This window comes from Sphingomonas sp., from assembly GCF_039594485.1.
Lineage (GTDB): Bacteria > Pseudomonadota > Alphaproteobacteria > Sphingomonadales > Sphingomonadaceae > Sphingomonas.
In genome coordinates this window covers 1-85,202 of the sequence record NZ_JBCNNI010000017.1, presented here as the reverse complement: position 1 = coordinate 85,202, position 85,202 = coordinate 1, and the positions used below count along the sequence as shown (strand labels likewise).

Here is an 85,202-nt window from a genome sequence, read left to right as displayed (position 1 = left end):
GCCGCGTCCTGCGCACGGCGCAGCTTGGCGGCGGCGACCATCTTCATCGCCTTGGTGATCTTCTGGGTCGACTTGACCGAGTTGATCCGGATCTTGAGGGCCTTGAGGGACGCCATCTTAGTCCTTCTTCTCCCTCTCCCCACTGGGGAGAGGGCCGGGGTGAGGGGCTGCCACGGGTGAGACGGCCTGTGTGGCGCCCCTCACCCAACCCTCTCCCCAGTGGGGAGAGGGCTAGAATGCCGTCTTACGCGAAGATCTTCGCGAACTGGTCGAGTGCGGCCTTGAGCTTGCCCTTGGCCTCGTCGCCCAGATCCTTGGTGTCGCGGATCATCGCCAGCACATCGGCGTGATCGTTGCGCAGATAGGCCAGCATCGCCGCTTCGTAGCGGACGACCTGCGCCACCGGCACATTGTCGATATAGCCGTTCGTGCCTGCGAAGATCGACGCGGTCTGCTCCTCGAAGGGCAGCGGCGAGAATTGCGGCTGCTTGAGCAGCTCGGTCAGGCGCGCACCACGGTTGAGCAGCTTCTGCGTCGAGGCGTCGAGGTCCGAGCCGAACTGCGCGAAGGCGGCCATTTCGCGATACTGCGCCAGCTCCAGCTTGATCGAGCCCGACACCTTCTTCATCGCCTTGGTCTGCGCGGCCGAGCCGACGCGGCTGACCGACAGGCCGACGTTGATCGCCGGGCGGATGCCCGCGAAGAACAGGTCGGTTTCGAGGAAGATCTGGCCGTCGGTGATCGAGATCACATTGGTCGGGATGTACGCCGACACGTCGCCCGCCTGGGTCTCGATGATCGGCAGCGCGGTCAGCGAGCCGGCACCGTTGGCGTCGTTCATCTTGGCCGCACGCTCGAGCAGACGGCTGTGCAGATAGAAGACGTCGCCCGGATAGGCTTCACGGCCCGGCGGACGGCGCAGCAGCAGCGACATCTGACGATAGGCGACGGCCTGCTTGGACAGATCGTCGAACACGATCAGCGCGTGCATCGCGTTGTCGCGGAAATATTCGCCCATCGCGGTGCCGGTGTAGGGCGCGAGGAACTGAAGCGGTGCGGGCTCCGACGCGGTCGCGGCGACGACGATGGAATATTCCATCGCGCCATTCTCTTCGAGCGTCTTGACGAGCTGCGCCACGGTCGAGCGCTTCTGACCCACGGCGACGTAGATGCAGTAGAGCTTCTTCGACTCGTCGGTGCCAGCGTTGACCGTCTTCTGGTTGATGAAGGCGTCGATCGCGACGGCCGACTTGCCGGTCTGACGGTCGCCGATGATGAGTTCGCGCTGGCCACGACCGACGGGAACGAGCGCGTCGATCGCCTTCAGGCCGGTCTGAACCGGCTCGTGAACGCCCTTGCGCGGGATGATGCCGGGGGCCTTCACCTCGACGCGGCGACGCTCGGTCGCCTCGATCGGGCCCTTGCCGTCGATCGGGTTGCCCAGACCGTCCACGACGCGACCCAGCAGGCCACGGCCGACCGGCACGTCGACGATGGTGCCGGTGCGCTTGACGGTGTCGCCTTCCTTGATCTCGGCGTCGGAGCCGAAGATCACGACGCCAACATTGTCGGCTTCGAGGTTGAGGGCCATGCCCTGCACGCCATTGGCGAACTCGACCATCTCGCCAGCCTGGACATTGTCGAGGCCGTAGATGCGCGCGATGCCGTCACCGACGCTCAGCACCTGGCCGGTTTCGCTGACCTGGGCCTCGGTGCCGAAATTGGCGATCTGGTCCTTGATGACCTTGGAGATTTCTGCGGCGCGGATATCCATGGGAACGTCAGCCTTTCATCGCGCTGGCGAGCGCATTCAAACGGGTGCGGATCGAGCTATCGATCATCTGGGAACCGATGCGGACGACGAGCCCGCCGAGCAGGTCGGGATCGACCGACAGGTCGACCGACACTTCGCGCCCGACGCGGGTGCGTAGCTGCTGCTTCAACTCTGCGACCTGCGCGTCGGTCAGCGGGTGGGCGCTCGTCACCTCGGCCGCGACCTCGCCGCGATGGCGGCTGGCCAGCTGGCGATAGGCGCGGATGATCTGCGGCAGCGCCGAGAGGCGCCGATTCTCGGCGAGGACGCCGAGGAAATTCTTGGTCACCCCGTCCAGGCCCAGCGTGTCGGCGACCGCCAGGATCGCCTTGACGGCGGCCCCGCGCGCCACGACCGGGCTCTTGGTCAGCGCGACCAGGTCCTTGTTCGTGGCCAGCGCGTCGCGCAGGGTCACGAGGCTGGCCTCGATCGTGTCGATCGAACGGCCCTCAACGGCCGTCTCGAACAGCGCGAGCGCATAACGTCCACCCAGACTCGCCTGGATGCCGCCTGTGCCGCTTATAGTACCGCCGGACATCTCCACGGATGCGAATTCCTCGAACAACGAACGGGTTGGCCCCATGGGAAACGAGGCGCGAAAAACGCGCCTGCGATGGGTTGGCGGGCGGTTAGCATCGGGAACCAATCGATGCAAGCTGCGTGGCGCAACTTGTGACAGGTCAGTGACGCCAATTTAACGGCTTTGGGCGCAAGCCGTGGGATGAATGCCACAGGCGCGCCTGCTAGGATCGCCCGCTCTACCGACGGAAGCCACCGGGACCGACAGCGATGATCGAAACTGCGCGAGCCCCGCTCGATCCCCCTATCGACGAAGACGCCGCCTGGGATGCCTTTGTCCGGCGCGACCGGAGCGCGGACGGACTGTTCGTCGTCGCGGTCCGCACCACCGGCATCTATTGTCGGCCGAGCTGCGCGGCACGGCGCCCCAGGCGCGAGCATGTCTGCTTTCACCCGGACGCCATGTCGGCGCGGGCGGCGGGGTATCGCGCCTGTCTGCGATGCCAGCCCGATGCGGTGACGCGCGACCGGCAGGCGGTGGCGGCGGCCATCGCGATTCTGGAGGCGGCGGACGCGGCCCCTTCCCTTTCCGAGCTGGCGGCGCGGGTCGGCTATACCCCGCATCATTTCCATCGCCTGTTCCGCCGCGCGACCGGGGTCACGCCCGCCGCCTATGCCCGCGCCCGTCGCGGCGTCCGCGCGACCGAGGCACTGGCACGCGAGACCAGCGTGACCCACGCCCTGTACGAAGCGGGCTATGCCGGGCCCAGCCGCTTCTATGCCGACAGCGAAAGGCGGCTGGGGATGGCGCCGGGCCAATGGCGACGTGGCGGCGCGGGGGTGACGATCGACTGGGCGATCCTGGCGTCGCCCCTCGGGCCGCTGCTCGTCGCGGTGACGCCAAGGGGGCTGGCGCGCATCGCGTTCGACGCGGATGGCGGCGATCTGGACATGCTGTTCCCGGCCGCCACGATCCGACCGGCCGACGCCGCGACGACCGCCCGCATCGCGAAGGCCATCGCCGCCACCCCGCCGCCCGACCCGCTGATCACCGAGCCCGCGCGCCGCACCGCCTTTATCGAGGCGGTGTCGCGCGCCTTGCTGTCGGCGGACTGATCCGCCCTACTCGTCCGCGTCCTGCCCCGTCGCCACGGCCAGCGCCTTTTGCACCTCGGCCCGACTGCCCGTTTCCAGCAGCGCCAGTAGGCGCGACGCCGGATTGTCGGGGGGCATATGCGGATCGAAGGCGAGCGGACGGAGCAGCGCCTTCGCCATGTCGATATCGTTGGCACCGATCCGCTGCGCCGCCAGCGTGAAGCGCAATCCCATGTCCTGCGGCACGAGCTGGAAGGCGCGTTCCAGGCCCAGCACCGCCGATTGCCGGGGCTTTTCGCCCGCCATCATGAAGCTGCGATAGAAGACCGCCAGGGGTTCGGCGGCATCGGGGTGGGCGCGATTGGCCTTGACCACCCAGCCGCGCGCCTCTTCCCAGACCTTGACGTCCCTGCTCCGCCCCGCCTGGGCACGGCGCAAATGGATCATGCCCTTGTAGAGCAGCGCCTGTTGCGACGTCGCATCGACCGCCAGCGCCCGGTCCGCCGCCGCCTCCGCCACGGCATCCTCGCCCGCGTCATAGGCGATTTCGGCGAACCAGCCCTGCGCGTTCGCGTCGTTCGGATAATGCGCCGCGATCGGGGCGGCATGGGCATAGAGTTCGCGGCCCGTCGTGCGGTTGACGCCACGGTCCGACTGGATCCGATCGTTGATCAGCGCCTGCTCCCCCGGGCTCAGGACGCGAACCGCGACATCCGCCTTGGGCAGCCGCTCGAACCGCACCAGCATACCCGGTATCCTGCTGCGCCCCAGATATTTTTCCAGGTCACGGTCGAGCTGCTTGAGTGACCCGAAAGCCTTCTCGCCCGCCGCGATGCTGGGCATTCCTGTGTTGAGCAGGTTCAGATATGTGTTGAACTTGGCCATCTGGCCCGGATCGAACATGATGAAATGGGTCAGGAGCCAGCCCCGGCCATAGACCTGATCGGTCTGCTGCGCATCCAGCTTGCGCCGCGACGAATCGAACAGCGTGTCGATCGGCAGCTTGCTGCTGTCCAGCAGACCATAGGCCCGGTGCTGCGCCGCGACGCCCACCATCACGCCGTCGCGATCGAAGCGGGCGGTGCTGGCGAATTCGGCGAATCCTTCGGAGAACCAGGCCGGATAGGCCTTGGTCACATTACCGAACAGGAAATGATGGGCATATTCGTGGAACAGCACATATTGCGGCTGGAGCGCGTTCGGCCCCTCATCCTCGCTGCGAAGCGGCGTGAAGGCGACCGATCCCGAAACCCGCGGCTGATAGAAGCCCGCGACATGGTCGCCGCCCTTGCCATAGAGCCGCCGGATCGCCGCCACATTGGGCACGACATAGACGGTGACGGGATTGCTATCCTGCCCCTCGACCTCGGGAAGCTGGTACACATAGCGCAGGACGCCATCGAACTGCTCCAGCCGCGTCGCCATGGCGCGGATCGCATCCTCCGACATATTGCCATAGAGGATGAAGTGCCGGGCACGGGCCTCGCGCCATTCGGCCTGGGCCGGCGTCGCCGACAACGCCGCACAGACCGTCACCATCGCGACCGCTATCCAGCGACGGGCGCGCATTCCCCTCTTGACCATCCCGGCCCTCCCAAGCCGTATCCTCGACGCCATCTTTTCGCCGGATCGACGGGGCGGGGACAAGCCCCGTTCGCTCAACGCGCCGATCGGCAGCTATAGACGAGCTTCTCGTTGGGCAGCGGCGGCAATTGCTGGCGGATCTGGGCCTGCTCGCCCTGCAGTTTCTGGAGCGCCACGTCCGCCGTGGTGCAGGCGTTCGGCGTTCCCGGCTGGCGCAGCTTGCGGACCGCCTCCATCGTCGCGACCGGCAGGAAGTAACGGGTCTGGGTATAGCTGCGGGTCACCGGATCGAAGCGTGCGACGGTGACCGTCTGCTCGTCGTCGGGGACGATGATTCGCTGCCAGCTTCCCTCGCCCTCCAGATATTGCTCCTTGCGGTCGGCACAGCCGTTCGCCCCCCAGTCGAGGCGCGTCTCGGCGGTCGAGGAGACGGTGATCCGGCTGCGGTCGGGTTGCAGCGTGCACAGCAGCGGACCGATCGCGGCGGCCGGCGGCGTCACGCTGGGCACGGCCAGGGCCTCACGCGGCAATTCGATCTCGCCCGAGGGACGCAGGAGGAAGACGACCACCGCTCCGACGATCGCGATCCCGCCGCCCGCCGCCGTCCAGATGGCGGCCCGGCGTGCCCGGCGCGTTTCCAGCAATCCCGCGCCGCCGATCGCCAGCGCCCCACCGACAAGAAGCAGGGCAGCGATCGCCATCACATTCTCGCGCGACCTTTCGGCCCGGGCGCGGGCAGTGTTCAGCGCCTCCTCGCGGCGGATCGCGGCGCTATTGGCCGCCTCGCGCCGGGCAGCGGCGGCATCGGCGATGGCGCGGGCATCGGCCGCGCTATCCTCGCGCAACCGCTCCTCGATCGAGGTACAGGGCACGCCGACCGAGACATAAGGCTGTTTGGCGGCGCGCAGAAAGGCCATCAGCTCGGTGTCGGCGATCGCGAAGCCGAAGGTCGAATCGCCATCATCGGCGCGGGTCAGCGCGGAGTTCACCCCGATCACCCGCCCGCACGGATCGAGCAGCGGGCCGCCCGAATTGCCGCGCGCGATGCTGGCGGTATGGAGTAGCACCTCGATCCCCGTCAGCGCGCGACGTCCCGAGGCCACGCCCTGCGACCGGACGGGCGAAAGCGGCCGGATATAGTCCGCCGCCGACTGCGCGGTCGCCAGATCGACATTGCCCGGATAGCCCAGCGCGATGACCTGATCCCCCTCCGTCACCGCGCCGGTGAACAGAGCCGCCGGCGGCAGCTTCGCCTCGCTCACTTCGATCAGCGCCAGGTCGCGGCGCGAATCATAGGCGATGACACGCCCCTGATAGGATTTGCTGCCCTCCGACGGGACGACGCCGATGACGACATTGTCGGGATAGCGCTCGGCCAGTTCGACGACATGGGCGTTGGTGACGATGCGGTTGGGCGCGACCGCGAAACCCGATCCGTGGCCGAAGCCCGCCACCTCGCCATCGACCATCGCGATGGTGACAACCCGCACGACGCTGCGCGCGGTGGCGGCGATATCGTCGGCGCGCGCAGGCCCGGCGGCCAGCCCGGCCACGATCACGACAAAGGCGAGGACAAGGCGGCTCAACATCTCGGGCCGCCATATCCCGCCATTTCCATCGGCTGCAACCGCGATCGGTTAGGCATATGGTAAATCTTGCCAATTACCTAGCTGCCCCATGACATGGGGAAATATGGGATGAATGCGTTCGGCCGCCGTCAGGGTTTGGGCAGCGCGACGGGTGGGCGACCGGCCTTCGGCCTCGCGCGGCCGATGCACGGCCCCGCACCCCGCCCTGACCATGATTCGCCGCCCCCCGGCGGACAGCAATTCCCGCCGCTGACGCCCGAGAATATCCCGCCCCTGCCCGCCAGTGCCGCCGATGCGATGCAGCGCCTGGCCGAACGCCAGGCCGCCTCGGCCGAGCCGACCCCGGCTCGCGGCGAAGGGTTCGACGCGTCGATCCACCGGATCAAGGAGCAGGTCCTTCCCCGCCTGCTCGAACGCGTCGACCCCGAAGCCGCCGCGACGCTGGGCAAGGACGAGCTGGCCGAGGAATTCCGCCCGATCATCGGCGAGGTGCTGGCCGAGCTGAAGCTGACGCTCAACCGGCGCGAGCAATTCGCGCTGGAAAAGGTGCTGGTCGACGAACTGCTGGGCCTGGGACCGCTCGAGGAACTGCTCGCCGACCCGAACATCACCGACATCATGGTGAACGGCCCCGAGCAGACCTATGTCGAGCGCAAGGGCAGGCTGGAGCTGGCGAACATCCAGTTTCGCGACGAGGAGCATCTGTTCCAGGTCGCGCAGCGGATCGTCAATTCGGTCGGTCGACGCGTCGACCAGACCACGCCGCTGGCCGATGCGCGCCTGAAGGACGGCAGCCGCGTCAACGTCATCGTGCCGCCGCTGAGCCTGCGCGGCACCGCCATCTCGATCCGCAAATTCTCTGCCAAGCCGATCACGCTCGACATGATGGCGGCGGGCGGATCGATGAGCCAGAGCATGGCGACGCTCCTGAAGATCGCGGGCGCGTGCCGGTTCAACATCGTCATTTCGGGCGGCACCGGCTCGGGCAAGACGACGATGCTCAATGCGCTGTCCAAGATGATCGACCCGGGCGAGCGCGTGCTGACCATCGAGGATGCGGCCGAACTCCGCCTGCAACAGCCGCACTGGCTGCCCCTGGAAACGCGCCCCGCCAATCTGGAGGGTCAGGGGGAGATCAGCATCCGCGACCTGGTGAAGAACGCGCTGCGCATGCGCCCCGACCGGATCATCCTGGGCGAAATTCGTGGCGCCGAATGTTTCGACATGCTGGCGGCGATGAACACCGGCCATGACGGATCGATGTGCACGCTCCACTCCAACTCCCCGCGCGAGGCGCTGGCCCGCATGGAGAATATGGTGATGATGTCGGACATCAAGGTGCCCAAGGACGCGATCAGCCGCCAGATCGCCGATTCGGTGGACATAGTGATCCAGGTCAAACGCCTGCGCGACGGCAGCCGCCGGGTGACCAACATCACCGAGGTCATCGGCATGGAAGGCCCGGTGATCGTGACGCAGGAGCTGTTCAACTTCGAATATCTGGACGAAGGCACCGACGGCAAGATCATCGGCGAATACCGCTCGGCGGGCCTGCGCCCCTATACGCTGGAAAAGGCCAAGCAGTTCGGGTTCGACAAGGCACTGCTGGAGGCGTGTCTTTAAGCCGAAGCGGCCGCGCTCCCAATAAGGCGGGACAGGTCTGGGCCGACCCGCTATCGCCGTTCGATGCCTGGCCCGACGACGATCAACCCGGACGATTTCCTCGAAACGCCAGAGGGTCGGGTCTGGACACCGGAACGCAACGCCGAAGCATGGCGGCTTTCCTATGCGGCTTTGGAGCGCGCCATCGAACAGGCCCCGGCATCGGTGCGTGTCGTGGTCGTCTGCGGGATCCAGGGGGCGGGGAAAACGACGTGGATATCTTCGCAGCCGGCATCGCCTTCCACCATCTATTTCGACGCGGCGTTACCCGGTGCGCGTCATCGGACCGAGGTCATAGCCATCGCGAAACGGCTGGGCGCAACCGTCGAAGCGGTATGGATCGACACGCCGCTTGACGTGGCGATCCAACGCAACGCGGCGCGACCGCCCGACAAGATGGTGCCCATCCCCGCGATCGTCGCCGTCGCCGGACAATTCGAGGCACCCGTGGCGGCCGAGGGGTTCGATCATGTATCCGTCCAGGACGGCGCCTGATGGCCGATGACGGGTGGCAGCGCCCGCCACATCGCCACGCGATTTGCCGCGCGCGCAGCTTCGCGATCGTCTAGGCGTTGGGGAGTCATGCGTCGTCTGTTCTATCTGCTGCCCATCCCGCTGCTGCTCGCCGGTGCGATGGTGGCTCCCAAGGCATCCCGTCCCACCCCGTCCGATCAGGGGACCGAGGACATCGTGGCCGCCGCCGCGCGCGATCCGGGGGTCGCCTCGCTCGCGCCCGATGCCGAGGATCGCTGGATCCCGTTTCACCTGACACCCGGCAACCAGATCCGGTTCACGATGACCATCGACGGGCAGAGCGTATCCGCGATCCTCGATACCGGGGTCAGTTTCACCCTGTTGTCGCAGACCTCGCCGATCGCCGCCAAGGCAAAGGTCCGCCCCGGCGGGCAGGCGAGCGCGATCGGCGGCGCGGTGGCGATCGGCTGGATGCCGACGCGCACCCTCTCGCTGGGCGGGCTGACGCGGCGGGGCGGCGGCGTGGCGGTGGCGCCGCTGCCCGCGCTGGCGACGGGCGACAGCAAGGCGGTCGACCTGCTGGTCGGGCGCGACCTGCTGGCCGCGCATGCGATCGACATCGATTATGCCACCAAGCGCTTTCGCCTGATCGCCTCGGGCCGGATGCCCTTTACCGGGGCGACCGCGCCGCTGACCATCTCATCCGAACGGCGGGTCTATGAAAGCGCGATCCAGATGGGCGCGGCTCGCCTGTCGCCGATCATCGTCGATACCGGCGACGGATCCTCGCTGACCGTGTCGCGGGCGAGCTGGCGAGCGGCGAAGCTGACCGACCTGCCGACGACCAGCGCGATCGGCTTCGGGCTGGCGGGCCCCTCGATCAACGACCTGGCGATCGTGCCGGAGGTTCGGCTGGGCACGCTCACCGCGCGCGAGGTGGAGGTGCGGATCGAGCCGCCCCAGGGTTTCAGCGATTCGGTCGGCGTGGCCGGACGCCTGGGATCGGGGCTGCTCCAGCGCTACCGCGTGCTGCTCGACCCCGGTGCGGGGCGGATGGTGCTCGCCCCCGGCCCCCATGCCGATGCACCCGCGCCGCGATCCACGACAGGGCTGCTGATGGGCGTGGCGGGCGACCGGCTACGCGTGCTCCACGTCATGCGCGGCGGGCCGGCCGAGAAGAGCGGCTGGCGCGAAGGCGATACGATCTGCGCCATCGACGGACAGCCGATCCCGGCCGATTATGTCGACAGCCCGCTCGCCCGCTGGACGGTGGGCAAGCCGGGCACAACGGTCGCCCTGCGCACCTGCGACGGGCAGGAGCGCAGATTGACCCTTGCCCGCTTCTACTGACGCGCCTTTCCCCATTCGCGCGCGACGGTATAGCCCAGATAGCCGGTGCCGAAGAGCGCATAGAGCGGCTCTGGGATGGCGGCGAGATATTGCGCCATGCCCCGGATCATCGCCACGGCCATGCCGGGCCGCACCCCGGCGAGCAGGCCCATGGGAATGCTCCAGAGCAGCAACGCGTACATGACGTAAAGAAATGTCGGCCGGGCGCGCCGGGTCCAAGGGTCGGTGCCCTCCTCGCCGCTCATGACAGCCGATCCGCAAGCCAGCCGTACAGGAACGCCTCATTGGCGGGACGTCGCTCGGCCAGCGTCAGATAGCGTTCGCCCTGCAACGCCTCGACCGCCTTCAGCAGGACCACCTCGCCGGCCGCTCCGCGATGATCCAGGAACGCCCGGAGCGCGGCCAGCGTCGCTGGCCCCACCCGCCCGTCCGCCGCGAGATCGGGATAATCCCGCGCGCCCCGGTTCAAGGCATTGAGCGCGCGCTGGAGAAAGGTCGCCGCAACCACCGTCCCCATGTTGACGCCGGTGTCGAACAGTTCCTCGGCCAGCCGGGGGGCCAGCGCCGCCACCTTGTCCAGCCCCGGCGCGACCCAGTAGAGCCGCCGATAGATCGCCTCCGCCCGCGCCAGCGGCAGGGCCCGCATCGGCCCGCCATAGCCATCGACGCGGGCCACCGCCTCGCTGATGCCGAATCGCGTCGCCCCGCCCCGGTCGGCGGGATGATCACTATAATCCCCCTCGCGCGCGATCACCTGCGCGATCAGCGCGTCCACGTCGGTCGCCTGCCCCTGCCGTCCCATATCGCCCTCCCCGATTGCCGGAGAAGACGAACCATATCGGTTCGCTGTAGGACAGCGATTTCTGGGGTCAGTCGAGAACGCTGCGCGCCAGGGCCAGCGTGCCCAGCGGCCCCGCCTGATCGCCCAACTGCGCATGGACGATCCGGTTGGCGACCTGGGCCGCGTCGACGAAGGGCAGATAGCCCGACAGCTTTTCGACCGTCGCACGACGGATCATGTCGAGCAGATGCGGCTGGCCCACGCCCACGCCGCCGCCGATCACGATCCGGCCACAGGCCAGGGTCAGGAAAAGGCCGGCAAAGCTCTCCGCCAGCGCGTCGGCGACGAAATGCCATGCGGGATCGTCCGCCGCCAGTTCCTGCGCGGGTCGCCCGGTGCGCGCCGCAATGGCCGGTCCCGCCACCAGCCCTTCCAGGCAATCGCCGTGGAACGGACACGCCCCGGCAAAGTCGTCGCCCGGCACGCGGCGGACGCGGACATGCCCCGCCTCCGGGTGCATCCGGCCCGACACCGGCTGACCATTGACGATGATGCCCATGCCGACGCCGGTGCCGACGGTGACATAGATATGGTCGGACAGGCCGCGCGCCGCGCCCCACTGTCCCTCGGCCAGCGCCGCGCCGGTGACATCGGTATGGATCGCCACCCGTTCGCCGAATCCCTCCGCCAGCGCGCCGACGACATCGGCCCCCGCCCAGCCCGGCTTGGGGGTGGCGAGCATATGGCCATAGTCCATGCCGGTCTTGTCGAGCGCGATCGGACCGAAGCTGCCGATGCCCAGCGCCGCGGGCTTATACTGCTCGGTCCATTCGGCCAGGCGCTGGCGCAAGGCGGCCAGCGTGACGGCGGGGGTTGTCGTCGGCAGTCGCTCGGACACCAGAATGTCGCGCCCGCGGCCGATCAATACAATCGATTTCGTACCCCCAAGTTCGACGCCTGCGACAATAGGATCCTCTGCCCCGGTCATTCCAATCTCCCGCCAGTCGCTTTTCGCGACCCAATCGCGGTGCGCCTGCGCGAAACCGCGCATCCGGGTCAAGAGCCAAGGGGCAAAAAGGGCGGGCGGGGCCCGGTTTAGAGCGTGGCCAGCGCCGCCAGCGCCGTCGCGCGCAGATTGGCGATATGCGCCAGCGTGAGGGTGAGGCTGCCCGTCACGGTGATCAGGAGGCCCGCCATGCCGCCTTCGAGGAGCACGCCCGCCACCAGCAACGTCAGTCCCGCCGCACCGAGACCCAGCGGCACCCGGCGATGATGCCGCCGCCACCCGAGCAGCAGCGTCGACCCGCTCAAGGGAAGCGCGATGCCGAGCATGACGACATGCACCCCTTCGCCCAGATCGGCCCACTCGGCAATCGCCGGCAGAAAGGCGAGGACGACGGGCAGCACAAGGCAGTGGATCAGGCACAGGGTAGAGGCGGAGATCGCCAACCCGTCCCATCCCCAGTGCGCTCGATGAGGCTGGTGCCCGGCGGCGGACCGTTCGCTCTCTACAACCTGATCATTCATTCTCCTTGAATGATACATTGTATCATTGAGTGCAAGTGCAATTTTATCCCGAGCATCCCTTTAAACTGTATTCCGTATAATATAACGGTATGGGAAACGATCGAGGATAGGACCCATGACGATTTCGCGGCTTTTCCTTTCGGCGGGCCTGTCCGCCGTGATCGCCGGGTCCGCCATGGCGCAGACCCCAGCGACGTCCCTCCCCGACTGGGAAAACCCCGCCATCGATCGAATCGGTGCCGAACCGATGCACAGCAGCTTTGCCGGGTTCGAGACCCGGGCCGGTGCGTTGGCGGGAGACGTGGCGAAGTCGCGCTATCACCTTTCGCTCGACGGGCTGTGGAAGGTGCATATGTCGCCCAATCCCGAAGCGCGCCCCGTCGGCTTCGAGGATCCGGCCCGCGACGTGTCGCAATGGCAAGAGGTGGCGGTGCCCGGCATCCTCCAGGCGGAGGGACTGAGCCGCCCGGTCTTCGTCGGCAGCGACTATCCCTTCCCCCGCAATGCGCCGTTCATCAAGCACACGCTGAACGAGGTCGCGTCCTATCGTCGCGATGTCGTGATCCCGGCGCATTTCGCCGGGCGTCGCCTGTTGCTGACGGTCGGCGCGGCGGGCGCGGCCTATTATCTCTGGGTCAATGGCCAGCGGATCGGTTATTCCGAAGACTCCAAGCTTCCCGCCGAATTCGACATCAGCCGCGCGGCGAAGCCGGGACGCAATACGATCGCGATCGAACTCTATCGCTTTTCGGACGGCAGCTATCTGGAGGACCAGGATTTCTGGCGGGTCAACGGGATCGAGCGGTCGATCACCCTCTATGCCGCGCCGCAGACGCATATCCGCGATCTGGGGATCGAGGCGGGGCTGAACAACGACTATCGCGACGGCACGCTGGCGGCCACGATCGATGTGGCGGGCGCGACCCGGGCGACCTCGGTCCGGGCCACGCTGCTCGACGGCCAGCGGACCGTACTGACCCGCACCGCGACCCCGGCCGGAACCGTCGCGACGATCGCCGCCGAGGTGCCCGGCGTGAAAAGCTGGAGTGCGGAATCCCCCAATCTCTACACGCTGCTGGTCGAACTGCTCGACGATCAGGGCAGGCTGATCGAAGCGACCAGCCGCCGCATCGGTTTCCGCACCGTCGAGGTGGCGGGCGGCGAGGTGCGGGTGAACGGCAAGCGGATCATGATCCGCGGCGTCAACCGGCACGAGCATGACCCGCATAGCTTCCGCATCGTGTCCGAGGCGACGATGCGCAAGGATATCGAACTGATGAAAGCCGCCAATATCAACGCGGTCCGCACGTCCCACTATCCCAATGATCCGCGCTGGTATGACCTCGCCGACGAGTACGGCCTGTACGTGATGGACGAGGCCAATATCGAGAGCCACGGCTACTTGAGCCTCACCCAGGAAAAGGGCGATCCGACGCTGAACCTGGGGCACAAGCCCGAATGGGCCGCCGCGCATCTCGACCGGGTGCAGCGCATGGTGGAGCGTGACCGCAATCATCCCTCGATCATCTTCTGGTCGCTGGGCAATGAAAGCGGCGTCGGCCCCAATTTCGAGGCCGCGGCGCAGTGGATTCGCGCGCATGACAAGACGCGGCTCATCAACTTCCTCGGTTACAGCATGAGCGGCTGGCGGCATCCGACCAATTCCTATGTCGACATCTTCGCGCCCATGTATGATGATGTCGAAAAGCTGGCCGATTACGCGACGCAGCCCGAATTCACCCAGCCGCTGATCCTGTGCGAATATGCCCATGCGATGGGCAACAGCCTGGGCGATTTCCAGGGTTACTGGGACGTCTTCCGAAAGTATCCGAAGTTGCAGGGCGGCTTCGTCTGGGACTGGGTCGACCAGACGATGATCCTGAAGGACAAACAGGGCCGACCCTATTGGGGGCAGGGTCTGGATTATGATCCCGATCCCAAGGATGCCGGACTGCACGGCGACGACAGCCCGGTGGGCGACGGGGTGATCCAGTCCGGCCGGACGCCCGACCCGGAATATTACGAGATGGCGCATGTCCAGTCGCCGATCAGCTTCACGCACAAGGATGGCGGCTGGCAGGTCGTGAACCGCCACGATCATATCGACCTGTCGCGCTTCACGCTCGACTGGACGGTGTTGGAGAATGGCATCGAGACGGCGCGGGGCAGCATCGCCACCCCGTCCGTGGCGGCCGGGGCGAGCGCGCCGATCGCCGTCTCCCTGCCCCCGGCCAAGGATGCGTCGGCCGAACGCTCGCTGATCCTTCGCGCGCGGACCCGGGCGGGCGCGATCCCGCCGCTGCCGGCGGGCCATGTCGTCGGCTGGGAGCAGTTCGCCCTGTCTCCGCCCGTCTTCGCCGCGGTTCCGGCGGGCTCGGTCGCGCCGGAGGACAGCGCTGATGCAATGACGCTGAAGGCCGGGAATGCGGTGCTGGAGATCGACCGGACGACCGGCCTCGTTCGCCGCTATGCCCGCGATGGCAAGGTGTTGCTGACCGGCGGCACCCCCAATTTCTATCGCGCGCCGACCGACAACGACATCGGCTCGGGCGTACCCAAGAGCCATGCCATGTGGCAATATTTCTCCGAGCATCGCCGCCTGGACGGCATCCACCGCGACGGGAACGCGATCGTCGTCGATCAGGACATGGGCGTGGGCTCGGTAAAGATGCAGACCCGCTGGACCATGGCCCCGGACGGCAGCGCGACGGCGACGGTCCGCTTCACACCCCTGCGGGCGACCTTGCCCGACCCGCTGCGCGTCGGCCTCGCCTTCACGACGCCGGGGCAGCAGTTCACCCGCCTGAGCTGGTTCGGACGCGGCCCCTGGGAAAACTACTCCGATCGCAAGACCGGCGCGATGATCGCGCGCTGGGACGGGGCCTTGGCCGACCAGTATCACGACTATGCCCGGCCGCAGGAATCGGGGAACAAGACCGATGTGCGCTGGCTGCAACTGACCGGCACCGGCACGGGGCTTCGCGTGACGGGGGCGCAGCCGCTCTCGGTCAACGCCCTGCCCTTCCCTTATGGCGACCTCGCCATGAAGCCGCCGTCCCAGGCGCATAGTTCCGATATCCGCCCGCATGGCGACGGCACGCTGCTGATCGACGCCGCCCAGGCCGGGGTCGGCGGCGATACCGGCTGGAACCTCGATGGCCGCGCGCACATGCCGTACCGGATCGCGCTCCAGCCGCTGACCTACAGCTTCACGATCGGAGCGGCGCAGTGAGGCGCCTGCTCACCCTGGCCCTGCTGCTGACCACCACGCCGCTCGCGGCGCAGCCCGTACCCGACCGCATCGCCAGATCACTGGCCCTTCGCGACGAGTGGCAATGGCTGACCCGCGATATCGCCTCCCCCGCCGAATGGGACGCGGACGGGCGGCATTTCCATTATCGCAAGACGGTGGCGGGCGGCTTCGCCTTTGTCGATGTGGACGCCACCACCCGCGCCAAGGCCCCCGCCTTCGACGCAGCCGCGCTCGCGCCTGCCCTGTCCAAGGTGATGGGCAAGCCGATCGAACCGCTGCGCCTGCCGTTCGAGCATTTCGCCTACACGCCCGACCATTTGGCGATCACCTTCAGCATCGGCTATGAGGACGGTGTCGCCTATCGCTGCGTCCTCGCCCGGCCGCTATGCGCCGTGGTCCCGCCGGAGAATCCCAGCCGCCCGCGCGGCTTCGGCGTGGTGCGCGACCTGCGCGTGCCGGCCGACAACCATCCCCGCCTCTCACCCGACGGCAGGCTAGAGGCGCTGGTCCTCGACGACAATCTGGTCGTGCGCGAGGCGAAGGGGGGCAAGGAATTGTGGCGGTCCCAGGACGGGATGCCGGGCAATTTCTACGATCCCGAGACGATCGCCTGGAGCCCGGACGGCCGGCATATCGCGCTCCAGCGGGTCCGCCCCGGCTATGCCCGCATGGTCACCCGCGTCCTTGCCGCGCCGCCGGGCAAGGTCCAGCCCGAGGTCGTGCAGCAGCTCTATCCCAAGCCGGGCGACGCGGTGGACCAGGAAGCGCCCGTGCTGTTCCGGGTGGCGGACGGCCGACGGACCGAGATCGATCCGACGCTGTTCGCGGAGGCCTATACCCTGTCGGCGCCGACATGGCGGGCCGATGGCAAGAGCTTCGCCTTCGACGATCTGAAGCGCGGCTTTGGCGAGGCGAAGATCATCGCCGTCGATGCCGATACCGGCAAGGCGCATGCCGCCGTGGCCGAAACCGCGAAGACCTTCGTCTTTCGCGACCGCATCTGGTCGCATGACGTGAAGGACATGGGCCGCGAGATCCTGTGGGCGTCGGAACGGGACGGCTGGCGGCATCTCTACATGATCGACGGCACGACCGGCCGGATCGTGCGCCAGGTCACCAAGGGCAACTGGGTCGTCCGCGACATTGCCAGGGTCGATGACGACAAGCGGCAAATCTGGTTCTCGGCCAGCGGCTTCGTGCCCGGCGAGGACCCCTATTACAAACACTGGTTCCGGGTCGATTTCGACGGCCGCAACCTGACCCGGCTGACGCAGGAGAATGCGACGCACGAGGTTCGGTTCTCGCCCGACATGACCACCTGTGTCGACGTCTATTCGCGCACCGACCTGCCGGAGACGATGGAACTCCACGACGCACGCGACGGCCACCTGATCGAGACGCTGGAAAAGGGCGACATCGCCGCGCTGACCGCCGCCGGGTTCCGGCCGCCCGAACGCTTCACCGCCAAGGGCCGCGACGGCAGGACCGACATTTACGGACTGGTCGTCCGCCCGCGCGATTACGATCCCGCCAAACGCTATCCGGTGATCGAGAACATCTATGCCGGGCCGCATGACAGTTTCGTGCCCAAGGCCTTCTGGCCGTTCGGCGGCTTTTCCGGCGGCGACAAGGTCATGGGGATGCAGCAGCTCGCCGATCTGGGCTTCATCGTCGTGATGATCGACGGCATGGGCACCGCCAACCGCTCCAAGGCGTTCCACGACGTCGCCTGGAAGAATCTGGCGGACAGCGGCTTCCCCGACCGGATCGCCTGGATGAAGGCGCTGGCCGCGAAAGATCCCGCCGCCGATATCAGCCGCGTCGGCATCTATGGCGGCTCGGCGGGCGGGCAGAGCACGCTCAACGCACTGCTCTTCCATCCCGAATTCTACAAGGCGGGGGTCGCCTATGCCGGATGTTTCGACAACCGGATGGACAAGATCGACTGGAACGAGCAGTGGCTCGGCTATCCGGTCGACCAGAGCTATCTTGACGCCTCGGGCGTCGTCCATGCCGCACAGTTGCAGGGCAAGCTGATGCTGGTCGTCGGCGAGCAGGATTCGAACGTCGACCCCGCCAGCACGACGCAGGTGGTCGATGCGCTGATCAAGGCGGACAAGGACTTCGACCTGCTGGTCGTCCCCGGCGGCGAACATACCGCCGGACGATCGACGGGGCCGGTCGCCTATGCGATGCGGCGGCAATATGCCTTCTTCCTGAAGGCGCTGCGCGGGGAGGAGTAACGCTCTTCCCCCCTCATTCCTCCCTGGCAGGGGAGGAATAGCGGTGTTGCCTCCCATCCCCCACACGCCTATCGCCCATATTGCGACAGGTTTCCCTTCGGGGATGAAAAGGGAATGGGGTGCGATGCCCCGGCTGCCCCTGCAACTGTAAGCGGCGAGCCGTTCGCCATCACGCCATTGGGGCTCATCCCCCGAGAAGGCGGCGGACCGGCACCGACCCGCGAGCCAGGAGACCTGCCCGTCGCGGTCGTCTTTCGGCCGGTCAGGGTGTACCGGGCGGACGGGGCTATCCCCTCGCGCGACGACAGCGCCCTTGTGGAGATGTGCCCCGATGACCGAGCCCTGTTCATGCTGAAACCCGCCGCCCCCGGCCCCGCCGTGGTCGCCTGCAACACCTGTCGCCTGAGCGACGATGCCCGCGAGGATGCCGAAGGCAGGCGCGGCGGCGCGCTGCTGGTCGAGGCGTTGCGCGCGGTGAAGGCCGCCGACCCCGCCTATGCGCAGGTGGCGGTGGAGGAGATGCCCTGCCTCTTCGCCTGCCAGTCCTTCTGCACCGTCCATCTGCGCTGTCCGGGCAAGGTCGGCTATGTGATGGGCAAGTTCACGCCCGACGAGGATGCCGCACGGGCGATCCTCGACTATGCGCGGGCCTATGCCGACAGCGAATGGGGACAGGTGCCGTACAAGCAATGGCCGCAAGGCGTGAAGGGCCATTTCCTGACCCGCACGCCCCCCGAGGGATTCGTCGTCGAATGACCGCCTTCCCGACCGTCGCCGCGTTCAAGACGACTCTCGCCACCCTGCCCGAAGCCGATCGGCAGGCCCGCGCCGCCGCCGCCCGGCGTCAGGGCCAGTTGACCAAGCCGCCGGGTTCGCTCGGCCGCCTGGAGGACATCGCGATCTTCCTTGCCGGATGGCAGGGCATCGAACGACCCCGGATCGAGCGGGGTCGGGCGGTGATCTTCGCGGGCAATCACGGCGTGGTCGCACGCGGGGTCAGCGCCTTTCCGGCGGAAGTGACCGCACAGATGGTCGCCAATTTCGCCGCCGGCGGTGCCGCGATCAACGCGCTGGCCGCTGCCGCGGGACTGGACCTGTCGGTCGTCCCGCTCGACCTCGACCGGCCGACCATCGACTTCACCACCGGCCCGGCGATGAGCGTCGAGGAATGCCTGGCCGCGCTGTCGGCCGGCGCGGCGGCGGTGGGCGATGCCGACCTGCTGGTGCTGGGCGAGATGGGGATCGGCAACACCACCCCCGCCGCCGCGCTTGCCGCCGCCAGCTTCGGGGGGGCTCCCGCCGACTGGATCGGCCCCGGCACCGGAGTCGATGCGCAGGGCCTGTCGCGCAAGGAAGGCGCCGTCGCCGATGGGCTGGCGCTGCACCGGGATCACCTGACCAGCGCCTTCGAAATCCTGCGCCGTCTGGGCGGGCGCGAGATCGCCGCGATGGCGGGCGCCGTACTGGCGGCGCGGACGAAGGGCGTGCCGGTCATACTCGACGGCTTTATCGGCACCGCCGCCGTCGCACCGCTGGCGATGACCAATCCGGCGATCACCGACCATGTCCTGGCCGGGCATTGCTCGGCCGAGCCGGGCCATATCCGGCTGCTCGATCGCTTGGGGCTGCGGCCGATCCTGTCGCTCGACATGCGGCTGGGCGAGGGGAGCGGCGCGGCGGTGGCGGTGCAGGTCATCCGATCGGCGATCGCCGCGCATGACGGCATGGCGACCTTCGCCGAGGCCGGGGTCGCCACCGCGTGAGCCCTTTCCGCCTGCACCTGCTCCGGCATGGCGAACCGGAGGGGGCCGGGCGGATGCTGGGCCGGACCGACAGCCCCGCGACCGCGCAAGGGATCGCAGCATGCACCGCGCGCGCGGTGGGCCTGTCGGTCACGCGACGGATCAGTTCGGACCTGTCCCGCGCCCGCGCCTGTGCCGAGGCGATCGGGCCGACGTACATCGATCCCCGCTGGCGGGAGATGGATTTCGGCGAATGGGACGGCCTGGCACCCGAGGCGATCGACGGGCAGGCGCTAGGCCGCTTTCGTACCGATCCCGACGCGGCACCCCCGCCCGGCGGCGAGCGCTGGTCGGATCTGGTCGCGCGGGTGGGGGCCGCGATCGCCGACCTGTCCCCCGAACCGACGCTGATCGTCACCCATGGCGGTGCGATGCGGGCGGCCCTGCATGGGCTGTGCGGTTTTGACCTGCACGCCGTCTTCGCCATCGCCCTGCCCTATGCTAGCCTGTTGACGCTGGAGGTGTGGGACGACACGCCGCGCTGGGCCCGGATCACCGGGCTGGCCACCCTATGAAGAGCCTGATCGTCGCGCTCGGCTTCCTCACCCGCCTGCCCATGCCGCGGGTCGCCGCCGACGAAGCCGATTTCGCGCGGGCGATCCGGCTCTATCCGGTCGCGGGGCTGGCGATCGGGGTGATCGTGGCGGCCTCGGGCTGGCTGGGTGCGCGGATCGATCCATGGGTCGGGGCGCTGGCCGCGCTCGCCGCCTGGGTCTGGGCGACCGGGGCGCTGCATCTGGACGGGCTGGCCGATCTCAGCGACGGGCTGGGCGCGGCGCATGGCGATCGGTCGCGGCTGCTCTCGGTCATGGCCGACCCGCATATCGGCAGCTTCGGCACCGTTGCACTGGTGATGCAGTTGCTCGCCAAGCTGGTGCTGCTCCACGGCGTGCGCCCCGACGACTGGGCGATGATCGCGACGATACCGGCGGTGGCGCGGATCGGGCCGCTGGTCTGGGCGCGGTTCCTGCCGCCGTTGCGGCCGGGTGGCCTGGGAGCGATGGTGGCGCAGGCGGTGCGCCCCGTCGACCTGGCACTCTGGTCGGTCGTCGCGATCGCGCTCATCCCGCTCTATCCGCCGCTGGTGCTGGGCCCGGTGACGATCCTGGTCCTGGCGGGCTGGTTCCGCCGTCGCCTCGGCGGTGTGACCGGCGACGTCCATGGCGCGGGCATCGAATGGACCGAAACCGCGCTACTGCTCGCCGCCCTGCTCTACGCCGCGCCCTGAGCGATCCGCAGCAGCGCATCGCAATCGACATGCGCCTCCAGCGTGGCGGCGATGGCGTCAAGCGCCTCGTCCACATCGGCGCGGTGATCCGGCCCGGCCCCCTCGACCCCAATCCGCGCCAGCCATGCCGCCCGCTGCCCCGCCTCGCCCAGCAACCCGTGGATATAGCTGCCCGCGACCAGCCCGTCGGCGCTGATCGCGCCCTCGGCCCGGCCATCGGCCAGATGCCCCACCGGCCGCGCGGTATCGGGGCCGCTCGTCCGGCCGAGATGGATCTCATAGCCCGAAAAGGACGCGCCCAGCGCCTCGCCCGTGACCGGGCGCACCGTCTTTTCGCCGGTCAGCACGGTTTCCACGTCAAGCAGTCCCAGCCCGGCGACACTGCCCGCCGGTCCCTCGATCCCGTCCGGGTCGGCGACGCGGGTCCCCAGCATCTGATAGCCACCGCACAGCCCCATCACCGCCCGTCCCCGTCGGTGATGCGCGGCGATGTCGATGTCCCAGCCCTGCGCGCGGAGGAAGGCGAGGTCGGCAATGGTCGCCTTCGATCCCGCCAGCACGATCATCGCCGCGTCGGGAATCGGCGCGCCGGGGCGGACCATGACCAGATCGACCTGCGGCTCAAGACGCAGCGGATCGAGATCGTCGAAATTGGCGATACGCGGCGTGATCGGACAGGCGATCACCACCCGCCCCCCTGGCGCGGCGGCGGGACGCTCCAGCGCCACCGCATCCTCGCTCGGCAAGCGGTGCGCCTCGCTCAGCCATGGGATCAGGCCCAGCGAGCGCCAGCCGGTGTGTGCCGCGATGATCGCCATACCATCGGCGAACAGCGCGGGATCGCCGCGGAACTTGTTGACCAGAAAGCCGCGGATCATCGCCGCGTCTTCGGGATCGATCACCGCCTTTGTGCCCACCAGCGATGCGATCACGCCGCCGCGATCGATATCCCCCGCCAACACCACCGGCACGCCCGCCGCGCGCGCAAAGCCCATATTGGCGATGTCACCGCTGCGCAGGTTCACCTCGGCTGGCGAGCCCGCGCCCTCGACGATCACAAGATCGCTCTGCGCCTCCAGACGGCGATAGCATTCCACGACCTCGGGCAGCAGGCCGATCCGCCCCTCGCGCCACTTCGCGGCAGGCAGCATCCCGCGCACCTGCCCGCGCACGATCAGTTGCGAGGTGCGGTCCCCCTGCGGCTTGAGCAGCACCGGGTTCATGTCGACATGCGCCTCGACCCGCGCGGCGATCGCCTGCGTCGCCTGCGCCCGCCCGATTTCGCCGCCATCTGGGGTGGCGGCGGCATTGTTGCTCATATTCTGCGGCTTGAAGGGGCGAACGCGAAGGCCACGATTGGCGAAGGCCCGACATAGTCCCGCGACCAGCACCGACTTGCCGACGTCGGAGCCGGTGCCCTGGATCATCACGCCAGCCATGCCACGCCCCCCGCGATCACCCAGAGCAGCAGGCAGGCGCGCGCATAGATTTGCAAGGCGGTGACGATATCCCCGGGCGTCGCCGCCCGTCCGCCGCGCCCGATCCACGGCTTGATCTGGGTCACGCCGTCATATGCGACCGGCCCCGCCAGCGCGACGCCGAGCGCCCCCGCCATCGCCGCTTCGGGCCATCCCGCATTGGGCGAGGCATGGGCGCGTGCATCGCGCTTCATCACCCGCCAGCCGCCCGCACCCGCGATGCAGAGCAGAACCCCCGCGATCCGGGCGGGCAGCCAGTTCGCCCCGTCATCGATCCGCGCCGCCGCCCAGCCAAAGGCCCGCCAGCGCGGTTCCTTGTGCCCGATCAGGCTGTCGGCGGTATTGATCGCCTTATAGACCCACACGCCGGGCAACCCGAACAGCAGCAACCAGAAAAGCGGCGCGACGATGCCGTCGCAAAAGCTCTCCGCCAGCGTCTCGATCGCGGCGCGCGACACGCCCGCCTGGTCCAGCCGATCGGTATCGCGCCCCACCACGCGCGCGACCGCCGCCCGTGCCCCGGGAAGGTCGCCGCGCATCAACGCCTCGGCGACCGGCCGGACATGCTGATGGAGGCTGCGCTGCGCCAGAGCGGGCCAGGCGAGCACCGCGCTGGCGATCCAGCCCCAGCGGCCGAGCAACAGGTGCGATTCCCGGTCGATCCACCATGCCGCCGCGCCGGTCAACGCGATCAGCGTGACGATGGTGACGATCCCCAGCGCGCGGCGCACGCCTTCGGACCGCTCGGGCCGATTGCCATGCCGCTCGGCGAAGGTCAGGACGCGCGCGAAGGCGCCGACCGGATGACCGATCCGCGCATAGAGCCGGTCGGGCCAGCCGATCGCGGCATCGAGCACCAGTGCGACCAGCGCGACGGGATCAGCCATGCCGCAATGCCCTGTCCAGTCGGGCAAGATCGCCCGGTGCCGCGGGCACGCCGAAGCGCAGTCGCTCGGGCGCGTCGGAAAAGGGGCGGACGAGAATGCCCGCCGCCGCCAGTCGCGCGAAGATCGCGGGCGCATCCGGCGTCTCGATCATGCGGAACAAGGGACAGGCTCCCCGTGCGATCAGGCCGTGCCGCGCCAGCACTTCGTCCAGCGCCGCCGCCCGCTCGGCCAGGGCGATTCGGGTCGCCGTGATCCATGCGCCATCGGCATAGGCGGCACTCCCCCATGCGATGGCATGACTCGACACCGGCCAGTCCCCCAACAACGCGCGAAGCCGCGACAGGACGTCCGGCGCGGCGATGACGAAGCCAAGCCGTATCCCCGCCAGCCCGAAGAACTTGCCGAACGACCGGAGCACGATGACCCGCCCGCCCCCGCCAAAGCCGGGTCCGGGCATCGCATCGGCAAAGGCCTCGTCGAGGATCAGCCAGCCATCCGCCCGTCCTTGCGCCGCCGCCAGTTCGGCCAGGCGCTCCGGGGCATGATGGGCACCATCGGGATTGTTGGGATTGGCGAGGAGCAGGGCCGCCGCCTGCCCCTGCCAGCGGTCGAGCCCCGCACCGTCGATCCATGCCGAGGCGACCGCGCCATGCGTGCCATAGCTGGGCCGGAACGCGACGATCGGCTGCGCGATGCCCAATATGGGGAGCAGCCGGAGCGCCATCTCGCTTCCCGGCACGGCCGCCACCCGCTTGGCCGCGACGCCGAAATGCGCCGCCGCCCGCGCCTCCAGCCGCGCGATGCCGGTCGGGTCCGGCAGGGGTCCGGCGTCGACGGTCAGCCCATCGGGGGGACTCCAGGGCGATGGATTGATCCCGGTCGACAGGTCGAGCCAAGGCTGGGCTGCGTTCGGGAACACCGCCTTGGCTGCGTCGATCCGGCCGCCATGATGGGTCAGCGCCGCCATTTCCGCTTGCGTCACAGCGCCGCTCCCGCGATGCGGACAGGGATGACGAAGCCCCGGACCATCCTCGTCCTCGGCGGCGCCCGGTCGGGCAAGAGCCGCCATGCGCAGTCGCTGGCCGAGGCGATGACGCCGACCGGCTGCTTCGTCGCGACCGCGCAGGCCTGGGACGAGGAAATGCGCGAGCGGATCGCACGCCACCAGGCCGATCGCGATGCGCGCTGGACGACGGTGGAGGCACCTTTGGCCCTGCCCGAGGCGGTGACGGAACACAGCCGAGCCGACCGGGTGCTGCTGATCGACTGCCTGACGCTCTGGCTGACCAACCTGCTGCTGGGCGAGGCCGATCTGACGGCGGCGGGCGATGCGCTGGTCGCGGCGATCCAGGATGCGCCCGGCCCGGTCGTGCTGGTCAGCAACGAGGTCGGCTTCGGCATCGTCCCCGACAATGCGCTCGCCCGCCGCTTCCGCGACGCGCAGGGCACGCTCAACCAGCGGCTGGCGCTGGCCTGCGAGGCGACCGACCTGGTGGTGGCGGGACTGTCCTTGCGACTTTCAGGAGAGAAATGATGCGAACCGACGCCGAACATGCCGAGCGCATGGCCAAGAAAAAGGCCGCGCAGGATAGCAAGGTCGCCGCGCGCGACGCCGAAAAGGGGCTGCTGATCGTCCATACCGGCAAGGGCAAGGGCAAGACGACCGCCGCGCTCGGCATGGTGATCCGCGCGGTCGGGCACGGGATGCGCGTCGGCATGGTCCAGTTCGTCAAGGGCGCGATGACCACCGGCGAGGCGGCGGTGCTGGCACGCTTCCCCGAGGTCGATTTCCACGCCATGGGCGAAGGCTTCACCTGGAACACGCAGGACCGCACCCGCGACATCGCCACGGCGCGCACCGCCTGGGACGAGGTGAAGCGGATGATCGCCGACCCGTCCTACGACCTGATCGTCGCCGACGAACTGAACATCGTCCTGCGCTACGACTATCTGCCGGTCGACGAGGTGCTGGAGGTGCTCGGCACCAAGGGGGCGATGACGCATGTCGTCATCACCGGCCGCAACGCCCCCGAGGCGCTGATCGCGGCGGCCGATCTGGTGACCGACATGACGCAGGTGAAGCATCCCTTCCGCGAACAGGGCGTGAAGGCGCAAAAGGGTATCGAGTTCTGACCCCTTTCCTTCCCTGCAAGGGGAGGTGGCGCGCATAGCGTGTCGGAGGGGTGTCGCGCTATCGAGAGGGGGACACCCCTCCGACAGGCCTTCGACCTGGGACCTCCCCTTAAAGGGGAGGATCATGTCGGACGACGTCAAAGCCCCTCCCCCGCCAGATCGCCGCCCCGCCGGAGCAGATAGACGTCCATGATCCACCCATGCGCGCGCCGCAGCTCGGCCCGGCGTGCGACGATCCGCTCGGCGGCATCGGCCAGCCGCCCGGCCTCGATCGCCTCCTGCGCCATGCCCAGATACGCCCCCCACCAGATCGCCGCATCCGGCTGGTCAAGCGTCGTGAAAGCGCACCCGCCGTCCAGCATCACCGCGACGCTGTCCGCTCCGTCCGGCCAGCCGCCCTCGCGCAGACGCCGCCCGGTCGTCACCATAACCGGCGCGCCGACCGCGTTGAACGGAATGGCGTGCGCGGCACACAGGGCCTGGAGGCTGGTGATGCCCGGCACCACCGTCACCCGCTCCACCGCGATCAGCCGCCGGGCGATACGGATCGTGCTGTCGTAGAGCGACGGATCGCCCCAGACGAGCAACGCCACCCGCCCGCCATCCGGCAAGGCCCGCGCGATCTCCGCCGCCCAGCACCCGGCGATCGCATCGTGCCAGCGCTCGACATTATCGAGATAGTCCCCCTCTGCGGCACGGACCGGCAGGTCGAACTCGACGAGCCGCGTCGCCGCCCCCGCCAGCACCTGGGCGCAGATGTCGCGGCGAAGATCGATCAGTTCGGCCTTGTCCGCCTTGCGCGGGAGCAGGATCAGGTCGGCGGCGCGCATCGCGGCTTCGGCGGCGCGCGTCAGATGGTCGGGATTGCCCGTACCGATGCCGATCAGGTCGAGATGGATCACAAATCCTCCATCAACGGGCCGTAGAGGATCAGCGCCGCCCTGCCCGACACGCTGTCCGCCAGTTGCGTCGCCAGACCCGCGATGGTCGAGCGGGTCAGTCGCTGATCGGAACATCCGACATGCTCGGCCATCAGCGCCGGGGTTGCCGGCGACAGGCCATGGGCGACCAGCGCCTCGGCCAGCGCGGGGAAGGTGCGCTTGGGCATGAACACCACCGTCGTCGCCCCCGCATCAGCCAGCGCGGCCATGTTGCGGTCGGCGGGCAGCGCGCCGGTCACGTCATGGCCGGTCACGAACTGCACCCGCCGCGCCTCGTTACGCCGGGTCAGCGGCAGGCCCGCCACCGCCGCCGCCGCGCTCGCCGCGCTGACGCCGGGAACGATCTCGAAGGGGATGGCCGCCGCCTTCAGCGCGACGATCTCTTCCTCCAGCCGCCCGAAAATGCCGGGATCGCCCGACTTCAGCCGCACGACCCGTTTGCCCGCCGCCGCATGGTCGACCAGCAGCCGGTCGATCTCCGCCTGCTTGGGCGAGGCGCGTCCCGCCCGCTTACCGACCGCGATCATCTCGGCATCGGCACGGGCATGGCTCAGCATCGGCCCGGTGGCGAGGTCGTCGAACAGCACGACATCGGCCTGCGCCAGGCAGCGTACCGCCTTCAGCGTCAACAGTTCGGGATCGCCCGGCCCCGCGCCGACCAGATGGACGAAGCCGCTCACCACCAGCGCGCCACGAGATGGAAGAAGGTGCCGGTCACCTGCCCCCGCCGCGATCCGGTTTCGGGCACGGCATCGCCCTGCGCATCGACGACATGCGCGAGCGGCGCGTCGGGCTGTTCGAGCACCGTCGAGTAATGGAACTCGTGACCGCCCAAGACCGCCCCCTCGGGCATCCCCGCCACCTCGCCCAGCAGGGTCGCGCGGCGATAGCCGAGATGCATCTTGCGCTTGGCATAGCTGGTCACGAGGCCGAGCAAGCCCGCCATGCGATGGCTGACACCCTGCGCATCGATCAATGCCTCGCCCAGCGCCATGTACCCGCCGCACTCGCCATGAATCGGTCTGGTCCGGGCATGATCGGCCAGGCCGTTACGGAATCGCTCCGCCGCCGCCAGCCGCCCGGCATGAAGTTCGGGATAGCCGCCGGGCAGCCAGACCAGATCGGCCGACGCGTCCGGTGCCTCGTCGGCCAGCGGCGAGAAGGGCAATATCTCCGCACCTCCGGCGCGCCAGCCCGCCAGCATATGCGGATAGACGAAGGAAAAGGCCGCATCCTGCGCCAGCGCGATCCGCTGCGCCGGGGGTGGCGGCAGGATCGCGTCGATGACGGGGGCGGGCTGGGCATAAGCCGCCGCGCGCACCGCCTCCAGATCGACATGCGCCGCCAGGAACGCGGCATAATCGCCGATCAGCCGGTCGAGTTCGGGATGCTCCACTGCCTGCACCAGCCCTAGATGCCGCTCCGGCAGCACCAGATCGCCGCGCCGGGGGAGCGCGCCGAAGACCGGCAGGCCGATCTCCTCGAAACCCAGCTTCGCCAGCCGCTCGTGACGCGGGCTCGCCACGCGGTTGAGGATCACGCCCGCGACGCGCAGGTCTGGATCATAGCGCGCGAAACCCAAGGCCGTCGCCGCCGCCGACTGCGCCTGTCCCGACACGTCGATGACCAGCACCACCGGCCAGCCCATACGCCGGGCCGTCTCCGCACTGCTGCCCATGCCCGTCGCGCCGGGCTTTGCCACGCCGTCGAACAGCCCCATCGAGCCCTCCGCCAGCACCAGTTCGGCATCGCCCCCCCGCTGGCCCAGCGTGTCGAGCAAAGCGGCGGGCATCGCCCAGCCGTCGAGGTTGAACGACGCGCGCCCGCAGGCCGCACGGTGAAAGGCGGGGTCGATATAGTCGGGTCCGCTCTTGAACGGCTGCACGCTCACGCCCGCGTCGCGGAACGCGCGCAGCAGGCCCAGCATCACCGTCGTCTTGCCGGTGCCCGAGGCGGGCGCCGCGATCATCAGCCCCGGAGTCGATGGCCGCGTCATTCGACGCTGTTCCCGGGGCGATAGCGGCGATCATAACCTTCCGCGTACAAGCGGCTCTCGGCGAAATCGCTCTGGTCGAGCACGCGGCCGACCAGGATCAGCGCGGTCCGCTCCGGTCCGTCGGCGGCGGCCTCTTCGATGGTGGAGAGCGTCGCGCGAACGATCCGCTGTTCGGGCCAGCTCGCGCGCCAGACGATCGCCACCGGGCAATCCGGCCCATAATGCGGGGTCAGATCGGCCACCACCTTTGCGAGATTGTGGATCGACAGATGGATGGCGAGCGTCGCCCCCGTCGCGGCGAAGGCGGAGAGCGACTCGCCTTGGGGCATGGCGCTGGCCCGGCCGGGCGTGCGGGTCAGGACCACCGACTGGGCGATGCCGGGCAGGGTCAGCTCGCTCTCCAGCACCGCCGCCGCCGCCGCGAAAGCGGGCACGCCCGGCGTCACCGAGACGGGAATGCCCAGCGCGCGCAATCGCCGCACCTGCTCGCCCATCGCCGACCAGACCGACAGGTCGCCCGAATGGAGCCGCGCGACATCCTGGCCCTTGGCATGGGCGTCCGCGATCTCGGCGACGATCTCGTCCAGCGTCATCGGCGCGGTGTTCACGATCCTGGCCCCCGCCGGGCAATGGTCCAGCACCGCCTCTGGCACGAGCGATCCGGCGTAGAGACAGACGGGGCAGGCCGCGATCAGGTCACGCCCGCGCAGGGTCAGCAGATCGGGCGCGCCGGGTCCGGCACCGATGAAATGAACGGTCATCTTACAATCCCTGGGCAATGGCGCAGGTCGCCATGCGGTCGGAGGAAATTACACGGGGCGTCATGATCCGCGCGCCCGGTCCGGCGGCGGCGAGCGCCACGGCTTCGGCAACGCTGCCGACGCCGCGGGCGGCATGGCTGACGGCGGAGCGGGTCGGGGTGTCGATACCTCGAAGCCTATCGGCCGCGACGGGCAGAACGGCCAGTCCCTCGGCTTCGGCAAAGGCGGCGATCAGGGCCAGGCGGTCGGCGGGCACGGCCAGGCGGTCGGGGCGAACCCCCACCGCCGCGAGGGCGCTACGGAACGACTCGGGGCTGGCCCCCGCACGGCATCCGAAACCGGCGATCACCATGCCACCCGCCATTGCACGATGGGATAGCTCGCCTTCCATCCCCGCTTGGTGCCGATCGGCCGCGCACGCGCGAGTTCGATGCGCAGCAATTCGCCCCCGTGGCGCGCCTGACACTCCGCCAGCAGGGCTTCGGTCTCCAGCGTCACGGCATGGGCGACCAGACGGCAGCGCGGCAGCGTCCGCAACGCCTCGACCAGCGGCCGGGACAAGCCCCCGCCGACAAACACCGCATCGGGGTGCGGTCGGTCGGGAAGCTGGGCGACCGCATCCCCCTCCACCAGCTCCAGTCGCGTGATGCCCAGCCGCGCCGCATTGTCGGCGGCACGAGCCAGACGGGCCGGATCACGCTCGAACCCCACGGCCCGGGTCGTCGGGTCGCTCAGCAGCCATTCGAGCGCGACCGAACCCGATCCGGCACCGATATCCCACAGCATCTCGCCCGGGCGCGGGGCCAGCGCGGAGAGTGCGAGCGCCCGGACGGGGCGCTTGGTGATCTGTCCATCATGAGCGAACCAGTCGTCGTCCAGGCCACTCGCGCGCGGCAACACGCGGGCCCCTCCGGCGGGCTCGATCGCCACCGCCACGGGATGCGCGATATCGGTCCAGTCGAGCGTGTTCGCCGTGCAGGCCCGCACCCGCTCGCGCGGGCCGCCCAGCGCCTCCAGCACAGTGAGCGCACTCTCGCCGAAACCCTGCTCGGCCAGCCATGCCGCAAGGCCCGTCACCGACGCCCCGTCGCGCATCAGCGCCAGCAACCGCTGCCCCGGCGCCAGATGCGGGCGCAGCGTCTCGACCGGCCGAGCGTGCAGTCCAAGGCTGTGGATCGTCTCGACCGGCCAGCCGAGCCGCGCCGCCGCCAGCGAGAGGGTCGAGGCCGCCGGATACGCCACCCACTCCCCCGGCTCCAGGTGACGGGTCACGACCGACCCGGCCCCGAACCAGAAGGGATCGCCCGAGGCGAGCATCACCACCCGCTCCCCCCGCCGTTCGATCAGCAGGGGAATGCCCCCGGCAAAGGGCACCGGCCAGACGATCCGCGCCGCGCGGCCCGACTGGGGCAGCAGCGACAGGTGACGCGGCGCGCCCATCACGCTATCGGCGGTCTCGATCGCGGCGCGCGCGGGGGCGGTCAGGCCATCCCAGCCATCCTCGCCGATCCCGACGATCGTCAGCCACGCCTGGGAGTCAGCCATGCGCCATATCCTTCTGCTCGGCGGCACGACCGAGGCGAGCATGCTGGCCACCGCGCTGGCCGAGCGTGGCGAGCGTGCGGTGCTGAGCTATGCCGGGCGTACCGAGGCACCGCGCGCGCAGGCGATTCCGACGCGGATCGGTGGTTTTGGCGGCGTCCAGGGCCTTGCCGACCATCTTCGCCGGGGGGGCGTGACCCATCTGGTCGATGCGACCCATCCCTTCGCCGCGCGGATCAGCGCCAACGCCATCGCGGCGGCGGACCTGGCGGGCGTGAAGCTGCTCGCGCTGACCCGACCGGCCTGGGAGGCGTGCCCCGGCGATCACTGGATCCGCGTTGCCGATACGAAAGGGGCGGTGGCCGCACTGGGCATGGATCCGATCCGCGTCTTCCTCGCGCTCGGTCGCCAGACCATCGGGGACTTTGCCGAGGCTCCGCAACATTTCTATCTGCTGCGCTTCGTCGATGCCGCCATGCCGCCCGCTTTGCCCCGCCATCATCTGGTGGTGGATCGCGGCCCCTTCTCGCTGGCAGGCGAACTGGCGTTGCTGCGCGAACACCGGATCGAGGTCATCGTCGCCAAGAATGCGGGCGGCGCGGGCGCGCGGGCGAAACTGGATGCGGCGCGTGAACTCGGGCTGCCGGTCGTGATGATCGACCGGCCCTTCATTCCCGATCGCCCGCAGGTGGGCCGTGTCGCGCAGGTGCTGGACTGGCTGGATCACGGCGTCGTCCGGGGGGTGTAGAGGATCGGCCGCCCCGCATGGGGGACGATCCGCGTGCGGCTGGACCCGATGATGACGACGGTACGCATATCGGCCATCTCGCCCTTCGCTTGCGGAAGCGGAACGATGCGCAAGACCTCTTCCCCCGTCGAGACGGCGCGAGCGAACAGCACCGGGCGATCGTCGCCACACACCTCGCACAACAGCGCAAAGGCCGCATCCAGCGCATCGGGTCGCGCCTTTGACCGGGGGTTATAGAGCGCGATCGCGAAATCCGCTTCGGCCGCCAGCCTTAAGCGCCGTTCGATCACCGCCTGGGGCTTGAGGTTGTCCGACAGGTTGATCGCACAGAAATCATGGCCGAGCGGCGCACCCGCCCGCGCGCTGGCCGCCAGCATCGCGGTGATGCCGGGCAGGACCCGGATGTCGAGATCGTGCCAGCGGGCCGGGTCTTCCTCCACCCGCTCGAAGATCGCCGCCGCCATCGCGAACACCCCCGGATCGCCCGACGAGACGACAATGACACGCTGTCCCGCCTCCGCCATCTCCAGCGCGTGGAGCGCCCGGTCGCGCTCGACCCGGTTGTCGCTGGCGTGACGGGTCAGGCCGGGGCGTTCGGGCACGCGGGCGACATAGGGGATATAGCCGACCACATCGGTCGCCTCCACCAACGCGGCCGACACCTCGGGCGTGACCATCGCCTCCGCCCCCGGCCCCAGCCCCGCGACGATCAGCCAGCCGCTCATGGCCGCCGCCCCTGCCCATGGATCAGCGCGATCGAGAAATAGGGGGCGGACGCATCCTCCACCTCCACCAGCGGGCGGACCCGCTCGCCCGCCTGCGCGGCATGTTCGATCAGCCAGGCCTGCCCCTCACGCCCCGCCGCCGCGATGGCGCGGCGCAGCTTGGGCAGGTGGCGGCCGATCTTCATCACGACCAGCGCATCGGTTTCGGCGATGCGGCGGGTCAATTCCTCCTCGGGCAGGGTCGCCATCGCGACGGTCAGCACATCGTCGCCCCAGGTGATCGGCGCGCCGCTGGCGGTCCAGGCCCCCGACATGCCGGTGATGCCCGGCACCACCGCGACGGGAGCGTGGGGCCGCAATCGGCTGTGCAGGTGCATGAACGAGCCATAGAAGAACGGATCGCCCTCGCACAGCACCACCACGTCCTCGCCGCTGCGCACCAGCGACAGGATATGCGCGGTGCATGTCGCATAAAAGGCCGAGAGGCATTCGTTATAGCGCGGGTCGGTGAAGGCGATTTCGGTCGTGACCGGATAGTCCATCGGATATTCGACGACATCGTCGCGCAGCATGCCGTCGACAATGGTGCGGGCATGGCCCCGCCGCCCGCTTTTGCGGAAATAGGCGACATGGCGTGCCCCCCGCACCAGCCGGTCCGCCCGGACGCTCATCAAGTCCGCCGCACCCGGGCCCAGGCCCACGCCGTGGATCGTTCCCATCGTCATTCGGCGCGGCTCGCCAGCGCGTTGATCGCCGCGACCGTGATCGCGCTGCCGCCCGGCCGCCCCTTCACGATGGCGCAAGGGACGGGCTGCGCCTCCCAAAGCGCGTCCTTCGACTCCATCGCGCCGACGAACCCGACGGGACAGCCGATGATCGCCGCCGGGCGCGGGCAGTCGGGGTCTTCCAGCATGGTCAGCAGATGAAACAGCGCAGTCGGCGCATTGCCGATCGCGACCAGCGCGCCCGCCAGATGCGGCCGCCACAGCTCCAGCGCGGCGGCGGAGCGGGTCGTGCCCATCTCCTTGGCAAGTGCAGGCACCGAAGGATCGCGCAAGGTGCAGATGACCCGATTGTCGGCGGGCAGGCGCGCGCGCGTGACGCCTTCGCTGACCATATGCGCGTCGCACAGGATCGCCGCGCCCGCCGCCAGCGCCTGCCGCCCCGCCGTCGCGAAACCGCTTGAGAAATGGATCGACGGGGCCAGTTCGACCAGTCCGGCGGCATGGATCATGCGGACCGCGACCGGCTCCTCCTCCGCATCGAAGCGGGCGAGATCCGCCTCGGCGCGGATGATGGCGAAGGACTGGCGATAGATCGCCGCGCCATCGGTTTCGTAACTATACGGCATCAACAGGCTCCGAGAAGCGCGACCGCCCGCTCGGGCGTCAATCCGGTGTGAAGCGGTGCCGCCCCGGCGCGCGCGTTGCGGGCCAGATCGAAAGCCCCCTCGCGCCCGGTCAGCACCCAGTCCGCCGCCCGTGCCCGCGCGCAGCCCTTCGCGCAACCCGAGACGTGCAGGCTTCCTTGCATCACGGTGGCGAGACGGGCCGCCAGATCACGGGTTTCGACGCTCGCCTGCGGACAGGCAGGCGCGCCGACACAGGCATCGACGTGCAGGATCGGGGCATCCTCCTGCATCATACCCGGGGCAGGCTCCGGTGCAACGCCCTCCGCGATCAGCAGCCGCCAGGGCGTCAGCCGCACCGCGCAGCCCCGCGCGCCGACGTACCCCGCCAGCGCCGCCGCCTCGATCCGGCCAAAGGGCAGGCCATGGACCGTCCCCATCGGATGCGAGCCGGGGCGCAATGGCGCGGCAGCGCGCGCCGGAACCATCGCCCCCGTCGCCCAATCGGGCAGCGGCACGGCATGGCGCGCCATTCGTCCCGCGGCCGGACCCCCGCTCTCCACGAACCAATGGGCCAGGCGGATCATCGCATCGACCGCATCCTCTCGCGAGACGGCCATCCCGCTTTGCCGACCCTCGGCCCGCAGCAGCAGGCCGCCATCCGCCGCACGCTCCACCCGGAAATCGGCGGACGCCTGGGCGAGCATCGGGACGCCTCCCGCATCGATCGCGAATCCGACCTTGCCGGGCAGGTCCGGCAATTCCGCCAGCCGTTCGCGCAACGCCAGGGCGATGGCATGCGAATCATCGCCCGCGCGCCAATCAGGATTGATCAGGATCGCGCCCCGTCCCTCACGCACCGGATCAGGATCGACCAACCCCAGGGCCTGAAGTTCCTCGACCATCAAGGGCCAGCCCTGCTCGGTCGCCCCCCGCAGTTGCAGGTTGGCTCGGACGGTCAGGTCGATCTGGCCATTGCCATGCCGGATCGCGGCTTCGCACAGCCCCGCGACCTGCTCCGCCGTCAGCCGACCCAGCGGTGGCCGCACCCGGACCAGCAGGCCGTCCCCCGCCATCATCGGTCGCCAAGCATCGGGGCACCAGCCCTTGACGACGAACCCGCTCATGCGCCGCCGTCCAGCATGGCGAGGATCGAATTGCGCCGCGTCCGCCACAGCCCGGCGGCATGCAGCGCGGCAAAGCGCGCCTCCATCTCCGCCAACGCCTTGGGGTTGGACTGCGCCATGAAGTCGCGGACCGCGTCCCGCGCCAGCGTCGCGTCCCAATACAGGTCGATCAGCGATGCCGGCACCACATCGGCCAGATGCGCGAAGCTGCCCAGTTGGTCGAGCGTCGCGGCAATCTCCGCCGCGCCCCGGAAACCATGCGCCATCATCCCTTCGACCCAGCGTGGGTTGGCCGCGCGGGCATGGACGGTGCGGGCGATCTCCTCCGCTAGCGTCCGTGCCCTGGGGCTGGCAGGATCGCGCGTATCGAGATGATAGAGCGACGCCGCCCCCTCGCCGACGGCCGCGCGGGCCGCCGCGAACCCCGCCTGATGCGCGGCATAGTCGGGGCTGAGCAGCAGGTCGCTTTCGGGCAGGTCATGGACATGGACGAAGGCCTGCGCCCCCGCCACCCGTGCGGCGATTCCGTCGGCATCGCGCCGATCACCGTCATCGAGCGCCGTGGCCGACGCGGCCAGCCAGCTCCGCCCGGCATCGATCCGCGCCGCTTCGTCATAGCCCGCATCGGGGTCCAGTCCGATGCCGTAGCGCCCCGGCGCAGGGCCATAGACGCGCGGTGTCGCCTGTCCGACAAAGGGGTTCCACGCCGGGTCTTCGTCGCGCATGCCCAAGGCCTGCACCGCCTGCCCGAACAGCGCGACCAGATGCGGGAAAGCGTCGCGGAACAGCCCCGACACGCGCAAGGTCACATCGACGCGCGGCCGGTCGAAGCGCATCAGCGGCATCACCTCGAACCCCGTCACCCGCTCGGAGCGATGGTCCCAGACCGGCTCGACCCCGATCAGGTGCAGCGCCATGGCGAACTCCTCGCCCGCCGTGCGCATCGTCGCCGATCCCCACAGGTCGACGATCAGGGTGCGGAGGTGATCGCCCTCCTCCTGCATGTGCCGCCGGATCAGTTCCTCGGCGAGCTTCACGCCCTGCGTCTGCGCGGCACGGCTCGGTACGGCACGCGGATCGATGGCGTAGAGGTTGCGCCCGGTCGGCAGCACATCGGCGCGCCCGCGATAGGGCGAACCCGATGGCCCCGCCGCCACGCGCCTGCCGTCCAACCCGGCGAGCAGCCCGGCGCGCTCGGCCGCCCCCTGGTCTCCGCGACCAAAGACATGGAGCCCCTCGCCGAACTGGCTGTCCTTCACGTCGCAGACAAAGGCGTCGATGCGGGCAAGCGGATCCTCTGCGCCCGCCAGCCCCAGCGTCTCGCCCAGACCGACGCTCTCCGCCTCCTCGGCGATGCTCGCGCGGAGCCGGTCGCGGCGCGCGGGGTCGAGGCCGTCGGCATTGGCATATTCGTCGAGCAACGCCTCCAGCCGCCCCAGCCCCGCACCCGTCTCCGCCTGCACCAGCGCCGGGGGGGCATGACCGATCGTCACCGCGCCCAGGCGCCTCTTGGCCTGCGCCGCCTCGCCCGGATCGTTGACGATGAAGGGATAGAGGACCGGCCAGTCGCGCGTCAGCGCCTCGGGCCAGCAGGCGTCCGACAGCGCGACCGCCTTGCCGGGCAACCACTCCAGCGTGCCATGCGCGCCGACATGGACCAGCGCGTCGATCCCCCGCGCCCGCAGCCAAAGATAAAAGGCGACATAGGAATGACGCGGGCAGCGCGACAGGTCGTGATACTCCTCCGCCCGTGCGCTCGGTCGGCCGCGTTCGGGCTGAAGCGCGACGATCGCCTTGCCACAGGCCAGGGCGGGGAATTGGAACGCGCCATTCTCGACCAGCGGGTCGTCTTCGGCCCCGCCCCAGCTTTCGAGCAGGTCGCCCCGCAACGCTTCGGGAAGAGCGGCCAGCGCTTCGTGATAGGCGGACAAGGGCCATGCGATCCGGCTTTCCGCCAGGACGGCGGGGAGATCGGCCCGCGGCGCCACCGCATATCCGGCATCGCGCAGATCGGACAGGATCGCCTCCGCCGACGCAAAGCCGTCCAGCCCGACCGCATGGGCCGCCTGCCAGTCCTTACCCGGATAGGTCGACAGCAGGATCGCCAGCCGCCGCTCCGCCGCCGGAGTCGTGGCGAGCGCCGTCCAGCCCGCCACCCGGTCGGCGACCGCGGCGATGCGGCGCGGCTCGGCGCGGTGGAGGCGCAGGGCGATGTCGAAATCGGGGTCGCGTGTCCCCGGCTGCTTGAAGCTGACCACGCCCGCGAACAGCCGCCCGTCAATCTCGGGCAGGACGACATGCATGGCGAGATCGGCGGGCGACAGGCCACGCGCCGCCCCCTCCCAAGCCTCGCGATCGCTGGTGGCGAGCGCGACCTGGAATACCGGCACGCCCGCGCCATCCAATGGCGTCGTGTCGTCCTCGCCCCGAGCCGAGAAGGCGGTCGCGTTGACGATCGCGGACGGAGCCAGCGCCGCCACCCAGCGCGCGACCCAGGGCCCCGCCCCCTCCGCCTTGAGCGAAGGGACGAACAGCGCGACGGGATCGAAACCACGCGCGACCAGGGCAGCATGGAGCGCGGCGATCGGCTCCAGATCGGCGGCGACCAGATAGGCGCGGTAGAAGACGATCAGCGCGCGGGGGCGGCCGATGGTCAGCAACGACGCGGCCGGACAGGCCACGCCCCCCGGCGACCAGCCGCCGACCGGCGCCACCGCAAAGCCGCCCCCCCGAACCATCGGGGTCGCGGACAATTCGGCCAGCGCCAGCGCGGCGGCCTGCGCCCCGCCTGCATCGCACAGCGCGGTCAGACGTCGCACCATCGCGTCGTCGACCGTCGAGGCCGCGGCCAGCCGTCGATCCTCACGCCCGTCCGCCGCCAGCACGGCGAGCGCGATCCCCCGCTCGCGCGCCAGCCGCTCGACCTCGCGAAGGCCATAGTCCCAATAGGCCGCGCCGCCGATCAACCGGATCAGGATCGCCTTCGCATGCGCCAGCGTCTGCTCGACATAGGTGTCGACCGACAGCGGATGGACCAGCGCCGCCAGATTGGCGAGCCGCAAGGACCAGCCGAAGCCGCCTGCGCGCCACCCCGCCGCAAAGGCGCTCAGGTCGCTGTCGGAAAAGGACAGCACCACCACGTCACCGGGGCGTTGCCCCAGATCCTGTGGAACCGCCTGTTCCTCCAGCCCATGGCTCTCGCGAAAGACGAGATGCACGGTGTCAGCCCTTCAGCACGGCCTCGATCGCGGGGCGGTCGATCCGGTCATGCTCGGCGATGACCACCAGTTGCGTGCCGCGCGGTTCGCCCGCGCCCCAGGGACGGTCGTAATTGGTGCGCACCCGGCGGCCAACCGCCTGGACCAGCAGCCGCATCGGCTTGCCCGCGACCGCCGCATAGCCCTTCACGCGCAGGATATCCTGCTGCTCGGCGAGCGTCACGATGCGCGCCGCGATCGCCTCGGGGCTCTCCACCTCGCCCAGCATCACCGAGATGCTGTCGAAATCATCATGCTCGTGATCGTCCGCGCCGTCATGATGCGAGGGGCGCGCGGCGATATCGTCCTCGGCGGCGGCTTCGAGCCCCAGCACGATCTCGGCGGAGACGATGCCGTCCACCGCCTCGACCATGGGCAGTGGGCGCGGGGCCTCGGCGGTGATGATCGCGCGGGCTCTGGCGACGCCCTCCGGTCCGGCCAGATCGGCCTTGGTCAGCAGGACGATATCGGCGCAAGCGAGCTGGTCCTCGAACACCTCGGACAGCGGGGTTTCATGGTCGAGGCTGGGGTCGGCGGCACGCTGCGCCTCGACCGCGTCGAGATCGGGGGCGAAGCGCCCCGCCGCCACGGCTTCGGCATCGGCGAGTGCGACCACGCCGTCGACCGTGATGCGCGAACGGATGGCGGGCCAGTCGAACGCCTTGAGCAGCGGCTTGGGCAGCGCGAGGCCCGACGTCTCGATCAGGATGTGGTCGGGACGCGGCTCCATCGCCAGCAACCGCTCGACGGTGGGGATGAAGTCGTCGGCGACGGTGCAGCAGATGCAGCCATTGGCCAGCTCGACGATATTCTCCGCCGGGCAATCGGGGATGGCGCAGGACTGGAGGATGTCGCCGTCGACGCCCAACGTGCCGAACTCGTTGACGACGACTGCAAGGCGGCGGCCGCCCGCGTTGCGGATCAGATGGCTGATGAGCGTGGTCTTTCCGGCGCCCAGAAAGCCGGTGACGATGGTGACGGGGACCTTGCTGAGGTCACGCATTGCTATTCTCCGACGCGCCGGACGAGCGAGGACGGCGCGGGGCCCATCGCCGGAGCGGAGACGGACGGGCGCAGTCGATTGCGTCCGCCCCGCTGACCGGCGACCGATGCGGCCCCGGCCGCATGGCTTCGTCGCTCCCCGACGGAGAACCGTGCCCCGACCATCCCCTGGGCCCAGGCAAGAGCGACCATGACGCCGGCAGGTCTCCTGGCTCGCGGGTCGAAGCGAAGGGATGCGCCTTCCCGGACAGGATCCAGTGGCCGTGCTTCAAGGGAGCACCAGCATCGCTCGCTCACCGCTTACAGTTGCAGGGACAGCCGGGGATTTGCACCCCATTCCCGTTTCAAAGCCCAAAAAGGGCACCGGCGCGATCTTCGAGACTTTTCGGTCCCGACAGGCGGCATTTATCCCGCCCCGCCGGGCTTTGCAATTCGCGCCTCCATCGCCGCGAACCCGCGCCAGCGATAGAGGAGGAAGCTCGCACCCCAGCAGAGCACGAACAGCCCGACGATCGCGAAGCCCAGTATGTTGAAATGCTCGGACAGCGCCCCCGCATAACGGAACGGCCCCGCCGTCCAGCCGAACCGCTCGGCGAGCAAGGCGGTCGCCTGGATCCCCCCGATCACCAGCGCGACCAGCGCGGAGACCAGGGTGATCGTCATATTGTAGTAGAGTTTGCGCAAGGGGTGGACGAACGCCCATTCATAGGCGCCCAGCATCACCAGCCCGTCGGCCGTGTCGATCAGCGCCATGCCGACCGCGAACAGCAAGGGGAAGACCAGGATCGTCATCAGCGACACGCCATCGGCGGCATGCGATCCCGACAGGCCCAGGATCGCCACCTCGGTCGCGGTGTCGAAGCCCAGCCCGAACAGGAAGCCCAGCGGCGCCATGTGCCAGCTTCGCCGGATCAGCCGGAAGAGCGGGCGGAACAGTCGCGACAGCGGCCCCTGGCCCGAGAACATCAAGGCGGCATCGTCCTCCGCCATCGATTCGCCCCGCGCGACGCGGCGGAAGCGGGTCCAGACATCGCGCAGGATGATCAGGTTCATGATCGCGATGGCGAACAGGAAACCCGCCGAGACGATCGTGGCGATCGTTCCGCCGCTCTGCCCGAACGCCTCGAAATCGGCGAGCGTGCTGGCGGCGAGCGCGACCGTGGTCGCCGCGATCAGCACGATCCCCGAATGGCCGATCGCGAACCACAGTCCGACCGCGATCGGGCGCTGGCCGTCCTGCATCAGCTTGCGGGTGACATTGTCGATCGCCGCGATGTGATCGGCATCGACGGCATGGCGCAGGCCGAGGCTGTAGGCGAGCAGGGCGGTGCCGAGCATCAGGCTGTTGCCCGCAAACAGGGTCAAGGCCCAGCCCCAGACGGCGATGTTGACGACGATCAACGCGCCCATCAGCAGCACGACACGATGTTTGAGAGAAGATCGGACAGAAAATTCGGACATGGGCGGATCAGCCTCCCATAGCGCCGTTGCGACAAGGGCCGATCATCCGCTCTCGCGGCGGTTCCCCACCACGAGCGGGCGCACGCCGGGCGAGGTTCCGAGCCGATCGGCCAGGTGGCGTCGCCCACATGATACAATATATCCTGGCCATGACCATCCCCTGGATCGCGGCAAGAGCGACTCGCACCGGCAGGTCTCCTGGCTCACGGGTCGATGCGTCGCGATACGGCCTTCCCGGATGACTCCAGTGGCTGTTCCCTGTTGCAGGAACCGGCATCGTTCGCTCACCGCTTACAGTTGCAGGGACAGCTATGGCTTTGCACCATATTCCCGTTTCAAGCCCCAAGGGGCACCGGCGCGATTGGCCGGATCGGGCTGAAAGCCCATCCGGTCGGCTTCGGGATAGACTGCGGCAGGCGGAGGCGCAAATCGCTTTATCGCGGCGCGCGGCGGGCTTAATTCGGGTCCCATGGTGTTGGTCAAAGCATTGCGTCGGGCGGCCCCGGCGGCGGCCTGTCTGGTCGCCGCCTGTTCGGGCGGGAATTACCGGCCGGTCAGCGATTATCCGGTACGCATCGGCAAGCCCTATACGGTGCGGGGCGTCACCTATGTCCCCGCCGAGGACGCGACCTATGACATGCTGGGCTATGCGAGCTGGTATGGCAGCGAATCGGGCAAGCGCACCGCCAATGGCGAACGCTTCCGCCCCGGCTGGGCCACGGCGGCGCATACCACCCTGCCGCTGCCCAGCTATGTCGAGGTGACCGCACTCGAGACGGGACGCCGCATCATCGTGCGGATCAACGATCGCGGACCATTTGCCGGATCGTCGCGGATCATCGACCTGTCGCGCGGCGCGGCCGAGCAGCTGGGGCTGCGCGCGGTGGGCAGGGCGGCGGTGCGGGTGCGGCGGGTGGAGCCGGACGAGAAGGACCGCGAACGCCTGCGCCACGGCAAGGCGGCGCGGCCATTGCCTCCGGTATCGGATGCGGTGCGGGCGAATCTGCTGGCGCAGGTCGCGGCGGCGGGCATGACGGCGCGATAAAAGTCCGTCATCCCAACCTTCGCTGGGGCGACGATCCGCATCGTGCCCATAACGAAAGAGCGGGTTTCCACCCGCTCCGCCGTCATCTGCCAATTTTGGAAGAAGATTGGTCGGGGCGACAGGATTCGAACCTGCGACCCCCACACCCCCAGTGTGATGCGCTACCAGGCTGCGCTACGCCCCGACCGAGCGGCGGCCTCTAGGCGGGTTTTATGCGGGATGCAAGCCTTGATGTTGCGATGGCGGCAACCCCACATCCGGCTCTCCATTGCGCCTGTCCGCCTGCGATGGTAGCGGGCAGGCTATCCGACATGGGGGCTGGTCGATCGTTCGCGGTCGGCGGGTGCCCGTGCCCATCCAGCATAGACGGGTCCGAATGTTCATTCCCATCACCGCCCCAGTCGCCGCGATGGCTGCTGCAACCGGCACCGCCGCATCGAGCGGAGCCGCCTCGTTCCTCAGCCTCGCGCCGCTGCTTCTCGTCTTCGTCGTCTTCTATTTCCTGATGATCCGCCCGCAACAGCGCCGGATGAAGACGCTGCAGGCGTCGATCGAGGGGGTCAAGAAGGGCGATCAGGTCACTACGGCGGGCGGCATCGTCGGCAAGGTGACGCGCGTCGAGGACACGCTGGTCGAGGTCGAGATCGCCCCGAACGTGCGTGTTCGCGTCGTCAAGGCGACCCTGACCGACGTGGTCGGCCCCAACGCCAAGCCCGCGAACGACTGATCCACCGATGCTGGATTTCCCCCGCTGGAAGGTCGCTTCCATCGTCGCGCTGCTGGCGGCCCTGTGCCTGCTGGCGATCCCGAGCTTCCTGCCGGAAAGCATGACCAACACATGGGGGGCCATCCCCCATCCGCGCGTGAACAAGGGCCTCGACCTGGCGGGCGGCAGCTATCTGCTGCTGGAGGCGGACACCGCCGACCTCGCCAATTCGCGGCTGGAGGCGATGCGCGACCAGGTCGCGGCCGAGATGCGGCGCGGCAATCCGCGCATCGACATCGGCGATATCTCGGTGCGTAACGGCCAGCTCAGCTTCATGCTGCGCGATCCCACCCAGGTCGATGCGGCGCGCGAGCGGCTGCTGTCGATCACCGGCGGCGGGGCGGGCATGACCGGCCAGCGCGAATGGGACATCCAGGTCGTCGACACATCGCGCTTCGTGCTGAAGCCGACCCAGGCGGGCCTGAACCAGGCGGTCGACACCGCGATGAAGACCGCGACCGAGGTCGTCCGGCGGCGCATCGACGCGCTCGGCACCAAGGAGCCGACGATCCTGCAACAGGGCAGCAACCGCATCGTGGTGCAGGTGCCCGGTCTTCAGGATCCCCAGCAGCTCAAGGACCTGATCGGCAAGACCGCCAAGCTGGAGTTCAAGCTGGTCGACACGACCGCCAATCCGGTCGAAGTGGCCAAGGGCAATGCGCCCGCCGGCAGCCAGGTCCTGCCCTATCCCGGCAATCCGCTGGGCGCGCCGGTGATCGCGGTCAAGCGGCCGGTCATCATCTCGGGCGACCAGTTGATCGACGCGCAGCAGACCTTCGACCAGCAGACCAACGCGCCGCAGGTGGCGATCACCTTCGACGCGCAGGGCGGTCGCAAGTTCGCGCGGATCACCCAGGAAAATACCGGCAAGCCGTTCGCCATCATCCTCGATGGCCAAGTGCTATCCGCCCCCAACATCAACGAGCCGATCCTGGGCGGCCGCGCCCAGATCATGGGCAACTTCACCGTCGACACCGCCAACCAGCTCGCGATCTCGCTGCGCTCGGGCAAGCTGCCGGTCGATCTGAAGGTCGTCGAGGAACGCACCGTCGGCCCCGATCTGGGCGCCGATTCGATCCGCGCGGGCATCCTGGCCTCGGCGATCGCGGCGGTCGCGGTGATCGTGTTCATGACCGTCACCTATGGCCGGTTCGGCATCTATGCGAACATCGCGGTCGTCATCAACGTGCTGGTCATCCTGGCCGTCATGGCGATGCTGAACGCGACGCTGACCCTGCCGGGTATCGCGGGCTTCATCCTGACCATCGGCACCGCGGTCGATGCCAACGTGCTGATCAACGAGCGTATTCGTGAAGAGCGACGGCGCGGGCGAAATGTGATCCAGGCGGTCGAGCTGGGTTACAAGGAAGCCAGCCGGACGATCTTCGAGGCGAACGTGACCCACGCCATCTCGGGCGTGATCATGCTCGTGCTCGGCTCGGGCCCGGTCAAGGGCTTCGCGGTCGTGCTGCTGATCGGCATCGTGACCAGCGTGTTCACCGCCGTTACCTTCACGCGGATGCTCGTGGCGCTGTGGTTGCGTCGCGAAAAGCCCAAGACCATCAATATTTGAGGCAGGAGAACAGATCATGCGCCTCCTGAAACTCGTCCCCGACAACACGAACATCGACTTTGTCCGCCTGCGCGGCTGGGCGTTCGGGCTGACGCTCGCGCTCACCCTGATCGCGGTCGGCGTCACCTTCGCGCGGGGCCTCAATCTGGGCGTCGACTTTGTCGGCGGCCTGATGATCGAAGAGAAATTCCCCACTCCGCCTTCGGCCGACCGCGTTCGCTCGGTCGTCGATGGCTTGGGCGTGGGCGAAGCCAATATCCAGACGGTCGGCGACGGCCGCACCATCAGCATCCGCCTGCCGGTGCCCGACTCCAAGGACGAAGGCGCGACCAACGCCGTCGTGCGCAAGGTCGAGACCGCGCTGGGCCAGCAATTCCCCGGCGCGACCTTCAGCCGTTACGACACGGTGTCGGGCAAGGTCTCGGGCGAGTTGATCAAGCACGGCGTGCTCGCGGTCGTCCTGGCGATCCTGGGCATCGGCCTGTTCGCCATCTTCCGTTTCGAATGGCAGTTCGGCGTGTCGACCATCGTCGCGATCGTGCACGACCTGCTGGTGACGCTGGGCTTCTTCGCGGTAACCCAGTTCGAACTCGACCTGACGATCATCGCGGCGTTCCTGACCATCATCGGCTATTCGATCAACGACAAGATCGTCATCGACGACCGCATCCGCGAGAATATGCGCCGCTATCGCAAGATGGAAATGCGCGAGATCATCAACCTGTCGGTCAACGAGACGCTGCCGCGCACGGTCATGACCTCGGTCACGATCCTGCTGGCGCTGGTCGCACTGCTGCTGCTGGGCGGCCATGTGCTGCGCGGCTTCACCGCGGCAATGATCCTGGGCATCGTGGTCGGCACCTATTCGTCGATCTATGTCTCCTCCTCGCTGCTGATCACGCTGGGCCTGCGCGCCGAGCCCAACCGCGAGAAGCCCGGCACCACCGACAAGCGCTCCATCTCCGACGCAGAGCGGATCACCCCGCGCGAGGGGTGAGGACTTAGGCGATGAGCGATTCGATCCGCATCACGCGCGATCCCACCGCGCCCGGCCCGATCGTCCGTGGCTTTGCCGCCAACGGCTTTCGGGTCGGCGAGGTCGCCTATCCGGCGCTGCTGCTCTCACCGGACTGGCATGAGCTATGGACTCCGCCCGCCTTCGACACGCTCGACGCACGCGCGGTCCAGGCGTTGATCGATGAAGCGCCGGAGTTCCTGCTGCTGGGCACCGGCGCGACGCTGCGTCGCGCCCCCGCCCCGTTCCGCGCGGCGATGGATGCCGCCGGGCTCGGTGTCGAGGTGATGGACAGCCGCGCCGCCGCTCGCGCCTGGGGCGTGTTGCGCAGCGAAGGCCGCAAGATCGTCGCGGCGCTCTATCCGCTCGACGCCTGACGCATCCGGGTCGGGCTTACCGTCCCGTCCCACCGCGCCCGACCAGTTCGGCCAGATGCGAATGCAGCGCCGCCGCATTGGCCGCCCAGGTAAAATCCCGCGCCGCCGCGCGCGTCGCCCAGGGGTCCGGCGGATGATCGAGCAGGTCACGGATCGCGGCGGCGAAGGCCTCGGCATCGGCGCCCGCGATCCGTCCAGCCGCACGGCTGGTCACGACATCCCCCGCCCCGCCCGCAGGCGTGATGACCACCGGCGTGCCGCAGGCGATCGCCTCGACCCAGGCATTGGCCAGCCCCTCCGACGCCGAAGCCAGCGCCATCACATCCGCCGCCCCCAGTAGCGCAGGCAGTTCGTCATGCGGCACGCCGCCGATCAGCCGCACGCGGTCGGCGATACCCAGCCGCCGCACCCGGGCCTGTAGCGCGGCCCGCTCCGTCCCCTCGCCCACGATCATCAGTGTGACGCCGGGCAGGCGCGCGACGGCATCGATGACGACGCCATGCCCCTTGCGCGGGATCAGCGCGCCCAGCGACAGGACCAGCGGCCCCGTCACCCCCAGCACCCGTTTCGCGGCGAGGCGGTCCGTCGGCTGGAAACGGGTCTGGTCGACGCCGGTATGATGGACATGGACACGTTGGCGCGGCACGCCAAGCGCCGCCACATCGTCGGCCATCGCGTCACTGACCGCGAGCAGGCCATCGGCCCGCACCGCCGCCGCCGCGACCTGGGCGCGCGTCGCGGGGGCATTCCCCCAATGATGGATGTCCGCCCCCCGCGCCTTGATCGAAACCGGAACGCCGTAACGCCGCCCCATCGCGACCGCGGCAGGCCCGTCGGGAAAGAAGAAGGACGCATCGATCACGTCGAAAGGCTGCTCGGCATGCAGGCGATCGAGCACCGGCCCCAGCGCGCGGACGAGGGCCGCCACATGGAACCGCCCCCCCGTCCCCGGCACCGTGACGAAATGCGGGCGGCTGACGTCCAGGCCATGCCAGTCCTCGCGCGGCGGCGGCGCGGCGCGGGCGCGAAATCGCGCCGCACGCGACAGCGGCCAGGGGGGCAGGCCAATCGGTGCGACGACCCGGACCGACACCCCCGGCCGGTGGCTGAGCGCCATCGTCTGACGCTCGACGAAGATACCGAAATTGGGGCGCGTGGCGTCCGGGAACAGGCTGGAAAGGGTCAGGACATTCAGCATGAACCTTCAAACTCCCGACGGACCGGCGGGGCGCTCCTCACCCCGACAGACCTTCCTCTCCACTTCACTCCGATACCGAAGTGATCGGAAGCACTTTACGAGCAACATATCGGAACGTCATCCATCGAAGTCCCCTTGCCCAGAGACAAGAACGATGTCGTCCAAGTCGAGAATCGTTCATTCCCGCGACAAAAGTGCCCTGACACATTGTCGAAGACGGGCTAACCAGCGGATGGACAGAGGGGGATGCGATCTCGATGACGCGATTCGGGCATTTCGGCGCGCTGCTGGCGCTGGCCGCCACGCTGGCAGGTTGCGGCGGAGACGGCGGCGGTTCGATCAGTTCCACCGGCAACGCCACGGGCGGAGCAAGCGGATCGACCTCGAACGGCTGTTCGCTGCGCGACCGGCAGAACTGGGTCGCCGCCCAGATGAACGAATGGTATCTCTTCCCCGATACCCTGCCGACCAATCTCGACCCGTCGGCCTATTCCACCGTCAGCGACTATATCGATGCGCTGACCGCCACCGCACGGGCGCAGCGCAAGGATCGCTATTTCACCTATCTCACCTCCATCAAGGAGGAAGATGCCTATTATAATTCCGGTTCCAGCGCGGGCTTCGGCTTTCGCCTGACGACCGATTCGACGCAGAGCAGGCTGCTGATCGCCGAATCCTTTGAAAGCGGCGCGGCGCTGGCCGCCGGGATCGATCGCGGGACGGAGATCCAGGGCATCGGCACCTCGACCAGCAATATCCAGTCGATCGCGGACATCGTGAGGGCCGATCCCAATAACGGCCTGTCCAACGCGCTCGGCCCCGATACGGCGGGCACGGTGCGCGTGTTCCGGGTCGCCGCCCCCTCGGGCGCGGTGCGCACGGTCTCGCTGACCAAGAGCGACTATACGCTGCAACCGGTATCGCCCAGCTATGGCACGCAGATCATCACTGATAACGGCCAGCGCTATGGCTATATCAACCTGCGCACCTTTATCGGGACGGCGGATGCGCAGCTTCGTTCGGCCTTCGCCACCTTCAAGCAGCAGGGCATCACCCAGGTCGTCGTCGATCTGCGCTACAATGGCGGCGGCGCGGTATCGATCGCCGACCTGTTCAACAATCTGCTGGGCGGCGCGCGCCAGACTTCGGACGTGCTGAGCTACACCACCTTCCGGCCCAGCAAGTCGGCGGAGAACCAGACCAGCTTCTTCGCGCCACAGCCCGAATCGATCACCCCTTCGCGTGTGGCCTTTATCGGGACCGGCGGCACGGCCTCGGCCAGTGAGGGGGTGATCAACCGCGCCCTGCCCTATCTGGGGACCAACATGGCCCTGATCGGTGCCAACACCTATGGCAAGCCGGTGGGTCAGATCGCGCTGGACCGGTCCAGTTGCGACGATCGGCTGCGCGTCATCGCCTTCGCCATCCAGAACGCCAATCGGCAGGGCGACTATTATAACGGGCTGGTGGGCACCGTGCCCACCACCTGCCGCGCGAATGACGACCTGACCCGCAAGATGGGCGATCCTCAGGAAGCCTCGACCCGCGCTGCGCTCGACTTCCTCCAGGGAAAGAGCTGCACGCCGATCAGCGCATCGACCGCCTCTGCCCAGTCGGTGGGCGACGGCCCGCGCCGCCTGGTCCAGCCCGAACGCCCCTCGACCGCGCAACGCGAGGTGCCAGGTCTGTTCTGAGGCTGGCTCACATCCGACATGACATATACGGGGCCCGGCATGGCGATCATGCCGGGCCCCTTGTGCATTACAGCCGCTGCGTCCCCGAATAGGCGAACAGCGCATCGCCGTCGCCCGACAGGGTCACCGTCTCGGCACCCGTGACCGTCAGGCACTGACCGGCCTGGAACGCGACGCCCGCGACCTCGCCCGTGCCGGTGATCGGGATCAGCCAGGCGGTGCGGCCCTCTGGAAGGGCGACCGCATGCTCGCCCGGCGCCCAGCGCTCGAGCACGAATTTCGGCCCCTCGACCAGAATGTCGCGCCCCTCGCCCGCCGGGCCGGGCGAGACGATCGGCTGATAGGGCGTCAGGTGCGCGACATCGACCCCGTCCTCCAGATGCAGTTCGCGGTCGCTGCCATAGTCGTAAAGGCGATAGGTGGTCTCGCTGTTCTGCTGCACCTCGATCACGGTCAGGCCGGCGCCGATCGCGTGGATCGTGCCCGAGGGCGCATAGTAGAAGTCGCCTTCCTTCACGCTCACCCAGTCCAGATCGGCCTCGATCGACCCGTCCCGTGCGTGGGCGCGCAACTGGTCCTTGGTCATCGGCGCCTTGGGGCCGAGCGCGATGGTCGAATCGGGCTCGGCGGTCAGGATCGTCCAGCATTCGTCCTTGCCGCGCGGCAGGCCACGGGCATGCGCCTGTTCGTCATCGGGATGGACCTGCACCGACAGCTTCTCGCTGGTGAACAGATATTTGATCAGCAGGTCGGGCGAGGTGTCGCCCGGCTCCTGGAACCACACCTCGCCCACCGGCGCCCCGCCCGGCGCGACATCCTCGAAACCCGGATAGAGCTTATGGCGGCCCCAGGGCTTTTCGACGCGATGGGTGTGGAGCAGCGTGGCGGGCATGGGTCTGTGATTCCTTCTGACTCGGGTCGACGGTGAAAACCGTCCGGGCGATGGGCCGTTCCCGCCCCAGCACCCTGCCCCTGGCCCATGCCGTGCACCGTGCATCGATGGCAAGCGGCCTGTCGCGACGTCGCCCCTCGCCCGCCTGTCGCAGGGGGTGCGCGGAGGGACTGTTCCCCGCCGTCCGGCTGCGCTAAGGACATGCGCGATGCGTAACCCCCGTTCCCGTGCGCTTTCGCTGGCGCTGATCGCCGCTCTGGCCCTTCCGATCGCGGGTTGCGCCCGCAACCGTACCCGCACCGACCTGCCCTATGTCGCGCGCGATGTGGGCACGCTGTACACGGCCGCCAAGGCGCGGCTGGACCAGCATCGGTACAAGGAGGCGGCCTTGTTGTTCGACGAGGTGGAGCGCCAGCACCCCTATTCGATCTGGGCCCGCCGTGCGCAGATCATGAGCGCGTTCAGCTATTATCTCGGCCGCGACTATACCCAGTCGATCCAGTCGGCACAGCGCTTCATCTCCGTCCACCCGGGCAATCGCGATGCGCCCTATGCCTATTATCTGATCGCGCTCGGCTATTATGAGCAGATCCAGGACGTCACCCGCGACCAGAAGATCACCCGCCAGGCGCTCGACGCGCTGGGCGAGCTGATGCGCCGCTATCCCAACACCCGCTATGCCGCCGATGCGCGGTTAAAGGTCGATCTGGTCAACGATCACCTGGCGGGCAAGGAAATGGAGATCGGCCGCTTCTACGAGGATCGCCACCAGTGGCTGGCCGCGTCGATGCGCTTCCGCACCGTCGTCGACAAATACCAGACGACCAGCCATACCCCCGAGGCGCTGATGCGCCTGACCGAAACCTATCTGGCGCTGGGTGTCCGCCCCGAGGCCGAACGTGCCGCCGCCGTCCTGGGTGCCAATTATCCGGGGACCGACTGGTATTCGCGCGCCTATAAGCTGATGCGCGAATATCCGGTGCAGCCGATCCCCGCGATCCAGCCGGGTCAGCCGATCGTGCCGGTCGGCACGCCGGGCTCGGTCAATATCGGCCTGCCGGGCGCGTCGGGCACCGCGACGCCCAATGCCGCCGCGCCAGGCCGCCCGACCCCGACCAGCAACAACAGCTCCCCGACGAGCTGAGCTACGACCGGATGGGTCGGCAACGCCTGGCGACCCACCAGCCCGAACAAATCGGGATCATTTTCGCGTCGGGGGATAACATCGCGCGGCGTTTCGCTTTATATCGCCCCCCATGCTGACCGCGCTGTCCATTCGTGATGTCGTCCTGATCGAGGCGCTCGACCTCGATTTCGGCCGGGGCCTGGGGGTTCTGACCGGCGAGACGGGAGCGGGCAAATCGATCCTGCTCGACGCCCTGGGGCTGGCGCTGGGCGGCCGCGGCGACACGGGGCTGGTCCGCCAAGGTGCCGGGCAGGCGACCGTCACCGCCAGCTTCGAGCCCCCGGCCCCGGACGGCCGCCTCGCCGCGATCCTGGACGAGGCGGGAATCGCGGTCGAACCCGGCGAACCGCTGATCGTGCGACGACTGGTGAAGGCCGATGGCGGCAGCCGCGGCTTCGTCAACAGCCAGCCCGCGTCAGCAGCCCTGTTGCGCGAGATCGCCCCCTTTCTGGTCGAGATCCATGGCCAGCATGACGATCGCGGCCTGCTCAATCCGCGCGGGCACCGGATGATGCTCGACGGTTTCGGGCGGATCGATACGACCACGGTCGCCGCCGCCTGGACCGCCCTGCGCGAGGCGGAGAGCGCGCTCACCACCGCACGCGACGAGATCGAGGCGGCGGCGCGCGACCGCGAATGGCTGGAACATGCGGTCGCCGAGCTGACCAGGCTCGCCCCCGAACCCGGCGAGGAGGAAGCGCTGGCCGATCGCCGCCGTACCATGCAGCGTTCGGAAAAGATCGCCGGCGAACTCGCCGCGATCGAGGAGCATCTGCAAGGCTCGGACGGCGCGCTGGCGGGGCTGCGCCAGGCCGCCCGCGTGCTGGAACGGATCGGCGAGGATCACCCGGCACTGGCCGATGCCCTTGCGGCGATCGACCGCGCGGTGATCGAGGCGTCGCTGGCGGAGGAACGGCTGTTCGAGGCGCACCGCGAACTGGCCTATGACCCACGCGCGCTGGAAGAGGATGAAGCACGGCTGTTCGAATTGCGTGGCATGGCTCGCAAGCACCGCGTCCAGCCCGACGAACTTGCCGATCTGGCCGAACAATTGTCCGGGCGACTCGAACGTCTGGATGCGGGCGAGGAAGGCATTGGACGCCTGGAGGCCGCCCTTGCCACCGCGCGCGCCGCCTATGACCAGGCCGCCGCACGGGTCACCACCGCACGGGTCGCGGCGGCGGAGCGGCTGGATCAGGCGGTGAAAGGCGAACTCGCGCCGCTCAAGCTCGACGCCGCGCGCTTCCGCACCGTCGTCGCCACGACCGAACCCGGCGGCTGGTCGGCGGCAGGCAAGGACCGGGTGGAGTTCGAGATTTCGACCAACCCCGGCGCACCCTTCGCTCCCCTGATGAAGATCGCCAGCGGCGGCGAATTGTCGCGCTTCATCCTGGCGCTCAAGGTCGCGCTGGCGGAGGAAGGCGGCGCGACGACGATGATCTTCGACGAGATCGATCGCGGCGTCGGCGGCGCGGTCGCTTCGGCAATCGGCGACCGGCTGCACCGACTGGCCAGGCGGACGCAGTTGCTCGTCGTCACCCACAGCCCGCAGGTCGCTGCGCGGGGTGCCGCGCATCTGCTGATCGCCAAGAGCCATGATGGCACCGTCACCCGCACCGGCGTCCGCGCCCTGAACGAGGCCGAGCGGCGCGAGGAAATCGCACGGATGCTGTCGGGCGCGACCATCACCGACGAAGCCCGGGCACAGGCCGACCGGCTGCTCGAAACATCATGACATGGTATCGCTCACCAAAATTTATTTTATGTTTCATGTTTATGATATATCGGGGACGGACGTTAACGTCCGGATACGTGCATGCCTGGCCAACCTCCCACTGTCATCAAGCACAATGATACAAACGATATAATTCAACTGGTTACGGCCGTACGATCCTGTCTGGCGCTGGCCGACCAGCTACAATTGCCGATGGTCGGCATCCATCTGGAGCAGGCGCGGGCCTGGTTGATCCAGCATGGTCATGACGAAGTCGGCTTTCCCAGCGACATCCCCGACGACACGCCGCCGTGCACGATGCTGACGCCAAGCTCCTGAACCGGCATAGCGGGCATCGCGAGCCTTGATCCCGCGACCGGGGCTGGACTAGCACGGGCGCGTGACGCCCTCGACCCCAATCCCGCAGACCGATCTCGAAGCCGCCGCCGATCTGGAGGCGCTCGCCCGCGAGATCGCGCATCATAACCGGCTCTACCATACCGACGACGCGCCCGAGATTTCGGACGCGGAGTATGACGCGCTGGTCCGCCGCAACACGGCGATCGAGGCGGCCTTCCCCCATCTGATCCGCAGCGACTCGCCCAGCCGGCAGGTCGGCGCCGCGCCCGCCGCGCATCTGGCCAAGGTCGCCCATGCGCGGCCGATGACCAGCCTCGACAACGCGTTCACCGACGAGGAGGTCGAGGAGTTTGTCGGCCGCGTGCGCCGCTACCTGAAGCTGCCCGATGACGCGCCGGTCGTGCTGACCGCAGAGCCCAAGATCGATGGGCTGTCCTGCTCGTTGCGCTATGTCGACGGCGCGCTGGTCCAGGCGCTGACCCGCGGCGACGGCGCGATCGGCGAGGACGTGACGGAGAATGTCCGCACCATCGCCGACGTGCCCCAGGCCATTCCCGCCCCCGGTGTGTTCGAGGTGCGCGGCGAGGTCTATATGAGCAAGGCCGACTTCACCGCGCTCAACGCCCGCCTGGCGCAGGAAGCGGCCGAGACGGGCAAGGAGGCGCGCCAGTTCGCCAATCCGCGCAATGCCGCGGCCGGTTCGCTGCGCCAGAAGAATCCGGCGATCACGGCGGGCCGCCCCTTGCGCTTCCTCGCCCATGGCTGGGGCGAGGCGAGCGAGGTCCCGGTCGACAGCCAATATGAGATGGTCGAGACGTGGCGACGCTGGGGCTTTCCCATCGCCGACGCCTTCACGCGCGTTCCCGACGCCGCCGCCGCGCTGGCGGTCTATCGGACGATCGAGGCGCAGCGTGCCGACCTGCCCTTCGACATTGACGGCGTGGTCTACAAGGTCGACCGGCTCGACTGGCAGGCGCGACTGGGCATCGTCGGGCGCACGCCGCGCTGGGCGATCGCACACAAATTCCCCGCCGAGCGCGCGCAGACAACGCTGGAGAAGATCGACATACAGGTCGGCCGGACGGGCGCACTGACCCCGGTGGCACGACTGGAGCCGGTGACGGTGGGCGGTGTCGTCGTGACCAACGCGACGCTGCACAATGCCGACGAGATCGCGCGACTGGGCGTCCGGCCGGGCGACCGGGTGGTCCTGCAACGCGCGGGCGACGTCATTCCCCAGATCGTCGAGAATCTGACCCGGGACGTGGCCCGCGAGCCCTTCGTCTTCCCCAATCATTGCCCCGAATGCGGCAGCCTGGCGACGCGCGAGGAGGGGGAGGTGGTCATCCGCTGCACCGGCGGCCTGATCTGCCCGGCGCAGCGGGTCGAGCGGCTGATCCATTTCGTGTCGCGCCATGCCTTCGACATCACCGGGCTGGGCCTGGTGCGAGTCGAGGATTTCTTCCGTGACGGGCTGATCGCCTCCCCCGCCGACATTTTTCGCCTGCACACGCATCGCGAGGCGCTGATCCAGCGCGAGCGCATGTCAGAACTGGTCGTGGACAAGCTGCTCGCCGCGATCGATGCGCGGCGCGAGATCGCACTCGACCGATTCCTCTTCGCGCTCGGCATCCGGCATGTCGGCGAGATCACCGCACGCGACCTGGCCCGCCGCTTCGTCTCGATGGCCGGGTTCCGCGCGATGATCGACAACGCGCTCCAGGTCCGCGCCGACACGGTGCCCGCGCTGGGCGAGCCCGACCGCAAATATGAACTCCGCCGCCAGCGCGCAGTCGTCGCCGCGATCGACACGCCCCAGATCGGCCCGGAGGTCGCCGACGCGCTGCTCGACTTCTTCGCCGAGGCGCATAATCGCGAGGTCGTCGACGACCTGCTGAGCGAGGTGACACCGCTCGACACCGTGCACCAGACCCGCGAATCGGAGGTGACGGGCAAGACCCTGGTCTTCACCGGCACGCTCGAAACCCTGTCACGCGATGAGGCCAAGGCGCAGGCCGAGGCGCTGGGCGCGCGCGTGTCGGGATCGGTATCGGCCAAGACCGACCTGGTCATCGCGGGGCCGGGCGCTGGCTCCAAGCTGAAAAAGGCGCAGGATCTGGGCATTCGCGTGATCGACGAAGCCGAATGGAACGCGCTGGTCGCGGCGAGTTGAATCCGCCGATCGATGCCGGGTAACCCGGACATGACATCGCCGTCATTTGGAATCCGTGGTTTTCCGTCATTGCCCGGGCGGCGACCGCGTTCCGCCAGGACGTAAAGCTCTAAAATCGAGCGTGATCTGAACGCGATATGCCAACTCTCGGGCCGGCTACCGTTGCCAAACTGCAACGCCCGCCAACGGAGTGAAACGCCCCCTGTCACAAGCATGAAGTTTGTAACATAATGGCAATGTTCGTGAGCCAGGGCACGCGTAACCGAGCCGGATAACACGGCCGGAGCGCGCAGCTTTTGCGCGAAAAGGGGATCTAAAATCTATGCGTAATACGCTTTTCCTGGGTGCGGCGGTCGTCGCGCTCGCGATTCCGGCGGCGGCTGCCGCACAGGAAACCACCGCCACCATTCGGGGTTCGGTCTCGGCCAACAGCGCACCGGTCGTTGGCGCGCAGGTCACGATCACCAACACCTCCAACGGCTCGGTCAGCCGCGCCACGACCGATGCGAAGGGCACGTTCCAGGCGACCGGCCTGCTGCCCGGCGGCCCTTACACGGTTGCGGTCGTCGCCAATGGCTATAACTCCGCCCAGATCACCGACATCAACACCGTCGTCGCTCAGTCGTTCGAACTCCCGATCGAACTGACCTCGGCCGATGTCGCGGGCGGCGAAGTCGTCGTGACCGCCTCGCGCCTGCCCAATGCCCGCTCGGTGAGCCAGGGTCCGGCGACCGTGCTGAACGCGACTCAGATCGCCAACATTGCGACCGTCAATCGCGACATCCGCGATCTTTCGCGCCGCGATCCCTTCGCGCGCCTGGACGACAGCCCCACCGGCGGCCGCGCCATTTCGTTCGCGGGCCAGAATGCCCGCTATAATCGCTTCTCGGTCGACGGCGTGCCGATTACCGACAATTTCGGCCTGAACACCGACGGCCTGCCCAGCCGCCGCTCGCCGATCCCGCTCGATGCCATTGGCCAGTTCCAGGCCAAGGTCGCGCCCTATGACGTGCGCGAGGGCAATTTCCAGGGCGGTGCGATCAACATCGTCCTGAAGTCGGGCACCAACAGCTTCCACGGCACCGGCTTCTACTCGCAGACCAACGACGATCTGGTCGGCAAGCGCACCAAGTCAGGCCCGGGCATCCCCGATGGCCGCGCCCAGGTGCCCGATTTCAAGATCGAGAATTACGGCGCCGAACTGTCCGGCCCGATCATCAAGGACAAGCTGTTCTTCATGGTCGCGGGTGAGCGCCTGCGCGGTGGCCGTCCGATCGCCGAGGGCCCGACCGATAACAATGCGGGCACGGCGATCCCAAACCTGACCCAGGCACAGGTCGACCAGATCTCGCAGATCGCCAAGAACGTCTATAACTACGACACCGGCGGCGTGCAGCGGAACCTGGGTGACAAGGACGACCGCCTGGTCGCGCGCATCGACGCCAACCTGTCGGATACGCAGCGTCTGTCGTTGACCTACACCTATGCCAACGACGCCATCAACTACCTGAACAACACCTTCTCGTCGATCACGACCGGCAGCCCCGGCCTGGGCCTGGCATCCAACGCCTATATCCAGGGCAACCGCCTGCACACCGGCGTGGCGCAGTTGAACAGCGACTGGTCGGACACTTTCTCGACCGAAATTCGCGGCTTCTACAAGAATTACAAGCGCATCCAGCAGCCGCTGCTGGGCCGTGGCTTCGCGCAGTTCCGCGTCTGCACCAACCCGACCAACAGCGTCGTCAGCTCGATCAATCCGAGCGTCTCGCCGCTCGGTTGCGAACGCAGTTCGGCGAACGAAACCGGAACCGACGCGGTGGTATCCTTCGGACCGGACAGCTCGCGCCAGACGAACGAACTGCACACCGAAACCTGGGGTGGCCTGGCACAGGCTCGCCTGACGATGAACAACCACGATGTGCGGCTGTTCACCGAAATGCAGTTCGTCAGCGTGTTCAATGCGTTCCTGCAGAACACGGCGGGCAACTATTATTTCGATTCGATCGACGACTTCCAGAACCGTCGCGCCAGTTCCTTTGGCTATGGCAATGCGGTTCCGTCGCTGAACCCGAACGATGCGGCCGCGAACTTCAAGTATCAGGCCTATACCTTCGGCGTGATGGACACATGGCGGATTTCCGACACCTTCAACGTCAGCTACGGCGTCCGCTACGACCTGTTCGGCCAGCATGACAATCCTGCCGCCAGCGCCCCCTATCTGTCGCGCTACGCCAATGGCGCCTATGTCAACGGCCGCATCGTCCAGGTCGGCGGCAACACCACCAACATCTCCGGCTTCAACCTGGTCCAGCCGCGCTTCGGATTCGACTGGAAGCCCGCTCCCCGGGTCAGCATCCGTGGTGGTACGGGCATCTTCGGCGGCGGCACGCCCGACGTCTATGTGTCGAACAGCTTCTCGAACACCGGCGTCCTGACCAACTCGATCTCGATCAATCGGACGGCGGCGGGCGGCATCTCGGGCGCGACCACCGATGTCGCCACCGGCAACGCCATCCTGACCGGCGTCACCGGCACGTCGATCCCGGGTGCGGCGAACACGCTGCTGAACAGCGCCACGGTGTCGACCGCGTCGCCGGTCAATGCGATAGACCGGAACTTCAAGATGCCGTCGCAGTGGCGTTCGACCCTGACCGGCGAATACACCGCCGATCTCGGCCCGCTGGGCGATGGCTGGACCTTCGGTGCCGACCTCTTCTACTCGAAGGTGCGTCAGCAGGTCTTCTTCACCGACATTCGCTCGATCCCGATCGCCATTGCCAATCCCTCGGCGGCGGCGAACATCATGCGCACCCCGGATGGCCGTCTGCGCTATCAGAACGTGATCGACGGCGCGGCCAGCGCCAACACCAACAGCGACATCCTGCTGACCAACACCGACAAGGGTCGTTCGCTGATCGCGGTCGCCCGCTTCGACAAGTCGTGGGATTCGGGCATCAGCATCTATGGCAGCTACACCTACCAGGATGTGAAGGATCAGGCGCCGGCAACCTCGTCCACGGCAGGCTCGAACTATTCGAACGGCGCGTTCGTCGACCCGAACAACGTCGCCTATGGCACGTCGAACGATCAGGTGAAGCACCAGTTCAAATATGGCTTCACCTTTGATCACGCCTTCTTCGGCGACGCCAAGACCTCGTTCGCGCTGTTCGGCGAGACCCGTCAGGGCCATCCGTTCAGCTATACCTTCCAGGACTTCGGCTCGAACCGTTCGGCGGTGTTCGGCACCACCGGCCGCTCGACCGCGACCGGCACCGGCGGCAACCGCTATCTGATGTACGTGCCGACCGTGAACGATCCGCTGGTCCAGTACAGCTCGGCGGACTTCGCTCAGAAGGTCAATGCGTTCATCGATTCGTCGGGCCTTGGCAAGTATCGCGGTCAGGTCGCACCGCGTAACGGCTTCACCTCGCCCTGGTTTACCCGCGTCGACCTGCACGTCGCGCAGGAAATCCCGACGGGTGTGGGGCGTTCGAAGCTTCAGGTGTTCGCGGACATCGAAAACTTCACCAACCTCCTGAACCGGAAGTGGGGCCAGCTGCGTGAGTATGTGTTCCCCTACAACGCCGCAGTCGTCCAGGTGCAGTGCCTGACCACTTCGGGCAACGCCACCCCGGCCGCCGGCGCCACGCCGACCGGCGCGGTCGCGGCCAACGCGTCGCAGGCCTGCGCCCAATATCGCTACTCGCCACTCGGCGGGACCAACGATTTCGTGAAGCCGACCGATCAGGTTTATGTGAACCAGTCACTCTACACGATCCGCATCGGCGCACGTTTCAGCTTCTAAGCCAAAGCGTCCGACCCAACCGGACATCAGGGCCGCCCCTCCTTCGGGAAGGGCGGCCTTTTTTTGGCCTTTTCGCCAATCTTTGCCCTTCGGCGGCGGGGCGTGTAGATGTCGCCCGGCCATGGCCATCCATTCGCCCGCCGCGACCAGCACCGCTTCGCCTTCCTCCTCCGACCAATTGTCGGTCCGTCCGTTTTTCGAGAACAAGGCGCGCGCCTTCTGGATTCTCCAGGCGATCGGCTGGTCGGGCTATCTGGTCCAGCGCTCGGTCGTGGGCGTCTCCAACGGCTTTTCGCTGGAGAAGATCATCCCGGTGATCATCGAGGCGATCCTGGGATATTGCATCACCCTGCTGCTCTCGACGCTCTACGGCTATTACCGGCGGCTGCCGCGCATCATGGGGGTGTTCCTGACGCTGGCGACGCTGGCGGCGGCGACCTTCCTCTATGCCGCGCTCAACGCCTTTTCCTTTTCGTTCATCACCACGACCCAGCCGGGGGTCACCGTCTCGCTGCTGATCGGCAACCTGTTCCTCACCTTCGAGGTGCTGGCGGGCTGGTCGGCGCTGTATTTCGCGATCAACTATTATCTGATCGTCGAAAGCCAGATCGACGAGATGCGCGCGCTGGAACTGCAGGCCTCGACCGCACAGCTTGCCATGCTGCGCTATCAGTTGAACCCGCATTTCCTGTTCAACACGCTCAATTCCATCTCGACGCTGGTGCTGCTCAAGCAGACCGAGCGGGCGAATGCGATGTTAAGCCGACTGTCAGCCTTCCTCCGCTACACGCTGGCGAATGAACCCACGGCGCACGTCACCGTGGCGCAAGAGGTTGAAACCCTGAAACTCTATCTCGAAATTGAGAAGATGCGCTTTGAGGATCGCCTGCGCCCCAGCTTCGAGATCGATCCCAGGGCGGAGCGCGCGCGCTTGCCGTCGCTGCTGCTCCAGCCGCTGGTCGAAAATGCCATCAAATACGCCGTCACCCCGCAGGAGGAAGGCGCCGATATCCGCGTCGATGTGCGACTGGTCGGGCAACGGGTGCGGATCGCCGTATCGGACACCGGTCCCGGCTTGCACGAGGTGCGTCATTCCTCAAGCGTTTCGACCGGCGTCGGATTGTCCAATATCCGGGAGCGACTGGCCCAGGCCTATGGCCCGAACCACCGTTTCGAAACCCACTCCGCGCCGGCTGGCGGGTACTCGGTCGAGATCGAGATTCCCTTCCAGCTCGAGAATGTGAACAGAGAGGCCGCATGACCATCCGCACCATCCTCGTCGACGACGAGCCCCTGGCCATCCAGGGACTGGAGCTTCGCCTTCAGGCGCACGACGATGTCGAGATCATCGAGCGCTGCTCGAACGGACGCGAGGCGATCCGCGCGATCAAGACGCACAAACCCGACCTCGTCTTCCTCGACATCCAGATGCCCGGCTTCGACGGCTTTTCGGTGATCCAGGGCCTTTTGGAGGTGGAGCCTCCGCTCTTCGTCTTCGTCACCGCCTATTCCGACCACGCCCTGCGCGCGTTCGAGGCGCAGGCCGTCGATTATCTGATGAAGCCCGTCGAGGAGGCACGCCTGGCCGATACGCTCGACCGCGTGCGCCAGCGGCTGAATGAAAAGCGCGGCGCGGGCGAGGTCGAGAAGCTGAAGGAAGTGCTGGCCGAACACGCCCCCGAAGCGGTCGCCGACCTGGCCGAAGGCGGCGAGGTGGCCTCCAGCCGGTTCGAGAAGCTCATCAACATCAAGGATCGCGGCCAGATTTTCCGGGTCGATGTCGACACGATCGAGATGATCGAGGCAGCCGGCGACTATATGGTCATCAATACCGGCGACAATTCGCTGGTCCTTCGCGAAACCATGAAGGATCTGGAAAAGCGGCTCGATCCGCGTCGGTTCCAGCGGGTGCATCGCTCGACCATCGTCAATCTGGACCTGGTGAAGCAGGTCAAGCCGCACACCAACGGCGAATGCTTCCTGCTGCTCGAATCAGGCGCGCAGGTGAAGGTTTCGCGCAGCTATCGCGACGTAGTGGCGCGGTTCGTCCACTGAGGAGTCTTTCCTCCCCTTGCCAAGGGGAGGTGGCAGGCCAAGGGCCTGACAAGGGGTGTCACGCTATCCAAGGGTGACACCTCTCCGACAGCTTCACTGCCCCCCTCCCCTTGCGGGGGAGGAATTGAGACTAACGCAACCCCAGCATCTTGTGCGTCTGGAGCGTCAGCCGCCAGCGCGGGTGCTCCATCACCATGGCGATGCATGCCTCACGATTCGCCTCCGCATGCGGATCATCGAGCGGCTGGAGCAGGTGATTGGCGAAGTCCCACCGCTCCAGCTCCGCCGGATCGATCCCGGACTGTGGCCAGACCAGCTTCAGTTCCTGGCCCGAACGTTGAACCACGTCCGACCCGGCTTTGGGGCTGATGCACACCCAGTCGAGTCGCGGATGCGCGGCAATCGTCCCGTTGCTCTCGATCGCGATGAAGAATCCCGCCTCATGCAGCGCATCGACCAGCGCGTCGTCGACCTGCAGCATCGGCTCCCCGCCGGTCAGCACGACGAAGCGCTCGTCCCGATCGGCACCCCAGAACCCCTGGACCGCCGCGACCAGCGCCGCCGCATCGGCGAAGCGCCCGCCGCCCAGCCCGTCGACCCCGACGAAATCGGTGTCGCAGAAGCGGCAGATCGCCCTCGCCCGATCCTGCTCGCGCCCCGACCACAGGTTGCACCCGGCAAAACGCACGAAGACCGCCCGCCGCCCGGCCTGCACGCCCTCACCCTGGAGCGTCAGGAACATCTCCTTGACGGCATAGCTCATGGCGTTCAGCCCTGCGGCTTGACCGCATAGGCGGTGGGATCGGGAATGCCCGCTTCCTCGAACCCCTTGGAGCGCAGCCGGCAGCTGTCGCAAAGCCCGCAATGCAGCCCCCCCGGTGCGGGATCGTAGCAGGACCAGCTCAGCCCCATATCGACGCCCAGCCGCGCGCCTTCACGCACGATATCGGCCTTGGTCATGTGCTGGAGCGGCGCGTGGATCTTGAACGGGTGCCCCTCGACGCCCGCCTTGGTCGCGATCTCCGCGAGCCCCTCGAAAGCCGAGATGAATTCGGGGCGACAATCGGGATAGCCCGAATAGTCGAGCGCGTTGACCCCGATGAACAGGTCGCGCGCGCCCGCCGCCTCGCCCCAGCCCAGCGCCAGGCTGAGGAAGATGGTGTTGCGGGCCGGGACATAGGTAACGGGAATGCCGGGCTGTACCCCGTCCTTGGGCACCTCGATATCGGCCGTCAGCGCCGAGCCGCCAAAGGCCGACAGGTCCAGCGGCAGGATGATGTGGCGCTCGGCACCCAACGCATGGGCGACCCGGCGCGCGGCGGCCAGTTCGATATGGTGGCGCTGATTATAGTCCACCGACAGAGCGAGGATGCGATAGCCTGCGGCCTTCGCCGACGCAGCGGAAATCATCGAGTCCAGCCCGCCCGAAACGAGCACGACCGCCATGGGAGCAGAAGATGTCATGATGGCGCCGACCGCTACGCGCATTGGCGCGCGGTTGCAACTCCGGTGGCAGGAATCGACGGCAGGACCCAGCGAAAAGCCGGGACCGCAGGGCCCCCGCGCCATGGGGCAGGGGAGCGACGCGGTCCCGCCGAAGGACCAGACCGGGCATGCTGCTCACCCGGACGAGGGAGTTTCCGCTACTGAAGCAGAGACATGTCTGTAGCAGCGGCGGCGTGAAGATCGGGTTAAACCGACCTGCCTAGTTTTTCAGTTTCCAGCCCTTGCGCAGCAGGACGTAGCAGAGAACCGCCATCACGATATCGATGCCCAGCACGACCGCGCCGCCCAACGTCACCGGCGAGTCGGCCAGCCCCAGAAAGCCGTATCGGAAGCCCGAGATGACGTAGAAGAAGGGGTTGGCGTGGCTGATCGCGCGGAAGGCCGGGGCCAGGCCGTCGACCGAATAGAAGGTCCCCGACAGCAGCGACAGCGGCACGACGACGAAATTGGTGACGGCGGCGGCATGGTCGAACTTCTCCGCCCAGATCGAGGTCAGCACGCCCAGCAGCGCCAGGAACACCGATCCCAGAAGGCCGAACCAGACGACCGCGAAAAAGGCGTGCGGCGTGACATGCACGCCAGGCCAGATCGCCATCGCGACCCAGACCGTCAGGCCGACCAGCACCGCGCGCGTCACCGCTCCGCCGACCAGCGCGGCCAGCAGTTCGGCGGTGGACAGCGGCGGCATCAGATAATCGACGATCGTGCCCTGGATCTTGCCGACCAGCAGCGAGAAGCTGGCATTGGCGAAGGCGTTGTTCATCATGCCCATGACGATCAGGCCCGGCGCGATGAAATCGGCGAAGGGCACCTGCATTCCCGCCACCGGCACGGCGTGACGCCCGCCCAAAGCGGTGGTAAAGATGATCAGATAGAGAAGCGTCGTGACCGATGGTGCCCAGATCGTCTGGAGCTGCACCTTGAAGAACCGGCGCACCTCCTTGATATAGAGGGTTCGCAGGCCGCCCCAGTTGATGTTCCGAATTACGGGCTCACCGGGGGCGGCGCGGACGGCCGAACGGATTTCACCGATGGGGGGCTGGCTGCTCATCGGCATAGCGCGTAACCGCTGCCGTGGCCGCCCGCAACCCGGTGCGATGATGATTGAGGAAAGGTTTCGAATGTCGTGGACCGATGAGCGGATCGATACGCTCAGGACGATGTGGGAGGCGGGACAGACCGCCAGCCAGATCGCCGAAGCACTGGGCGGGGTCAGCCGCAACGCGGTGATCGGCAAGGCGCATCGCCTGGGGCTGCAGGCGCGCCCCTCGCCGGTGAAGGCCAATGAGCCGGCCGCCGTGGCGGTGGAGGCCGTGGCGCCGACCACGCCTGCCCAGACTCCCCCCGCCCAGACTCCCCCCGCACCGCCCCCGGCGATCGAGCCGGAGGAGGAGCCCGAGCCCGTGGCGGCCGAACCCGTCACCATCGCCGAGCCGGTGCGCGAGGTTCAGCCGATCCTGCGTTCGGTCGGCCCGGGCGGCTTCGTCCGCCAGTCGCCCGGCGAGCAGCAGCCCCCGCCCTCTCCCGCCCCGCCGCGTCGCCTGGTTCCCGCCAAGCCCAGCGCCGAGATCGCGGGCAAGACCTCGCTGCTCGACCTGAACGACCGCATCTGCAAATGGCCGCTCGGCCATCCGGGCGAACCGGACTTCCACTTTTGCGGTGAAAAGGTGAACCCCGGCTTCCCTTATTGCGTCGAGCATTGCGGCCATGCCTATCAGGCGCAGATGCCGCGTCGCGACCGTCGCCCGCCGCCGCCCTTGCCCTTTGGCGGCCCGCGCGTCCGCTGATCCGGGTTCGATGACAGGAAAGGCCCGCTGGTCGCGCGACCGGCGGGCCTTTTTCGCGGGCGGATGCCCGACATCTTCGATTTCTGCGCCGGGTCGACGTGTATCGTAAGCGGAGAATGGCGGCGGATCGCGCCCTTCATCCGCACCGGGCGCGATCCGCACGCTCGACCGGAGGGGATAAGGGCGGCTCCCCGCAGGGAACCGCCCCGTTTCATCAGAACCGGAACGCCGCCGTGGCGCGCAGGCTGTGCCAGCGGAACTTCTCGTCCGAACGACGAATGTCCGTGCCCGCGGTGTTGGGGGCCAGCACGAAGGGGTTGGTCGCCGGCGCGCTCCCCTGCGTCACGCGGACGCGCGTGTCGTCGTCGTTGTACTGGTGGTACATATATTCCATGCCGATCGAGAAGTTGCGCCCGATCTTCTGTTCGATGCCGCCACCGCCAAGAAAGCCGAAATGGTTGCGATCCCCGCTCAGCGCGAAGGCGTTGGCCGTGTTCGAGGTGGTGAAGCTGCGATTGATCCGCGCATAGCCCGCGCCGAACGTGCCGTAGAACAGGGTGTCGTTCGCGGCATAGCCCGCACGCCCACGAACAGAGGCTTCCCAGTCGACGCTGCGGGTGAGGGTGTAGCGGGCGGGCGTGGTCGAGAAGGCGGAGACGCTGTCGGTGATCTCGCTCTTGCCGAATTCGCCGACGACGCCGTAGATGATGTTGCCCGCCTGATGATCCAGGCCCACGCGCCCGTAATAGGCGATGCCGTCCTTGTCGTTGCTACAGCCGGTCGCGGCATTCTGGGGCGAGAGCGCGCTGCGTGCCGCGCCGTTGCAGAAGCCCGGCGAGAAGGCGTTGGCACCGGTCGAGGTGGTCACGACGTCGCCGAACCGCCCGTCCAGATTGCGGTCGAACAGCATCCGCGACCCGACATCGTTCGACTGCACGTCATAACCGAAGCTGCCGCCGACATAGAGGCCCGAAAAGGGCGCGCGCCCGGTATCCGAATAGCTGTCCTGCGCCATGACCGGCGAGGCGAAAAGCGCCGAGGCCGCGGCCCCCGCCATCCAAAACTTGACCATAAATACTCCCGTCCCTTGGCTTAAGGTTCCGGCGAAACGGACGAGCGCGGGCGAGATATCCCGGAAATTAACATAAGCAAGCTTTTGTTACATTCGGGCCATGCCGCTCGGCGCTGGCATGCGGGGCGGGAAAGGCCTATGGTTCCCGTTATGTCCAATGATCTGTTCGCGGGCACCGCCCGTACCCAGCCCGCCTATGACGCCTCTTCGATCGAGGTGCTCGAGGGGCTGGAGCCGGTACGCCGCCGCCCCGGCATGTATATCGGCGGCACCGACGAGCGGGCGTTGCATCACCTGGCCGCCGAAGTGCTCGACAATGCGATGGACGAGGCGGTGGCGGGCCACGCCACCCGGATCGAGGTGAAGCTGGAGCCGGGCAACCGCCTGACCATCGTCGACAATGGTCGCGGCATCCCGGTCGACCCGCACCCCAAATTCCCCGACAAGTCGGCGCTGGAGGTGATCCTGTCGACGCTGCACTCGGGCGGCAAGTTCACCGGCAAGGCCTATGCCACCTCCGGCGGCCTGCACGGCGTCGGTATCTCGGTCGTCAATGCGCTGTCGTCGGACACGGTGGTCGAGGTGGCGCGCGAACGTGTCCTCTATCGCCAGCGTTTCGCGAAGGGGGCGACGCTGGGTCCGCTGGAGACGGTCGGTGCCGCCCCCAATCGGCGCGGCACCAGCGTCGCCTTCACCCCCGATACCGAGATTTTCGGCCCGGAATTGAACTTCAAGCCGGCGCGGCTGCACAAGCTGGTCCGCTCCAAGGCCTATCTGTTCGCGGGCGTCGAAATCCGCTGGCACTGTGCGCCCGAGCTGATCTCGGACGACACGCCCGCCGAGGCGGTGTTCCAGTTTCCCGGCGGCCTTGCCGACCATCTGAAGGAACAGGTTGGCGGCCGCGAATGCGCCACCGCCGACTTCTTCTCCGGCAATCAGGATTTCCCGGGCGAACAGGGCCGTGTCGAATGGGCGGTCGCCTGGCCGCTGTGGAGCGACGGCAGCTATAGCTGGTATTGCAACACCATCCCGACCCCCGATGGCGGCACCCATGAACAGGGCCTGCGCCAGGCGCTGGTCCGGGGCCTGCGCGCCTTTGGCGAACTGGTGAACCAGAAAAAGGCCAAGGACATCACCGCCGACGACGTCATGGTCGGCTCCGAACTGATGCTGTCCGTGTTCATCCGCGAACCGCAATTCCAGAGCCAGACCAAGGACCGACTGACCAGCCCGGAGGCCGCCAGCCTCGTCGAAAAGGCGGTGCGCGACCATTTCGACCATTATCTGTCGGCCAATATGGATCGCGGCAAGGCGCTGCTCGGCTATGTCCTCGACCGGATGGACGAGCGGCTGCGCCGCAAGGCCGAACGCGAGGTCAAGCGCAAGACCGCGACCTCGGCACGCAAGCTGCGCCTGCCCGGCAAGCTGACCGACTGCGCCGCCGACAGCCCCGAGGGAACCGAGCTGTTCATCGTCGAGGGCGACTCGGCGGGCGGCTCGGCCAAGCAGGCCCGCGACCGCAAGACGCAGGCGATCCTGCCGATCCGCGGCAAGATCCTGAACGTCGCCTCCGCCACATCGGCCAAGATCCTGCAAAATCAGGAGATTGCCGACCTGACGCTGGCCATGGGCTGCGGCACGCGCAAGGATTGCGACCCGACCCAGCTTCGCTACGAAAAGATCGTCATCATGACCGACGCGGACGTGGACGGTGCGCATATCGCGACGCTGCTGATGACCTTCTTCTTCCAGGAAATGCCCGATCTGGTGCGGCGCGGTCACCTGTATCTCGCCCAGCCGCCGCTCTATCGCCTGACGGTGGGGGCAAAGTCGCTCTACGCCCGCGACGACGCCCACCGTGCCGAACTGGAACGCACCGCCTTCAAGGGCAAGAAGGTCGATGTCGCGCGCTTCAAGGGGCTGGGCGAGATGAACCCCGGCCAGCTCCGTGAAACCACCATGGACCCCGCGACCCGCAGCCTGATCCGCATCACCCTGCCCCAGGAATATGAGGAACGCGCGGGGGTGAAGGACCTGGTCGACCGGCTGATGGGCAACAATCCGGCCCACCGCTTCGCCTTCATCCAGGAGAATGCGGCGCGTCTGGACGAAGAGGTGATCGACGCCTGAGGCGATGATGGGAGCGATGTTGTTTCGCTTTTGTTGATCGGCTATCGTGACGAAGGGCGGCCCTTGAGCCGCCCTTTGCTATTTGAAGGAGACGTCCCGTGACCATCACCGCCCTCATGCCCGTTTACCCACGGTGCGGGGTGCGTCCGGTCCGAGGCGAAGGCGTCTACCTGTATGGCGAGAATGGCGAGCAATATCTGGACTTTGCCGCCGGGATCGCGGTGAACGCGCTGGGCCATGGCCATCCCAAACTGGTCGAGGCGATCGCCAAGCAGGCCGCCACCCTGATGCATGTGTCGAACCTCTATGGCAGTCCGCAGGGCGAGCATTTCGCGCAGCGGCTGGTCGATTCGACCTTTGCCGACACGGTGTTCTTCACCAATTCGGGCGCGGAAGCGGTCGAGTGCGCGATCAAGACCGCGCGCCGCTATCACTTCGCCAATGGCAACCCGCAGCGTCATACGCTGATCACGTTCAACAACGCGTTCCACGGCCGGACGCTGGGTGCGATCTCGGCGACCAACCAGCCCAAGATGCGCGACGGGTTCGAGCCGCTGCTGCCCGGCTTCGCCTATGCCCCGTTCGACGATCTGGAGGCCGCGCTGGCGCTGATCGACGACAACACCGCCGGTTTCCTGGTCGAGCCGATCCAGGGCGAAGGCGGCCTGCGTCCCGCCAGCATGGAATTTCTGCAAGGTCTTCGGAAAGCCTGCGACGAGCATGGCCTGCTGCTGGTGCTGGACGAGGTGCAGTGCGGCTATGGCCGGACGGGCAAGTTCTTCGCGCATGAGCTGTACGGCGTGACGCCGGACATCATGGCGGTCGCCAAGGGCATCGGCGGCGGCTTCCCGCTGGGCGCGTGCCTCGCCTCCGAGGAAGCGGCCAAGGGCATGGTGATCGGCACGCACGGTTCGACCTATGGCGGCAACCCGCTTTCCATGGCGGCGGGCGAGGCGGTACTCGACGTGATCCAGGAGCCGGGCTTCCTCGAACATGTCGAGGCGATGGGCCAGCGGCTGCGTTCGACGCTGGAGCAGATGATCCCCAATTTCGATCATCTGTTCGAGGAGGTGCGCGGCCATGGCCTGATGCAGGGCCTGAAGATGAAGAGCGACAGCCGCCGGTTCGTGGCGCATTGCCGCGACAATCACGGGCTGCTGCTGGTCGCGGCGGGCGAGAATGTGATCCGCATCCTGCCGCCGCTCACCATCGACGAGAGCCATATCACCGAGTTTGCGACGAAGCTGTCGGACGCCGCGCGCGTCTACGTCCCCGCCGCCGACGATTGATGACCTTTGCCACCCCGGCGGCGGCGCCCGCCGGGGGACGGAGTTGAAGACCCATGACGATCCGCCACTTCCTGAACCTCGCCGATGCCGGTGCCGAGGGTGTGACCGCCATTCTGACCGACGCGCAGGCCCGCAAGGCCGCCCGCGCCGGTTTCGCCAAGGGCCGCGTCGATGCCGACGCGCCGCTGGCCGGCCACACGCTGGCCATGGTATTCGAGAAGAATTCGACCCGCACCCGCGTCAGCTTCGACATGGCGATCCGCCAGTTGGGGGGCACGTCGATCGTCCTCGACGCGGGCACGATGCAGCTTGGCCGCGGTGAAACGATCGCCGACACCGCGCGCATCCTGTCGGGCTATACCGATGCGATCATGATCCGCACCGACGACCATGCCAAGGTCGAGGAGATGGCGCATTACGCATCCGTGCCGGTCATCAACGGCCTGACCGATCTGTCCCACCCCTGCCAGATCATGGCCGACCTGCTGACCCTGATCGAAGCGGGCAAGACGCTGTCCGGCCTGAAGGTCGCATGGCTGGGCGACGGCAACAACGTGCTGCATTCGATCGTGGAGGCCGGGGGCCTGCTCGGCTTCGACGTCGTCGCGGCCTGCCCCAATGGCTATCAGCCGGAGCCGGGCACGCTGGCGCTGGGCCGGGGCCGCGCGACCTGCACCACCGATCCGCGGGCGGCGGTCGAGGGGGCCGACATCGTCGTCACCGACACTTGGATCTCGATGGGTCAGGCCCATGCCGAGGAAAAGCTGGCCGCGATGATGCCCTATCAGGTCAATGCGGCGCTGATGGCGCTCGCCAAGCCCGACGCCAACTTCCTCCACTGCCTCCCCGCGCACCGCGAGGAAGAGGTGACGAGCGAGGTGATCGATGGTCCCCAGTCACTGATCTGGCCGGAGGCGGAGAACCGTCTCCATGCGCAGAAATCGGTGCTGCGCTGGTGCTTTGGCCAAATCGGTTGATCGGCGACGAACCCATCCTATCTATGGAAAGGCCGGCGGCTTCGTCGGCCTTTTCTCTTTTCCCCGCCCCACCGGCACCATGTCGCCCGGCCCCTGGCCGGAGCGTAAAGGCACGAGCATGACCGACATCACCCTGCCCGACCTCGACCGCGCGATCGGCTTCACCATCCCTGAGCAGCATGCCCGCGGACGGCTGGTCCGGCTGGGCCCGGTGCTGGACGAGATTCTGGCGGCGCATGCCTATCCCCCGGTGATCGAGCGACTGCTGGCCGAAGCGCTGACCCTGACCGCGCTGATCGGGGCCACGCTGAAGGACACCAGCGGACAGCTGACCATCCAGACGCGCAGCGACAGCGGCGTGATCCGGCTGCTGGTATGCGATTATCGCGGCGGCGAACTGCGCGGCTATATCCAGTATGACGAGGACCGGCTGGCCGAACTGCCCGCCGAGCCGACCCTGTTCGCGCTGTTCGGTCAGGGCTATCTGGCGATCACCTTCGACCTGGCGGTGACCGGCGAGCGCTATCAGGGCATCGTTCCAATCGACGGCGAAACGCTGTCGGCGGCGGCGGAAAGCTACTTCATCCAGTCGGAACAGATTCCCAGCCTGCTGCGCGTCGGGATCAGCAAGGGCCCGGACGGCCGCACCGTCTCGGGCGGCCTTTTCCTACAGCATCTGCCCGAGGGCGAGGAAGGCCGCGAACGGCTGCACGTCAAGCTCGACCATCCCGAATGGGAGCATGTCCAGGCGCTGGGCCAGACGATGCAGGTCGAGGAACTGGCCGATGCCGGATTGCCGCTGGAGACCCTGGTGTGGCGCCTGTTCCATGAGGAGCAGGACGTGCGCGTGCAGGGATCGCCCGCCATCGTGCGCGGCTGTCGCTGCTCGGCGGAGTATATCGCCAGCGTCATCACCAAATTCTCGGTCGAGGAACGGCGCGAGATGGCGGACACCGATGGCCTGATCCAGGTCGACTGCGCCTTCTGCGCAAAGAAGTTCCCGGTTCCGTTCGACGCCGAGCCGGTGGCCTGATCACATCTTCCTTCCCTGCAGGGGAGGAAGTGACGTTCAACCTTCCCCGGTGAAAGCCGGGGCGGGTAGAATGGTTGGGCGGGCGTCAGCCCCCCAGCGCCTCGACCAGCAGCTTGACCTTCTGCTGCCGCCATTGCGGCAATGGGGCGACCAGCCAATAGCCCATCCGTGACGGCACCGCCTCGCCGGTGGCAACCACCCGCCCCTCGGCCAGGTCGCGTTCGGCGAGCAGGTGCGGCACGACGGCGCGTCCCAGCCCCGCCGCCACCGCATCGATGGCAAGACCCGCATCGGTCACGCGGACCAGGGGCGCGCCCTCTTCCGGCGCGCCGGGCCAGGCGATCAGCGGTGCATCGGCCAAACCGCCCGGCGCACCGATCGCGATCATCCCGTCCGACTCGATCGCCTCGCCCTCCAGCCCGCCCGGGCCATCCCCCCAGCGGATGGCGAGGTCGAGATTGGCCTCGGTGAAATCCAGCCCCTCGTCGGAGGCGATCAGCGAGAAGCGCAGGTCCGGGTCGCTGGCGGCGATCGCGGCCAGTCGCGGCATCAGCCATTTCTCGGTCACGTCACGCGGCGCGGCGATGGTCAGCGCCTTGGAAGACTGCCCCGCCTGCATCGCGCGGACCGCATCCTCGAACTGCAGGAACCCGGCACGCAGCGAGGCGAGCCCGGCCTCGGCCTCGGGCGTCAGCTCCAGCCCGCGTGTGGTGCGGCGAAACAGGACGACGCCGAGCGTATCCTCCAGCGCGCGGATCTGCTGTCCCACCGCCGCCGGGGTCACGGCCAGTTCGTCGGCGGCGCGGGTGAAGCTCAGATGGCGGGCGGCGGCATCCAGTACGCGCAGGCCATTGAGCGGCAGGTGAGTCCGCTTCACGATTCCACCGCCGGCGCGATCAGCGCGAAATGGGGGATGGCCACATCGAAGGTCACGCCGTCCGCACCGACCATGCGATAGCTGCCCTGCATCGCGCCGCTGGTCGTCGCCAGCGGACAACCCGACACATAGTCATAGGAGGCGCCCGGCTGGATCACCGGCTGTTCGCCGACCACGCCCTCGCCCTCCACCGAATGGCGCGCGCCGCGCCCGTCGGTGATGATCCAGCGGCGGGTCAACAACTGCACCGGCTGCTCCCCGTCATTCTCGATGCGGACATGATAGGCCCAGAACCAGCGCCCGCGCTCGGGCTCCGACTGTTCGGGCAGATAGCTGACCGACACGCGGACCGTAACCGGCCCGGTGGTCAGCGAATGGGAGAAGAGCGCCTTCACAGACCGACGGCGCTGAGCGCCTGGTCGAGATCGTCGATCAGGTCGTCCGCATCCTCCAGCCCGACATTCAGGCGCAACATCCCCTCGCCGATCCCCATCTCGACCCGCTTGTCCTCGGCGACGCCCGCATGGGTGGTCGATGCGGGGTGGGTCATCAGCGAGCGCGAGTCGCCAATATTGTTGGAGATGTCGATCAGTTCCAGCGCGTCGAGCAGGCCATGCGCCTGGGTCCGCCCGCCATCGAGTTCGATCGCGAAGATGCTGCCCGCCGCCTTCATCTGGCGCATGGCGAGTTCGTGCTGCGGATGGCTGGGCAGGCCTGGACACAGGACACGGGGCACGCGCCCCTCCAGGAACTGCGCGACCTTCAAGGCCGATTCCGACTGGCGATGGATGCGCAGGTCGAGCGTCTCCAGCCCCTTCAGCACCACCCAGGCGTTGAACGCCGACAGGGTCGGCCCGGTGTTGCGGGTGAAGGGCAACAGCGTGTTGGTGATGAAATCCTCGGTCCCGCACACCGCACCCGCCAGCACGCGGCCCTGCCCGTCCATCATCTTGGTCGCGGAATAAGCGGTGACATCCGCGCCGAAATCCATCGGCCGCTGGAGCGCGGGCGTGGCGAAGGCATTGTCGACGACCGTGGTGATGCCGCGTTCGCGCGCGATGGCGCAGATCGCCTCCAGGTCGGCCACGTCCATCGTCGGGTTGGCCGGGGTTTCGAAGAAGAAGACCTTCGTCTCCGGCTTCACCGCGTCCAGGAATGCCTGCGGATCGCGTGCATCGACCACGGTGGTCGCGATGCCGAACTTGGGCAGCAGCGTGTCGGTCAGCCAGCGGCACGATCCGAACGCCGCACGCCCGCCGACCAGATGGTCGCCCGCCTGCAACTGGCAGAGCAGCACCGCCGTCATCGCCGCCATGCCCGAGGCCATGGTCCGGCACGCCTCCGCCCCTTCGAGAAGGGCGACGCGTTCCTCGAGCATCTGGACCGTCGGGTTCTGAAGGCGGGAATAGGTCATCCCCTCCTGCTCGCCCGCGAACCGCGCCGCGGCGTCGCCCGCCCGGTCATAACAATAGCCCGAGGTCAGGAAGAGCGCCTCGGAGGTTTCGCCATATTCCGATCGCGCGGTGCCGCCGCGCACGGCCTGCGTCGCGGGGCGCCAACGGGTGGTGATCGAACGGTCCTGGCCAGTCTTGCGCTTCATGCCCGCCCATTTGCCGGTCCGGGCAGCGGCGTTCAAGGATATTCGGACGGATGGCCCATATGTCGCCGTTACACGAGCGGAACGGATCCGGGGATGATCCGGTTATTCCGACCGTAACGACAGGGAGAATGACGATGAAGATCCGTACCGGCCTGTTGCTGGCCGCCGCGCTGATGCCTCTGGCCGCCTGCAACAGTAAGGGGACCGACAAGCTGGCCGAGCGCGTCGAGGACGCCGCCGACAACCGGGCCGACACGATGGAGAACCAGGCCGACGCGCTGCGCAACCAAGCCAAGATGCTCGACAAGCGTGCCGAGAAGACCCGCGACTATGCCGAGGATCGCGCCGACGCGATCAAGGCGGCCGATATCAACGCCAGCGCGATGAGCCAGGAACAGCGCGACGCGATCGTCGCCAACCAGGCGGCGGCGGTACGCTGATCAAGCCTCCCCGGCGCGGGGCGGTGGCAGGCCGTCAGGCCTGACAAAAGGGGGACGTCGCTGGCGGCCGTCCCCCTCCCCTTTGCAGGCGAGGATTTTACTGCGCCTCGCGGTGGTTGGTCACCTTGCCATAGATCGGCTTGGCGACGGTGGTCAGCCGGTCGCTGGCATCGCCGGTCAGGTCGAAGAACAGGATCCGGTTCGCCCCCGCCTTCAACCATGGGGCGGGCGTATAGAGCGTGTGCACCGGCCCGATGCTCCAGAAACGCCCCAGATTATGGTCGTTCAACCACAGCTGCCCCTTATGCGCGCCCCGCATGTCGAGATAGGTGTCGCCCGGCTTCGCGACCGTCATCTCCGCCTCGTAGAAGCAGGGGCCGGTACAGGGCTTGGTGGAGAGCTTCAGCGTCGACAGATCGTCCATCGGCAGGCGGAACATCTGCCAGTCGCGCAAGGGCTGGCCCGCCAGCGTGACCGCGCCGGTAAGCCCGGCCTGTTCGGTGCGGATCGCGTGGGAATAGTTCACCCGGCCGGTATTTTCGACCAGGATGTCGAGCGTGGCGGGCCTGGACCGTGCGGGCAGTTCGACCGTCTCCTGATCCAGTCGCCGGTCGAGCGTGCCGACCAGCGCCCGGTTCAGATAGACCTGCGCATAGCTGTGCATGCCCTTCAGCGTCAGCGGCCCCGCCGCCCCGGCCGGAACGGCGACCCGGTAAAGGACATAGCCGTAATTCTGGTCCAGTTCCTCGAAGGTCTTCGGTTCGGCGGCACGGACCGGCCGGGGCAGATTGTCCCATAGCGAGGCGCTGCGCCGGACCGCCGAGACCGGGAAGGTCGTCGCCACCGTCGGCGCGGGCGTCGGGGCGGCGGGCTTGCCGGTCACCTCGGCGATGGCGGCGGCGATCAGGCCATATTTGTAGCGGGGATTGCCCGCCTCATCGATCGGCGCGTCATAGTCATAGCTGGTGGTGTCGGGGTGATAGTCCTTGCCGGTGTGCGAATCCGCGCCGTTCATCCAGCCGAAGGTCGTGCCGCCATGGACCATGTAGAGCGAGATCGAATAGCCGCGCTTGAGCATATAGGCCATTTCCTCGGCCTCCTTGCGGCCATCGGTCTCGTGATGGTCCTCGCCCCATTTGTCGAACCAACCCGCCCAATATTCGCCTACCATGCGCAGGCCCTCGGGCCGATACGCCTCCAGCTTGGCGACCGAGCCTTGTGCGCCGCCCGACCCGAAATTGACGACCGACGGCAGGTTGGGCAGCGAGCCCTTGGCCAGATCGCCACCCTGGTTGGAGGTGAACAGCACGCCATCGGCGAATCCCGCGCGCTTGTAGCTGGCCTCCAGCCCGCGCAGATAGGCCTGGTCATCCCCGAAGGCGCCATATTCGTTTTCGAGCTGGACCGCGACGATCGGCCCGCCATTCGCAAGGAGCAGCGGCTTGACCTCCTGCCCCAGCCGCATCAGCCAGCGATCGACCGCGGCGGTGTATTGCGGATCGGTCGACCGCAGCACGAGATTGCGATCCTTGAGCAACCATGACGGATAGCCGCCCAGTTCCCACTCGGCACAGACATAGGGGCCGGGGCGCAGGATCACGTCCAGCCCCTCGGCCTGCGCATCGCGGATGAAGGCGACGAGGTCGTTCTGGCCGCTGAAGTCATAGACTCCCGGACGGGGCTCATGCGCATTCCAGAAGGCATAGGTGGTGATGGTGTTCAGCCCCATCGCCTTGGCCTTGCGCAACCGATCACGCCAATAGGCGCGCGGGATGCGGACATAATGCATCTCGCCGGAGATAACCTGATGCGGCTGGCCATTGCGCAGGAACCCCTTGCCCTGCACCGCAAAGGTCCGGGCGGGCCCGTCATTGGCAAGGGGCCCCTGCGCCGGCAGGCTCTGGGGCGACAGCACGCCGGCCGCCAATAGGGTCAGGATCATCGGTCGGAACCGCTGCGTCACGTCACTCTCCCGTTTTCTCTGTCGCGTTCGCGCAGACGGGGCTCCGAACATACCGCACCATCGGCCCCCGCCTCGATGACATGGGTGCCATGCGGGATGGGGTACGTCAAATTGTCTGAGGAATTGATAGCAGACTCATTCCGATTTCCGGGTAGGAACCGATGATCTCGGCGATTTCGCTGGAGGTCCGCTCGATGCCACGCATCGCGTCCATTGCCCGCTGCACGCCCACGCCTCTTTCCGCCGCATGGCTCCGCGCCGACGCGGCGACCTGCGGAGTCGCGATATGCACAGGGATCGGGGTGACGAGAAAGCGCTTGGCTTAGCCCTGTCGATCGACGTTCAGCCACTCGAAACGGGCAAAGCCATCCCGCAACGCCTGTTGACCCATTCGCCAGCATGAATCTCGCTCGGGCGGCCATAGACCTTCTCGGCGACATTCCCGGCGATGAAGCGCCCTTCCGACAACAGCATCATCGCATCCGATGACTGCCGAAGAATCGCCTCGGCCAATCGAGTCTCAAGGCTCACGCCCTTCTTGCCCAGCCGAGCTATCATGCCACCCGCTCGCGTGCATCGAGCATCGCGGGCGATCGGAGTCTTCCCGATCGGATCCTTTGCAGGAACCCGGTATAGCGACCGCGCCCTAAGGATCTGTCAGGCATATTGGGCAATTAATACACTTACAGAAAAAGCATTTGTGCCCCCCGCACGCGCCCGTCATGACCACCCCATGCGCCGCCTGCTCGCTCCGCTCCGTCGTCCGGTTCCGGCCCTGATCGCGCTGCTGGTCGCCGCGCAGGCGCTGTTCTGCTGGCGGCTGACCACGCCGCACAAGCTCGTCTTCGACGAAATCCATTACGTCACCGCCGCGCGGACGCTGATGGCGCTGGAAGGGCCGGTGAATATCGAACATCCGCTGCTCGGCAAGACGCTGATCGCCGCCGGCATGCTGATGTTCGGCGACAATCCGCTGGGCTGGCGCGCGATGTCGACGCTGGCGGGCACGGCGATCGTCGGGGGCGTCTTCGCCATCGTCTGGCTGATGACCCGGCGGACGCGGGCGGCGGTGGTCGGGGGGCTGCTGACCCTCGTCAACTTCATGGTGCTGGTGCAGGCGCGGATCGCGATGCTCGACGGGTTCATGGCGGGCTTCGTCGTCCTCGCCGTCGCAGCCCTTGGCTGGGCGATGCGGGGCAATGCGTCGCAAAGCCGGTGGCGCTGGACATTGGGCGCGGTGCTGCTGGGGCTAGGCATGGGCGTCAAATGGGCGGCGGTGCCCTATCTCGGCTATGCCGCGATCGGCTTCGTCGTGATGAAGCATGGCGACCCCAGCCGCTGGCCGGGGCTGCGCTGGTGGTCGGCCTGGGCCTTGCTGGGGTTTGGCGCGGGGGTGGCCTATGCGGCGACCTTCGCCCCGGCCTTCTTCTATGCGCGCGAGCCGTTGACGCTCGGCGGACTCCTGCCCTTCCAATTGGAAATGTATGCGCGCCAGACCCAGGTCCTGCCGCCGCACGCCTATCAGTCGAGCTGGTGGAGTTGGCCGATCATCGGGCGGCCGATCTGGTACTTCTATGAGATCGCGGACGGGGCGCAGCGCGGCATCTTCCTGCTCGGCAATCCGGCGGTGATGTGGGGCGGGCTGGTCGCGGTGGCCGCCTGCCTGTGGGGCTGGCTGCGGCGCCGGGAGGTACGGCTGGGCTTCGCGGCGGCGCTATGGATCGGCGGGTTCGCGGTCTGGGCGATCATCCCCAAGTCGCTGGGTTTCTATTATTACTATTTCCTCCCCGCGATCTGGCTGTCCGTCGCCATTGCGGTGGCGATCGATCGCTGGCGCGCCGCGCTGCGCAATTGGGACGAGACCTATCTGATCGGCGCGATCAGCCTGTTCGTCTATTTCTATCCGATCCTGACCGCGGGCGCGCTGGCGGGGCCGGGGTCCTTCGCGCGCTGGACCTGGTTCGCGGATTGGCGGTGAGGCCCCATCCCGGCCTCACCGCAAGCGGATCAGTACCGCCCCCAGACGAAGCGTGACGACAGCGCATAATTCCACACCGCGCCCACGAGCACTCCGATCAGCGCCGACACCGCCCATTCATTGGCGCGCGCATCGTGCAGGAAGGCCGCGACACCGACATTGGCGATCGCACCCACGGCACAGACCAGGCAGAAGGACACCCACCCGTCGAGCAGCGGCCGGAATCCCCGCAACCGTCGGTCGCGATAGGTCAGCGCGTTGTTCAGGAAGAAGTTGAACGTCATCGCGGCGGCCACCGCCGCGATCTGGCTGGTGAGGAATGCGGCCCCCAGCAGCACGAAGAACAGGCTGAGCACCGCCATGTGCACGCCCACCCCCAGCACCCCGATCGCCGAGAACATGGCGAAGCGCACCGGCACGACCTTGCCGAAGCGACGGTCGTAGAGCGCGATCAGATATTCCATCGCCACGACATGATCGAGCTTCGATTCGCCTTCGGTCCGCAGGCGGAAAACATAGGGCATTTCGACGGCGCGAAGCGGACGCGGCGAGGCGCTCATGATGTCGAGCAGGATCTTGAACCCGATCCCCGACAGATACGGCACCGTCTCACGCGCCACGGCCGTCCGCACCATGAAGAAGCCGCTCATCGGATCGGACAGGTCGACGTTCAGCACCCGCTGCGACAGCCTGGTGGCGAAGGCCGACTTGGCCACCCGGTCGCGATCCCAGTCGCCGGTGCCGCCGCCCTCGACGAAGCGCGACCCGACCACCAGATCGAGGTCGTTTTCCGCCTGCAACCGGTCGAGCATCTTCGGCAGCAGCGTCTCGTCATGCTGCAAGTCGCCGTCGATCACCGCCACCATGGGTGCGGCGGTGGCGCACATCCCCTCGATACAGGCCGAAGACAGCCCGCGCCGCCCGATCCGCTGGATCACCCGCACGCGGGAATCGACCCGCGCCAGTTCGCGCGCCGCGTCGGCGGTGCCGTCCGGGCTGTTATCGTCGACGAAGATCGCCTCCCACCGCCGCCCGGCCAGCGCCTGGTCGAGCTTGGCGATGAGCACGGGCACGTTCGCGCGCTCGTTGAAGGTCGGGATGACGACCGCGAGTTCGAGCAGCGCGCTCATGGCCGTCAGAGGCGCTGAAGAATCGCGTCGGCCATGGCGCGGGTCGACAGGCTGCCGCCCAGATCGCCGGTCCGCGCGCCGTCGCGGATCGCGCCCGCGACCGCCGCGTCGATCCGGTCGGCGGCCTCGGCCAGCCCCAGCGAATGGCGCAGCATCATCGCCGAGGACAGGATCGCGGCACACGGATTCGCCTTGCCCTGCCCGGCGATATCGGGGGCGGATCCGTGGATCGGCTCGTACAGTCCCTTGCCGGTCGCGCCCAGCGCGGCCGACGGCAGCATCCCGATCGAACCCGCACACATCGACGCTTGGTCGGACAGGATGTCACCGAACAGATTGCCGGTCAGGATCACGTCGAACTGGCCGGGATCGCGCACCAACTGCATCGCGCAATTGTCGACATACATATGCTCGAGCGCGACGTCCGGGTAATCCTTCGCGACCTCGATCACCACGTCGCGCCAGAGCTGCGAGGTTTCCAGCACATTCGCCTTGTCGACCGACAGCAGGCGGCGGCGGCGGCGCATCGCGGTTTCGAAACCGACCCGGGCGATCCGGGCGACCTCTTCCTCGTCATAGCGCATCAGGTCATGGCCTTCGCGCAGGCCGGTTTCGGTCGTCCCCCGGCCCTTCGCGCCGAAATAGACGTCGCCGGTCAGTTCGCGGACGATCACCATGTCGATCCGCCGGGCAATGTCGGGGCGCAGCGAGCTGGCATCCTCCAGCCCCTCGAACAGCCGGGCGGGGCGCAGGTTCGCGAACAGCCCGAACGCCTTGCGCAGGCCCAGGATCGCCTGTTCCGGCCGATGCGCCCGCTCCAGACTGTCGAAGCGCGGATCGCCCACGGCGCCGAACAGCAACGCATCGGCGCGGCCCGCCACCTCCAGCGTCTCGGGCGGCAGCGGATGGCCCGCCGCCTCATAGGCCGCACCGCCGACCTTCGCCTCTTCAAAGGTCAGGCCGAGGTCCAGCGCCTCCAGCACGCGCCGCGCTTCTGCCGTCACTTCCGGCCCGATGCCGTCACCGGCGAGGATCGCGATCAATGCCATGGCTGGCCCCTTCCCTTATCCTAGATCGTCGCGCCCTTTGCCTTGAGGGTCGGGATCACGCAACCGCCCTTTTGAACCGATCGAACAACCGGGTGCGCGCGGGCGACGGATCATGGCGCAATCCGGCCAGGATATCGCGCCCCAGAAAATGCGCGGTGATTTGCGCGGCCGCGAAGATATCGGGCCAATCCGCCACCCCGCCCTCGCGCAGAAAGGCCGGCAATGGGAACAGCCGCGCCTCATAGCCGAAGGCCGCGCCGACCGACACCGCAGCCCCGCTCCGGGGACTGACATAGGCGAGGTCATCCGTCCCGCCGGTCACGGTACAGCGTTCCAAATCCAGCCCGAAACCCAACTGCCCCAGCAGCAGCAATTCATAGCGCACCAGGGCCCCCGCCCAGCCCCGCGCCGAGGGCGCCGACTCGACCGCGGTCAACACCGCGTCAAGCGCATCGTAGAGGATGGGATAGGGCTGCTCCTCGGGAAGGGCGGCAGCAGTGAGCGCGCAGAGCCATTCGATCCCGGCGGCGGCCAACGGTTCGCCGTGGAGCCCCGCCCGGCTATGACCCGGCTCGATCGTCAGCGCAGCGAGTTGCTCGACGGTCCGCGCGCGCCACTCGCCGATGATCGCGTTGCCCGGTTGCAGCACCGGTCGCAGCGCCCGCGACCGCCCACCCCGGACATAGCCCGGTTGCACCCCATCCTCGCGGGTCAGAGCGCGCACGATCGCCCCATGCTCGCCATGCGGCCGGACCGACAGGATGATGGCGGGGGCGACGCGGTGCATGATTAAGGATGTAGGGGGGATTGGGGTGGGATGCTATGCGTGGGGCAGCGGACAACAGTATCGCCAAGAACGAGCATACGCCACCAAACAACGCCACGGCCGCCGATGAAAAGTTGGATGTCACGGCGTTTTCAGCTTGCCCCAATGACCCGCGTTACGTCACCATCCCGCAAAGTTATCTCGAGGCAAAATCGTAGAAATGGGCAGATCATTGATATGATTTTGGGTTTTGTCAAAAGATCGTTGACTTGGGCGGCATTGCTCACATTTTCCCAAGCGGCGCATGCACCGCTCTCGGCACTTCGAGCGCAAGAAAACCCCTCCACCCTACCCGCGACCTTTACCGACCGCCCGGTTTTCTGGATACCCGATGCCGGATCGGGATGGATCGACTTCGAGCCCAAAAGCGATATCGTCATTATTCCGGTCGTCTTGAACGGTCACCCCACGAAAGCGATGATTGATACGGGCTTCGATGATGTCGTTGTGAGCAAGGCCTATGCCGACGCCCATCATCTTCCCCTGACGCCTTGGGCCAAGCCGGAAAGTGTCGGTGGACCGACGCAGTTCTATACCACGCCGTCCGTCACCCTGGATGTCGGCGCGATTCGCACCACGAAACCCGGTGCCGTCACCGTCATGGACCTCAGCCGATTGAACGCCGTGGGCCTTGCCGATGTCGAGGTGGTCATCGGCCTGCCCATACTTGGCATCTTCGAATGGCAGGTCGATCAGGATCATCATCGTTTCCGGTTGCTAAGCAGCGGATCCATCCCGATCCCCGACGGCATTCCGATCCGGGTAGGGCCAAACAACTCTCGGCTGGTCACCGACGTCTCGATCAATGGCCAGTCCGTATCCCCCACGATGATCGACACCGGCAACGACAGCGCGGTTTCCATCTCGCCTGCTGTTGCCGAGCGTACGGGGTTCAAGCCGCAGACGGACATCGGATCGGTCGGCGCCGGGGGCATGGTCGTCCAACCCCTTGGCCGACTGACCGATTTTACGCTCGGGGCGCACAGGGTTTCGGGTGCCTATGCGACGGTCGATCAAGCAAACTGGTGGGGATCGAAAGAGATACAGGCATTGATCGGCATGGGCGTGCTGCGCACCTATAATATGACGGTCGACCTGACAGCGGGACGGATGCTCCTGGAACCACGAATGCCGCCGTTAAAGCCAGTCTATCGAAGCACATCCGGCATACAGGGATATACCCGGAACGGGCGGTTATCGGTCGTCCATGTGATGAGTCAATCACCAGCGGCCGCTGGCAAGCTGAAACCGGGCGACGAGATATGCACCATCGATCAAAAGGCCGTCTCAAAAGAATTGGTCGAAGACTATTTTGCTCACGCTGCCCCAGGAACCAAACATCTGCTGACTCTCTGCGATGGCACTTCGCGGGCAATCACATTACGCAGATTCTACTAACGGCGGCAACACCCTCACCGGCTATGGTAAAAGTCGTACACCTGCTGCGCCACCGCCTGGCTGACCCCCGGTGCCTTCCGCAGATCCTCCAGGCTCGCGTTCCGCACCGCGCGGCCGGTGCCGAAGTGCATCAGCAACGCCTTCTTCCGCGCCGGGCCGATGCCGGGCACTTCGTCGAGCGGGCTCGCACCGATCGCCTTGGCGCGCTTGTCGCGGTGGGCGCCGATCACGAAGCGGTGGACCTCATCGCGCAGGCGCTGGAGATAGAATAACAGCGGCGCATTGACCGGCAGCATCCGTTCGCTGCCGTCCATCATGTGGAAGACCTCGCGCCCCTCGCGGCCGTGATGCGGGCCCTTGGCGACGCCGACCAGGCAGACATCCTCGATGCCCAGATCCTCAAGCACCGCCTTGGCCGCGTTGAGCTGGCCGCGCCCGCCATCGATCAGGACCAGGTCGGGCCAGGTCGCGTCGTCGCGGTCGGGATTTTCCTCCAACTGGCGGGCGAAGCGGCGGCGGAAGACTTCGCGCATCATGCCGAAATCGTCGTTGGTCGCCGCCTCGTTCCCCTTGATGTTGAACTTGCGATACTGGCCCTTCTGGAACCCGTCCGGCCCCGCCACGACCATCGCGCCCAGTGCGTTGGTGCCCTGGATATGGCTGTTGTCGTACACCTCGATTCGCTGTGGCGGTTCGGACAGGTCGAAGAAATCGGCGACCTCGCGCAGCAGCCTGGCCTGGGTGGTCGATTCGGCCAGCCGCCGGTCGAGCGCCTCGACGGCGTTGCGCTTGGCCTGATCGAGCAGGCGGCGGCGGTCGCCCCGCTGCGGCACGGCGAGCTGCACCTTGTACCCTGCCCGCTCGCCCAGCGCCTCGGTCAGCAATTCGCCCTCCGGCAGGTCACGGTCGAGCAGGATCGTCTTGGCCGGCGGCACCTCCTCATAGAATTGGCTGAGGAAGCTGGTCAGCACCTCCTCCTCGGGCACGTCGGTCGTGTGCGCGGGGAAAAAGCTGCGATGCCCCCAATTCTGGCCGCCGCGGATGAAGAAGGCCTGGATGCCCATCACCCCGTCGCGGCACGCCAGCGCGAAGATATCGGCGTCGCCCACGCCCTCGGCGTTGATCGCCTGCGTCCCCTGGATGAAGGTCAGCGCCTTCAGCCGATCGCGCAGGATCGCGGCCAGCTCGAAGTCCATGGCTTCGGCCGCCGCCTGCATCTGCGCCCCCAGCTTGGCCTGGACCTGGGTGGACTTGCCGCCGAGGAAGTTCTTGGCGTCCGCGACCAGCTCGGCATAGGCGGCCTCGCCGATCCGGCCGACACAGGGCGCGGAGCAGCGCTTGATCTGGTAGAGCAGGCACGGCCGGTCGCGCGTCTTGAAGAAGCTGTCGGTGCAGGAGCGGAGCAGGAACAGCTTCTGCAACGCATTCAACGTGTTGTTGACGCTGCCCGCGCTGGCGAAGGGGCCATAGTAATTGCCCACCGCACGCCGCGCGCCGCGATGCTTCTGGATGCGCGGGAAATCATGGTCGTGGCGCAGCAGGATGAAGGGGAAGCTCTTGTCGTCGCGCAGCAGGACGTTGAAGGCGGGGCGGTAGCGCTTGATGAGCTGCGCCTCGAGCAGCAGCGCCTCCGCCTCGTTATTGGTCGTGACGATCGTCATCGAGCGCGTCTGCGACACCATCCGCTGGAGCCGCTTGGGAAGGCGATCGACCTGGGTGTAATTGGCGACGCGATTCTTCAGCGCGCGCGCCTTGCCGACATAGAGGACGTCGCCACGCGCATCCTGCATCCGATACACGCCCGGCCGCAGCGGCAGGGTCGCGAGGACGTTGCGGATCGCCGCCACCCCCGCCTTCAGATCGGGTGCATCGGCCCCGCGCAGGGTGAAGGTGGATTTCTCTTCGTTGAAACGGTCGACGGGAGGCTCGGACATTGGCTTCGATTTAAGAGCGCGGGGCGCGGATCGCCAGTCCGGTTCGCATGATTGATTCGCGCGAACCCAGGTTCAGCCTTGCGCGAAAAGCTTGGTGCCCATCACGCCGATCACGGTCAGGACCATGAAGCCCGCCTGGATCGGCGCGATCCTGTCGCCGAACACGATGGCCCCGCCGATGACCACACCGATCGCGCCCAGCCCCGTCCACACCGCATAGGCGGTCCCGGCCGGAAGCCCGCGCATCGCGAGCGCCAGCAGGCCCATGTTCACGAAGCTGAGGATGATCGGCACGCTCGACGCCTGCCAGCTACCGAGCGTCGCCGCCCATTTCAGGCTGAGCGCCCAGCAAATCTCGGTAATGACTGCGATGCCCAGAATGACCCACGCCATCGGAGCGTCTCCTTGGTCACGGGCTCGGAAATGGGCATCGTCGTCGGAAACCCGAAAGAGACGGCGATGCGGGCCCGGACTCCGCGGGCTATGTGTGTCGGGACCAGAGCCGCCCTTGTGGAACATGCCCCACGGCCCAAGCCCGCTTGGGGAGAAACGCCTTTCTCCCTTTGAGGGCGGCCCCGAAAACGACCGAACCGCGCCTCGGGCCAGCCCGAAGCGCGGTCCTGTCTCCGGCGGTTCCGCCGATCAGTTGGGGCGGCCGAGCCCCGCAATGGAACGGTCGATCATCGCCCGGTCGGCATCGGCCGAGTGGTGCTCGGCGATCAGCAGACCGGCGGCCTTGGCGGCGGCCTCGGCGGCGCGGGCGCGGACCTCGGCCAGCGCGGTGCGCTCGGCGGCCGCGATCTTGTCCTCGGCCATCTTGGCGCGACGCTCCATCAGCGCCTCGGCATCGGCCTTGGCCTTGCTGAGCAACTGCCCCGCCTCATGCTGCGCCTGGACGCGCATCGCCTCGGCATCGGCATGCGCCGCCTTGGCCTTGGCCTCATATTCGGCCTTCAGCGCTTCGGCTTCCTGACGCAGCTTGGTCGCCTCGTCGAGCTGGGCGCGGATCGCGGCGATCTTCTGATCGAGCGAACGCCCGATCATCGCCGGGACCTTCTTGATCAGCATCCCGATCAGCACGACCAGAGCGGCGAGCGCCACCCAGCCGGTCGAATCGAAGCCCAGCGCGGTCGGGCTGGCGGCATGCTCGGCTTCCGCGGGCGCCACCGTGTTGCCGGTCAGGCCATCACCCTCGCGGATCGGCTTCTGCACCATGCCTTCGGCCGAGGCCGCATCGGCCAGGTTCTGCGCGACCAGCGCATCGCCATTGGTCAACACGCCGTTTGCGGAATGATTAGCCATGCGCGCTCACCTTTCGCACCGCGTCGGCCGCCGCGTCCTCGCCCACATGGACGCCGGACAGCTTGGCGACGAGATCGCGCGCGGCCTCGGCCGCCACGGACTGAAGATTGGCCATCGCCTCGGCCTTGGCATTGGCGATCGCCAGGTCGTGATGACCCAGCCGCTCGGCCAGGTCGGCGTCGGCCGCCTTGACCTGTGCCTCGAACGCATGGGTCGCACGCGCCTTGGCGGCACCTGTTTCGGCCAGCGCGGCGGCACGGGCGGCATCCATCTCGGCCCGCCATGCCGCCTCGACCCGGTCGGCCTCGGCACGCGCGGCCTCCGCCGCCGCCAGATCGCCGGCGATACGGGCTTCGCGAGCGTCGACGGTCGCCTGAATCTTGGGCACCATCCCACGACCGACCACGAAATACAGCAGGCCGAAAGTGATCAGGAGCCAGAAGATCTGCGACGCATAGGTCGCACTGATCTGTGCTATCTGGGGCATGGGGTCCTCGTTGCCATATCAACCGGGCGCATCGTCATCGACACGCCCGGCCGATCCGAATGATTAGGCGACGAACACCAGGATGATCATCGTCACGAAGGCGAGCAGGCCCAGGAGCTCGGCACCGGCGAAACCGATGAAGAGGCGGCCCTGCTGGCTGTCCGCCGCACCCGGATTGCGCAGCGCGCCTTCGAGGAACTTGGCGAACACGTTGCCCACGCCGAGCGAGGCGATGCCCATGC

Annotated in this window: 79 protein-coding genes, 1 tRNA gene and 3 riboswitches; of the genes, 34 read left to right on the top strand and 46 right to left on the bottom strand. The window is 67.6% G+C overall.

All coding sequences use genetic code 11. The annotated features are described in order from the left end of the window. The 3 genes from ABDV78_RS10550 to ABDV78_RS10540 form a co-directional block, all read right to left on the bottom strand. The coding region (locus ABDV78_RS10550; RefSeq protein WP_343527376.1) for a F0F1 ATP synthase subunit gamma at window positions 1–116 on the bottom strand (116 nt) is incomplete at its 3' end. Window positions 117–244: 128 nt separating this feature from the next. After that, on the bottom strand, window positions 245–1,774 hold the full coding sequence (gene atpA, locus ABDV78_RS10545; protein WP_056430575.1) for a F0F1 ATP synthase subunit alpha: 1,530 nt from the start codon (window positions 1,772–1,774) through the stop codon (window positions 245–247). Between the two features lie 7 nt (window positions 1,775–1,781). After that, window positions 1,782–2,351, bottom strand: coding sequence for a F0F1 ATP synthase subunit delta (locus ABDV78_RS10540; RefSeq protein ID WP_343527374.1), 570 nt, complete (start codon window positions 2,349–2,351; stop codon window positions 1,782–1,784). 251 nt (window positions 2,352–2,602) lie between these two features. On the opposite strand from ABDV78_RS10540, the gene ABDV78_RS10535 reads away from it, so the two are divergent. Further along, on the top strand, window positions 2,603–3,448 hold the full coding sequence (locus ABDV78_RS10535) for an Ada metal-binding domain-containing protein (protein ID WP_343527371.1): 846 nt from the start codon (window positions 2,603–2,605) through the stop codon (window positions 3,446–3,448). Window positions 3,449–3,454: 6 nt separating this feature from the next. Here the strand turns inward: ABDV78_RS10535 and ABDV78_RS10530 are convergent, their stop codons facing one another. Next, complete coding sequence (locus ABDV78_RS10530; protein ID WP_343527370.1) at window positions 3,455–5,011, bottom strand: hypothetical protein; 1,557 nt, start codon at window positions 5,009–5,011, stop codon at window positions 3,455–3,457. A gap of 74 nt (window positions 5,012–5,085) precedes the next feature. After that, window positions 5,086–6,600, bottom strand: coding sequence for a trypsin-like peptidase domain-containing protein (locus ABDV78_RS10525; RefSeq protein WP_343527369.1), 1,515 nt, complete (start codon window positions 6,598–6,600; stop codon window positions 5,086–5,088). A gap of 108 nt (window positions 6,601–6,708) precedes the next feature. On the opposite strand from ABDV78_RS10525, the gene ABDV78_RS10520 reads away from it, so the two are divergent. The 3 genes from ABDV78_RS10520 (at window position 6,709) to ABDV78_RS10510 (ending at window position 10,086) form a co-directional block, all read left to right on the top strand. Then, a complete protein-coding gene (locus ABDV78_RS10520; protein ID WP_343527368.1) occupies window positions 6,709–8,223 on the top strand; it encodes a CpaF family protein in 1,515 nt (504 codons plus the stop codon). Window positions 8,224–8,286: 63 nt separating this feature from the next. Next, a complete protein-coding gene (locus tag ABDV78_RS10515) occupies window positions 8,287–8,757 on the top strand; it encodes an AAA family ATPase (protein ID WP_343527366.1) in 471 nt (156 codons plus the stop codon). 87 nt (window positions 8,758–8,844) lie between these two features. After that, window positions 8,845–10,086 (top strand): aspartyl protease family protein, encoded by a 1,242-nt coding sequence (locus ABDV78_RS10510; protein WP_343527365.1) that lies wholly within the window; start codon window positions 8,845–8,847, stop codon window positions 10,084–10,086. Here ABDV78_RS10510 and ABDV78_RS10505 read toward each other — a convergent pair. From ABDV78_RS10505 to ABDV78_RS10490, 4 genes are all read right to left on the bottom strand, one after another. Next, the gene (locus tag ABDV78_RS10505; RefSeq protein ID WP_343527364.1) at window positions 10,080–10,331 is read right to left on the bottom strand and encodes a 3TM-type holin; all 252 of its coding nucleotides are present in this window, start codon (window positions 10,329–10,331) and stop codon (window positions 10,080–10,082) included. The genes ABDV78_RS10510 and ABDV78_RS10505 overlap by 7 nt on opposite strands. Beyond that, a complete protein-coding gene (locus ABDV78_RS10500) occupies window positions 10,328–10,888 on the bottom strand; it encodes a glycosyl hydrolase 108 family protein (protein WP_343527363.1) in 561 nt (186 codons plus the stop codon). Before ABDV78_RS10500 ends, ABDV78_RS10505 begins: the two co-directional genes overlap by 4 nt. Window positions 10,889–10,955: 67 nt before the next feature. Continuing rightward, window positions 10,956–11,855 carry an ROK family protein gene (locus ABDV78_RS10495; protein ID WP_343527362.1) on the bottom strand — a complete coding sequence of 300 codons (900 nt, stop codon included), beginning with the start codon at window positions 11,853–11,855 and terminating at the stop codon, window positions 10,956–10,958. 107 nt (window positions 11,856–11,962) lie between these two features. Next, window positions 11,963–12,394 carry a MerC domain-containing protein gene (locus ABDV78_RS10490; protein WP_343527361.1) on the bottom strand — a complete coding sequence of 144 codons (432 nt, stop codon included), beginning with the start codon at window positions 12,392–12,394 and terminating at the stop codon, window positions 11,963–11,965. 115 nt (window positions 12,395–12,509) lie between these two features. Between ABDV78_RS10490 and ABDV78_RS10485 the strand changes: the two genes are divergently transcribed. The 6 genes from ABDV78_RS10485 (at window position 12,510) to cobS (ending at window position 20,920) form a co-directional block, all read left to right on the top strand. Then, on the top strand, window positions 12,510–15,626 hold the full coding sequence (locus ABDV78_RS10485) for a glycoside hydrolase family 2 TIM barrel-domain containing protein (RefSeq protein ID WP_343527360.1): 3,117 nt from the start codon (window positions 12,510–12,512) through the stop codon (window positions 15,624–15,626). Beyond that, window positions 15,623–17,890: a DPP IV N-terminal domain-containing protein gene (locus ABDV78_RS10480; RefSeq protein WP_343527359.1), complete on the top strand. Its 2,268-nt coding sequence runs from the start codon at window positions 15,623–15,625 to the stop codon at window positions 17,888–17,890. The genes ABDV78_RS10485 and ABDV78_RS10480 overlap by 4 nt, the downstream gene beginning before the upstream one ends. 70 nt (window positions 17,891–17,960) lie before the next feature. After that, window positions 17,961–18,147: riboswitch (cobalamin riboswitch) on the top strand. Between the two features lie 91 nt (window positions 18,148–18,238). Beyond that, a complete protein-coding gene (locus ABDV78_RS10475; RefSeq protein WP_343527358.1) occupies window positions 18,239–18,646 on the top strand; it encodes a DUF1636 domain-containing protein in 408 nt (135 codons plus the stop codon). Then, window positions 18,643–19,653, top strand: coding sequence for a nicotinate-nucleotide--dimethylbenzimidazole phosphoribosyltransferase (gene cobT / locus ABDV78_RS10470; RefSeq protein WP_343527357.1), 1,011 nt, complete (start codon window positions 18,643–18,645; stop codon window positions 19,651–19,653). Before ABDV78_RS10475 ends, cobT begins: the two co-directional genes overlap by 4 nt. Further along, a complete protein-coding gene (locus ABDV78_RS10465) occupies window positions 19,650–20,207 on the top strand; it encodes a histidine phosphatase family protein (protein ID WP_343527356.1) in 558 nt (185 codons plus the stop codon). Before cobT ends, ABDV78_RS10465 begins: the two co-directional genes overlap by 4 nt. Then, a complete protein-coding gene (cobS, locus tag ABDV78_RS10460; RefSeq protein ID WP_343527355.1) occupies window positions 20,204–20,920 on the top strand; it encodes an adenosylcobinamide-GDP ribazoletransferase in 717 nt (238 codons plus the stop codon). The genes ABDV78_RS10465 and cobS overlap by 4 nt, the downstream gene beginning before the upstream one ends. Here cobS and ABDV78_RS10455 read toward each other — a convergent pair. Genes ABDV78_RS10455 through ABDV78_RS10445 form a run of 3 tightly spaced genes read right to left on the bottom strand, consistent with a single transcriptional unit; the run spans window position 20,905 to window position 24,267 of the window. Then, window positions 20,905–22,359 (bottom strand): cobyric acid synthase, encoded by a 1,455-nt coding sequence (locus ABDV78_RS10455; protein ID WP_343527354.1) that lies wholly within the window; start codon window positions 22,357–22,359, stop codon window positions 20,905–20,907. The genes cobS and ABDV78_RS10455 overlap by 16 nt on opposite strands. Further along, the gene (cbiB, locus tag ABDV78_RS10450) at window positions 22,347–23,285 is read right to left on the bottom strand and encodes an adenosylcobinamide-phosphate synthase CbiB (RefSeq protein WP_343527353.1); all 939 of its coding nucleotides are present in this window, start codon (window positions 23,283–23,285) and stop codon (window positions 22,347–22,349) included. The genes ABDV78_RS10455 and cbiB overlap by 13 nt, the downstream gene beginning before the upstream one ends. Next, window positions 23,278–24,267 (bottom strand): aminotransferase class I/II-fold pyridoxal phosphate-dependent enzyme, encoded by a 990-nt coding sequence (locus ABDV78_RS10445; RefSeq protein ID WP_343527352.1) that lies wholly within the window; start codon window positions 24,265–24,267, stop codon window positions 23,278–23,280. The genes cbiB and ABDV78_RS10445 overlap by 8 nt, the downstream gene beginning before the upstream one ends. A 27-nt stretch (window positions 24,268–24,294) precedes the next feature. Here ABDV78_RS10445 and cobU point away from each other — a divergent pair, with 27 nt between their 5' ends. Continuing rightward, window positions 24,295–24,819 (top strand): bifunctional adenosylcobinamide kinase/adenosylcobinamide-phosphate guanylyltransferase, encoded by a 525-nt coding sequence (gene cobU, locus ABDV78_RS10440; RefSeq protein WP_343527351.1) that lies wholly within the window; start codon window positions 24,295–24,297, stop codon window positions 24,817–24,819. Next, window positions 24,816–25,418, top strand: coding sequence for a cob(I)yrinic acid a,c-diamide adenosyltransferase (gene cobO / locus ABDV78_RS10435; RefSeq protein ID WP_343527350.1), 603 nt, complete (start codon window positions 24,816–24,818; stop codon window positions 25,416–25,418). Before cobU ends, cobO begins: the two co-directional genes overlap by 4 nt. Window positions 25,419–25,555: 137 nt before the next feature. Here cobO and cobF read toward each other — a convergent pair whose 3' ends face one another. From cobF to cbiE, 6 genes are read right to left on the bottom strand one after another with little or no spacing between them, the layout of a single operon-like run. Then, window positions 25,556–26,320: a precorrin-6A synthase (deacetylating) gene (gene cobF / locus ABDV78_RS10430; protein ID WP_343527349.1), complete on the bottom strand. Its 765-nt coding sequence runs from the start codon at window positions 26,318–26,320 to the stop codon at window positions 25,556–25,558. Beyond that, the gene (gene cobA / locus ABDV78_RS10425) at window positions 26,317–27,039 is read right to left on the bottom strand and encodes a uroporphyrinogen-III C-methyltransferase (protein WP_343527347.1); all 723 of its coding nucleotides are present in this window, start codon (window positions 27,037–27,039) and stop codon (window positions 26,317–26,319) included. Before cobA ends, cobF begins: the two co-directional genes overlap by 4 nt. Then, window positions 27,036–28,355 (bottom strand): cobyrinate a,c-diamide synthase, encoded by a 1,320-nt coding sequence (locus tag ABDV78_RS10420; RefSeq protein WP_343527345.1) that lies wholly within the window; start codon window positions 28,353–28,355, stop codon window positions 27,036–27,038. Before ABDV78_RS10420 ends, cobA begins: the two co-directional genes overlap by 4 nt. Beyond that, window positions 28,352–29,116: a precorrin-4 C(11)-methyltransferase gene (gene cobM / locus ABDV78_RS10415; RefSeq protein WP_343527344.1), complete on the bottom strand. Its 765-nt coding sequence runs from the start codon at window positions 29,114–29,116 to the stop codon at window positions 28,352–28,354. Before cobM ends, ABDV78_RS10420 begins: the two co-directional genes overlap by 4 nt. 1 nt (window position 29,117) lies before the next feature. Then, window positions 29,118–29,468, bottom strand: coding sequence for a cobalamin biosynthesis protein (locus ABDV78_RS10410; protein WP_343527343.1), 351 nt, complete (start codon window positions 29,466–29,468; stop codon window positions 29,118–29,120). Continuing rightward, on the bottom strand, window positions 29,462–30,661 hold the full coding sequence (cbiE, locus tag ABDV78_RS10405; RefSeq protein WP_343527342.1) for a precorrin-6y C5,15-methyltransferase (decarboxylating) subunit CbiE: 1,200 nt from the start codon (window positions 30,659–30,661) through the stop codon (window positions 29,462–29,464). Before cbiE ends, ABDV78_RS10410 begins: the two co-directional genes overlap by 7 nt. Here cbiE and ABDV78_RS10400 point away from each other — a divergent pair. Further along, window positions 30,660–31,406, top strand: coding sequence for a cobalt-precorrin-6A reductase (locus tag ABDV78_RS10400; protein ID WP_343527341.1), 747 nt, complete (start codon window positions 30,660–30,662; stop codon window positions 31,404–31,406). The genes cbiE and ABDV78_RS10400 overlap by 2 nt on opposite strands. Here ABDV78_RS10400 and cobJ read toward each other — a convergent pair. The 7 genes from cobJ to ABDV78_RS10365 all read right to left on the bottom strand — a co-directional run bounded on the left by cobJ (window position 31,382) and on the right by ABDV78_RS10365 (window position 40,326). Then, complete coding sequence (gene cobJ, locus ABDV78_RS10395) at window positions 31,382–32,131, bottom strand: precorrin-3B C(17)-methyltransferase (protein ID WP_343527340.1); 750 nt, start codon at window positions 32,129–32,131, stop codon at window positions 31,382–31,384. The genes ABDV78_RS10400 and cobJ overlap by 25 nt on opposite strands. Further along, window positions 32,128–32,856, bottom strand: coding sequence for a precorrin-2 C(20)-methyltransferase (cobI, locus tag ABDV78_RS10390; RefSeq protein WP_343527339.1), 729 nt, complete (start codon window positions 32,854–32,856; stop codon window positions 32,128–32,130). Before cobI ends, cobJ begins: the two co-directional genes overlap by 4 nt. Then, on the bottom strand, window positions 32,853–33,482 hold the full coding sequence (locus ABDV78_RS10385) for a precorrin-8X methylmutase (RefSeq protein ID WP_343527337.1): 630 nt from the start codon (window positions 33,480–33,482) through the stop codon (window positions 32,853–32,855). Before ABDV78_RS10385 ends, cobI begins: the two co-directional genes overlap by 4 nt. After that, complete coding sequence (locus tag ABDV78_RS10380; protein ID WP_343527336.1) at window positions 33,482–34,606, bottom strand: cobalamin biosynthesis protein CobG; 1,125 nt, start codon at window positions 34,604–34,606, stop codon at window positions 33,482–33,484. Before ABDV78_RS10380 ends, ABDV78_RS10385 begins: the two co-directional genes overlap by 1 nt. Then, a complete protein-coding gene (cobN, locus tag ABDV78_RS10375; protein WP_343527335.1) occupies window positions 34,603–37,824 on the bottom strand; it encodes a cobaltochelatase subunit CobN in 3,222 nt (1,073 codons plus the stop codon). Before cobN ends, ABDV78_RS10380 begins: the two co-directional genes overlap by 4 nt. A gap of 4 nt (window positions 37,825–37,828) precedes the next feature. Next, window positions 37,829–38,866, bottom strand: a complete 1,038-nt coding sequence (gene cobW / locus ABDV78_RS10370) for a cobalamin biosynthesis protein CobW (protein WP_343527334.1) — start codon at window positions 38,864–38,866, stop codon at window positions 37,829–37,831. Window positions 38,867–39,045: 179 nt separating this feature from the next. Beyond that, window positions 39,046–39,248: riboswitch (cobalamin riboswitch) on the bottom strand. A 22-nt stretch (window positions 39,249–39,270) separates the two neighbouring features. Beyond that, complete coding sequence (locus ABDV78_RS10365; RefSeq protein WP_343527333.1) at window positions 39,271–40,326, bottom strand: HoxN/HupN/NixA family nickel/cobalt transporter; 1,056 nt, start codon at window positions 40,324–40,326, stop codon at window positions 39,271–39,273. Between the two features lie 170 nt (window positions 40,327–40,496). After that, window positions 40,497–40,698: riboswitch (cobalamin riboswitch) on the bottom strand. A 97-nt stretch (window positions 40,699–40,795) separates the two neighbouring features. Here ABDV78_RS10365 and ABDV78_RS10360 point away from each other — a divergent pair. Next, a complete protein-coding gene (locus ABDV78_RS10360) occupies window positions 40,796–41,371 on the top strand; it encodes a septal ring lytic transglycosylase RlpA family protein (RefSeq protein WP_343527332.1) in 576 nt (191 codons plus the stop codon). A gap of 107 nt (window positions 41,372–41,478) precedes the next feature. On the opposite strand, the gene ABDV78_RS10355 is transcribed toward ABDV78_RS10360, so the two are convergent. Further along, window positions 41,479–41,555 (bottom strand) — tRNA-Pro (locus ABDV78_RS10355). Window positions 41,556–41,780: 225 nt separating this feature from the next. On the opposite strand from ABDV78_RS10355, the gene yajC reads away from it, so the two are divergent. The 4 genes from yajC to ABDV78_RS10335 are packed head-to-tail and all read left to right on the top strand — an operon-like array spanning window position 41,781 to window position 45,102. Further along, entirely contained in the window at window positions 41,781–42,098 is a 318-nt protein-coding gene (yajC, locus tag ABDV78_RS10350; RefSeq protein WP_343527330.1) for a preprotein translocase subunit YajC, read from the top strand. Between the two features lie 7 nt (window positions 42,099–42,105). Further along, entirely contained in the window at window positions 42,106–43,710 is a 1,605-nt protein-coding gene (gene secD, locus ABDV78_RS10345; RefSeq protein WP_343527329.1) for a protein translocase subunit SecD, read from the top strand. 16 nt (window positions 43,711–43,726) lie between these two features. Next, window positions 43,727–44,707, top strand: coding sequence for a protein translocase subunit SecF (gene secF / locus ABDV78_RS10340; protein WP_343527328.1), 981 nt, complete (start codon window positions 43,727–43,729; stop codon window positions 44,705–44,707). Window positions 44,708–44,718: 11 nt separating this feature from the next. After that, window positions 44,719–45,102 (top strand): Mth938-like domain-containing protein, encoded by a 384-nt coding sequence (locus tag ABDV78_RS10335; RefSeq protein ID WP_343527327.1) that lies wholly within the window; start codon window positions 44,719–44,721, stop codon window positions 45,100–45,102. A 16-nt stretch (window positions 45,103–45,118) separates the two neighbouring features. Here the strand turns inward: ABDV78_RS10335 and ABDV78_RS10330 are convergent, their stop codons facing one another. After that, on the bottom strand, window positions 45,119–46,300 hold the full coding sequence (locus tag ABDV78_RS10330) for a glycosyltransferase (protein WP_343527326.1): 1,182 nt from the start codon (window positions 46,298–46,300) through the stop codon (window positions 45,119–45,121). 257 nt (window positions 46,301–46,557) lie between these two features. Here ABDV78_RS10330 and ABDV78_RS10325 point away from each other — a divergent pair, with 257 nt between their 5' ends. Continuing rightward, complete coding sequence (locus tag ABDV78_RS10325; RefSeq protein ID WP_343527325.1) at window positions 46,558–47,994, top strand: S41 family peptidase; 1,437 nt, start codon at window positions 46,558–46,560, stop codon at window positions 47,992–47,994. A 67-nt stretch (window positions 47,995–48,061) separates the two neighbouring features. On the opposite strand, the gene ABDV78_RS10320 is transcribed toward ABDV78_RS10325, so the two are convergent. Next, window positions 48,062–48,886 (bottom strand): phosphoheptose isomerase, encoded by an 825-nt coding sequence (locus tag ABDV78_RS10320; RefSeq protein WP_343527324.1) that lies wholly within the window; start codon window positions 48,884–48,886, stop codon window positions 48,062–48,064. 208 nt (window positions 48,887–49,094) lie between these two features. On the opposite strand from ABDV78_RS10320, the gene ABDV78_RS10315 reads away from it, so the two are divergent. From ABDV78_RS10315 to ABDV78_RS10285, 7 genes are all read left to right on the top strand, one after another. Then, window positions 49,095–50,030 carry an outer membrane protein assembly factor BamD gene (locus ABDV78_RS10315; protein ID WP_343527323.1) on the top strand — a complete coding sequence of 312 codons (936 nt, stop codon included), beginning with the start codon at window positions 49,095–49,097 and terminating at the stop codon, window positions 50,028–50,030. A 112-nt stretch (window positions 50,031–50,142) separates the two neighbouring features. Further along, window positions 50,143–51,807, top strand: a complete 1,665-nt coding sequence (gene recN / locus ABDV78_RS10310; protein ID WP_343527322.1) for a DNA repair protein RecN — start codon at window positions 50,143–50,145, stop codon at window positions 51,805–51,807. Window positions 51,808–51,999: 192 nt separating this feature from the next. Continuing rightward, window positions 52,000–52,125 carry a hypothetical protein gene (locus ABDV78_RS10305; RefSeq protein ID WP_343527321.1) on the top strand — a complete coding sequence of 42 codons (126 nt, stop codon included), beginning with the start codon at window positions 52,000–52,002 and terminating at the stop codon, window positions 52,123–52,125. A gap of 61 nt (window positions 52,126–52,186) precedes the next feature. After that, the gene (gene ligA, locus ABDV78_RS10300) at window positions 52,187–54,319 is read left to right on the top strand and encodes an NAD-dependent DNA ligase LigA (RefSeq protein ID WP_343527320.1); all 2,133 of its coding nucleotides are present in this window, start codon (window positions 52,187–52,189) and stop codon (window positions 54,317–54,319) included. A gap of 322 nt (window positions 54,320–54,641) precedes the next feature. Beyond that, the gene (locus ABDV78_RS10295) at window positions 54,642–58,127 is read left to right on the top strand and encodes a TonB-dependent receptor (RefSeq protein WP_343527319.1); all 3,486 of its coding nucleotides are present in this window, start codon (window positions 54,642–54,644) and stop codon (window positions 58,125–58,127) included. A gap of 121 nt (window positions 58,128–58,248) precedes the next feature. Continuing rightward, window positions 58,249–59,388 carry a histidine kinase gene (locus tag ABDV78_RS10290; RefSeq protein WP_343527318.1) on the top strand — a complete coding sequence of 380 codons (1,140 nt, stop codon included), beginning with the start codon at window positions 58,249–58,251 and terminating at the stop codon, window positions 59,386–59,388. After that, on the top strand, window positions 59,385–60,182 hold the full coding sequence (locus tag ABDV78_RS10285; RefSeq protein ID WP_343527317.1) for a LytTR family DNA-binding domain-containing protein: 798 nt from the start codon (window positions 59,385–59,387) through the stop codon (window positions 60,180–60,182). Before ABDV78_RS10290 ends, ABDV78_RS10285 begins: the two co-directional genes overlap by 4 nt. A gap of 130 nt (window positions 60,183–60,312) precedes the next feature. Here ABDV78_RS10285 and queE read toward each other — a convergent pair whose 3' ends face one another. From queE to ABDV78_RS10270, 3 genes are all read right to left on the bottom strand, one after another. Beyond that, on the bottom strand, window positions 60,313–60,945 hold the full coding sequence (queE, locus tag ABDV78_RS10280) for a 7-carboxy-7-deazaguanine synthase (protein ID WP_343527316.1): 633 nt from the start codon (window positions 60,943–60,945) through the stop codon (window positions 60,313–60,315). A 5-nt stretch (window positions 60,946–60,950) separates the two neighbouring features. Next, entirely contained in the window at window positions 60,951–61,670 is a 720-nt protein-coding gene (gene queC, locus ABDV78_RS10275) for a 7-cyano-7-deazaguanine synthase QueC (protein ID WP_343527315.1), read from the bottom strand. 217 nt (window positions 61,671–61,887) lie between these two features. Further along, complete coding sequence (locus ABDV78_RS10270) at window positions 61,888–62,739, bottom strand: ABC transporter permease (protein WP_343527314.1); 852 nt, start codon at window positions 62,737–62,739, stop codon at window positions 61,888–61,890. Between the two features lie 70 nt (window positions 62,740–62,809). On the opposite strand from ABDV78_RS10270, the gene ABDV78_RS10265 reads away from it, so the two are divergent. After that, window positions 62,810–63,475, top strand: a complete 666-nt coding sequence (locus tag ABDV78_RS10265; RefSeq protein ID WP_343527313.1) for a GcrA family cell cycle regulator — start codon at window positions 62,810–62,812, stop codon at window positions 63,473–63,475. Window positions 63,476–63,689: 214 nt separating this feature from the next. Here the strand turns inward: ABDV78_RS10265 and ABDV78_RS10260 are convergent, their stop codons facing one another. Further along, a complete protein-coding gene (locus ABDV78_RS10260) occupies window positions 63,690–64,547 on the bottom strand; it encodes a hypothetical protein (protein WP_343527312.1) in 858 nt (285 codons plus the stop codon). Window positions 64,548–64,697: 150 nt separating this feature from the next. Between ABDV78_RS10260 and parE the strand changes: the two genes are divergently transcribed. From parE to ABDV78_RS10240, 4 genes are all read left to right on the top strand, one after another. Then, on the top strand, window positions 64,698–66,677 hold the full coding sequence (gene parE / locus ABDV78_RS10255) for a DNA topoisomerase IV subunit B (protein WP_343527311.1): 1,980 nt from the start codon (window positions 64,698–64,700) through the stop codon (window positions 66,675–66,677). A 98-nt stretch (window positions 66,678–66,775) separates the two neighbouring features. Next, a complete protein-coding gene (locus ABDV78_RS10250; RefSeq protein WP_343527310.1) occupies window positions 66,776–67,966 on the top strand; it encodes an aspartate aminotransferase family protein in 1,191 nt (396 codons plus the stop codon). A 53-nt stretch (window positions 67,967–68,019) separates the two neighbouring features. Continuing rightward, complete coding sequence (gene argF, locus ABDV78_RS10245; RefSeq protein ID WP_343527309.1) at window positions 68,020–68,943, top strand: ornithine carbamoyltransferase; 924 nt, start codon at window positions 68,020–68,022, stop codon at window positions 68,941–68,943. A 118-nt stretch (window positions 68,944–69,061) separates the two neighbouring features. Further along, entirely contained in the window at window positions 69,062–69,976 is a 915-nt protein-coding gene (locus tag ABDV78_RS10240) for an Hsp33 family molecular chaperone HslO (RefSeq protein ID WP_343527308.1), read from the top strand. 85 nt (window positions 69,977–70,061) lie between these two features. Here the strand turns inward: ABDV78_RS10240 and ABDV78_RS10235 are convergent, their stop codons facing one another. The 3 genes from ABDV78_RS10235 to ABDV78_RS10225 are packed head-to-tail and all read right to left on the bottom strand — an operon-like array spanning window position 70,062 to window position 72,453. After that, the gene (locus ABDV78_RS10235) at window positions 70,062–70,853 is read right to left on the bottom strand and encodes a LysR family transcriptional regulator (protein ID WP_343527306.1); all 792 of its coding nucleotides are present in this window, start codon (window positions 70,851–70,853) and stop codon (window positions 70,062–70,064) included. Next, complete coding sequence (apaG, locus tag ABDV78_RS10230) at window positions 70,850–71,248, bottom strand: Co2+/Mg2+ efflux protein ApaG (protein ID WP_343527305.1); 399 nt, start codon at window positions 71,246–71,248, stop codon at window positions 70,850–70,852. The genes ABDV78_RS10235 and apaG overlap by 4 nt, the downstream gene beginning before the upstream one ends. Further along, entirely contained in the window at window positions 71,245–72,453 is a 1,209-nt protein-coding gene (locus tag ABDV78_RS10225; RefSeq protein ID WP_343527304.1) for an aminotransferase class I/II-fold pyridoxal phosphate-dependent enzyme, read from the bottom strand. The genes apaG and ABDV78_RS10225 overlap by 4 nt, the downstream gene beginning before the upstream one ends. 134 nt (window positions 72,454–72,587) lie before the next feature. On the opposite strand from ABDV78_RS10225, the gene ABDV78_RS10220 reads away from it, so the two are divergent. Further along, window positions 72,588–72,893, top strand: a complete 306-nt coding sequence (locus ABDV78_RS10220; RefSeq protein WP_343527303.1) for a hypothetical protein — start codon at window positions 72,588–72,590, stop codon at window positions 72,891–72,893. 97 nt (window positions 72,894–72,990) lie between these two features. Here ABDV78_RS10220 and ABDV78_RS10215 read toward each other — a convergent pair whose 3' ends face one another. The 3 genes from ABDV78_RS10215 to ABDV78_RS10205 form a co-directional block, all read right to left on the bottom strand. Further along, window positions 72,991–74,856, bottom strand: a complete 1,866-nt coding sequence (locus tag ABDV78_RS10215) for a beta-galactosidase family protein (protein WP_343527302.1) — start codon at window positions 74,854–74,856, stop codon at window positions 72,991–72,993. A 106-nt stretch (window positions 74,857–74,962) separates the two neighbouring features. Beyond that, window positions 74,963–75,148, bottom strand: coding sequence for a hypothetical protein (locus ABDV78_RS10210; protein ID WP_343527301.1), 186 nt, complete (start codon window positions 75,146–75,148; stop codon window positions 74,963–74,965). A 50-nt stretch (window positions 75,149–75,198) separates the two neighbouring features. Next, window positions 75,199–75,369, bottom strand: coding sequence for a hypothetical protein (locus ABDV78_RS10205; RefSeq protein WP_343527299.1), 171 nt, complete (start codon window positions 75,367–75,369; stop codon window positions 75,199–75,201). Between the two features lie 220 nt (window positions 75,370–75,589). Here ABDV78_RS10205 and ABDV78_RS10200 point away from each other — a divergent pair, with 220 nt between their 5' ends. Further along, complete coding sequence (locus tag ABDV78_RS10200; RefSeq protein ID WP_343527297.1) at window positions 75,590–76,834, top strand: phospholipid carrier-dependent glycosyltransferase; 1,245 nt, start codon at window positions 75,590–75,592, stop codon at window positions 76,832–76,834. Window positions 76,835–76,863: 29 nt separating this feature from the next. Here the strand turns inward: ABDV78_RS10200 and ABDV78_RS10195 are convergent, their stop codons facing one another. The 3 genes from ABDV78_RS10195 to recO are packed head-to-tail and all read right to left on the bottom strand — an operon-like array spanning window position 76,864 to window position 79,800. After that, entirely contained in the window at window positions 76,864–77,964 is a 1,101-nt protein-coding gene (locus ABDV78_RS10195) for a glycosyltransferase family 2 protein (protein ID WP_343527296.1), read from the bottom strand. Between the two features lie 5 nt (window positions 77,965–77,969). Continuing rightward, a complete protein-coding gene (leuB, locus tag ABDV78_RS10190; RefSeq protein WP_343527295.1) occupies window positions 77,970–79,013 on the bottom strand; it encodes a 3-isopropylmalate dehydrogenase in 1,044 nt (347 codons plus the stop codon). Between the two features lie 55 nt (window positions 79,014–79,068). Beyond that, window positions 79,069–79,800 (bottom strand): DNA repair protein RecO, encoded by a 732-nt coding sequence (gene recO, locus ABDV78_RS10185; protein WP_343527294.1) that lies wholly within the window; start codon window positions 79,798–79,800, stop codon window positions 79,069–79,071. 144 nt (window positions 79,801–79,944) lie between these two features. Here recO and ABDV78_RS10180 point away from each other — a divergent pair, with 144 nt between their 5' ends. Further along, complete coding sequence (locus tag ABDV78_RS10180; RefSeq protein WP_343527293.1) at window positions 79,945–81,237, top strand: aspartyl protease family protein; 1,293 nt, start codon at window positions 79,945–79,947, stop codon at window positions 81,235–81,237. Window positions 81,238–81,251: 14 nt separating this feature from the next. Here the strand turns inward: ABDV78_RS10180 and uvrC are convergent, their stop codons facing one another. The 5 genes from uvrC to ABDV78_RS10155 all read right to left on the bottom strand — a co-directional run bounded on the left by uvrC (window position 81,252) and on the right by ABDV78_RS10155 (window position 85,200). Beyond that, window positions 81,252–83,171, bottom strand: coding sequence for an excinuclease ABC subunit UvrC (uvrC, locus tag ABDV78_RS10175; RefSeq protein ID WP_343527292.1), 1,920 nt, complete (start codon window positions 83,169–83,171; stop codon window positions 81,252–81,254). A gap of 72 nt (window positions 83,172–83,243) precedes the next feature. Further along, on the bottom strand, window positions 83,244–83,564 hold the full coding sequence (locus ABDV78_RS10170) for an SMR family transporter (protein WP_343527291.1): 321 nt from the start codon (window positions 83,562–83,564) through the stop codon (window positions 83,244–83,246). A gap of 249 nt (window positions 83,565–83,813) precedes the next feature. Then, a complete protein-coding gene (locus tag ABDV78_RS10165; RefSeq protein WP_343527290.1) occupies window positions 83,814–84,473 on the bottom strand; it encodes a hypothetical protein in 660 nt (219 codons plus the stop codon). Continuing rightward, entirely contained in the window at window positions 84,466–84,960 is a 495-nt protein-coding gene (locus tag ABDV78_RS10160; RefSeq protein WP_343527289.1) for an ATPase, read from the bottom strand. The genes ABDV78_RS10165 and ABDV78_RS10160 overlap by 8 nt, the downstream gene beginning before the upstream one ends. A gap of 63 nt (window positions 84,961–85,023) precedes the next feature. Beyond that, window positions 85,024–85,200 carry a F0F1 ATP synthase subunit C gene (locus ABDV78_RS10155; protein WP_343527373.1) on the bottom strand — a complete coding sequence of 59 codons (177 nt, stop codon included), beginning with the start codon at window positions 85,198–85,200 and terminating at the stop codon, window positions 85,024–85,026. Between the last annotated feature and the right edge of the window lie 2 nt (window positions 85,201–85,202).

Coding starts and splice junctions, on each gene's coding strand:
- atpA (WP_056430575.1), bottom strand. CDS start 1,774: ATGGATATCCGCGCCGCAGAAATCTCCAAGGTCATCAAGGACCAGATC.
- ABDV78_RS10540 (WP_343527374.1), bottom strand. CDS start 2,351: ATGTCCGGCGGTACTATAAGCGGCACAGGCGGCATCCAGGCGAGTCTG.
- ABDV78_RS10535 (WP_343527371.1), top strand. CDS start 2,603: ATGATCGAAACTGCGCGAGCCCCGCTCGATCCCCCTATCGACGAAGAC.
- ABDV78_RS10530 (WP_343527370.1), bottom strand. CDS start 5,011: ATGGTCAAGAGGGGAATGCGCGCCCGTCGCTGGATAGCGGTCGCGATG.
- ABDV78_RS10525 (WP_343527369.1), bottom strand. CDS start 6,600: ATGTTGAGCCGCCTTGTCCTCGCCTTTGTCGTGATCGTGGCCGGGCTG.
- ABDV78_RS10520 (WP_343527368.1), top strand. CDS start 6,709: ATGAATGCGTTCGGCCGCCGTCAGGGTTTGGGCAGCGCGACGGGTGGG.
- ABDV78_RS10515 (WP_343527366.1), top strand. CDS start 8,287: ATGCCTGGCCCGACGACGATCAACCCGGACGATTTCCTCGAAACGCCA.
- ABDV78_RS10510 (WP_343527365.1), top strand. CDS start 8,845: ATGCGTCGTCTGTTCTATCTGCTGCCCATCCCGCTGCTGCTCGCCGGT.
- ABDV78_RS10505 (WP_343527364.1), bottom strand. CDS start 10,331: ATGAGCGGCGAGGAGGGCACCGACCCTTGGACCCGGCGCGCCCGGCCG.
- ABDV78_RS10500 (WP_343527363.1), bottom strand. CDS start 10,888: ATGGGACGGCAGGGGCAGGCGACCGACGTGGACGCGCTGATCGCGCAG.
- ABDV78_RS10495 (WP_343527362.1), bottom strand. CDS start 11,855: ATGACCGGGGCAGAGGATCCTATTGTCGCAGGCGTCGAACTTGGGGGT.
- ABDV78_RS10490 (WP_343527361.1), bottom strand. CDS start 12,394: ATGAATGATCAGGTTGTAGAGAGCGAACGGTCCGCCGCCGGGCACCAG.
- ABDV78_RS10485 (WP_343527360.1), top strand. CDS start 12,510: ATGACGATTTCGCGGCTTTTCCTTTCGGCGGGCCTGTCCGCCGTGATC.
- ABDV78_RS10475 (WP_343527358.1), top strand. CDS start 18,239: ATGCTGAAACCCGCCGCCCCCGGCCCCGCCGTGGTCGCCTGCAACACC.
- cobT (WP_343527357.1), top strand. CDS start 18,643: ATGACCGCCTTCCCGACCGTCGCCGCGTTCAAGACGACTCTCGCCACC.
- cobS (WP_343527355.1), top strand. CDS start 20,204: ATGAAGAGCCTGATCGTCGCGCTCGGCTTCCTCACCCGCCTGCCCATG.
- ABDV78_RS10455 (WP_343527354.1), bottom strand. CDS start 22,359: ATGGCTGGCGTGATGATCCAGGGCACCGGCTCCGACGTCGGCAAGTCG.
- cbiB (WP_343527353.1), bottom strand. CDS start 23,285: ATGGCTGATCCCGTCGCGCTGGTCGCACTGGTGCTCGATGCCGCGATC.
- cobU (WP_343527351.1), top strand. CDS start 24,295: ATGACGAAGCCCCGGACCATCCTCGTCCTCGGCGGCGCCCGGTCGGGC.
- cobO (WP_343527350.1), top strand. CDS start 24,816: ATGATGCGAACCGACGCCGAACATGCCGAGCGCATGGCCAAGAAAAAG.
- ABDV78_RS10420 (WP_343527345.1), bottom strand. CDS start 28,355: ATGACGCGGCCATCGACTCCGGGGCTGATGATCGCGGCGCCCGCCTCG.
- cobM (WP_343527344.1), bottom strand. CDS start 29,116: ATGACCGTTCATTTCATCGGTGCCGGACCCGGCGCGCCCGATCTGCTG.
- ABDV78_RS10410 (WP_343527343.1), bottom strand. CDS start 29,468: ATGGTGATCGCCGGTTTCGGATGCCGTGCGGGGGCCAGCCCCGAGTCG.
- ABDV78_RS10400 (WP_343527341.1), top strand. CDS start 30,660: ATGCGCCATATCCTTCTGCTCGGCGGCACGACCGAGGCGAGCATGCTG.
- cbiE (WP_343527342.1), bottom strand. CDS start 30,661: ATGGCTGACTCCCAGGCGTGGCTGACGATCGTCGGGATCGGCGAGGAT.
- cobJ (WP_343527340.1), bottom strand. CDS start 32,131: ATGAGCGGCTGGCTGATCGTCGCGGGGCTGGGGCCGGGGGCGGAGGCG.
- cobI (WP_343527339.1), bottom strand. CDS start 32,856: ATGACGATGGGAACGATCCACGGCGTGGGCCTGGGCCCGGGTGCGGCG.
- ABDV78_RS10385 (WP_343527337.1), bottom strand. CDS start 33,482: ATGCCGTATAGTTACGAAACCGATGGCGCGGCGATCTATCGCCAGTCC.
- ABDV78_RS10380 (WP_343527336.1), bottom strand. CDS start 34,606: ATGAGCGGGTTCGTCGTCAAGGGCTGGTGCCCCGATGCTTGGCGACCG.
- cobW (WP_343527334.1), bottom strand. CDS start 38,866: ATGCGTGACCTCAGCAAGGTCCCCGTCACCATCGTCACCGGCTTTCTG.
- ABDV78_RS10365 (WP_343527333.1), bottom strand. CDS start 40,326: ATGTCCGAATTTTCTGTCCGATCTTCTCTCAAACATCGTGTCGTGCTG.
- ABDV78_RS10360 (WP_343527332.1), top strand. CDS start 40,796: ATGGTGTTGGTCAAAGCATTGCGTCGGGCGGCCCCGGCGGCGGCCTGT.
- yajC (WP_343527330.1), top strand. CDS start 41,781: ATGGCTGCTGCAACCGGCACCGCCGCATCGAGCGGAGCCGCCTCGTTC.
- secD (WP_343527329.1), top strand. CDS start 42,106: ATGCTGGATTTCCCCCGCTGGAAGGTCGCTTCCATCGTCGCGCTGCTG.
- secF (WP_343527328.1), top strand. CDS start 43,727: ATGCGCCTCCTGAAACTCGTCCCCGACAACACGAACATCGACTTTGTC.
- ABDV78_RS10335 (WP_343527327.1), top strand. CDS start 44,719: ATGAGCGATTCGATCCGCATCACGCGCGATCCCACCGCGCCCGGCCCG.
- ABDV78_RS10330 (WP_343527326.1), bottom strand. CDS start 46,300: ATGCTGAATGTCCTGACCCTTTCCAGCCTGTTCCCGGACGCCACGCGC.
- ABDV78_RS10325 (WP_343527325.1), top strand. CDS start 46,558: ATGACGCGATTCGGGCATTTCGGCGCGCTGCTGGCGCTGGCCGCCACG.
- ABDV78_RS10320 (WP_343527324.1), bottom strand. CDS start 48,886: ATGCCCGCCACGCTGCTCCACACCCATCGCGTCGAAAAGCCCTGGGGC.
- ABDV78_RS10315 (WP_343527323.1), top strand. CDS start 49,095: ATGCGTAACCCCCGTTCCCGTGCGCTTTCGCTGGCGCTGATCGCCGCT.
- recN (WP_343527322.1), top strand. CDS start 50,143: ATGCTGACCGCGCTGTCCATTCGTGATGTCGTCCTGATCGAGGCGCTC.
- ABDV78_RS10305 (WP_343527321.1), top strand. CDS start 52,000: ATGGTCGGCATCCATCTGGAGCAGGCGCGGGCCTGGTTGATCCAGCAT.
- ABDV78_RS10295 (WP_343527319.1), top strand. CDS start 54,642: ATGCGTAATACGCTTTTCCTGGGTGCGGCGGTCGTCGCGCTCGCGATT.
- ABDV78_RS10290 (WP_343527318.1), top strand. CDS start 58,249: ATGGCCATCCATTCGCCCGCCGCGACCAGCACCGCTTCGCCTTCCTCC.
- ABDV78_RS10285 (WP_343527317.1), top strand. CDS start 59,385: ATGACCATCCGCACCATCCTCGTCGACGACGAGCCCCTGGCCATCCAG.
- queE (WP_343527316.1), bottom strand. CDS start 60,945: ATGAGCTATGCCGTCAAGGAGATGTTCCTGACGCTCCAGGGTGAGGGC.
- queC (WP_343527315.1), bottom strand. CDS start 61,670: ATGCGCGTAGCGGTCGGCGCCATCATGACATCTTCTGCTCCCATGGCG.
- ABDV78_RS10270 (WP_343527314.1), bottom strand. CDS start 62,739: ATGAGCAGCCAGCCCCCCATCGGTGAAATCCGTTCGGCCGTCCGCGCC.
- ABDV78_RS10265 (WP_343527313.1), top strand. CDS start 62,810: ATGTCGTGGACCGATGAGCGGATCGATACGCTCAGGACGATGTGGGAG.
- ABDV78_RS10260 (WP_343527312.1), bottom strand. CDS start 64,547: ATGGTCAAGTTTTGGATGGCGGGGGCCGCGGCCTCGGCGCTTTTCGCC.
- parE (WP_343527311.1), top strand. CDS start 64,698: ATGTCCAATGATCTGTTCGCGGGCACCGCCCGTACCCAGCCCGCCTAT.
- argF (WP_343527309.1), top strand. CDS start 68,020: ATGACGATCCGCCACTTCCTGAACCTCGCCGATGCCGGTGCCGAGGGT.
- ABDV78_RS10240 (WP_343527308.1), top strand. CDS start 69,062: ATGACCGACATCACCCTGCCCGACCTCGACCGCGCGATCGGCTTCACC.
- ABDV78_RS10225 (WP_343527304.1), bottom strand. CDS start 72,453: ATGAAGCGCAAGACTGGCCAGGACCGTTCGATCACCACCCGTTGGCGC.
- ABDV78_RS10220 (WP_343527303.1), top strand. CDS start 72,588: ATGAAGATCCGTACCGGCCTGTTGCTGGCCGCCGCGCTGATGCCTCTG.
- ABDV78_RS10200 (WP_343527297.1), top strand. CDS start 75,590: ATGCGCCGCCTGCTCGCTCCGCTCCGTCGTCCGGTTCCGGCCCTGATC.
- ABDV78_RS10195 (WP_343527296.1), bottom strand. CDS start 77,964: ATGAGCGCGCTGCTCGAACTCGCGGTCGTCATCCCGACCTTCAACGAG.
- leuB (WP_343527295.1), bottom strand. CDS start 79,013: ATGGCATTGATCGCGATCCTCGCCGGTGACGGCATCGGGCCGGAAGTG.
- recO (WP_343527294.1), bottom strand. CDS start 79,800: ATGCACCGCGTCGCCCCCGCCATCATCCTGTCGGTCCGGCCGCATGGC.
- ABDV78_RS10180 (WP_343527293.1), top strand. CDS start 79,945: ATGACCCGCGTTACGTCACCATCCCGCAAAGTTATCTCGAGGCAAAAT.
- uvrC (WP_343527292.1), bottom strand. CDS start 83,171: ATGTCCGAGCCTCCCGTCGACCGTTTCAACGAAGAGAAATCCACCTTC.
- ABDV78_RS10170 (WP_343527291.1), bottom strand. CDS start 83,564: ATGGCGTGGGTCATTCTGGGCATCGCAGTCATTACCGAGATTTGCTGG.
- ABDV78_RS10165 (WP_343527290.1), bottom strand. CDS start 84,473: ATGGCTAATCATTCCGCAAACGGCGTGTTGACCAATGGCGATGCGCTG.
- ABDV78_RS10160 (WP_343527289.1), bottom strand. CDS start 84,960: ATGCCCCAGATAGCACAGATCAGTGCGACCTATGCGTCGCAGATCTTC.
- ABDV78_RS10155 (WP_343527373.1), bottom strand. CDS start 85,200: ATGGGCATCGCCTCGCTCGGCGTGGGCAACGTGTTCGCCAAGTTCCTC.